The following is a 115,101-nucleotide window of genomic DNA, read 5'->3' on the forward strand; positions in this document are numbered from 1 at the left end:
GTCGAGGACACCGCTTTGGCCGTCACCGACACCGGCGGCAACGGCACCCCGGTCCTGTACCTCAACGGTTCCTACGCCACCCGTAAGAACTGGAAGAAGGTCATCGCCGACCTCGGCCCCGGCTTCCGCCACATCACCTTCGACGAGCGGGCCCGCGGCAAGTCGCAGACCTCCGCCGACTACTCCTTCGAAGCCTGCGTCCGCGATATCGACGCCGTCCTCGCCGCCCGCGGCGTACGGCGCGCCATCCTGGTCGGCTGGTCCTACGGTGCACTGGTCGCCGTGCACTGGGCCGACCGCAACCCCGAGCGGGTCATCGGCGTGGTCTCCGCCGACGGCGCGATGCCCTTCGGCCTCACCAGCCAGGAAGACCTGGACCGCATCCGCGCCATGTTCCAGAAGATGGGCCCGATGATGCCGATCCTGCGGCCGCTGCACCTGGCCGCGCGGATGAGCGCGGATCAGCACGCCGAGGTCAATATCGAACTCAATCTGCTCTGCGCCGCCCTCGCCCCGGTGCTGGAGCGGCTCACCGTCCCGGTCCGCTACGTGGTCGCCAATGGCGCCAACCTCGGTGCGACCGAGGCGGAAATGGCGGCGGTGCGGGACTCGCTGACCCCGTGCCTCGCGGTCAACCCGAACCTGACCATCAACGCCCAGGTCGGCAGCAACCACTCCAAGATCCTGTCCAAGGACTTCCACGCGGTCGCGGAGGCCGTCCGTGCCACCGTCGGCTAGAAGCCGAAATCTCTGCCAGCTCGATGGATTCATCGTCCCAGCGACGTTCGATGGCCGCCCGCTCCAGCGCGGGCAAGGCCGGATCCCAGCCGGATCTGCGCCAGAAGGCTTCTCGGTGGTCATCGCTGAGGGGGTGCGGCGTGCTCATGCGCGATCCCTGAATTGTGGTGGGCGTCACATGAATTCTATCGAGGGAGTGAGATCGTTTGGGACGGACCGGAAGACCGATGTACGACCGAGCGCCCGCACTCCAAGGAGTGCGGGCGCTCGGCGTCGGCGGTGGCAAGCCCGCCGGTTATCCGGTTTTCGGTGCGGTCAGGTCGTAGAGGGTGATGCCGTCCACTTCCTGAGAGTTGAAGTGCGCCTTCACCCAGGCGGTGATCTGCGAGCTTTCGCTGTTGGTGTTGCCGCCTCGCTCGCCGCCGCCCATCTGGCTGCCGGCGATGAAGTAGTGGATCCGGCCCACCTGCACGTACTCCTGGAACTGGGCCAGCGTCGGGGACGGGTCGCTGCCGTTGAAGCCGCCGACCGGCATGACCGGCAGCTGGGTCGCCAGCTGGAATCCGGCCGCCGAGTTGGAGCTCACGGTCGCCGCCACCCAGGTGTAGTCCGAGCCGTCGGCATCCAGCAGGGCGGTGACCCGATCGCTGGGCTTGCTCGCCATCATCATGTTGCCCGCCGCGCCGCCGCCGAATCCGCCGGGGCCACTGTCGTTCCCGGCATTTCCGCCGGGGCCGCCATTGCCGCGCTGACCACCGGCTCCGCCGTCGGCCTTGGCACCGTTCGGCGTGCCGTGGCCGCCGCCGCGCGGTCCGCCGTGGCCGCCCCAGCCACCCATCGTCATCGGACCCGCCGAGGGCATCGGTCCGGAGTGGGCCGTGGCGATGCCGTCGATCGCATAGGCGGTAGGCGCGGCCAGACCGACCAGCACCGCGGCCGCCGCGACAGCAAGACCGGCCTTGCGCGGCAGGCGGATCAGCAACAGCAAGGTGGCGATGATGCCGCCCGCCAGCACAACCCAGCGCAGCCACGGCACGAAAGAAGTACTGCGGGACAGGACTATCCACGCGGTCGCGGTGGTCGCTCCCAGCATGAGGGCGGCACTGAGCCGAACCCACAGCAGGTCACGATGCTGCCAAGCGAGGGCCGCACCGATGCCGACCAGCGCAGCCACCGCGGGTGCCAGCGCCACCGTGTAATACGGGTGGAAGATGCCCTTCATGAAGCTGAACACCAGCCCGGTGCCCAGCAGCCAGCCGCCGAACAGGATCAGCGTCGCACGCTGCGGATCGGTGCGGGTCACCTTGCCGCGCAGCACGAGTCCGACCACCAGCGCGATCAGTGCGGCCGGAATCAACCAGGCGATCTGACCGGCCTGGGCGGGCTCGAACAGCCTGCCGATACCGGGCGTACCCCACATGCCGCCACCGCCGGTCGGCATATCGCCGCCGCCGAAGCCGCCGACACTGCCGGTCTCGTCACCGTTGAGGCGACCCAGACCGTTGTAGCCGAGCGTCAGTTCGATGATCGAATTATGCTGCGAGCCACCGAAATATGGGCGGTCGGAGGCGGGCCACAGTTCGGCCACCAGCACCCACCAGCCCGCGCCCGCCACCATGCCCACGGCCGCACCGAACAGCTGGGCGATGCGCTTGCCGAGCTTCGGCGGCCCCGCGATCAGGTAGGTGAGGGCCAGGGCGGGCACCACCAGCAGCACCTGCAATTGCTTGGCCAGGAAGCCGAGTCCGATGAACGCACCGGTCAGCAGCAGCCAGCGCCAGCGGCCGTCGGCCAGCGCCCGGGTCATGGCCCAGGCCGCCGCGAGCATGAGCAGCACCAGCATGGCGTCGGGGTTGTTGTACCGGAACATCACGGCCGCAATGGGTGTCACGGCCAGCACCAGCCCGGCCAGCAGTCCGGCGCTTGCCCCGAAGTGGCGTCGCACGATCGCCCACAGCAGCGCCACCGACGCCACCCCGAGCAGGGCCTGCGGCAGCAGCATGCTCCAGCTGTGCAGTCCGAAGACGCGCACGGAGAGCTCCATGGGCCACAGCGACAGTGGCGTCTTGTCCACGGTGATCGAGTTGGCGGCGTCGGAGGAGCCGAAGAAGAAGGCCTTCCACGACACCGAACCCGCTTGCACGGCCGCGGCGTAGAAGGAGTTGGCCCAGCCGTTGGCGGACAGATTCCACAGGTAGGCGATGCCGGTGCCGACGAGCAGGGCGGCCAGGGCCAGGTATTCGCGCCGATCGGCGTGGGCCGCGGTCGGTGGCGCCGGGGGTGGAGCGGTGGGCCGTTCGGTCAGTGTCGCGGTCATCGTTCGCCTCCTCGGTCGTCTCGTCGCACGGGTATGTCGGTGTCGGTCATCCAGCAGGGCAGGTCGCCGTGGTCACAGCGGCCGGGGAAATCGACGTGCAGCAGCCGGAATCCGTCGTCGGTGAGCGCGCGGGGCGCGGGAACGATCGTGGTCACCCGACCACCTGGGGCGTGGGATGCTTCCCGGCATTGCGGAACACCCAGCGCAGACCCACGAATCGGAGCAGCGTCGCGACCAGGTTGGCGATCACCAGCACCAGTAGCTCGAGATGGACGGCCGCGTCGGGCGCCCAGTGATGCAGCGTGTAGAGCGAACCACTCGTCAGCGCGAGGCCGACGCCGAAGATGATCAGACCCTGGAAGTGGTGTGCCACCGCCTGATTGCCGCCGCGGACCCCGAAGGTGAAGGCGCGGTTGGCGGCGGTATTGCCGATCGCGGTGACCAGCAGCGCCAGGAAGTTGGCGGCCTGCGCGCCCATGACGCCCTGCAGCACCACATAGAGCAGCAGGTAGGCGAGGGTGGAGGTGACGCCGACGATGCCGAAGCGGACCAGCTGCCCGACCATGCCCAGCGGCACGCCCTCCACCAGCGGCTCCCGACCGATGGCCGCGCGCAGCTCGTTGATGGGCAGGCGGCCGGTGGTCAGCGCGCGGCCGACCCGCCACACGCCCTGCAGGTCCTTGCGGGCGGTGTCGACGATGTCCACCCGGGAGTCCGGGTCGTCGATCCAGTCCACCGGCACCTCGTGGATGCGCAGTCCGATGCGTTCGGCCAGCACCAGCAGTTCGGTGTCGAAGAACCATTCGCCGTCCTCGACCAGCGGCAGCACCAGCTTGGCGACATCGCCGCGCATGGCCTTGAAGCCGCACTGCGCGTCGGAGAACTTGGCCTGCAGCGAGGCGCGCAGGATGAGGTTGTAGCAGCGGGAGATGATTTCGCGCTTGGGCCCGCGCACCACCCGCGAGGAGGAGGCCAGCCGGGTGCCGATGGCGACGTCGGAGTGTCCGGACACCAGCGGGGCGACCAGCGGCAGCAGCGCGTTCAGGTCGGTGGACAGGTCCACGTCCATGTAGGCGACGATCTCGGCGTCGGAGGACTGCCAGACTTCGCGCAGCGCGCGACCGCGGCCCTTGCGGTCCAGGTGCACCACGCGCACGCCGTCGAGCTGGTCGGCCAGGTGCCGGGCCACCTCGAGGGTGCTGTCGGTGGAGGCGTTGTCGGCGATCGTGATTCGCGCCGTGAACGGGAAGTTCAGGGTGAGGAACGCGTGCAGTCTGCGCACGCACGGTCCCAGATCGACCTCTTCGTTGTACACCGGAACGACCACATCCACGACGGGCGCGGTCACTGCTTCTGCGGGTTCCGCCGCCCGCACGGCGGTCTGAGTGTCGCTCATAGTGACCAATCTCGATCACCGAACTCACATCAGTCTGCGGTCTGCCTGGGAGCTTCCTGGGAGCCTGTGATAGTGGCTAGACCGGGCCGAGATGCAGCCGCCACAACGGGGAGACCGGTCCGTGTCCTTTGCCCAGGTCGTAGGACGCTTCCAGGCTGCGGAAGGTCCACTCCTTGGCGAAGGCCACCGCGTCCGGCACCGAATACCCGTGGGCCAGTGCGCAGCACATGGAGGCGGCCAGGGTGTCGCCGCCGCCGTGATCGTTGCCGGTGGCCAGCCGGCGCGCCGGGAGTTCGTGGAACACGTCGCCGTCGAACAGCAGGTCGGTGGACTGTTCGGAGGTGCGCAGGTGACCGCCCTTGACGATGGCCCAGCGGGCCCCGAGCGCGATCAGCGCCTCGGCGGCACGGCGGGCGGACGGGTCGTCGACCACGTCGATGCCGGTGAGCAGCCGGACCTCGTCCAGATTGGGGGTGACCACGGTGGCCAGCGGAATCAGGGTGTGCCGCATGGCGTCCAGGGCCTCGGCGTGCAGCAGCGCGTCGCCGTGCATGGAGGCGGCGACCGGGTCCACCACCAGTGGGATGTCGCCGTCACGGCCGATGCCGACCTCGCGGCAGACGCCCGCCACGGCCTCGATGATGGCGGTCGACGCCAGCATGCCGGTCTTGGCCGCGCCGATTCCGATGTCGCCCACCACGGTTCGCACCTGGTCGGCCACGATCTGCGGCGGAATCTCGTGGAACCCGCTCACCCCGAGGGTGTTCTGCACGGTCACCGCGGCCACCGCCACGCACGCGTGCACGCCGCACAGCGCCATGGTGCGGGAGTCGGCCTGGATGCCCGCGCCGCCGCCGGAGTCGGTGCCCGCGATGGTGAGGGCGCGAACCGGGGTGGTGCCGTTCGGGGACAGGGGTAGGAGTTCCACGTCACAGACCCTAGTGGGCTCGGATCGTGCCCGATCGCCGACCCTAATTGAAAACGGTTATCATTAGTGGCATGACTTCAGCCCCACTCCCCGTCACCGTGCTGTCCGGCTTCCTGGGCGCGGGCAAGACCACCCTGCTCAACCACATCCTCGCCAATCGGGAGGGCCGCCGGGTCGCGGTCATCGTCAACGACATGAGCGAGGTGAACATCGACGCGGCGCTCGTCGCCGGCCAGGGACACCTGGACCGGACCGAGGAGAAGCTGGTCGAGCTGACCAACGGCTGCATCTGCTGCACGCTGCGCGAGGACCTCATCGAATCGGTGGGCGCGCTCGCGCGGGAGGGCCGCTTCGATCAACTGGTCATCGAATCCACCGGCATCTCCGAACCCATGCCCGTGGCCGCCACCTTCGAGTGGGAGTTCGAGGACGGCTTCCGGCTCGGCGAACTCGCCCGCCTCGACACCATGGTGACCGTCGTCGACTGCTCCACCTTCCTCAGCGAAGTGGTGAAGGGCCAGGCACTCGCCGAACGGAATCTGCAAGCGGGAGAAGGCGATGCGCGCACCATCGCCGACCTGCTCATCGATCAGGTGGAATTCGCGAATGTGCTGGTACTCAACAAGACCGACCTGGTCAGCGCGAATGCGCTCGGGACAGTCGAGGCCACGATCCGCCGCCTGAATCCCGCCGCGCGCATCGTGCACGCCGCCCACGGCGTGGTCGACCTCGCCGAAATCCTCGACACCGGCCGCTACAACCCCGACCTGGCAGCCCAATTCGACGGCTGGGACGAAGAACTCGCAGGCGGCCACACCCCCGAAACCGAGGAATACGGCATCAGCAGCCTCACCTTCACCGCCGACCGCCCCTTCCACCCGGAACGCCTGGACGCCGCCCTCGCCCAACTCCAGAGACTCTTGCGCAGCAAGGGCTTCTTCTGGCTGGCCAGCCGCCCGAACCTGGCCGCCATCTGGTCCCAGGCGGGCCCGAACCTGACCTTCGAGGCCGGGGCCTACTGGGAATCGCTCGATATGACGCCGGGTCAGGAAATCGTCTTCATCGGCATCAAACTCGACCGCCCCCACGTCCGCGACCTACTGAACTCCGCACTGCTCACCGACGCCGAACTCGCTGCGGGCCAACGAGAATGGCTCACCTACCCCGACCCTTTCCCATCCTGGGGACCGAGTCACAGCCACGCCTGACCGACAACGGTAGGCCCCCGGCACTCTGCCGGGGGCCTATCTGGTCAGGCTAGGAGGAGCCCGCCGAACCGGTGGACAAGAAGCTGGGCGGCTGGCAGTTGGTCACCAGGTAGTACCCCTCGGTCAGATTGACCTTCGTCGCGCTCGTGATGGTGTACCAGTTGCCGAGATTGACTCCGCCGGGCGCGGTTTCGACCGCATACGAGCAGCTCTTGTCCGTCGAGTAGGGCTGCAGCGTCCGCTGTCCCGACGGCACCGAACCCACACCCTGGTTCGTGGAGCTGATCAGGTATTCCTGAGCCGAATCCGCCTGGGCGGTACCGATTCCGGCGACGGCGATCGCCGCGAACGCCGCGACGGCAATGGAGGTCTTCAAGTGTTTGTTCTCCCCTTCAAGATTGTTAGAACACCTCATTATCTGCGCGCCCATCGGCAGTGTTAATCACCGCTCCGGCGAATCTTTCAGGGCGGCAAGAGATCCGGTGAGCGCCCCCAGACAGGCACGGCGGACCTGGGCGCGGGTGAGGACCTCGTGTTCGAGCCATTCCAGGCAGAGGGTGTGGACGAACATCAGCCACGAGGTGACCACCGCGGACATGGCGTCGCGGGCGGGGCCGGTGAGGCCGGTGGCCGCGAGGACTATGTCGTGCATGGCGGCGTGGTCGCCGAAGACGATGGCCTGAACTACCGGATCGCCGGCGAGGGCGCGGTTGGCGGCCAGCACGGTGTTGCGGTTCGCGGCGAAATAGTCCAGGTGGGTGTCGAGTCCGGCCGCGATCTGATCGGGCAGCGGGAGCGCCGGATCGATGTGGACCTGATCCTGGAGGGTTTCGGCGGCGCGTTGGTAGATCGCGGCGAAGAGGGCGCTCTTTTTGGGGAAGTGGCGGTAGAGCAGGGTGCGGGAGATGCCTGCGAGTTCGGCGACTTGGTCCATTTGGACCTGCTCATAGGGCAACTCGGCGAAGAGTCGTGCGCCGACGTCGAGGAGTTCGGCGCGGCGCTGATCGGGGGCGAGGCGTCGGCGCGGAGGCATCTCCCCACACTAGTTGACGCGTGTGCACTAGCAGGATTACGCTCCGAAGCAGCTTAGTTGACACGCGTACACTAATGTACGTTTCGCGGAGGAGGACGGCCGTGAAGTCCGTATTGCGTTGGTATCTCATTGTTTTCGGCGTTGCCGACGTCCTGATCGCGTTGGCGCACATCTTCATCGGACCGAGCACGATCATCGGGGCGAACACACCCAATGCCACCTTGGACGGCGATGTCCGCTTCTCGATGGTGCTGTTCCTCGCCTATGGCATCGCATGCATATGGGCCGCAAGGGATTTGGACGGCAATGCCACGCTCATCCACCTGCTCATGCTGGTGTTCTTCCTGGGCGGCGTGGTGCGGCTGCTGACCGTGGCCTACGTCGGCTGGCCGCATTGGTTCTACATCGCCATGATCGGCGTGGAACTCGTTACGCCGCCGGTCTATTCGATACTGCTGCGACGGGTCAGCGCGGCACCGGGAGAGCGGCGTGCAGGGTCGCTGCCCACTGCTGGACGATTTCCTTCCGGCGCAGCGAATCATCCGTGAGGACGTCGGCCAGACCCAGCCCGCGGGCCAGGTCCAGGGTGGCCTGGACCAGGTGGTGGGTGACCGGGTCGGAGTCGTCGACGCCCAGGGCTTCGATGGCCATGCGGTGGGAGATGCGGCCGAAGCGGGCTTCCAGCGGGAGGATTCGTTCGCGCAGGGCCGGGTCGGCGGCGGCGTGGGTCCAGACTTGCAGGGCCGCTTTGAACAGCGGGCTGGTGTAGGACTCGACCAGGCCCGCGACCACGGCTTCGGTGCGGGCCGCGCCCTGCGCCACCTCGGTGACGGCCTGGGCGTCGGCCTTGACCTGATCCATCCGGGTTTCGAACATGTACTCGAGCGCGGCGGTGATCAGGTCTTCGCGGGTCGGGAAGTGGTGCTGGGCGGCACCACGGGACACCCCGGCGCGTTCGGCGACCACGGCGACCGTCGCCGCCGCCCAGCCCGTCTGGGCCAAGCAGTCGATGGTCGCCTCCAGCAGCCGCTGCCGGGTGGCCCGGCTGCGGTCCTGCTTGGGTTCGTGGGGTGTCGCCATGGGTGCCTATTCTGCCGAGTTGCCTATTCCGCCCAACTCGCCGGGCGGCGCTGCATGAACGCGGTGATGCCCTCGATCACTTCGGGGGTGCCGAAGAAGCTCGCGGAACGCTTGGCCAACTCCTCGGACTTGCTGTCGAAGGTGACCAGCAGATCCGCGTTGACCAGCTGCTTGGCCTCGGCCAGTCCCTGTGGCGAACCCTTGCGGAGTTCCCCGCACAACCGGGCCACCTCGGCGACCGGATCGTCGACGGCCACCGTGATCAGCCCGATGCGTTCGGCCTCGGCGGCGTCGAAGGTCTCGCCGGTCTGGAAGTACCGGGCCGCGGAACGGCCGGTCATCCGGGGCAGCAGGGTGAGCGAGATCATGAAGGGAGCCAGCCCGATTCGCACCTCGGTCAGCGCGAAGCTGCTGCCCCGCCCGGCGACCACGAGATCGCAGGCGGCGATGATGCCCATGCCACCCGCCCGCACATTCCCGTCCACCTGCGCCAGCACCGGTTTCGGCATGGCGAGGATGTCGCGCAGCACCGAGATCATCCAGCGGGTGCGGATATCGGCGGCGGCCGCCGGGTCGGCGTCCACCGCTTCCTTGAGATCGGCTCCGGCACAGAAGGTATTGCCGGTGTGCGCGAGCACCACGCCGCGGACGGCGTCGTCGGCCGCCGCCCGCTGCAGACCTTCCAACAGCTCGGTCACCAGCCGCGACGACAGTGCGTTGCGGTTGTGCGGGGAATCCAGTGTGAGCGTGGCGAATCCGTCCGCCACCTCATACCGGACGAACGGCCCGTCGTGCGCCTCGCTCATCAGTAGGACCTCGGCAGGCCCAGCGAATGCTGGGAGACGAAGTTGAGGATCATCTCGCGGCTGACCGGAGCGACGCGGCCGATGCGGGCGGCGGCCAGCATGCCCGCCAGGCCGACATCGGAGGTGAGGCCGGAGCCGCCGTGCGTCTGGATGGCCTGGTCGAGCGCCTTGATACTGGCCTCGGCCGCAGCGTATTTCGCCATATTGGCGGCCTCGGCGGCACCGAAGTCGTCACCGGAGTCGTAGAGGAACGCGGCCTTCTGCATCATCAGCTTGGCGAGTTCCAGCTCGATCTTCACCTGGGCCAGCGGATGCGAGATGCCCTGGTGCGAGCCGATCGGCGCGCCCTTCCACACCGCGCGCTCCTTGGCGTAGGCCACGGCCGCGTCGATGGCGTAGCGGCCCATGCCGACCGCCATGGCCGCTCCCATGATGCGCTCCGGGTTGAGGCCGGCGAACAGCTGTGCGATGGCCGCGTCCTCCTGGCCGACCAGCGCGGTGGACGGCAGCCGGACGTCGTCGAGGAACAGCGTGAACTGGTTGTCCGGCTCGATGATGTCCATCTCCTGCTTCGTCTTCACGAAGCCGGGGGCGTCGGTGGGGACGATGAACAGGGCGGGCTGCAGATTGCCGGTCTTGGCGTTCTCGCTGCGGGCCACGATGAGCACGGCCTCGGCCTGGTCCACGCCGGAGATGAAGATCTTGCGGCCGTTGAGGATCCAGTCGTCGCCGTCGCGGCGGGCGGTGGTGGTGATCTTGTGCGAGTTGGAGCCCGCGTCCGGCTCGGTGATGCCGAAGACCATCTTGCCGCTGCCGTCGGCCAGCTTGGTCAGCCAGTGCTGCTTCTGCGCGTCGGTGCCGTACTTGGTGATGATGGTGCCGCAGATGGCGGGCGAGACGACCATGAGCAGCAGGCCGCAGCCGCGCGCCGACAGTTCCTCCTGCACCAGCGCGAGCTCGTAGATGCCTGCGCCACCGCCGCCGTACTCCTCGGGCAGGTTCACACCCAGGAAGCCGAGCTTGCCCGCCTCGTCCCACAGCTCGTCGAAGGGCTCGTTGCGGCGCGCCTTCGGTCCCGCGTAGTCGCGGTGGTTGTACTTGGCGGCCAGCTTGGCCACCGCGGCCCGCAGCTGCTTCTGCTCGTCGGTCTCGATGAAACTCATGGACTACTCCTGCTCTTCGCTGTGGGCCGCTTCGTCTTCGGGATGCACGATGGCAAGAACCGTGCCGACTTCGACCTGTTGGCCGGCGGATACGTTCAATTCGGTGAGGATGCCCGCGGCGGGGGCGGCGATGGTGTGCTCCATTTTCATGGCCTCCAGCCACAGGATCGGCTGACCCTTCTCGACCCGGTCGCCGGCCGCGGCACCGAGCCGGATCACCGCGCCGGGCATGGGCGCGAGCAGGGAACCCTCCGCCACCTGATCGGCCGGATCCTCGAAGCGCGGCAGGCGGCGCACGGCCACCGGGCCGAGCGGGGAGTCGACCGCAACCAGGTCGCCGTAGCGGGCGACGGCGAAGCGGCGGCGCACCGGGCCGCGCTCCCCCGCCACCAGCAGGGTGACGGAATCCGGTGTGGCCTCGACCAATTCGATGCCGTCGCGGCCCTCGACCTCGAGGCCCGCGCGGGTGATCCGGTAACGCACCTCGTGCTTGCCGGTCAGCCGGGATTCGTAGGACTTGGACTGCGGCTGCGACGGCAGATTGCGCCAGCCGCCGGGCAGACCCGCGCCGACGCGCGCCTTCGTCCGATTGACGGCGGCGTCCGACAGGGCGGCGGCGATGATGGACAGCTGCTCGTCGGCCTCGGAAGCCAGTGGGGCCGAGAGCTTTTCCAGATCGTGCGTGGCGAAGAACGCGGTATCGGTGTCGCCCGCCAGGAATGCCGGGTGCCGCAGCACCCGCACCAGCAGGTCGCGGTTGGTGACCAGACCATGAATCTCGGCGCGCTGCAGGGCACTTGCCAGCAGATGTGCCGCCTCGTCGCGAGTCTCGGCGAAGGAGATGACCTTCGACAGCATCGGGTCGTAGTGCACGCCGACGACGGAACCGTCCACGATGCCGCTGTCCAGGCGCACGCCCGGCTCGGTCAGGACCGTGAATTCGCCCAGCGTGCCGGGAATCTCGATCCTGTGCACGGTGCCGGACTGCGGCTGCCAGTCGTGCGCGGGATCCTCGGCGTACAGGCGCACCTCGATGGAGTGCCCACGCATCTCCGGCTGCCGCGCGGGCAGCGGGCGACCGGCGGCCACCTGCAGCTGCAACCGCACCAGATCCAGCCCGGTGACCTGCTCAGTGACCGGATGTTCCACCTGCAGACGGGTATTCATCTCCAGGAAGAAGAAGTCGCCCTTCTCGTCGGCCAGGAATTCGACGGTGCCCGCACCCTCGTAGCCGATGGCCTCCGAGGCCAGCCGGGCCGCCTCGAACAGCCGCGCCCGCATCCCGTCGATCTTCTCGACCAGCGGGGACGGGGCTTCCTCCACGACCTTCTGGTGGCGACGCTGGATCGAGCACTCGCGCTCGCCGACCGCCCACACCTTGCCGTGGGTGTCGGCCATGACCTGCACCTCGATGTGGCGGCCGGTCTCGAGGTAGCGCTCGCAGAACACCGTCGGATCGCCGAAGGCGGAGGCCGCCTCGCGCTGCGCGGCCTCGATCTGTGCTGTCAGCTCGGACAATTCACGCACGACGCGCATGCCGCGCCCGCCGCCACCGGCGGACGCCTTGATCAGCACCGGCAGCATGTCGGCGGTGACCTCGGCGGGATCCAGCTGCTTCAGGACGGGCACACCGGCGGCGTCCATCATCTTCTTGGACTCGACCTTGGAGCCCATCTGCTCGATGGCCGCGACCGGCGGGCCGATCCAGGTCAGCCCGGCCGCCAGCACGGCCTTCGCGAATTCGGCGTTCTCGGAGAGGAATCCGTAGCCGGGGTGGATCGCGTCGGCACCGGCGGCCAGCGCGGCCTCGATGATCAGCTCGGAGCGCAGGTAGGTCTCGCCGGGAGTGTTGCCCGGCAGGCGAATTGCGGCATCCGCCTCGGCGACATGCGGAGCGTCGGCGTCGGCGTCCGAATAGACCGCCGTGGTCGCGATACCCATCCGGCGGCAGGTCGCGAAGACCCGGCGCGCGATCTCGCCACGGTTGGCGACCAGAACGTTCGTAATCTCCATTGCTGGCCTCACATCCGGAAGACGCCGAAGCCCTCGGCGCCCTTGATCGGGGCATTGTGAATGGCGGACAAGGCCATTCCCAGCACCGTGCGGGTGTCGCGGGGGTCGATGACGCCGTCGTCGTAGAGGCGGCCCGACATGAACATGGGCAGCGATTCGGCCTCGATCTGCGCCTCGATCATGGCGCGCAGACCGGCGTCCTGCTCCTCGTTGAACGGGATGCCGCGCGCCTCGTTGGCGGCCCGGCCCACGATGGAGATGACGCCCGCCAGCTGCGCACCGCCCATGACGGCGGATTTGGCGCTCGGCCAGGCGAAGACGAAACGCGGATCGTAGGCGCGACCGCACATGCCGTAGTGGCCCGCGCCGTAGGACGCACCCATCAGCAGCGAAATGTGCGGCACCTTCGAATTCGAGACCGCGTTGATCATCATCGCGCCGTGCTTGATGATGCCCTTCTGCTCGTACTCCTTGCCGACCATGTAGCCGGTAGTGTTGTGCAGGAACAGCAGTGGCGTGTTCTTCTGATTCGCCAGCTGGATGAACTGGGCCGCCTTCTGCGCCTCCTCGGAGAACAGCACGCCGCGCGCGTTGGCGAGAATGCCGACCGGGTAGCCGTGCAGTTCGGCCCAGCCGGTGACCAGGCTGGAACCGTAGAGCGGCTTGAACTCGTCGAAATCGGAGCCGTCCACTACGCGGGCGATGACCTCGCGCGGGTCGAACGGGATCTTGAGGTCACCCGGCACGATGCCGAGCAGCTCCTCCTGGTCGTAGAGCGGTTCGATGATCTCCTCGATCGGCCGCGCGACCGGACCCTGCTTCTGCCAGTTCAGACGCCGGATGATGCTGCGGCCCAACCGGATCGCGTCCTGCTCGTCCACGGCCAGGTAATCGGCCAGACCCGAGACGCGGGCATGCATTTCCGCACCGCCGAGCGATTCGTCGTCGGACTCCTCACCCGTGGCCATCTTCACCAGCGGCGGCCCGCCCAGGAACACCTTGGAACGTTCCTTGATCATGACCGTGTAGTCGGACATGCCCGGGATGTACGCGCCACCGGCGGTCGAGTTGCCGAAAACCAGTGCGATGGTGGGGATTCCGGCCGCCGACAGCCGGGTCAGGTCCCGGAACATGCGCCCGCCCGGAACGAAGACCTCTTTCTGCGTCGGCAGATCCGCGCCGCCGGACTCCACCAGCCCGATCACCGGCAGCCGGTTCTCCAGCGCGATGTCGTTCATGCGCAGGTTCTTGCGCAGCGTCCACGGGTTCGAGGTGCCGCCGCGCACGGTCGGATCCGGCGCGACGATCATGCATTCGACGCCCTCGACAATGCCGATACCGGCGATCACGCTGCCGCCGACATGGAAGTCACTGCCCCAGGCGGCCAGCGGGGCCAGCTCCAGGAACGGCGAATCCTCGTCGATGAGCAGTTCGATGCGCTCGCGCGCGGTCAGCTTGCCGCGCTTGCGATGCCGCGCCATCTTGTCCGGGCCGCCGCCCGCGATGTTCTTGGCGTACTCGGCATCCACCTCGGCCAGCTTGGTGGTCATGGCCTCGGCGGCGGACTGATAGTCCGCCGAATTCGCGTCGACGGATGTGCGCAGAATGCTCAAGACTGGAACCCCAATCGCTTGGCCGCAAGGCTGGTCAGAATCTCATTGGTGCCGCCGCCGATACCGAGAATGCGCACATCCCGGTAGTGCCGTTCGACCTCGGCCTCCCGCATGTAGCCGAGCCCGCCGAAGAGCTGCACCGCTTGGTGCGCAACCCATTCCGCGGTCTCCACGGCCGTGTTCTTGGCGAAGCACACCTCGGCGATGAGATCGGTCTCGCCGCGTGCGGCCCGCTCGGCCAGGTGATGGGTGTAGACCCGTGCGACATCGATGCGACGCGCCATCTCCGAGAGCGTGTTCTGTACGGCCTGCCGGCTGATCAGCGGGCGGCCGAAGGTCTCGCGATCACGCGTCCACCGCAGTGTCAGGTCCAGGCAGCGCTGGGCGTGCGCGTATCCCTGCACGGCCAGCCCCACCCGCTCGCTCACGAAAGCATTGGCGATTTGGGCGAAGCCGCTGTTCTCCGGGCCGACCAGGTTCGAAACCGGCACCCGCACATCCACATACGACAGCTCGGCAGTGTCGGAGCACAGCCAGCCCATCTTCTCCAGCTTCCGGCTGACCGTGAACCCGGGCGTGCCCTTCTCCACCACCAGCAGCGAAACCCCGGCCGCGCCAGGTCCACCCGTGCGCACCGCGGTCACCACGAAGTCGGCCCGCACACCGGAGGTGATGAAGGTCTTGGACCCGTTCACGATGAACTCGTCACCGTCACGCACCGCGGTGGTCCGCAGATGCCCGACATCCGACCCGCCACCCGGCTCGGTAATCGCCAGCGACCCGATCTTCTCCCCCGCCAGCGTCGGCTTCACCCACCGCTCGATGTGCTCGGCATTGCCCGAGGCAATGATGTGCGGCACCGCGATCCCACAGGTGAACAGCGACGCGAACAGCCCGCCCGACCCACCCGCGTAATGCATCTCCTCGGCCACGATGGCAGCGTCGATCCCGTCACCCCCGGAACCGCCCACAGCCTCGGGGAACTGGATGCCCAGCAGCCCCAGCGCCCCCGCCTTCTTGTGCAGGTCGCGCGGGAGCAATCCCTCGCGCTCCCAGTCGTCCAGGTAGGGCAGCACCTCCCGCTCCGCGAATCCGCGCACGGTGGCACGCAATTCACGCCGCTCGGGCGTCTGCCAGGGGTCCACGTACTCGGCGCTCATACCGCCTCGTTCCCTTCCGCGAGGCCGAAACCCCGCCGGTCACCACTTCGCATACCGGGCGCGCAGCATCGCGGCCGGTGGGTATTTCCGTTGCGCCGCAACCCGGTCACGGCAGCAGCTCCACGGGGATGTCCAGGTGGCGGGCACGCAGCCATTCGCCCAGCCCCTTGGCCTGCGGATCGAAGCGGGCCTGATAGGCGACGCCCTCCCCGAGCAAGCCTTCGACGATGAAGTTGAGCGAACGCAGGTTCGGCAGTACGTGCCGGGTGACCGGCATGTTCGCCGTCTCCGGCAGCAGCCGCCGCAGTTCGTCGACGGTGAGCGTGTGCACCAGCCAGCGCCACTGGTCCTCGGTGCGCACCCAGACACCGATGTTGGCATTGCCGCCCTTGTCGCCGGAGCGTGCGAGCGCGATCGTGCCGAGCGGCACCCGCTTGCTCTCCGCGACCGGAAGCGGTTGCGGCAGGGCCGGTTCGGCGACCACGTCGAGTTCGAGGGTCTCCCCCGCCGGGGCGATCGCCACCTCGGAGCCGTCCGGCAGGACCGCCGTATGGGGAATCTCCTTGGAGTCCACATAGCCCGGCGTGAACACGCCGTAGGGGCCGCCGTTGCCGGGCGGGGAGGTCAGCGAGAAGCCGGGGAAGCTGGCGAGCGCCAATTCGACTGCGACGCTGGAGAAGTTGCGGCCCACCTTGTTCGGGTCCGGGTCGCGGACCACGCAGCGCAGCAGGGCGCTGGCCTGTTCCTCGGTGTCGGCGTCGGGGCGGTCCAGGCGGGCCAGGGTCCATTCCAGCCCGGCTGGGCGGACGGTCATCCAGGATTCCAGCTGTCGTTGCGCCAGTTCGGCTTTGGCCTCGATGTCCAGGCCGGTGAGGATGAACTCCATCTCGTTGCGGAAGCCGCCGATGGTGTTGGTGGAGACCTTGGTCTGCGGCGGCGGGGCCTCTCCGGTGACGCCGCTGATCAGCACCCGGTCCGGGCCGTCCTGGCTCACCTGGATGCTGTCGAGGCGCGTGGTTACATCCGGCCCGGCGTAGCGCGCGCTCTGGATCTCGTACATGAGCTGGGCTTTCACCGTGTCCACGGTGACCGCGCCGCCGGTGCCTTCATGCTTGGTGATGACACTGCTGCCGTCGCGCCGCACCTCGGCGATCGGGAAGCCCGGCCGTCCCAGATCGGCGATCTCGGTGAAGAAGGCGAAGTTGCCGCCGGTGGCCTGAGTACTGCACTCGATGACGTGGCCCGCCACCACCGCGCCCGCCAGCGCGTCGTAATCGGTTCGGCCCCAGCCGAAGTGGGCGGCCGCGGGACCGACCACCACCGAGGCGTCCGTGACGCGCCCGGTCACCACGATGTCCGCGCCCGCGGTCAAGCATTCGGCGATACCCCACGCACCGAGGTAGGCGTTCGCGGTCAGCGGTGTGCCCAGCCCCAATTCACCGGCCCGCGCCAGCAGGTCGTCACCGGTCACATACGCGACCTTCGGTGCCAGACCGAGCTTCTCGGCCACCTCCCGCACCCGCTGTGCCAGCCCGGCCGGGTTCAGCCCGCCCGCATTGGTGACGATCTTGACGCCCTTGTCCAGCGCCAGTCCGAGACTGTCCTCCAGCTGCCGCACAAAGGTTTTGGCGTAGCCGAGGTTCGCGTCCTTCATGCGATCGCGTCCCAGGATCAGCATGGTGAGCTCGGCCAGATAGTCGCCGGTGAGCACGTCGAGCTGCCCACCCTCGAGCATCTCCCGCATGGCGCTCGCGCGATCGCCGTAGAACCCGGAACAGTTGCCTATCCGGATGAGGTCCGGAGTATCGGCGAGCTGACTCATGGAAGGGCCTCCCTGTGCACCGCTGCAGTCGTGTACAGGGTCACATCGAGGTCCGAAAAAAGCAAGCCCGCGTGCTTGTTATTTATCAGATTGCCAGGTCGCGACCGGTGCGCGGCGTGGCGGCAACCGTCAGGCAGACTGATCGCGTGTCCACAGACGTCACCGCCATCGTCCTGCTCGCCCTCGCCGGATTCCTGCTCGGCGGGGCGTACTCACTGTTCAAGAACTCGCGCCCCGTGGCCATCGCACTCGGCGTGTGCGGAGTGCTGGCCGCCGTGGGCGCGGTGCTTTATATGACTCATTGAGTCTCAGGGGCTTCCCCTGAAACCCCTTTCACACGACTACAGAACAGTTACTCAGCTTCGAGGCGGAAGATCCGAAGGTCTTCGGGCACCCCGCTCAGCGGCGCGGCGAAGAAGCTGCGGCGGTAAGGCTTTACGCCCAGGCCGAGTTCCTCGAGGGTTTCCGGACTCAGGGCGTCGAGGGTCGCGCCCGAGAGCATGGTGTTGCCGTTGCCGCCCGCTTCCATGACGCGTGCGGCGATATTGACGTCGATACCGAGCCAGTCGCCGCCGATTTCGCGGGGACTGCCGGTGTGCAGGCCCAGGCGCATCTGCGGGCGGTAGCCGTCCACCGATACCGCCGAGAGGTTCTCCTTGGCCGCCACCGCCGCCTTGACCGCCCGGTCGGCCGACGGGAACACGGCCATCACACCGTCGCCCATCCGCTTGACCACCTGGCCGCCACGATCATTGATGGGCGGCTCGATGGCCTTGGCCACCCGCCGCAGCAGATCCAGGGTCACCTCGTCGCCGGCCGACAGCGACCAACTGGAGAAGGCCACCAGATCGGTGAACATGATGGTGATCTCCTGGGTGCCGCGCCCCCGGCCGACCCGCTCCAGCATGGCCTGCCAGACCTGCAGCGCACCCAGGCCCAATTCCTTTGCCGCACTCGGCGAATCGCCCACCAGCTTGTCCGCGGCACGGGCCACGGCGCGCACGCCGCCCGGCCCGGATACCGAGAGCGGATCGCCGAAGGCCGGATCGCCGGGCAGATTCTCCCGCGCCTTGCGAATCGCGCCGATGATGTCGCCGCGTTGATTGGCGGCGTTCATGATGGCCGAGAGCTGGCCGGGGAAGCGGCCACGTCGCCGCTGCTGCCCCTCGGACTCGTCGACATCGTCGGAGAGTTCCGCGGGTATCAAGGGGATGACCACATCCGGGTCGATGCGGGGTTCCCGCGCCCGGTTGCCGTTCGTATCGCGCGAACGGTTGCGATCGGTTCCCAGTCCGTCGGTTCGGTTCGCGTCCGGGGCGCGTTCACCGCCGTCGGTGGGTCGTTCGCTCACGCCCAGAGCGTATCCCAGGGTTCCGTCGTGGGATGGATTAATAACTGCCACCTGACACCTCCCGATCGGTGCTGACGGCCACAACGTTGGACCCGCCGATGTTTGAGTGCTTTGGTTGCTGAGGCGATGCTACCGACCGTCCAGTTCGACGGCTAGGCGATTCCGGACAGAACCGAAACCTTTTACACATCGTTACCTCCCCCCTAAGACATCGGCCCGATACGGGATTCCGTATCGGGCCGATGTGCGCCGCGGGCCGGGCAGTGGCACGCGGCTCCCTGGGCAGGGTTTTTCTCTACACCAAGATCACGGTCTAGGCGTCGCGCTTGTTCACCACGAACAGCGCGGCCCCGAACACGATCAGGGAGAAGATCGCGAAGTAGATCAGGCCGCCCCACGGTCCCCAGTGCCAGTACGAGGACTTGGCGTCGACGGTTCCCAGGAACAGGCCCGCATTCTGGAAGGGCAGCAGCACCTGGATCTGGTGGCCGACCTTCCCGAACGCACCGACCATGGGCTCGATCACCACCGGCCACACGATCAGGATGGACAGGGCACCAGCCGACTGCCGCACCAGCGCGCCCACACCGACAGAGAGGAAAACCACCAGCAGGATGAAAATCGGCACAGCGTAGAAGACGCGCAGATCTCCGGAGCTCAGGCTCAGGTGACTACCCGCATCGTGGTTGGTGATCCCCTTGAAGATGAAGAATCCAAGGAAGGTCAGCACCGCACTCAGCAACGCCATAGCAACCCCAATGGCACCCGCTTTGGCGAGCAAGACCGAGGTCCGGTTCGGGGTCGCCAAGAAGGTTGTCTTGATGGTGCCGAAGCGGTACTCACTCGTCACCGCCAGCGCCGCCAGAATCATCACCATCAGATAGCCGAAACCCGGAACGAGCTGCGCGAGGCCGGTAATGCCCAGACCCGCCACCATGTTCTCCGCATACGGTGCGTCCGCCGGGGTCATCTTGCCCTGGGCCAGCTGATCCTGATAAGCGTTCCAGCTCACGTTCAACACCAGGCTGAACAGGGCCGCGACACCGAGCGCGAACACCACCAGCAGCACGGTGCACCAGACCGGGGACTTGGTCGAGGTGAGCTTGATTCTTTCCGCCGCGAGCACTCCCATCAGAGCGCACCTCCCATAACCTGTTCGAAGCCTTCGCCGTGGTACTGCACCGCGCCGCCGGTCATGCGCATGAACGCCTCCTCCAGCGAGGCGCGCTGCGGCGACAGCTCGTAGAGCGTGATGTCGTTGGCACCGGCCAGTTTTCCGACCGCGTCACTGGTGACACCGGCCACGACCAAGGCCGGGCCGTCGGCCTCCGCGCCGTCCTCGCGGACCGTCATACCGTTCGAGGTGAGCAGGCTGCGCAGCTGATCCAGCTGCGGACTGCGCACGCGTACAGACTGTTCCGACGCCTTCTCGATGAAATCCTTGGTGGTGGTGTCGGAGATGAGCCGACCCCGGCCGATCACGATGAGATGCTCTGCGGTCTGCGCCATTTCGGAGAGCAGGTGACTCGACACCAGTACGGTGCGGCCCTCCCCGGCCAGCCGCTGCATGAAGCGGCGGATCCACAGGATGCCCTCGGGGTCGAGGCCGTTGACCGGCTCGTCGAACAGCAGCACCTGCGGGTCGCCCAGCAGCGCCCCGGCCAGGCCGAGTCGCTGCGACATGCCGAGCGAGAAGCCGCCCGCGCTCTTGTTCGCCACCTCGGAGAGGCCGACCAGGCGCAGCACCTCCTCCACCCGGGCTGCCGGAATGTCATTGGAGGCGGCCATCCAGCGCAGATGCGAGCGCGCGGAACGGTTGGGATGCACCCACTTCGCGTCCAGCAGCGCGCCGACTTCCTCGAGCGGCCGCTTCAGCTCGTGGTACGGCTTGCCGTTGACCAACGCCGTCCCGGAGGTCGGCTGATCCAACCCCAGGATCATGCGCATGGTCGTGGACTTACCCGCGCCGTTCGGGCCCAGGAAGCCGGTCACCTGGCCGGGCGGGACCGTGAACGACAGGTCCGACACCGCGACGGTCTGCCCGTAGTGCTTGGTCAGGCCTCTCAGTTCGATCATGGCGACCAGTCTTCCCCATGTATCGAGCGCGCACTATCGCTAAATGGTCGCGCGTCGCTCATCCTCAGGGATGACTACGCCCGGACCCGACCCGGGGTTCAGAATCCGGGCCGGGATGCGTGGACGAATCAGAAGCCGGGCGAGGAAGCCTGGGCCCAGAAACGCTTCGGGATGCGACCGGCCTGGCGGGCGAGCCAGCCGCCCTCGACGGCGCGGGCCATGGCGGCGGCCATCAGGGCGGGTTGGCGGGCGCGGGTGACGGCGGTGGCCAAAAGGACTGCCGAACAGCCGAGTTCCATGGCGAGGGCGGCGTCGCTGGCGGTGCCGATGCCCGCGTCGAGGATGACGGGGACACCGGCGGCGGCCACGATCATCTCGATATTGTGCGGATTGCTGATGCCCAGGCCGGTGCCGATCGGCGAACCCAGCGGCATGACGGCGGCGCAACCGATGTCCTCGAGGCGCTTGGCCAGCACCGGGTCGTCGGTGGTGTAGGGCAGCACGGTGAAACCGTCGTCCACCAATTGCTCTGCGGCCGAGACCAATTCGATGGCGTCGGGCAGCAGGGTGCGCTCGTCGGCGATGACTTCCAGCTTCACCCAATCGGTTTCGAGGGCCTCGCGGGCCAGGCGCGCGGTCAGCACGGCCTCGGCCGCGCCGCGGCAACCAGCGGTATTGGGCAGCGGGGCGATCTCGAGGCGCTTGAGCAGATCCAGCACGCCGGTGCCGCCCGCGGCGTCCACCCGGCGCATGGCGACCGTGGTGAGCTCGGTGCCGGAGGCGAGCAGGGCCTCCTCGAGCACGGCCAGATTGTCGGCGCCGCCGGTGCCCATGATGAGGCGCGAACCGAACTCGCGGCCCGCGATGACCAGGGGCTCGATCGCGCTAGCCACCCTGCACCGCCGTCAGCACCTCGATCTCCCAGCCCCGGCCGACCGGCTCGTCCCAGCGGGACTTGGGGAAGACCGCGCCGTCGATGGCGAGTGCGACGCCCTGCGACGGCAGGTTGAGCCGGGTCAGCAGCTCGCGCACGGACAGTGGGTCGGGGAACACGTGGTCCTCACCGTTCACGGTGACGCCGACCGGAATTGCGGTCATCGAACTCCTCCTGGGTAAAGCGGTGCGGCAGTGAATGATTCGGGTGCGCCGGAGACGGCGACCGACGGGAAGCGCCGCGGATCGGCGGCCCGCGCCTCGGGCAGCGGCTCACCCTCGAGCAGGGCGAGCACGGCATCGGCGGTGACGGGGGTATCGAGAATGCCGTTGCGGCCGTGGCCCGCCGCCACGATGACCCGCTCGTCGAGGTAGCCGACCAGCGGCAGATTATCGGGGGAACCGGGGCGGAAACCCGCGGTGGCCTCGGCGAACTCGTACTCGCCGAGACCCGGGAACACGGATTCGGCGTCGGTGAGCAGGTCGCGCACGCCCGTCGCGGTGACGGCGGTGTCGAAGCCGACCTCGTATTGCGTTGCGCCCAAAACGATTCCGTCACCGCGCGGCACGATGTAGATGGGTCGGCCGTGCACGCGGGCGCGAATCACGCGGGTCGGCGGCTGCGGGGCGCTGGGCCGGCGGCGCAGGCGCAGGATCTCACCCTTGACCGGGCGGATCGGCAGGCTCGGCCACAGTTGCGCGGCGGCGGCGCCGGTGGCCAGCACGATTCGATCGTGCGGCAGGTCGGTGAGGGATTCGACGCGCTCGGCGCGGAACTCGACCCCGGCCGCGACGCAGGCCGCGCGCAGGGCGGTCACCAGGGCCCGATTGTCGACCGCGGGTTCGGCGACAGCGAGCAGTGCGGCACGGACGCCGCGACCGAGGCTCGGTTCCGCGGCGCGTACCCCGGCGCGATCCAGCAGCCGGAGCCGGGCGGAAGCGGCGTCGGCGGTTTGATCTGAATCACCTTCGCCAGATATATCTTTCGCGGCGAGTGCCGGAAGCTCGTGGGCGTTGACGAAATCGGCGATGGTGCGCAGGTCCGCGGCGTCGGCCGCGTCGAGGGCGACGGTCAATGTCTGGTCGGCGACGAAGACCTCGATGCCTGTGGATTCACGCAGGTCAGCGGCGAATTGTGGCCAGCGGGCCAGGGAGGCGGCACCGAACTCGAGGGCGGCGTCCTCACCGGGCCAGCCCTCCGAGAGGGGTGCGAGCATGCCGCCCGCTACCCAGGAGGAACCGGAGCCCACGGCCGGGTCGAAGAGGGTGACGGTAAAGCCCGCTCCGGCGGCCCGCCAGGCCGCCGACAGTCCGATCACACCGCCGCCGACGACGGCCAGAGTCCGCATGTGAATCCACCTAACTCGTCCCGGCACCTCCGGGACCTGCATATATACCCTTCGAAACAGAAAATTCACCGGGAGCGTCGCGCGGCTTCGCGCCGAGTGCGCTCCCTCGGGTCGTTTCGACTCAACCACCGTAGCGCGACTACCGTCGAGGCCGTGCAACCGTCCCACCCGAACCGACCGGTATCCCCTAGGGAGCGTCTCGCGACCGCACGGCTCTACCTGTGCACCGACGCGCGCCGCGACACCGGCGACCTGGCGCAGTTCGCCGAGGCCGCCCTGGCCGGCGGCGTCGACATCATCCAGCTGCGTGACAAGGGCTCGCGCGGGGAGCAGCAGTTCGGACCCCTGGAAGCCAAGGGCGAACTCGGCGCGCTGGCCGAACTGAAGGCCGTGGCCCGCCGCCACGGCGCCCTGGTCGCCTGCAACGACCGCGCCGATATCGCGCTCGCCGCGGGCGTGGACGTGCTGCATCTCGGCCAGAACGACCTGCCGCCCTGGTACGCCCGCAAGATCCTCGGACCCGACGTGGTGCTGGGCCGTTCCACCAACAATCGCGCGCAAGCCGGACTGGCAGCGGTCGACGAGCACATCGACTACTTCTGCACCGGCCCGGTCTACGCCACCCCGACCAAACCCGGCCGCACTCCGGCCGGTCTCGACCTGGTCCGCTCCACCGCCGACTCGCTCACCCGCCGCCCATGGTTCGCGATCGGCGGCATCGACGACGCCCGCCTCCCCGAGGTCGTCGCCGCGGGCGCGACCCGAATCGTCGTGGTGCGAGCCATCACCGACGCCTCGGACCCCACCGCCGCCGCGCGCGCGATCAAGCAGCGAATCCTGGAGAACGACCGCTGATCAGCCGACCGGGTCGAGGCGGATGGGGACACCGTTCAGGTTGGACATGCCCGCGAGCTGTTCGACATCGGCGATATCCGTCGACATCAGGTCGTTGACGTTTGCGCCGCCCGCGGCGTTCGCGAGTTGCCAGCCGCCGTGGTGGCCCCAGCCGTGCGGGATGGCCACCGCGCCCTCGACCATGTCCTCGGTGAGGCGGGCGGTGACTTCGATGCAGCCGTGGGCGGAGGTGACCTTGCAGCGGTCGCCGTCGGAGATGCCCGCTACCGCGGCGTCTTTGGGGTTGATGCGGGCGGCGTGTTCGCGGTCGCCGCGCATGAGCGGCTCGAGATTGTGCATCCACGAGTTGTGGGATTTGAGCTCGCGCAGACCGATCACGCGCAGGGGGTAGGTGGGGTCGGCGGGGCGCACGGTGAGCGTGGACAGCTCGAGAATGATCTCGTCGGGGTCGAGTCGGACGCGACCGCCCTTGTGCTGCAACACCTCTCGCAGTACGTCGGTGGTGATGCCGTCGGCCAGCACCACGCCGTGCGGGTGCCGCCGCAGCATGCGCAGGCTGATCCCGTTGCGGCGCAGGCCGAACCGGTCACCGTAGGGTCCGGTGCGCAAGGCCATGTCGACCAGCAGCGGTGGCGTGGGCCGGGCCGAGCCCAGGCCGGGGACGCGGCGGCGCAGCGTGCTCAGTAGCCGGCCGACCGGGCGCGCGGGGCCGACGGCGAAGGGCTGCACGCCGATTCGGGTGGCGATGGCGTCGATGATCTGCCATTCCTCGCGGGCCTCGCCGTAGGGTTCGAGCACCCGTTCGGTGTACTGGGTGTAGGGGATCGGGGAGAACGCGGTGAACGGGAGCGGGATGTCGTCGCGCTCCAGGAACGTGGTGGCGGGCAGCACGTAGTCGGCGGTGCGGTTGGTGTCGTTGACATAGAGGTCGATGGAGACGAACAGGTCGAGTTGTTCGAGGGCGGCAGCCAATTCGCGGCCGTTGGGCACCGAGGACACCGGATTGCCCGCCGAGGTGAACAGGGCGCGCAACTGCCCGGGGCCCGGGGTGGTGATCTCCTTGGCCATGATGGCGGCCGGGAAGGTGCCCAGCACGTCCGGGAAGCCGCCGATGCGGGAACGGTTCTTGTCGTAGGCGACGAAACCGATGCGGGCGTTCATTTTCGACACCGCCACCAGTTCCTTGCCGAACACCGAGCCGCCGGGCCGGTCCAGATTGCCGGTGACCAGGGCCAGGGCGTCGATGAGGAAGGCGACCAGGGTCGCGTGCCGACCCAGGCAGGTCCCGGTGCGGCCGTAGACGGCGGCCGATTCGGCGCGGGCCAGATCCCGGGCCAGCGCACGCACTCGATCGGGTTCGAGGCCGGTCACCGCCGCGGTCGACTCGGGTGTGAAACGTGCGACGGCAGCCCGCAATTCGCGCGCACCGGCGGCCTGGCGGCGCAGTGCCTGATCGTCCTGGAGGCCCTCCTCGAAGATGACCTGCAGCAGCGCGGCCAGCAGCCAGGCGTCGCCGTCGGGCCGCACCCCGACATGCTCGAACAGCTTGGCCGTCTCGGTGTTTCGCGGATCGACCACCACCACGCGCCCGCCGCGCTTGGTGATGGCGGTGAGCTTCTCGCGAATACGCGGCGCACTCAGCACACTGCCGTGCGAGACAAGCGGATTCGCGCCCAGCATGAGCAGGAAATCGGTGCGGTCCAGATCCGGCACCGGCACCGAAGTGGCCGAGCCGTAGAGCAGCTGGCTTGCCACGAAGCGGTTGTTCACGTCCTGCGAGCCCGCCGAATACACATGCTTGAGCCCGGCGGCCAGCTGGAAGCCGAGCATCCACAGGGTGTGTGAATAGGAGAACGAGGAGGGATTGCCGAAATACCAGCCGAGGCTTTCCATTCCGTGCTCGTCGATCAGCCCGCGCAGGCGTTCGCCGATCTCGTCGAGAGCGGTATCCCAGGAGACCCGTTCGAATTCGCCGGAGGGCGTGCGCCGCAAGGGATACAGCACCCGGTCCGGATCGTTCTGGAGTTCGGTGAACGCGATGCCTTTGGGGCAGGCATTGCCGCGGGAGAGCGGATGCTCCTTGTCCGCGCGCAACCGCACCAGGCGGCCGTCCTCCACGGTGGCGATCAGGCCGCACAGCGGCTCGCAGATTCGGCAGTAGGTGGGGACCTCGCGCGTGCTCACCTCATCAAGACAACACCTGATCGAGAGTGAGGAACAACACATTTCCGGCCAAATCGGTCTGTTCCGCGGCGGATTCGTCCGGGCCGGAATCGGATTCGGTTACGCCGGTTTCGGTTACGGCCGCGCGGATGCGGGCCGTGCGCCCCGCCCCGGCACCGTTGGCGTGCAGCCAGACGAAGCCGTCCTCGGCCAGATCGAGGGTGCGCGGCAACGCGGCCGCCACCGCACCGGTATCGGCGAGGCCGTCCAGGCTGATCCGGGTGGGCGTGGCGCGCAGCAGCGGCCAGGCCGCGGCGAAGCCCGGATGCAGCGGCCGATCCTCGACCTCGTCCTCGGGCACCCAGACCAGGTCCTGGCTCTCCTTGTTGCCGCGGGTGGCGAGCCGGTCGGGGGCGTCGGCGACGACCGTGGTGTAGGTCCAGCCGCTAGGTGCGGTCGCGGTCACGCGGGAGCCGCGCACCCGGATCGCCCCCGGCTTGATGCCCGCCTCTTCCTCTGCCTCCCGGACGGCGGCGTGCACGGTGGTCTCGTGGGAGTCGCGCGCGCCGCCGGGCAGCGCCCAGGTGCCGCCCTGATGGGTCCACGCGGCGCGGTGATGCAGCAGGACGGCGGAGCCGCCGCCGAGCAGCGGGGCGCGCAGCAACAGTCCGGCAGCACCGTAGCGACCCCACTGACGGGTGCCATCCGGACTTTTCGCCCAACCGTCGCCGTCACCACGCATAGTCACAATCCCATCGCTCACCGGCCATGCCATGCCCATGTCGCGTCCGGCGGGCACACCGCGGGCCTTCCCGCGTCACGGCAGCGGTACGTCCACAATAAGCTCATCCGAAAGCAACGAGTCGGTCGTTCGATTTCGGTCAGTGGGAGGTGAGGATGGCACGCACCGGGGAGTTGGGGCTCGACGAGCTGTCCCCACGCGCCGCCGCGGCGGCCTGGCGGGAACGCTTCGCGACCACCGAAATACGGTCCTTCGCGCAGTCCTCCCCCGCCAAATTGATCGCCGTCGGGCTGGTCCTGCTGGCACTGTGCGTCACCGCGGGCATCGTGACCGCCACCGCGGTGACCAACCGGCAACACGCGCTGGACGTCCTGCTGGGCGAGTCCGAACCGGACGCCTATTCGGCGCAGCGGCTCTACACCTCGCTCTCGGTGGCCGACGCGTCCGCGGGCACCGCCTTCATTTCCGGTGGGCTGGAACCGAAGCCGGTGCGCGACCGCTACAACCAGGCGGTCGGCGAGGCGGCCGCGGAACTGGTGACCCAGTCCAATCGCAGTGACGGGGACACCGATACCCAGCTACGCAGCGGCATCGCCACCGGGCTGCCGGTGTACACCGGGATCATCGAGGCCGCGCGCGCCAACAATCGCAGCGGCCAGCCGGTGGGCGCGGCCTATCTGAGCGAGGCGTCCAACCTCATGCAGGGGACGCTGCTGCCGCGGGCGCAGGAGTTGCAGGAGCATCGGTCCGCCGCCATCGCCGCCACTCAGCGCAGTCACGTGCGGCCGCCGTGGCCCGCCATCCTGCTGCCGCTGCTGGCGGTCGCGGTGCTGATCGCGGCGCAGCTGTTCCTGTTCCGGCGCTGGAACCGGGTGCTCAATCCGGGGCTGCTGCTGGCCACCGCGACCATGGTGGTGCTGTTGGGCTGGACGGTGGTGGCGGGCTTCATCTCCGCCGTGGACACCACCCATGCCCGGGACGCGGGCAGTGTGCCCACCACCGCGCTCACCCAGAGCCGCATCCTGGCCCAGCAGGCCCGCACCGCCGAAACCCTCAAGTTGGTGCGGCGCGATACCAGCGCCGACTACGACCTCGCCTACGACACGGCCATCGCCAAGCTGCGAAACATCCTGTCCGGCTACGGATCCGACAAGCCCGGCGCGAGCGACGTGCAGACCGCCACGGCCGCGCTGGACCGCTGGCGCGCCGCCCACCAGCGCATGAACGACGCCCTGTCCAAGGGCGACTTCATCGGTGCGGCCGCCGTGGCCACCGGCCCCGGCGCGAGCGAGGCCGCCGCCCAGACCAGCGCCCTCGACAACGCGCTCGCCGACGGCATCGCCGAAACCCGGAACACCTTGCGCGCCGACACCTCCCACGCCGCGCGCACCCTCGACCTGCTCGGACCCGGCGCACTGGTGCTCAGCACCGCCGCCGCCGTCCTGATCGCGGCCGGACTGTGGCCGCGGCTCCGGGAGTACCGATGATCACGCGAAGACCGATCCGATCCATTTCGCTGGCCGCCCTGGCAACGAGCGTGCTGTTCACCGCCGCCTGCGGCGACGAGAGTCCCCCGCCACCCGCGCCGTCCACCCGGGTGCCGAGCTATGTCGAGCCGCCGCTGCCGTCGGGAGCCGTTGTGGCACAGGCTCAGACCACTCCGCCGCCACCGGCCCCGGACTGCGGGGACCCGACGGCCGGACTACGGCCGAACGGGACCCGCAACGGGCCCGACATCGATGCCATCCGAGCCCGCGGGCGGCTGCTGGTCGGGCTGGATCCGGGCAGCAATCTGTTCAGCTTCCGGGATCCGACCACCGGCGCGCTGGCCGGGTTCGACGTGGAGATCGCGCGCGAGCTGGCGCGGGATCTGCTGGGCGATCCGGGCGCGGTGGAATACCGCATCCTCTCCTCCGCCGACCGGGAGAAGGCGCTGGTGGAGCACACCGTGGACGTGGTGGTGAAGACCATGACCATCAATTGCGAACGGCGGCAATCGGTCACCTTCTCCACCCCGTATCTCACGGCGCATCAGCGGGTGCTGACCGTGCGCAATTCCGGGATCGAGGGGCTCGCCGATCTGGCGGGCCGGCGGGTGTGCGTGGCCAGCGGCACCACTTCGCTGGACCTGATCCGCCGACAGCAACCCGCCGCGTCCATCCTCACCGTGCCCAGCTGGGCCGACTGCCTGGTGGTGTTGCAGCAGCGGCAGGTGGACGCGGTCAGCACCGACGACACCGTGCTGGCCGGGCTCGCCCAGCAAGATCCGGCGACCGAGGTGGTGGGGCCGAACCTGAGCACCGAGCAGTACGGCATCGGCATCTCCAAGGGGGCCGACGATCTGGTCCGGTTCGTGAACGGCACGCTGGAACGCATTCGCGCCGACGGCACCTGGAATCGGCTCTACCGGCGCTGGTTGTCCACCGAACTGGGCGACGCCGCCATTCCGCCGCCCCCGAGGTATCAGGACTGACGATGACCACACCGTCCGATCCGACCCCACCCGAACCCGCCGCCACGCAGGCCGTGCCGCGCCCCGAAGCGACGACCGGACCGCACTGGCCCGCACGGACCGAGGTCACGACGCGGGCCGAACCCTCCGGTGGCAGTGACGAATTCGAGCCCACCCAGGCGACACAGCGGCACGAAATCGTGCCGCAACCGCCGGAAGAACCCGCAGAGGCGATCGAACCGGTAGCGCCGCAGGGTGTTTCGTCCGGCGAACCGCGCACTCCCACCCGGCCGTCACAGCGGACCGCGCGCATGACCCGGCCGCGGCCGGTGGTGCGGCGGCTGGGGGCCGGTTTGGTGCCGATTCCCACGGTCGAACCGGTGGATCCGGAAGCGGCGGTGCTCGACGATCCGATGGTGGCCGAGGGCCGGCGATTCTGCTGGCGTTGCGGCAAACCGGTCGGACGGGCCACCCCGACCGCACCGTCCACGACCGCCGGCACCTGCGGGACCTGCGGCGCGCCTTACGATTTCCGGCCCTCACTGCATCCGGGCGAACGGGTGGCGGGGCAGTACGAGATCCAGGGCTGTATCGCGCACGGCGGGCTCGGCTGGATCTATCTGGCCATCGACCGCAATGTCAGCGACCGCTGGGTGGTGCTCAAGGGCCTGCTGCACGCCGGTGACGCCGAGGCCCAGGCGGTCGCGGTGGCCGAGCGGCAGTTCCTGGCCGAGGTCGCGCACCCGAGCATCGTGAAGATCCACAATTTCGTGGAGCACGCGAGCGCGGACGGCACGCCCATCGGGTTCATCGTGATGGAGTACGTGGGCGGGCATTCGCTGCGCGATCTGCTCGATCACTATGCGCCCGAACGGATGCCGGTGACGGTGGCCATCGCGTATCTGCTGGAGATCCTGCCGGCGCTGGACTATCTGCATTCGGTCGGGCTGGCCTACAACGATCTCAAGCCCGACAACATCATGATCACCACCGATCGGGTGGAGCTCATCGACATGGGCGCGGTCAGCCAGTTCGAGGCGTACGGAAACCTGTACGGCACCAGGGGATATCAGGCCCCGGAGATCGCGCACACCGGGCCGACGGTGGCCTCCGACATCTACACCGCCGGGCGCACCCTGGCCGTGCTCACGCTGCAACTGCCGATGGAACGCGGCGCGTACACCGACGGCATCCCCGACCCCAAGGACGAGCCGGTGCTGGCCCGGCACCAGTTCCTCTACCGGCTGCTGCTGCGCGCCACCCACCCGGATCCGGAGCGGCGCTTCGCCTCCGCGCGGCTGCTGGGCACCCAGCTCACCGGCGTGCTGCGCGAGATCCTGGCCGTCGAGACCGGGAATGAGCATCCGCAGCTGTCAACCCTGTTCAGCCCGCCGCGCACCAGTTTCGGCACCGGCGAACTGATCGCGCAGACCGACGGCATCATCGACGGTGTCGCGCGCGACACCCTGTTGCAGCCCGGCGACGTGGTGGCGGCACTGCCGGTGCCGACCATCGACTCCGGTGATCCGTCCGCGCCGCTGCTGGCCGGCGCGACGCACCCCGAGGCCCGGCACGCTCTCGACGAGTTGCGGCACGCCCGCCAGCGCGCCGCGGCCGAACCCGGCGGCGCGCCTGAGACCTTCGAGCTCGAGGTGACGCTGGCCGAGGCCCGTGCGCACCTGGATCTGAACGAGTCGGCCGCGGCCCGCATGCTGCTGGACCGGCTCGCCGACGAGCCGCAGCCTCCGGCCCCGGATTGGCGGATCGACTGGTATCTGGGCATGACCGAGCTGCTGGAACTGGAATACGAGCCGGCCTTCGCCCGCTTCAATTCCGTGCTGGAGGCGTTGCCCGGTGAGATCGCACCCAAGCTGGCGCTGGCCGCCACGGCGGAACTCATTCTGCAGCACTGGGATTCACCCGATCCCGAGGAATGGCGGGCCTACGCCGAGAACTACTACGCCACGGTATGGCGCACCGACCGGGGTGTGGTCAGCGCGGCCTTCGGGCTGGCGCGGCAACTGGCGGCGGCCGGGAACATCACCGCGGCCGTGCACGCGCTGGATCAGGTGCCGCCCGCCTCACGCCATTACGCCGAGGCCCGCATGACGGCCATTCTCATGCTGTTGACCTGCGCGCCCGCCGCGGACCTGGACGAGTCGACGCTGCAGGTGGCGGCGGCGCGGGTGCAGAATCTGCCGCCCGGGGAGGGGCGCGCGGCCCAGCTGCGGATCCTCACGCTGGGTATCGCGCTGGGCTGGGTGCAGGCCGGGAAGCGGCCGAAATCGCTGAGCTCCAAGCTGTTCGGATCGCCGTTCACCGAACGCGATCTGCGGCGCGGCATCGAGACCGGGCTGCGCGGGCTGGCCCGTTCGGCACCCGCGCGCACGCATCGCTACGCACTGGTCGACCTGGCCAACGCGGTGCGCGCCAAGTCTTGGTTCTAGGGAGACCGGAGGAGTCCCGTGTCGCCTGCGGTGATCTCGGGGGCAGCCTGAGAACGGCGGGATCGGCGAGGGAATTGACGATCCCTACCGCAGTTGTGCGTGGTGCGACACGGGTTCCGGTTGGTGGACCGGGGGAGGTTCCTAGGTCCGGGTTTCACAATGCCAATCGCATCGTGATGTTTTCGTGAAGGCCGTATACGAAAGGCGGTTCAGCCGACCAGTTCGGCCGAGGCGCGGGCGATGGCCAGCTCCTCGTTCGTCGGCACCACCAGCACGTCGATCGCGGAGTCGTCGGTCGAAATGCGGCGGGCCGAACGGTCTTTCGCGGTATTGCGGGCCGCGTCGATCTTGATGCCGTAGTTCTCGAGACCGGCCAGCGCGGCCGCGCGGACCTTGGCGTCGTTCTCGCCGACACCGGCGGTGAAGGTGATGGCGTCCACCTTGCCCAGGTCGATCAGGTAGGCGCCGATGTAGCGGCGGAGCCGGTGGATGTAGACATCGAACGCCAATGTGGCGGTGGGATGGCCGGTTTCGATGAGCTGGCCGAGTTCACGGAAATCGTTCACGCCGGAGATGCCCTTGATGCCGGAATGCCGGTTGAGCAGGGCGTCCACCTCGTCGACCCCCATGCCCGCGGTGCGGATCAGGTGGAAGATGATGCCCGGATCCAGATCCCCGGACCGGGTGCCCATGACCAGGCCCTCCAGCGGGGTCAGGCCCATGGTGGTGTCCACGGCCTTGCCCGCACGAACGGCCGAGGCCGACGCGCCGTTGCCGAGATGCAGCACGATCTGGTTCAGCTCGGAACGGTCCTTGCCGAGGAAGGCCGCGACCTGCGCGGAGACGTAATCGTGCGAGGTGCCGTGGAAGCCGTACTTGCGAATACCGTGCGCGGCAGCGGTTTCCGCGTCGATCGCGTAGGTCTTGGCCGCGTCCGGCAGCTCGTGGAAGAAGGCGGTGTCGAACACCGCGACCTGCGGCACCTCCGGCAGCAGCGCCCGCGCCGACTCGATACCGATGACATTCGGCGGATTGTGCAGCGGGGCCAGCGAAGACAGGTCGATGATCGCCTTGACCACGTCGTCGTCGATCAGCGTGGGCCGGTAGAAGACCTCGCCGCCGTGCACCACCCGGTGCCCGACCGCGCCCAGATCGGCGTGCGCGAGATCCTGGCCGGAGGCGGAGAACAGGTCGAACACCACGTGCAGACCGGCCGCGTGATCGGCGAGCGGGCCGCGGAACTCGAAAGTCTCACCGCCGCACTTGTGTTCGACGGTCACGACGTCGCTGTCGACGTCCTCGCCGATGCGTTGCACCACACCGGAGGCCGCCACCTCGGCCGACTCCGGATCCAGCAGCTGGTATTTGATGGACGAGGAACCGGAGTTGATCACCAGTACCTTCATTGCGCCTCCTGTTGGGCTTGAATGGCGGTGATGGCAACGGTGTTGACGATGTCCGCGACGAGAGCGCCGCGCGAGAGGTCGTTGACCGGCTTGCGCAGACCCTGCAGCACGGGCCCGATGGCCACGGCTCCGGCGCTGCGCTGCACCGCTTTATAGGTGTTGTTCCCGGTATTGAGGTCCGGGAAGATGAAGACCGTCGCCTGGCCGGCCACCTCGGAATTGGGCAGCTTGGTCTTGGCGACCGCCGGTTCGATGGCGGCGTCGTACTGAATCGGGCCCTCCACCAACAACTCCGGGGCACGTTCGTGCACCAGGTGGGTGGCGGCGCGGACCTTGTCCACATCCGCGCCGGAGCCGGATTCACCGGTCGAGTACGAAAGCATGGCGACCCGGGGGTCGATGCCGAACTGGGCGGCGGTGAGCGCGGACGACACCGCGATATCCGCCAGCTGCTCCTGGGTCGGATCCGGCACCACGGCGCAATCGCCGTACACCAGAACACGATCCGCGAGGCACATGAGGAAGACACTCGACACCGTGGACACGCCCGGCGTCGTCTTGATGATCTCGAACGAGGGCCGGATGGTGTGCGCGGTGGTGTGCGCGGCACCCGACACCATGCCGTCGGCGACCCCCATGTGCACCATCATGGTGCCGAAATACGAGATGTCGGCCATGAATTCGCGGGCGCGGTCCACCGTCATACCCTTGTGCGAGCGCAGCCGGGCGTATTCCTCGGCGAATTCGTCACGCAGCGGGCAGGTCTTGGGGTCGAGCACCTCGGCGGCGTCGATATCCACGCCGAGTTCGGCGGCACGACCGCGAATGGCGGCCTCCTCGCCGAGAATGGTCAGGTCGGCGATCTTGCGCTGCAGTACGCGGCCGGCGGCCCGCAGGATGCGGTCGTCGTCGCCCTCGGGCAGCACGATGCGCTTGCGGTCGTTGCGGGCGCGCTCGATGAGCTGGTACTCGAACATCTGCGGGGTGACGATGTTCGGGATCGGAACCTCGATCTGCCGCAGCAGTTCTCGCGGATCGACCCGCTCCTCCATCACCGCCAGCGCGGTGTCCACCTTGCGGATGCTGGAGAGCGAGACCCGGCCGCGGGTGAGTGCGGTGGCCTTGGCGGTCTCGAAGGTGCCGAGATCGGTGGACAGGATCGGCAGCTTGGGCTTGAGGCCCGCCATCAACCGGGCGATGGACGGCTCGGGCAGCATGCCGCCGTTCATGATGATGCCCGCCAGCGACGGGAAGCCTTCCGCCTCATGGGCGTTCACCAGGGCGAGCAGCACGTCGGAGCGGTCGCCGGGGGTGATCACGGCGACGCCGTCGGTGAGGCGTTCCAGAATGTGCTCGGCGGTCATGCCGCCGACGATCACGTCGAGGGCCTCGCGCTGCATGAGTTCCGGGTCGCCGCTGTAGAGTTCGCCGCCGATCGCGTCGCGCAGCTCCTCCATGGTCGGGGCCTGCAGCAGCGGCACCTCGGGCAGCGCCCAGGACGGTACGGCCGCAACCTTTTTCAGGACCTCGGCGTCGGCCTCGATCTGCTCGGGCTCGCAGCGGTTGGCGATGACGGCCACCAGCTTGGCGTGCTCGGCGTTCAGCTCGCCACGGCACAGCTCGACCAGTTGCCCCAATTCGTCGGAGGTGCGGCCGATTCCGCGCACCACCAGCAGCACGGGCGCGCCGAGGTTGACCGCGATGCGGGCGTTGTAGCGCAGTTCGGAGGGGCTGGCGACATCGGTGTAGTCGGAGCCGACGATGAGCACGGCATCGCACTGCTTGGCGACGGCGTGATAGCGCATCACGATCTCGCTGATCGCGGCGTCCGGATCCTCGTGCACCTGTTCGTAAGTGACGCCGACCGCCTGGTCGTAGTCGACATCGGACGTGGAGTGTTCGAGGAGGAGTTCGAGGATGTAGTCGCGTCCGTTCGCGGATCGGGTGATCGGCCGGAACACGCCCACGCGGGGGGTGGTCGCGGCGAGCGCTTGGAGGACACCGAGCGCCACCGTCGACTTGCCGGTGTCGCCCTCGGGGGACGCGATGTACACACTGGAAACCGGTGTGGCAGCCATGAGCGAAAGCCTACCGACCGTTATTGGCCGATTTCCGCGTCTACCCGGCAACACGTCAAGCGCGTTTGGTTATGCATATTCGCTATTGATTCGTCAAGACCCGTTCTACCGGCCGTTTCCCGCCGAGCTCATGCCTCGACCCGAGCGCGGGAGACTGCAATCACATGACATATGTCCCGCTCGAGGGCCGGTTTTCAGCGAACGGGCGGCACACGGGCAGCGGACTTCGCAAGGGCTGTCCGTCCCCGTGTGCCGCCCGTTCGGGTGTGATCTCCGACCCGTCAGAGGGCGCGCAGGCGCGGGGCCAGATCGCTCTTGAACAGGTCCAGGAAGCGGCGCTGGTCATGCCCCGGCGCGTGGAAGACCAGGTGGTTGAGGCCGGCGTCCAGGTACGGCTTGATCTGCTCGACGGCCTGGTCCGGATCGCTGGCCACGATCCAACGCTTGGCGATCTGCTCGATCGGCAGCGCGTCGGCCGCGGCCTCCATCTCGATCGGGTCGGTGATGGAGTGCTTCTGCTCGGCGGTCAGCGACAGCGGGGCCCAGAAGCGCGTGTTCTCCAGCGCCAGAACGGGATCGGTGTCGTAGGAGATCTTGATCTCGATCATCCGGTCGATATCGTCGACCGTGCGGCCGACCTTCGCCGCGCCCTCGGCGACCGCGGGCATCAGCTTCTCGGTGTAGAGGTCCATGCCCTTGCCCGAGGTGCAGATGAACCCGTCACCGGCGCGACCGGCGTAGCGGGCCACCAGCGGGCCACCAGCCGCGATGTAGACCGGGATGCCGTTCTTGGGCACGTCGTAGATGGAAGCGCCGACGGTCTTGTAGTACTGGCCTTCCCAGTCCACGCGCTCACCGGTCCACAGGGCCCGCATGAGATCCACGGATTCGCGCAGGCGCGCGAAACGTTCCTTGAACTCCGGCCATTCGCCGATGTAGCCGGTAGCGATCTCGTTGAGCGCCTCGCCCGAGCCCACGCCCAGCATGATCCGGTCCGGGTACAGGCAGCCCATGGTCGCGAAGGCCTGCGCGATGACCGCCGGGTTGTAGCGGAAGGTCGGGGTCAGCACCGAGGTGCCGAGCTGGATACGGCTGGTGCGCTCGCCCACCGCGGTCATCCAGGCCAGCGAGAACGGGGCGTGGCCGCCATTGTGCCGCCAGGGCTGGAAATGATCGGAGACGGTCGCGGAGTCGAGGCCGTGCGCCTCCGCCTCCACCGCGAGTTCCACCAGTTCGCGCGGGCCGAACTGTTCCGCGGACGCCTTGTAACCGAGCTTGAGGTCTTTCACCTGGGCACTCCTGTCGCCTTGCTGCGCTTGGGTTGTGCGGGCCAACCTCCCGCCGCCGCCCGCGACGTCGCGCGTCGCAAACGGACTTACCTCGCACCCTAGGTCCAGCGACGGGAGGCGGTGCGGCAGGGGTCACACCCAAGTCCTCGAACCCCGGGTCGGGGGACCGTATTCCTGGGATGAGACCGGTCGGGCAGTTAATCAGAGCAGGAATATATGAGCGTTCGGTCCGGGGATAGCGGAGAATGTGCACGTGACCAACTCGAGCGCAGAACCGATCCTCTCCTACCTGACCGACATGGACGGTGTCCTCGTACACGAGAATCACATGGTTCCCGGAGCCGACAAGTTCCTCGCCGAATTGCGCGACAACGACATTCCGTTCCTGGTCCTCACCAACAACTCGATCTACACCGCGCGCGACCTGCAGGCCCGGCTCAAGCACACCGGCCTCGAGATTCCGGTCGAGTCCATCTGGACCTCCGCGCTGGCGACCGCCACCTTCCTCAACGACCAGCGTCCCGGCGGCACCGCCTACGTGGTCGGCGAATCCGGCCTCACCACCGCGCTGCACGAAATCGGTTACATCCTCACCGATTCCGAACCGGACTACGTGGTGCTCGGCGAAACCCGCACCTACTCTTTCGAAGCCATCACCACCGCCATCCGGCTGGTCGCGGCGGGCGCGCGCTTCATCGCCACCAACCCGGACGCGACCGGACCCTCCCGCGAGGGCATCCTGCCCGCCACCGGCTCGGTCGCAGCCCTCATCACCCAGGCCACCGGCCGCAAGCCGTACTACGTCGGCAAGCCCAACCCGCTGATGATGCGGTCGGCGCTGCGCCGCATCGGCGCGCACTCGCTGTCCACCGTCATGATCGGCGACCGCATGGATACCGACGTCATCGCCGGTCTCGAGGCGGGCATGCGCACCATCCTGGTGACCACCGGCATCTCCACCCCGGCCCTGGTCGAGCAGTTCCCGTACCGCCCGACCACCATCCTGCCGTCGGTCGCGGCCCTGGTCGGCAAGACCAAGGACCCGTTCGCGCCGTAGTTCAGTCCGTCGTGTCGCCCTCGAGTGCGTCGAGGGCGGCCGACAGGGTCGTCAGCGCGTCCACGATCCGAGCCAATTTCTCCCGGCCCACCTGCGCGACAAGCCGTTTCGCGAAGGCCGCATGCTGCGGATCGATCTGCCGCACCGCGCCGTACCCCTCATCGGTGATCGCCACCAGCTTGGCGCGGCGATGCGCCGGATTCGGCCGATACTCGGCGAACCCCTTGTCCACCAGTAGATCCGCCACCCGTTGCACGCTCTGACGCGTGATGCCCATCTCGCGCGCGATACCCGCGACCGGCAGAGGCTCGCGGATCACCGCGCCCAGCACCTGCCACCAGGCCACGGTGATCCCGGCGGGCTTGGCCAATTCCTCGGCGACCGCAAGGAATTGGCCGTTCAACTTGAACGAGGTGACCGCCGCGGTGGCGAAGAGTTGCTGATCGGTGCGAGTCGGCTGCTCGTCGGCGCGAGTCACTGCGCGGCTGCCGCGCGCTGCTGTTCGTACTCGAACAGCTCGTAAAAGCCTGCCGGATCATTGTTTCCGTAGAGCTTGTACCAAGCCTCGAGCACGTGCGGCTCGAAGATGCCGAGCCGGGCGAAGATCGCGCGGGCGAAGTCGACGGGGCGGGTGCCGGTCGCGGTGATCAGATCACCGTCGGTCACCGCGGTCTCCGCTACGTAATGCTCGCCGCCCGAATATCCGCTCATGGACAGGTAACCCGGATCGTTGCTGGTGTGCGGACGCTCGTCGAACAGCCCTTCCTTGGCGAGTCCGAAGGTGGCCCCACAGATGGCGGCGACCGGGACGCCGGCGGTCAGGAATTCTCGCGCCTTGCCCGCGAAGATCGTGATCGGGCTGGCCGGATCGAATTCGGTCGCCAGTCCGGGCAGGATCAGCATCGCGCTGTCGGCGGGCTTCAGATCCGCGAGTGCGATATCGGGCACGATCCGCATGCCACCCATCGATGTGACCGGATCGGTGCTGATCCCAACGGTTTTCACCTGCCAGGTGCCGGGTTCCCGGTGCCAGAGTTCGCGATTGATGTGCGCGGTCGCATGCCCGACCTCCCAGTCCGAGAAGGTGTCGTAGACGGCCATGTGAACTGTTTTCATCATGACAGCATGCTGTCATATTTGACAGCATGCTGTCAATAACTTTGCCCCCGGAAACGACAAATGGCCGGAACCCGCTGGGTTCCGGCCATTTCGGTATTCGTCAGCTCAGGGCGTGGTCCAGGTCGCCCAGCAGGTCTTCGACATCTTCGAGGCCGATGGAGATGCGCACGACCCCGTCCGTGATGCCCACGGCCGCACGGCCTTCCGGACCCATCGCGCGATGCGTGGTGGTGGCCGGGTGGGTGATCAGGGTCTTGGCGTCACCGAGGTTGTTGGAGATATCGATGATGCGCAACCGGTTGAGCACCTCGAAAGCGCGCTTCTTGGCCTCGTTCTCGGGAGCCTTCAGCTCGAAGGTGATCACCGTGCCGCCGCCCGACATCTGCCGCTTGGCCAGCTCGTACTGCGGGTGCGAGGACAGGAAGGGGTACTTCACCCACGCCACGGCCGGGTGGTCCTCCAGGAACTGCGCGATCTTCAGCGCCGAATCCACCGACTGACGCAGCCGCAGCGGCATGGTCTCGAGGCCCTTGAGCAGCGTCCAGGCATTGAACGGGCTCAGCGCCGGACCGGTGTGGCGCATCAGGTTCTTGACCGGACCGTCGATGTAGTCCTGCGGTCCAAGGATCGCGCCGCCGAGCACCCGGCCCTGGCCGTCGATGTGCTTGGTGCCCGAGTAGACGGTGATGTCCGCGCCCAGATCGAAACCGCGCTGCAACAGCGGGGTGGCGAAAACGTTGTCCAGCACCACCTTCGCGCCCGCCGCGTGCGCGAGATCGGAGACCGCGCGCACATCGGTGAGGGTCTGCATCGGATTCGAAGGGGTCTCGAAGAAGACGGCCGTGGTCGGCACCGACAGCGCCTGCTCCCACTGGTCCAGATCCTCACCGTCGACGAAGACGGTCTCCACGCCCCAGCGCGGCAGGATCTCGTTGGCCACCACGAAGCAGGAGCCGAACAGGCTGCGCGCCGCGACCAGGCGGTCGCCGGCGGCCACCAGCGCGCCCAGCGCGGTGAACACCGCGGACATGCCCGAGGCGGTCGCGAAACAGGCTTCCGCGCCGTCGATCAGGCGCAGCCGCTCCTCGAACATGGCGACCGTCGGGTTGCCGTAGCGGGAGTAGACGAAGTGCTCGATATCGCCGGTGAAGGACGCTTCCGCGGCCTCGGCGCTCTCGTAGACGAAACCCGAATTGAGGAACAGCGCCTCGGAGGTCTCGTCGAAGCCGGAACGCCGGGTGCCGCCGCGCACGGCCTGCGTGGCCGGGCCGACGCCCTCGGGGAGCGGCTTTTCGAAGGAACCGCCGGTGATCATGACTGCCTCCACGGGAGTCCGTCGGCGCGCCAGCCGGTGCTGCCGCGATGACCCTGGCCGTCCAGTGCACCCTCGAACCCGTCGACCACATTGAAGGACGGGGAGATGCCGACGGTGGTGGCCGCGGTGGCCGCGCCGATGGAGCGCTGGCCCGAGCGGCAGATGAACAGCACCGGGGCGTCCGAATCCTGCGGGCGCGCCGCAAGAGCCTGCCGCAACTGGTCCACGAACCGCGCATTGGGCGCGCCGGTGGCGTCCACCCATTCGATCAGCGCGGTCGGCCGGCCGATGCCATTGGTGTCGGGCACCCCGACGAAACGCCACTCCGCTTCGGTGCGGACATCCACCAGCACCGCATCCGGATTGTCGCGCAACAACTCCCACGCCTGCTTCGGCGTGATGTCACCCGCGTAGTTCACCTGTACCTCCTGTGAATCCGCACTTGCCGCACCGCTGCTCGGTGCGTGGCCAGGTCGTCACCCGGAGCACCCCACCGCGGAGGAGGGTTGCCGATCAGCGAGCCGGGGCTTGACGCTGATACTCATGACCTGGGATGAGAGTGCCGAAAAACCGGCACTCGTGTCAAACGGTTCGCCGGACTTCGGACCTTGTCACGAACTGCAGACCAACCAGCGGGAATTCTCTTTGGTGAAGTGCCAGGTGGAGGTGGTCTGGGCGCCACCGGCGCTGAAACTGACCTGCGCCGTGGCCTTGTCGCCGTCGATGACGGGGTCCTTCAGCGCGTCGAAGCTGATCGGGCCGCCGGTCTCGACGGCAATCTTGAGCGGCGAGTTGTTCTCGTCGAATCCCTTGCAGGCCAAGCTCGGTTCGTACTTGCCGTTGTCGCTGCGGTACTTGATGAAGTTGCCCGCGGGTGCGGAAAGCCGATCGGTATCTGTGACATTCTTCTCAACCGGCGAGACCAGGGTGGCGATCACGATGCCCAGGATCACGAACGCGATGAGACCGGCCGCGACCAGGAATGGCCACATGCTCCGCGTCTCGTTCTGATCGAACTGGACCGGATCCTCGACTGTCTCCTCCGCGTCGCTCATGGGTAGATCATGCCTGGTCGGTGCGAGGGACCTCGAATGCCATCGCATAGAATCAGCAGAATTTCCCGCCCGAGGCGCGGGAATAGCAGGACAACGCAGCAACGCTGCAGCGTCGGGGGCCGATGATGGCACCTGAAGTCCGGGCGTCAACTTAGCCTAAGCTAAGAACGACGGCTAAGTTTTGACGGCAAGTTGGTTTCGACCCAAAGGGTGCGCGGAAAAATGACCGAACAGAGTGCAGCGACCCGCCCGCTACGCATTGCGATCGTGGGCGCAGGACCGGCCGGTATCTATGCCGCCGATGCCTTGATGAAGTCCGACGCACCCACCGGGTTCGACGGGGTCAGCATCGACCTCTACGAGCGCATGCCCGCGCCCTTCGGTCTCATCCGCTACGGCGTCGCCCCCGATCACCCGCGCATCAAGGGCATCATCACCGCGCTGCACAAGGTCCTCGACAAGGACCAGGTCCGTCTGCTCGGCAATATCGACTACGGCGTCGACATCACCCTCGAGGACCTGCGGCAGTTCTACGACGCGGTCATCTTCTCCACCGGCGCCAATGCCGACCGCGCCCTGGAGGTTCCGGGCATCGACCTCGACGGCTCCTTCGGCGCCGCGGACTTCGTGTCCTGGTACGACGGACACCCGGACGTGCCGCGCACCTGGCCGCTGGACGCGCAGAAGGTCGCCGTGCTCGGCGTCGGCAACGTCGCCCTGGACGTGGCGCGCGTGCTGGCCAAGACCGGTGACGAACTGCTGCCGACCGAGATCCCGCCGAACGTCTACGAGGGCCTGCTGGCCAACCAGGCGCTGGAAGTGCACGTCTTCGGTCGCCGCGGTCCCGCCCAGGCCAAGTTCACCCCCCTGGAACTGCGCGAACTCGACCACTCGCCGACCATCGAGGTCATCGTCGATCCTGAGGACATCGACTACGACGAGGGCTCCGAAGCCGCGCGCCGCCACTCCAAGCAGGTCGACATGATCTGCAATACGTTGGAGCAGTGGGCCATTCGCGATGTCGGCAACCGCCCGCACAAGCTGTTCCTGCACTTCTTCGAGAACCCCTCGGAGATCCTCGGCGCGGACGGCAAGGTTGTGGGCCTGCGCACCGAGCGCACCCAGCTCGACGGCACCGGAAACTGCAAGGGCACCGGCGAATTCAAGGACTGGGACATCCAGGCCGTGTATCGCGCGGTCGGCTACCTGTCGCAGAACATCCCGGCCCTGCCCTTCGACGACCAGGCCGGCACCGTCCCCAACGAGGCCGGCCGCGTGCTGGTCGACGAGGACGCGGACGGCGCTGATCGCTACGCGCCCGCAACCTATGTGACCGGCTGGATCAAGCGCGGCCCGGTCGGCCTCATCGGCCACACCAAGGGCGACGCCAACGAGACCATCGCCTGCCTGCTCGACGACGCCGCCAACTTCGTCCCGGCCCCGCGCCCCGAGCGCGACGCGGTCACCGACTTCCTCGAGGCCAAGGGCATCCCGTTCACCACCTGGGCCGGCTGGTACCGCCTCGACGCACACGAGCGCGCCCTCGGCGAGCCGCAGGGCCGCGAGCGCGTCAAGGTCGTCGAGCGCGACGAGATGCTCGCCGCCTCCGAGCCCGACAAGATTTCCTGACCCGTCAGGATTTTCGGATCAGCGCTGGACAGGACGCCCTGACCAGCGCCAATCCGCTTGCCGGACAAGGTTGTCCACACATGTCACCGTTCTGAGGCATGCTGATCAAGTGTTCGATGCCCATCTCCACATCTTCGATCCGCGGTTCCCGCTGGTCGAGAACGAGGGCTACCTGCCCGACCCGTACACCATCGCCGACTATCGCAAGCGCATGTCCCGCTTCGATATCGACGGTGGTGCCGTGGTCAGCGGATCCTTCCAGGGCACCGATCAGAGCTATCTACTCGAGGCCCTCGACGCTCTCGGCGAGGGCTGGGTGGGCGTCACCATGCTGCCCGTCGACGCCTCCGACCAGCAGATCATCGATCTGAACCGGGCCGGGGTCCGGGCCATCCGGTTCAACCTCAAGCGCGCGGGCGGCGACATCGTCGGACTCACCATGCTGGCCTTGCGAGCCTATGAACTGGCCGGATGGCATGTGGAGCTCTACATCGACGGGTCCATGCTGGGCTCGCTGGAACCGGTCATCACCAAACTGCCCAAGCTGTCCATCGATCATCTCGGCATGTCCGACGACTGCCTGCCGTACCTGCTCAACCTGGTCGACCGGGGGGCGAAGGTGAAGGCGTCCGGCTTCGGGCGGGTGTCGATGAATGTGGGCTCCGCACTGCGCAAGATCCACACGGTGAATCCGGACGCGCTGATGTTCGGGACCGATCTGCCGGGGACCCGCGCCGACCGGGCGTTCCGCGACACCGACATCTCCGTGATCGCCGACGCGGTGGGTTCCGACCTGCACAAGGTGCTGGAAGACAATGCCCGCGCCTTCTACGGGCTGCCCGCCAAGGAACGCACCCTCGACGACCCGGAGACCGTGCGCATGGCGGCGGGTGAACTGCCGACCCTGCGGTTGCCGCGCTCGGCGCTGCCGAAGCTGCCTCCCCCGGACACGCTCCCGCTGCCGATCATCGACAACTGAGTGATCCCGCCCACCCTGCCGGCACCCAGCCGCCTCGCGTTATTGTCGTAGCGTCAACACCGGTTCGTGGACCGGTGCACAGGATTCGACGATGAACCGAGGTAGGGCGTGAGCACTCCATCCACCGCCAAGCAGGGCCCGCTCGCGGGCGTCCGGGTTGTTGAACTGGCCGGCATCGGCCCCGGTCCGCACGCGGCACTGCTGCTCGCCGACCTCGGCGCGGACGTGGTGCGGGTGCAGCGGCCCGGCGGCTTCCCCGGCTTCATGGAGCGCCCGCAGTGGCGTGGCCGCACCATCGTCGAGGCCAATCTCAAGGATCCGGCCGATATCGAGAAGGTGCTCGGGCTCATAGAGAAGGCCGACGTGCTCATCGAGGGCTTCCGGCCCGGCGTCACCGAGCGCATGGGACTGGGCCCGGACACTGCCCTGGAACGCAATCCGCGCCTGGTCTACGGCCGCATGACCGGCTGGGGGCAGGACGGCCCGATGGCCGACCGCGCCGGGCACGACATCAACTACATCTCGCTGACCGGTGTGCTCAATGCCATCGGCCGCAAGGGCGAACGCCCGGTGCCGCCGCTGAACATGGTCGGCGACTTCGGTGGCGGCTCCATGTTCCTGGTCTTCGGCATTCTCGCCGCCCTGGTGGAGCGGCAGAACTCCGGCAAGGGCCAGGTCATCGACTCGGCCATGATCGATGGCGCGCTTGCCCTCTCGCACATGATCTGGGGCATGAAGGGCATGGGCCTGTGGTCGGACGAGCGGGGCACCAACCTGCTCGACACCGGCATGGCCTTCTACGACACCTACGAGACCTCCGACGGCAAGTACATGGCCGTGGGTTGCATCGAACCGCAGTTCTACGCGGAACTGCTTGCCGGGCTGGAGATCTCGCCGGAGGGGCTGCCGAATCAGCTCGACCCGGCGGGTCAGGACCAGCTGCGCAAGCTGTTCACCGAGAAGTTCAAGACCAAGACCCGCGACGAATGGTGGGCGATCTTCGAGCACACCGACGCCTGCACCACCCCGGTGCTGACTTTCACCGAGGCGGAACAGAATCCGCACATCCAGGCCCGCACCGGCCTGGTCGAGATCGACGGTGTCGTGCAGCATGCCCCGGCCCCGCGCTTCTCGCGCACCCCGGCGGCCGTGCCGACCCCGCCGCCGAACGCGGGCACCCCGATCGAAACCGTCTGGGCGGACTGAACTTCCCCCGGACAGCCGAGCGCCCCCTGTGGATTCCACAGGGGGCGTTGACTTTCCGAAGAGGATGGCTCAGGCGCCGGGGGCGACCAGCTGGATGTCGAGCTCGATGGCGATCTTGTCGCTCAGCATGGCGTTCGGCATGCCGGGGGCGACACCGAAGTCACTGCGCTTGATGGAACCCGACGCGGTGAAACCGGCGTGCTCCTTGTTGTCCTGCGGGAAGACCTGCACGCCGCCCCACTCGACGTCGAGGGTGACCGGCTTGGTGATGCCGCCGATGGTGGCCTCGCCGGTGACCTCGAACTCGGAGGTCAGCGCGACCGCCTCCGGGACGCGGAAGGTCAGGTGCGGGCGGTTGGCGACATCGAGGATGTCGGCGCTGCGGACGTGGCCGTCGCGCATCTCGTTGCCGGTGTCGAAGGAGTCGAAGTAGATGGTGGCCTCGATGGCCGCCTCGCCGGCGTCGTTCACGACGAAGCCGGTCTCGAAGCGGTTGAAGCGGCCGCGGACCTTGGAGATGCCCAGGTGCTTCACGGTGAAGTTGACCGAGGAGTGGTTGGCGTCGAGGGTCCAGGCGCCGGGGGCGAGGGTGGTCTGCTCGGAAGTCGTCATGCCTTGAGATTAAGTGGACTGCGGTCCGCTTATCCAGGCCGTGGTTATCCGGGGACTGGCAGGGCGGGGATAACGGAACCAGGACCAGGCACTATGGAGAGGTGTCCCGTACCGAATTCGCCGAGTTCCTGATCGCGCGCCGCGCCGCGCTGCAACCCGAAGACGTCGGGCTGCCGTCCGGTCGGCGGCGTCGCACGCCCGGATTGCGCCGCGAAGAGGTCGCCGCACTCGCCGGCGTCAGCGCAGACTACCTGGCCCGGCTCGAGCAGGGACGCGACAGCAACCCCTCGATGGCCGTGCTGGCCGCCATCGCGGATGCCTTGCGGCTCAACGAGATCGAGAAGCACCACTTCGGCAAGCTGGCCCTCGGCCTGGAACAGAAGGCCAAGTGCCCGTCGGCCGGACAGGCCGGCGAACAGGTCTCCGAGACCATTCAGGCGGTCGTCGACGCACTGCAGCCGACGCCGGCGTTCGTGCTCGGCCGTTGGCTCAACCTGCTGCACGGCAACCCCTCGTTCCGCGACTTCGCCGAGCCGCTCGGCATGTTCGAGGAGGAGGCGCACGGCAACTTCGCGATCTATGTCTTCGCTCACCCGACCGCCCGCAAGGTGTTCCTGAACTGGGACGCGGTCGCCGATATGGCCGCCACGGCGCTGCGCGCGGCCGCCACTCGCTTCCCGGACGACCAGGCGGTGCAGGCCGTCGTCACCGTACTGACCCGGCATCCGGAGTTCGAGCAACGCTGGCGCGAACACCGGCTCACCGACTTCCGGACCCTCGTACTGAAGATCCAGCACCCGCTGCGGGGCGAGGTCGAGGTCGAGGTGGAGACCCTCGATCCGGCCGCCGATCAGACCGTCGCCATCTGGCTGGTCGACCGCCGACAGGCCCGCACCCCCGGATTACGGCTGGTCAACGAATAAAAACCGCAGGTGCCAGGCCCTTCGTAAACCCTGCTCGGGCAGCTCGGGCGCACTACAGTTGACCCATGGCTCGGAATTGGCCGATGGTCGAACGGGAGAGCGAACTCGAATCGATCAGGGCGGCGCTCACCGGCGACGACCTCGTCGGAGCGGTTCTCACCGGTGACGCGGGGGTCGGCAAAACCACCTTGGCGCGGCAGGCCACCGCCGCCGTCGGGGGAAACATTCGATGGGTCGCGGGGACCGAATCCGCCCGGAGCATTCCGCTCGGCGTCTTCGCGCACATGGTGGGGGTGTACACCGCCCACGATCCGGTGACCTTCATGGCCGCGGCGCGCGAGGCGCTGCTCGCCGACGGGCACACCATCATCGGGGTGGACGACGCGCATCTGCTCGATCAGCTCTCGGCCACCCTGCTGCTGCAGCTGGCCATCGACCGGGCTGCCCACATCGTGTGCACGGTACGCAGCGGGGTGCAGGTGCCCGACGCCGTGACCTCCCTGTGGAAGGACGGGCACCTGCTGCGCCTCGACCTGAAACCGTTCACGCAAAGGCAGAGCGTGGAATTGGTGGAATCGATGCTGGGCGGGCAGCTCGAAGGCTTCACCGCCAACCTGATGTGGGAATCCTCCGGCGGCAACGCGCTTTTCCTGCGACACCTGGTCGAGGGCGCGTTGGAGGCGGGGACGCTGCGGCAGGTCAACGGCGTGTGGCAGTTGCGCGGGCGCGCGGCGGTCACCTCGGAATTGGCTGCGCTGCTGGAGGATCGGGTGGAGCAGCTACCCGATTCGGTGCTGCGGGTGCTGGAACTGCTCACCTTCTGCGAGCCCATCGACCTGGACGTGCTGTCGGAGATCGCGGGCGAGGAAGCGGTCGAATCCGCCGAAACCCGTGGACTCATCCGGATTGTCGAGAACAGCCATCAGCTGCTGGTGCGCTACAACCATCCGTTGTTCGGCGAGGTGATCCGGCGGCGGCTGGGGATCGCGTCGGCACGGCGACTGCGCGGGCGACTGTACTCGGCGCTGAAGGACCGGCCCATCAATTCCTCGTACGAGCGCATCCGACTGGCCGAATTGGCCTTGGACAGTGACAAATCCGCGGATCTGGAACTGTTCGAGGCGGCGGCGGCCGATGCCATCGCGCTGGCGAATCTCCCGCTGGGAGAACGGTTCGCGCGCGCGGCCGTGGAACGGCGCGGTGGAGTCGAGGCGGCGGATCTGCTGGCGCGGGCGCTGCTGTGGCAGGGGCATCGCATCGAAGCGGAGCGCACCCTGGCCGGATTCGATCCGGACCAGATGAACGAGGTGCAGCTGGCCAACTGGGGCTGCACCCGGGTGTCGAACCTGTTGTGGTCCATGGGCGACGCCGACCGCGCCGATGCCGTGCTGGAATCGGTGCGCAGCCGGGTCAAGCACCCGAAAATCGTTGCGACACTGGACGGTGTGGCCTCGGCATGCGCGGTCAACGAGAACCGGATCGAGGAGGCGTTCACCCTCGCCGAACCGGTCATGTCGATGCCGGACGCGCCGCCCTGGGCGGTGTACTGGGCGGCCTTCGGCGGCGGGCTCGCCCTCGCGCTCATGGGTCGCGGTGACGCGGCTCGGCAGTACGCGGCCAGGGGCCACGCCATCGAATCGCATATCGACGGCCTGAACCGGTTCATGTTCGCGCACGCGGAAGTTCTGGCGCTCACCTTCACCGGCGAACTGGAGACCGCACGCCGCTGCGCCAATACGCCCTACCCGTTCTCCTCGCCCGGCCAATACCTCGCCTGGGGCATGGCCAAGATCCTGCAGGGCACCGTGGATGTGGCGCAGGGCCAATTCCCGCAGGGCATCGACAATCTCGAACAGGCCCTCGCCGCGCTCAGCACCGAGGGCGCGGCAGCCTGGATGTTCCCCGCGCAGCTGCGGCTGGCCGAGGCGTACGCGGCGATCGGGCGGCCCGCCGAGGCCGCGGAAGCCATTGCGGCGGCGACCTTCCGGGGCGGACGGCACAGCGCCGTCTACGGGACGCTGATGGAATTGGCGAAGGCCATGCAGGTCGCCGCCGAAGGCACCGCCACACCCGCCATCCGGCTCGCCATCGGGGCCGCCGATCTGGCCGCCCGCTCGCATCAGCACGCGGTCGAGGCAATGGCGCTCCATACCGCCGCCCGCTTCGGCGATCACACCGTGGCCGGACGGCTCGCGGATCTCGCCGCCCGCATCGACGGCCGCCTGGTCCAGGTGCAGGCCCGGCACGCCGTCGCGGTCGCGGCCCACGACGGTCCCGGATTGGATACCGCCGCAGCGGAATTCGAGGCGATCGGGGCGCTGCTCTCGGCGGCCGACGCGGCCGCGCAGGCGGCGTCGGCGCACGAGCGCGCCGGGGACCGGCGGCGACTGCTGGAATCCGCGGCCACCGCCAACCGGCTGGCCGCCGCCTGCGGTGGGGCCTCGACCCCGGCGCTGCGGCAGTCCGCGCAACCGCTGCCGCTCACCGCGCGGGAACGGGAGATCGCGAATCTCGTGGTGGCCGGGCTGTCGAATCGGCAGATCGCGGACCGGCTGACGGTGTCGGTGCGGACCGTGGAAGGGCATCTCTACCGGGCGTGCATCAAGCTCGATGTCACCGATCGGGAGGCGCTGGCCGAACTGATGCGCGGTGGGACATCTTCTGGCAAATCAGAAGCATGACCCCCGCCGGTTGCCATAGAAACCTTTCTACCTGCAAATTGTGCGATATGTCTCGCCGCCCACCGTCACGCTATCCAGGGAAAAGTTCGGACTAGAGCAAGCAACTCTCAATCAGTTAACATCCGGCACAGTGTGAGCCCGTCGAGGGTCACACGGGGGTCGAAACAATCTGATGAGGGTGGTGTTCTGGCGTGATCCGTCGGCATCGAGAAATGAATACCGGCGTGCTCCGCCACGCCATCCGTCCCGCCGTCGGCATCCTGCCCCTGGCCATCGCCATCGCCTGCGCCTCGGTCGCCCAGGCCACCCCGCAGCCCGGCGTGACAACCAGCCCCGGCCAGTCCGCACCCGCCGACTCGAACACACACCAGCCCGGCACCACCGCCACCCCGCCCGCCCCACAACCGGCCCAGCCCGCCCCGCAGGCCGATTACGTTGTGCCGCAGAACCACCGCCCGGTCCCGGCCGAAACCGAGCCCGCCCCCGCCGTCGACCTGCAGACGCTGCACCTGCCCGAGCCCGTCGAGCCGGTCACCCCCATCGCTCCCCCGCCGCGCACCCTGCGCATCGGCGACTTCATGACGCAGATCCCGGACGAGGTTCCCGACGACATTCTGAACCCGGTGAACGACGGTGCCGCCAACGTCGAGGCGGCCATCGCCACGGGCGGCCAGTCCATCGGCATCAACCCCAGCCGCTCCGACAAGATCGCTGCCGCCACCGCGGCGGGCGCGGTCGGCGGCGCCCTGGTCGGCGGCGTCACCGGCGCCGCGATCACCGGCATCCCCGCCGCCGTGGTGGGTGGCGTGGGTGGCGCGCTGATCGGCGCGGGTGTCGGCGCGGTGGTGGGAACCGTTGCGGCAGCGGGAGTTCCGCTGGCAGCCGCGGCCGGTGCCGCAGCGGTCGGCACGGTGGTCGGTGGCGCGGCGGGAGGCGTGGGCGCGGTCCCCGCCGCAATCGGCGCGGCAGCCACCACCTTCGCGGCCACCATGGTGCCCTTCGCCGTCGTGGCGGCGCCCGGTGGCGCCGCTGTCGGGGCGGCCGTGGGTGCCGCCGTCGGAGCCGCCGCCCTCGGCATCCCGGCGGCGCTGGCCGGTGGCGCGGTCGGTGGCGTCATCGGCGGTGTCCTCGGCGGCGCGGGTGCCGGCACCTGGGCGGCCGCGAACCTCTGACACCGCATCACCGCATCACCGCATCGGGGATGAAACTTCGCACCCCCGATTGGGCGGTTTGACCTGCGGGAATGGAAAACGTTGGCGCGGTGGGCACGCCGCGCGACGCAGCCGGAGCGAATCACTGGCATCGACAGACGGCCCTCGGGCCGAAGCAATGAAATATGTTCGGAAGGTTGGTGTTTCGGCGTGACACGTCGGCATCGTGGAATGCACAGCAGCGTGGCTCGACGGGCGATCGTCGCAGGCACCATCCCCTTGGCCATGACCCTGGCCGTGGCCTGCTCCAGCTCGAATGATCAGCCCGCCAAGGCGGCAGGCGGCACAACCCAGTCGGCCGCCCCGCAGGCGAGCCCCACCCAGCAGCCCGGCAATGCCACTGCCCCCGAGGGAAATCCGCAGCCCGGCACCGGTTCGGCCGACTCCGGCGTCGGCCCGGGCGCGGGTACCGGCGCCGTCGCCGACTCGCCCTTCCCCGGCCAGCGCCCCTCCGCCGTCCAGCCGGGCGTGGCCGCCCCTGCCGGTGACCACCCGGGCTCTCGCCCGAACTCGGTGCAACCCGGCGTCACGGCACCGAATCAGCCACAGCCGCAGGCACAACCCCAGCCGCAGGCGGACTACCCGATCCCCGCCAACTTCCGCCCGGTCCCCAACGTCCAGGCAGCCCCCGCGGTCGACTTCCAAACCCTGCACGCCCCCACCACGGTGACCCCGGTCCTCCCGATCGCCCCGCCCCCGCGCACCCTGCGCATCGGCGAATTCTCCACCCCCGCACCGGATCAGGTCCCCGACAACATCCTCGACGGCGCCAACGGCCTCGCCGCCAACACCGAAGCGGCCCTGGCCACCGGCCTCAACTCCATCGGCGTCAACCCGAGCCGCTCCGACAAGATCGCCGCGGGCACCCTCGGCGGCGCAGCCATCGGCGCGGGCCTCGGTGCGGTCGGCGCGGGTGTCCCGGCAGCGGTCCTCGGAGGTGCCGGTGGCGCGGCCATCGGGGCCGGAATCGGCGCGATCGCAGGCGCGGCCATCGGCACGGTGGGCGGCATAGCGGTCGCACCCTGGCTCGCACCGATCGACGTCGTAGGCGGTGCCGCGGGTGGCGCGCTCATCGGCGCGGGCATCGGCGCAGCCGCAGGTGCGGCCGCGGTCGGTCTCCCCGCCGCCGCGGCCGGTGGCCTTGCCGGCGGCGTCGCTGGTGGCGCAGTCGGTGGCTTCCTCGGCGGCGCCCTGTAGCTGACGGATGCGGTGCGGTGAAACATCTTTCGCCGCGCCGCCCGTCCGAGACCTGCAACGATCCACGAACACAAGGAATCTCATGAGGACAGCACTACGTATGGCCGCGATCGCCGGGGCCATGGTCGCGGGCGGCGGGCTCGCCACCCAGGCCGCCTCTGCCACCGCGCCGGTTATCTCGACCGAGCCGGGCGGCGTTATCCGCGCAGACATCGCACCCGACGAGTCGTGGACCTGCGGCGGCTGGAGCCTGCAACCGCCCTTCGTCAACAGCGCGCCTACGAGCGGCGTCCTGCGGGGACCGGTCACGGGGCGGATGACCTTCACCCCAGGCTCAGACGTGTGGGTGTTCTGCACTCGGTCCTGGGTCATGCCGCTGGACCTCAACGTCCTGGTTCACCCGGAGCTGGACTGGAACCACGTCATCAGAACCGAGAACTGACCGCTGATTTCGTGAGAACGCCCGCACCGATCTTGTCGGTGCGGGCGTTTTCGTAGGCGTCCCGGCTCAGAAGAGGGTGGGTTCGCCGAAGCCGGGGGTGCGTTCTATTTCGAGTAGGTGTTGTTTGGTGGTGATGCCGCCGGGGGCGGAGAAGCCGTGGAGGGCGTGGTCGGCGGCCAGGACTCGGTGGCATGGGATGATCAGGGGGATGGGGTTGCGGCCCAGGGATTGGCCTACGGCCTGGGCTCCGCCGGGAGCGCCTATCGCGTTGGCGACTGCGCCGTAGTTGAGGGTGTGGCCGGGGTCTATGGCTCGGGTGACTTCGTAGACGGCTCGGTCGAAATCGTTGAAGCGGGTGGTGTCCAAGGCAATCCAGCGGAGGTCGTCGAGGTCGCCGGAGAGGTGGGCTTGGATTCGGGTGATGGCCTCGGTGATTTCGGGGGTGGGGTCGGCCTCGTGGATTTCGACCAGGCGGTGGTTGCGCAGGATGTAGGTGCGGGTGGTCGCCGGGTCGGGGTCGGGGAGGGCGAAACGCAGGACGCCGGTGGCGCTCCAGGCGATGGCGCAGGTGCCTATCGCGGTGTCGAAGAGCGCGGCCGACGCCTGGGGGCGAGCCGGGGCGGACATAGGGCCAGTGTGCACGGTGGCACCGACACTTCTCGAATTCGAGGCCAGTTTGCTAGAACTGGACCGACTCTCCCCGGCAGGGGATGGTGGAGAGGGCCGCCACGGCCGGAACACCGCGACGGAAGCGGCGGACCGGGGTGGGCGGGCAGTGTTCGGGGCGCTGGGTGGCGATGGCGGCCAGGTCCGAATATTGGCGAGACGCTTCATATTCGGCGACCGACCAGTCCGACATGGGGCCATGCGGGCGGTAACGCTCGAGCAGGATGCCCCAGCGCTCATCGGACTTGGGTGCGTACCGGTAGACGAGACCGGCGAAGGCGGCCACGGCCAGGAAGGAAACGAGCAGAGCGACCATAGACCCATAGTGGCCTCCCCTTGGACTTGAAGAAAATATCCAGTACCCGGATACTGGCCTTTATGGCGACACGAGTGATCGGCGCGGCCAGCCTGACGCGCGACCTGGGCCGGTGGCGGAACGACGAAGCCGGGGCCACCGACAATGACCGATCCGGCGCCGGCGGCGCCGCCAAGCGCGCGACCCGGCCCGCGTATGTGGCACTGGCCGAAAGCATCCGGCTGCTCATCCACGACGGCCGCGCACCCCTGGGCGTGGCGCTGCCCAGTGAACGCGATCTGGCGACCACTCTCGAGGTCAGCCGTACCACCGTCACCTCTGCGTACACGCTGCTGCGCGAGCACGGCTACCTGATCAGCCGTCAGGGTTCGCGCAGTACCGTCGCGCTACCGCCGACCGTGGTGCACGACGGCGCGAAGCCGGCCCGCAGCATTCTCGCCATGATGGCGCAGCCGGAACTGGCCACCGTCGACATGACCTATGCCGCCATGGCCGCCCCGCCGCAGATGACCGAGGCCTATTCCTTTGCGCTGCAAGGACTGCCGACCTATCTGGGTACGCACGGCATGGACCCGGTGGGCGTGCTCATGCTGCGGGAGGCGCTGGCCCGCCGCTACACCGAGCGCGGCCTGCCCACCGAACCGGATCAGATCCTGATCACCCTCGGCGCGCAGCACGGGCTTCGACTGCTGCTCAATGTGCTCACCACTCCCGCCGAGCGGGTGCTGATCGAGCACCCCACCTATCCGAACGCGATCGAGGCGATCCGCGATGTGGGCGCGCGCCCGGTGCCGGTGCCGATGCGCCCCGACGGCTGGGATCTCGACGGAATCCGTAGCGCCGCACGGCAGACCGCCGCCAGCGTCGCCTACCTGATCCCGGACTTCAACAACCCCACCGGCCATCTGCTCGACGCCGAGGGCCGCGCCGAACTGGCCGCCATCGCCCGCGAGACGCGCATGACGGTGATCGTCGACGAGTCCATGGTCGACCTGAATCTGTCGGATCTCGAATCCCCGCCCCCGGCAGCCGCTTTCGCGCGCGGCTCGGAGATCGTGACCATCGGTTCGGCGTCGAAGTCCTTCTGGGGTGGTCTCCGCGTCGGCTGGGTGCGCGCCAATCAGGCCCTCATCACCAAGCTCCTGGGCACCCGTTCGACGGTCGACCTCGGCACCCCCGTGATGGATCAGCTGGCCACCGTCCACCTGCTCCGCCACGCCGACGAAATCCTCACCACCCGCCGCGCCCAACTCCGTTCCCGCCGCGCGGTGCTGTTGGAATCCCTCGCCGAGGAACTCCCCGACTGGCGCGTCAACGAGGGCACCGGCGGCATGTCCCTGTGGGCCCAACTCCCCACCCCGGTCTCCACGGCCCTCGCCGCCACCGCCCCCAACCACGGCGTACTCCTCGCCGCCGGACCACGTTTCGGCGTCCAGGGCGCCTTCGAACGCTTCATCCGCCTCCCCTTCACCCACGAGGAAGCCGACATCCGCCTCGCGGTGAAGTCCATCGCGGCGGCCTACAACGGCCTGACCCCACACGCGGCCGACCCCTTGGCCCCACTCATCACCTATTGATGCGCCAAACAACTCGCGCCCGCCGCAGTAGCGGCGGGCGCGGTTTATTTCGACTCAGCGACAACTGATTTCGCGAGATGCGGGTAACTCACCGGGTACGTCCAGAATTGATTCGGCACCCGACCGCCGGCACGGGTGCGAGACCCATGACGGCACCCTGCCGCCCGCTAAAGTCGCGGGGAGGCGGGGGAGATGATGTCGTGGCGGACGATGGTCTGGTCGCGGCCGGGGCCGACGCCGATGCACGAAACACGCGCGCCGGAGAGCTCTTCCAGGCGCTTCACGTACGCCTGGGCGTTCGCGGGCAGCTCCTCGAAGGTGCGGCAACCCGAGATGTCCTCCCACCAGCCGGGCATCTCTTCGTAGATGGGCCGGGCGTGGTGGAAGTCGGTCTGGGTGGTGGGCATCTGTTCGACGCGTTCGCCGTCGATCTCGTAGGCCACGCAGATCGGGACGGTGTCCAGGCTGGAGAGCACGTCCAGCTTGGTGAGGAAGTAGTCGGTGATGCCGTTGACGCGGGTGGCGTAGCGGGCGATCACGGCGTCGAACCAGCCGGTGCGGCGGGCGCGGCCGGTGGTGACGCCGACCTCGCCGCCGGTCTTGGCCAGGTAGGTGCCGGACTCGTCGAAGAGTTCGGTCGGGAACGGGCCGGAGCCGACGCGGGTGGTGTACGCCTTCAGGATGCCGAGCACCGTGGTGATCTTGTTCGGGCCGACGCCCGCGCCCACGGCCGCGCCACCGGCGGTCGGGTTGGACGAGGTGACGTACGGGTAGGTGCCGTGGTCGACGTCCAGCAGGGTGCCCTGCGAACCCTCCAGCAGCACAATCTCATCGCGCTCCAGCGCCTGGTTGAGCAGCAGACGCGAATCGGCGATGCGGTGCTTGAAGCCCTCTGCCTTCTCCAGCACCTCGTCCACCACCTGCTGCGGGTCCAGCGCGCGGCGGTTGTAGATCTTCACCAGCACCTGGTTCTTGAATTCCAGTGCGGCCTCGACCTTCTGGGTGAGGATCTTCTCGTCCAGCACGTCGGCCACGCGGACGCCGACGCGGGCGACCTTGTCCTGGTAGCAGGGGCCGATGCCGCGGCCGGTGGTGCCGATCTTCTTGTTGCCCAAGAAGCGTTCGGTGACCTTATCGATGGCCACGTGGTACGGCATGATCAGATGCGCGTCGGCCGAGAGCAGCAGGCGGGAGGTGTCCACACCGCGCTCTTCCAGACCGGCGAGTTCCGCGAGCAACACACCCGGGTCGACCACGACGCCATTGCCGATGACGTTGGTCACATCGGGGGTGAGAATGCCGGACGGAATCAGGTGCAGGGCGAAGCTCTCACCATTCGGCAGCACCACGGTGTGTCCCGCGTTGTTGCCGCCCTGGTATCGAACTACCCACTGGACCCGATCGCCGAGCAGATCGGTTGCCTTGCCCTTGCCCTCGTCGCCCCACTGGGCGCCGATCAGCACGATTGCCGGCATGTGAGTGTCTCCTACGGGTTCGACGCGCAGCCCCATGTGCTGCAGCTACCCGCCGTCAGAAGGCGGTGGCCGTAGGGACACTTTACGGGATGGGTCACATGTCACCCGGAAGGGCATACCCGCAGTTCGCGGCCGGGCGCGGTACGGACCGGCCGAGCGAGGTCGCGAAGCCCGCGACAAATCGGGCACGGTAACGGATGCGCAGCGGGGACAGCGTGGCAATTGAGACAGAGCTATGGTGGCACCGGGAGAGGGAATTGCGGGGGTCCATCCGAACGCAGCGAGGGGCACACGTGTTGGCAAGCCAGAGGAGGGTGTTCGGCAGTTGAGTACCCATGTTCTCCGCTGCGACGGCGCGCCCGTACCCATTGCGCTGGCCTCTCTTCCGCTCACCCAGACCGCGGCCATCCCGGACTCGACCACGCTGGACGAGCTGTTGCCGGTGATGGCGGCCGACAGCCTGCCCCGGCTCATCGTGCTCGGTGAGGATGCCGGCTTGGCCGCCGTGCTGACCCATCTGATGCGCACCGAACGCCTGCACGTCGAAATCGGTTTCGTGCCCATCGATCGCACCTACGGTTCGCGGGCCTACGACACCGGCACCGGTTCGGCCGCCGCCAAGCGCGCGCTCGAGGGCAAGCCGCGCGAGACCCCGCTGATTCGCGACGACACCGGCACCGTGCTCATCGGCCGCGCCACCCTCGTCGGCGAAGCGGGCGCGAAACTCGAGGGCGAGGCGTACGTCGACGACACCCGGTTGTTCACCGGAAAGGTCGCCGCACTGCAGGTTTCACCGATGCTGGAGATGCCGGGGCTGCATGCCACGGTGCAGCGCGGACTGCGCAAGAAGCGCTGGGTCGAGGGACGGGCCATGCAGTTGGGCACCAGTGGCGCGATCGTCACCCGCGACGGGATCACCGGCGAGCGGGTCGTGAAGCGCTCCACCTTCTACCGACACCACGAGCCTTGGCTGCTGGTTCGCTGATCGACCCCCAGAATGGGAATCGGCGGAACGAACGAGCCGACCAGTTGGGAGTACAGAGGTGAATTACCCGCGTGCCGTGGGACGGGCATCCGGAGCGGTCCGGCCGAGTCCGGTGTTTCTGCTGGTCGTGGCGGTCACGGCGCTGGGTGGGGCGCTGGCCTGGGACGCCGAATACGGTTCGGCGCTGTCCAAGTTCGGGGTGTTTCTCCTGGTGGTCGCGGGCTGGATCGTGTCGGTCTGCCTGCACGAGTTCGCGCACGCGTACGTGGCGTGGCGGGCCGGGGACCGCGAGGTGGAGATGCGCGGGTATCTGACGCTGAATCCGCTCAAGTACAGCCATCCGCTGTTGTCGATCGGTCTGCCGCTGGTGTTCATCGCGATCGGCGGTTTCGCGCTGCCGGGTGGCGCGGTGTACGTGCAGTCGCACAACTTCAAACCGAGCACGCAGCGGATTCTCAGTGCCGCCGGTCCGGCCGTGAATGCAGTCTGCGCGATCGTGCTGCTCGTGGTCGTGCGGCTGTGGGGCAACGAATTCCACCACTCGGCGTTCTGGTACGGACTGAGTTACCTTGCGTTCCTGCAGATTACGGCGACCCTGCTGAACCTCATCCCGATTCCGGGGACGGACGGGTATGGGATTCTGGAGCCTTCGCTGAGCTATCAGACGCGGCGGTCACTGGATCAGATCAAGCCGTACGGCATCCTGATTCTGTTCGCGCTGCTGTTCACGCCGCAGGTCCGCGATGTCTTCTTCAATATGGTCAGCAGCCTGTACGACCTCTCGGGACTGTCCCGCTTCTGGTGGTCGAACGGCTATTGGCTGGTCCGATTCTGGTCCTGAGCAAGAGTGGATGGGCCGCCCGGACGACCCGGTTGCCGGGCGGCCCCCTTCGCAGCGGCAGCGGCTGCGAGTCCGACCGGATTACCCCTCGTAAATCCGGCTTGTTACGAACGGTAGAGGCGCACAAACGGTTCGACGCGAGTAGTGGACTACTCGAAGATCAGCAGCGGGTACCGCAGCTCAGTCGATCGGCGTGACGTACGGGTGCGGGACGGTCGGCGGCAGCAAGGCCATGGCGGACAGCCGGCGCATGCCGCACACCTGCATGAGATCGACCACGATGGAACGCAATTGGGCGAAGACCACGTGCGCCGATAGGCCCGCGCCGTCCACCAGGTTCTTGGTCGCGCCCTTGCCGACGGACCGCAGCACGCGGGTGGCCTCGGCCGGGTCCGGTTTCTCGTCCGGGTCGGCGAGCATCATGCGGCGCACCACGTCCACCGCCTGACCGAGCTTCTCGACCTCGATGATCAGGCCCGGGTTGAGCACCTCGTCGTCGCGGACCGAGGTGAGGGCGCGGCGCAGCAGCACCCGGGTGTTGCGGATGGCGTTGTCGAGTGGGTCGGCGGCCTCGCGCAGGCGTTGCAGGCGGGCGCGGGAATTCCAGTACAGCGGGGAGATTCGAATGATCTCGCGGCTGCCTTCGAGCGTGTTGCGCAGGGAATCGATCGCGGACTGGGTGCCGCGGGCGGCTTCGAGCGCCTGCTTGATCTTGTCGGAATCGTGTTCGAGCAGACCGTCCGCGCATTCGGTGAGGGCCGTGCCCATCACCTCGAGGATTCCGGCGGCCTGTTCCCGGGCGCGTCGCACCGGGTGCAGCGGAATCGCAGCCACCACGACGATGCCGACCAAGCCGCCGACCAGTGCGTCGATCATGCGCAAGGCCGCGCCGCCCTGACCGGGCGGGTAGAGCGTCGCCACCAAGACCGCGGAACTGGCCGCCTGCATGGTGATCACCGGGCCGCCGTCGAGGAAGACGGCCGCGCACATGGCGATCACCACCAGCAGCACGATCTGCCAGGTGCCGGTGCCGACCTGCGAGACGAACAGGTCGCCGACGCCGATGCCGACCGCCACACCGACGATCAACTCGATCGAGCGGCGTAGTCGGGCGCCGAACGAGACGCCGATGGAGATCATGGCGGCCATCGGCGCGAAGAACGGGCGTTCGTGGCCGATCACCTGGTGGGCGATGAACCACGCCACGCCCGCGCCGATCGCGCACTGGGAGATCGGCATGATGGAGGACCGGACGCGCCCGGCGGCGCGGCGCATGCGGGTGACGCTGCTCTCGCGGGCAGCGTCGAGGGTTTCGCCTAGGCCGCTGGTCAATTCAGTCGAGGCCGAGTTCGCCGGCCGCGCGCGGGTCGCAATCCTCGAGCAGGTCGAGGCAGCGCGCGTACTCCTCGGTTTCGCCGATGGCGCGGGCGGCCTTGGCGAGTGCGCCGACGCTGCGCAGGAAACCCTGGTTGGGTTCGTGGCTCCACGGCACCGGACCGAAGCCCTTCCAGCCGTTGCGGCGCAACAGGTCCAGGCCACGGTGGTAGCCGGTGCGGGCGAAGGCGTAGGCGGAGATGATGTCGTGATTGACCTCGCCGTCGGCGTTTTCGCCGCGGGCCAGGGCGGCTTCGGCGAGGTGCGCCCAGGCGATGGAGGCGGTCGGATGCGCCGCGGCGACCTGCACCGGGTCCTGATTCTGCAGGAGCGCGTCCTCCGCCTCGATGTTTTCCGGAAGGAGGACCGGCTGCGGTCCGAGCAGATCACCGAAGGAGGTCATGCCGATCATTCTGCACCGCCGCCCGATTTGCTCAGTAGGCGTACCTCCGCATTAGCTCCGGCCGTGCGCGCAGTATGGACGACTACGTCGACATATCCCATTAGGCTGACCGTCGAATCACAGTTCCGCCGAAGCGAGGGGTGCAGCGCGTGTCCGACCAGAAAGACGACCAGCAGCCGCAGGGTGCTGCCGACCAGGCAGCCCGTCCCGCCGCGCAGTCTCCGGACACCACCCCCAGCGCTAACCCGGCCGACCAGTCCGCGAAGCCCGCCGCAGGCACCCCGGCCGACGCCTCGCCCGCCGACGCGGCCCCGCCGACCGCCGCCACGGAAGTGATCCCCTCCCCCAACACCCGCACCGAGGAGATCAGCACCGGCGCAGCCAAACCCGGTTTCGCGACGATCCACTACGACACGCCCGCGCCCGCCGGGGCGAGTCGCGTCCAGCCCCCTGCCGGCGCCGGCCGTGTCCAGCCGCCGGCCGCACCGCAAAATGCCTCCGGCAATCAGCCCCCGGCAGCCCGCCAGGGATCGGGCGCTTTCGCCCCGCAGAACCAGCCCAGCAGCCAGCCCGCCACCCCCGGCCAACCGAGCGGACAGCCCAGCAGCGCCGGACAATCCGGTTCGGGCGGTCAGCCGTCGGCCCCCGCCGCGCCGGGCGGACAGTCGCGGCCCGCGAACGGCGGACCGGCGGCCGGTACGCAGAAGGCGGGCGGCGGTAACCAGTCCGGGCAGCCGTCGGCCGCGGGTGGCGGGCGGGGGCCCGGGGCTTCGTCTCCGGCCGATGACGCACCTACCCAATACATTCCGATTCAGCGGCCGAGTGGGGACAAGAAGGCTCCCGACGCCGAAGTATCAGCCGACGCGACTACGCAGTTGATCAAGATCCAGCGGCCGGGGCAGGGTGCGAGCGGTTCGGGCGCGGGCAAGCCGGATGGCGCGAAGCAATCCGGCGCTGCGGCTGGAGCCGCTGCGGCCGGGGCTGCTGCAGGCGGGGCTGCTGCGGCCGGGGCACTTGCCGGAAAGGCCGGTGCGCAGGGCGGTTCGGGACCGGCCGATGCGAGTGAGGCGCCGGGGAAGCCCGCGCCGCAGGATGTGCCGACCCAAGGTATGGCGGAAGTGCCGGGCGCGGATGCGGGAGCCTCCGACGAGCCGGCGACCGCGAAGAAGGGTGACGCGCAGCAGGATTCGACGCAGCAGGATGCGGGTTCTACCGAGGGCGAAAAGTCCGGTGGTGCCGCGGATTCCGGGGAAGCGCCTGCGGGCGATGCGGAAACCGTTGTGATCAAGAAGGTTCCGGTACCGGTGGATGACGCCACCATGGCGTTGCCGATTGTCACCGGGGAGGCCGGGACCGAGAAGATTCGGGTTTCGGGGCCACAAGGGCGGGCGGTCAGCAAGCCGCCGCAGTCGCCGCGGGGGAATGCGGGGCCGCGGAATGTGGGGCCGCGCGGGAGTGCGCCCGCACAGGATGCGCCCGTGGAGGAGACTCGGCCCGCGCCGCCGCGACCGCCGATGGGGCCGCGCCGACCGGGCGGCGCGCCGTCACCGGCGGATATGCAGCCGACCACACCGGCGCAGCCGATCGGCGGGCCGCGGATCGCGCCGCCGCAGCGGGTGGGGGCGGGTGCGCCGCAGGGACCTCGCGGGCCACAGGCCCCGAACGCACCTCAAGGCCCGAACGCGCCACACGGCCCCAATACGCCGCAGGGGCCGAACGGATCTCCGGGATCCATTGCACCCCAAGGACCCAACGCACCTCAGGGACCGGGTTCGCAGCCTGGTGCGCAAGGCGCACCGCAGGGTGTCCAGGGGGATGCACGGCCGTTGGCGCAGCCGCAGCGGGTGCCGGCGGCGGATGCGGGCGACGGGGAGAAGAAGGCCGGGGCCGGATCCAAGAAGAAGGTGCTGATCATCGCGGCGGCGGTGGTCGTGGTGGCGGCGGTCATCGGTGTGGTGGCCGGGCTGGTGATGAAGAACAAGAGCGATAATTCGCCGGAAGCGTTGGTGCAGAAGACGATCACGTCGTACACCGATGCGCTGAACAGCGGAAATCTGGATACCCTGCGCGCGGTGACCTGCGGCGCGCCGCACGATTTCTACCAGAAGATCTCGGCGGACCAGTTCACCAGCGTGTATCGGACTTCCAAGGACCAGAAGAGCATTCCGCTGGTGAAGAGCCTCGACGCCATCAAGGTGACCGGCGATACCGCCATCGCACAGGCGACGGTGTACACCGCCGCGGATCCCACAAAAACCACCGCGCGCACCTTCGACCTGAAGAACGAGGGTGGCTCGTGGAAGGTATGTGATCCACAGAGCGGAAACTGACGCGTTCGCGGGCTCTACCGCGATAACCGTCACAGAGCCCGACGATAAACGCCATGAAGTACCGCGACGAACGTCACAAACACCTGGTCAGTGGTCCGGGACGCCGGTAAAGTAGCCCGAATTGTCTGGGCCAGCCTTTTCGGCGTTCCGGCACTTCAACGGTTGTACACCGTCCAGGGCATTGTCTCCGTCGCGTACGGCGGTGTCCGATAGAAGTGGTGCGGGCCCACCGGGTTTCGATTGCAGGGAGCGACCACCATGCCGGAAACGGCAGAGGCCACCAAGGCCACCGCCGCCGAACTCGTCGGCCGGCACTTCCGCGTGCGTGATCACTACGACGTCGGCCGCGAGAAGGTCCGCGAGTTCGCGCGCGCGGTGCGCAACAACCACCCCGCCCACCATCGCGAGGACGACGCCGTCGCGCTCGGCTACACCAGCCTGCTCGCCTCGCCGACCTTCGCGTCGGTGATCGGTGCCGCCACCACCCGCACCCTGATCGGTTCGGTGCTGACCGAGTACGACCTCTCGCAGACCCTGCACACCGATCAGGTCTTCGAGTACTTCCGCCCGATTCTCGCCGACGACCGGCTCAGCGTCGATGTCGTCGTGGAGAGCATCCGCAGCTTCGGCGACAACGACTTCATCACCGCCAAGGTCACCTTCACCGACGCCGACCGGCTGCCGGTCCTGGTCTCCACCACCACCATCGTGGCCCGCAAGGGCGTCGAGATCGATCCGTCGATGGTCGAGACCGTGGCCGGTGTCGTCATGCACGGCCATGTCGCGCAGCCCGGGGAATTCGACGGCGACCCGACCGGACTGGTGCTGCTGGCCCCCGAGGAGGTCGTCGAACCGGCCGCGCCCGCCTCCCCGCGCGGCGTCCGCACCGTCCCGACCGCGGCGACCGTGACCGCGGGCACCGAGCTGCCCGCCGCGCAGATGCCGGTCACCCGCGGTGACCTGGTCAACTACGCGGGCGTCTCCGGCGATCCGAACCCGATCCACTTCAGCGATTCCGCCGCCAAGCTGGTCGGCCTGCCGACCGTGGTCGCGCACGGCATGCTCACCATGGGCCTGACCGCCGCCTACCTGACCGACTGGCTGGGCGACCCGTCGGCGCTGGGCAAGTTCAGCGTCCGCTTCTCCGGCTACGTCGCGGTCGAGCCGACCGCCGCGACCACCGTCGAGTTCACCGGCAAGGTGAAGTCGGTGGACGCCGAAACCGGTACGGCCACCGTCGTTATCGGCGCGACCTCGGAGGGCAAGAAGCTCTTCGGCCGCGCGATCGCGGAGGTCCGGCTCAGCTGAGCCCCGAAACCTGAAGAGCGGGCCGCACATTCGTGTGCGGCCCGCTCTTTTGCGTTGCAGCCCCGTTCAGTTCAGGGTGGCGCGCATCAGGTAGACGTTGTAGTCGCTCCAGGTGGACATGGTGAAGTACATGTCCTTGCCGGTCGACCACGGGTGGATGAAGCCGCCGTAGAGCTCCGGATACTGCAGCGCGCTCACCGTCACCGCACTGTCGGACCACACGCCCTGCGGTGAATCCGATTCCCGCACCACCAGAGCCGCCTTGGCGGTGTCCAGGTAGCTCATCTGCCACACCTTGCGGTCCTCGTCGTAGCGCACCGACAGTTCGGCGGCCGGCGCGTCGACAACCGGTGTGGCGGTGGCCAATCCGTTCACCTCGGGCAGCCAGGCGCCGCTGTTCCAGTACTGGTACGCGGTCGGATTGAGGACCTGCTCCTTGGGCACCCGGGCCAGCGCCACCCCGCCCAGGCGGGTATTGGGGATGCCGAACATGTACACCCAGTCCCCCTGCGGCACCATGGCCGCGACCTGGAAGTTGGAGACGCCGAAGATGTTCTGCCACTTGGCGTACGGATCCTTGGTCCAGTGCTCGCCGTGGTCGTCGGAGTAGGCGATGCCGCCGTAGTTGGTGTACCAGGTGCCCGGAATGCTGTTCCAGGTGCGAATCGACATGTAGCTCATGTACTGCCGATTGCCGAGCGCGAAGCCGGAGGTCGGGATGGTGGTGATCTCGATATTGTCCATCTTGCGACTGCTCAGCAGCTCGGACGCGTGACAGCGGTCGTCGGTGACCATGTGGTCGAACACGACGCCCTGGCTCAGATCCCGATTCTTGCTGAACGCCAGCAGATTCGAGCGCCAATCCTCGCCCATGCCGCCCGGCGGATGGAAGTCGCGGCCCACGGTGTCACCGAAGGCGATGGCGATCTCGTCGGGCGCGCTCTGCCACATGATGCCCAGGTCGGTGCCCTGCACCTGCCAGCGCTTGTCGGTGCGGTTGACCGAGTTCGCACCGGTCAGCTTGGCCACCTCGGCAACGTCGGAGACCTGCGGAGTCGGGCGCGCGGGCAGCTGCGCGGCGGCCTCGACCGGCGGGTTGGCCGGGTCGGGGCCGGGCGGCAGCGGCTGCGGATTCGGGTTGGGGAACGCGAAATTGAACGGCTGCGGCCGGATGATCAATTTCGGCAGCCCGAGCTGCTGCGCCAGATCCGGTGCGGCAGCGGGCTGATCGGTGAGATCCGGGCACGGGTTCACGCACGGATCCGACGGTAGGTCCATCTTCACGCGTTTCACGTTCTCCACCGGTGGTCCCGGATCGACCGTGACCACCGGATAGACAACAGGCACCTCGAGGGTCTTGGGGACCAGCGCCTCGTGCGACGGCTTGGCCTCGGTGCTACACGGCCCGGTCCCCGGAACGGCCTGTGCCGCACCCGGATCCGCCGCCGCGATCCGATCCATGCCGACGAGGACACCCGCCCCGAAGATCACCGCCCCCGCAGCTGCGACCAGCCGCTTGGCCATCCACACAACCTCTCGACAATCGGGCTTCCCGGACACGTCCGGGCAGAGACCCTACCCGCCGAATCGGGCGAACCGCCGGTACTCGGCCGATCTCGATCGAATCGAGACAGCGGCCGAATCACGACAGCCGGTCAGTGCGGGAATCCGTCGGGACTCAGCGCAACGCCTGGAACGTGAGCACGGTGGTTCCGATCCGGATGGCGTCCCCGTCGGCCAGCACGGCCGCGGATTCGATGGACTCCTCGTTGATGTAGATCCCGTTGGCGGAGTGTAGATCCTTGATGAGCAGACCGGCCCGGCTCGGGGTGATCTGCGCGTGGTACCGGCTCGCCTTGGGGTCGTCGAGCACCAGATCGTTGTCGGTCATGCGGCCGATCTTCATGCCGTTCGGGCCGATCGGCAGCGTGCGCCCGTCGGCCAGGCGCAGCTGCCCGGCCCGCACCGCGCGCGGCATCTCGGTGACGGTCTCGGTCATGGCCTTGGCCATCCGCTCGACCTCGTGAATCTGCCCGGTGCTCAACGGTTCCTGGCGCAGCACCTTCTGCTCCAGCGCGACCAGCGCGGGACCGGGATCGATGCCCAGCTCGTCGGCGAGCACGGTGCGCACGCGACGGCACGCCTCGAGCGCGTCGGCCTGCCGATCCGACATGTACAGCGCGGTGATGAGCTGCGCCCACAGCGGTTCCCGCAGCGGATGCGTATTGGTCATCGACACCAGCTCACCGACCACCGAAGAGGCTCGCCCCAGGGCGATTTCGGCATCGATGCGCGCGGAGGCGACCAGCAGCCGCTCCTCGTCCATGGCGGTGGCGAAGCTCTCCGCGAAGCCGAGACCGGACAGGTCGTCGAGCGCGCGCCCGCTCCACTCGGCCAGCGCCTCACCGTAGAGCCGTGACGCCGCGGCCGGATCACCGATCGAGCCGGCCTCCGAACCCTCCCGGCGCAGCGTCTCGAAGCGGCCCAGATCGCACTCGTCGTCCTCGATTTCGAGGCGATAGCCGGAGGATTCGGTGCGCAGCAAGGCCACCGGATCGACCCCGGCGGTGCGCAGGGTCTTGCGAATATTGGAAACGAACACCTGCAGGCTGGCCTGATAGGAGTCCGGCGGATCGTCGTTCCAGACGATATCCGCCAGTGCCTGTGAGGACACCGCTCGCCGCCGGTTGACGGTCAGCGCCGCCAGCAGCGCACGCGGCTTGGGGCCACCGACCGGCACGGACCGACCGGCGACCAACAGCTGCACGGGGCCCAGGACCCGTACATCGACAGTCATGCCACCTGCCTCGAATAGAGACCGCGGCGCGCCGGCCGCTCGAAAATTGCCGGAGATTCCACCAATTCGGTGGAATCCCCGACCGTTGAGCTTACTTGGCGCTGATCGAGCGTCCCGCCGAGTTCAGATCGTTGCAGGCTTCGACGATGCGCGCGGCCATCGAGGTCTCCGCCTTCTTGAGGTAGCTGCGCGGGTCGTAGACCTTCTTGTTGCCGACCTCGCCGTCGATCTTCAGCACGCCGTCGTAGTTGGCGAACATGTGCCCGGCGATCGGACGGGTGAAGGCGTACTGGGTGTCGGTGTCGACGTTCATCTTCACCACGCCGTAGCGCAGCGAGTCCTCGATCTCCGACTTCAGCGAGCCCGAACCGCCGTGGAAGACGAAATCGAACGGCTGCGCGTCCGCGCCCAGGCCCAGCTTGGCGGCGGCGACGCGCTGGCCTTCGGCCAGCACCTCGGGCTTGAGGACGACATTGCCCGGCTTGTACACACCGTGCACATTGCCGAAGGTGGCGGCCAGCAGGTACTTGCCGTTCTCGCCCGCGCCCAGCGCGTCGATGGTCTTCTCGAAGTCCTCGGAGGAGGTGTAGAGCTTGTCGTTGATCTCGGCCTCGACACCGTCCTCTTCACCGCCGACGACGCCGATCTCGACCTCGAGGATGATGTTCGCGGCGGCGGCCTGCTTCAGCAGTTCCTTCGCGATCTCCAGGTTCTCGTCGATCGGGATCGCCGAGCCGTCCCACATGTGCGACTGGAACAGCGGGTTCTGGCCGTTGCGCACGCGCTCGGCCGAAATGGCCAGCAGCGGACGGACATACGTGTCCAGCTTGTCCTTGGGGCAGTGGTCGGTGTGCAGCGCGATGGTCACGTCGTAGCGGGCGGCGACCACGTGCGCGAACTCCGCCAGCGCGACCGCACCGGTCACCATGTCCTTCACACCCAGGCCGGAACCGAATTCCGCACCACCGGTGGAGAACTGGATGATGCCGTCGCTGCCCGCGTCCGCGAAGCCCTTGATGGCCGCGTTGATGGTCTCCGAAGAGGTGCAGTTGATGGCGGGGAACGCGAAGGAGTTCTGCTTGGCCCGAGCAATCATCTCGGCGTAGATCTCCGGAGTCGCGATGGGCACAGTGACCTCCGTGTTGTGTGTGGTGCGTACGACAAATTCTGTCAGCTGACACGATAGGACAGCGCTTTTTCTCCGGGGCAATGGCCTCACATACCTCACAAGTTTGTGAGGTTCCAATGAGAATCGGTGTGATGTCCGAGGTACCGGTACTGTGGTGGCCGTGACCTTGCTGGCCGTATCCGATGCCGTGACGACCAATGCCGCGCTGCCCGCGATCTTGAACCCTGAGCACCTGCTGACGCAGACATGGCTCTCACACGCAGTGCTTCCGGCGATTCTGGCCATCGTCTTCATCGAGACCGGCCTACTGTTCCCGATCTTGCCTGGCGATTCGCTGTTGTTCACCGGCGGTCTGATGGCAGCCTGGGAGAACCCCCCGGCCGGGATGAACATTTGGTGGCTGGTGCCCGCAACGGCCTTCGTGGCCTGGCTCGGCGACCAGAGCGGCTACTGGATCGGCCGAACCATCGGCCCCGCGCTGTTCAAGAAGGAAGACTCCCGCTTCTTCAAGCAGCGCTACATCACCGAGACGCATGCCTTCTTCGAGAAGCACGGTCCCAAGACCATCGTGCTGGCCCGCTTCGTGCCAATCGTGCGCACCTTCATGCCGGTGCTGGCCGGTGTGTCGAAGATGGACTACCGCAAGTTCGCGCTGGTCGACATCATCGGCGCGGTGCTCTGGGGCGGCGGCGTCACCGTGCTCGGGTATTTCCTGGGCAATGTCGAATTCATTCGCAAGAACGTCGAAGCAATCTTCCTGCTGATCGTGTTCGTGTCCATTCTCCCGGGCATCATCGCGGTCGCGAAGAACTTGCTGCACCGCGGCCAGCACCCCGAAAAAGCGGAGCTGGCTGCCTCGACGAACGAGCCGACCCACTGAGTCATTGGTGTCGACCACCCCGCTAACCATCGCCTCCGGCGGATTCGGTCCACTGGAGACAGCCGGACCGGTTCTGGTCTGGACGATCGTGCTCACCTTCGTGTTTCTCGAGTGCGCACTCATCATCGGGTTGTTCCTGCCCGGTGACTCCATGCTCATCACCGCGGGCGTGGTGCTGGCCTCGCAGGTCGGCGAGGGTCAGGTCTGGGCGCTGTCGGTCGGCACCATGATCGCGGCCATCGCCGGGAACCAGGTCGGCTATGTCTTCGGCCAGCGCACCGGGCACCACATAGTCGCGCGCAAGAACGGCAAATACATCAACACCCGCAATCTCGCGCGGGTGTCGGGGATGCTGCACAAACACGGCTTCCTCGCGGTACTCGTGGCCCGCTGGATTCCGTGGGTGCGCACGCTGTGCCCGCTGGTCGCGGGTGCGGCCGGGATGGATCACCGTAAGTACACGATCGCCTCGACCGTGGGCGCGATCATCTGGGCCCCGGTGATCCTGCTGGCCAGCTATTACGCGGGCAGTTTCCTGACCGACATGTCGTGGCTGATGCCCGCCGTGATCGGGACCCTGATCGTCGGGCTGATTCTCGGCACGGTCCTCGGTGTCCGGCAGTACCGGGCCGAAATGGCACGCCCCGCCGAGGATTTCGATCTGGACGCGGCCGATGCCGCGACCGTGCCGCTGCCGGTCATCCGGCGGCACTGACCGCTGCAGACCGACCTCGCTACAGACCGGCGGCCGTCACCGTGTGCGCGGCCTCCATCAGCTTCCACCCCGAAAGCTGCACCGACAGATCGCGTTCCGGGTTGCGTGAGGCGCTCACCGAACCGCCCTCGAAGACGCCCGCACCCGCGATGCCGGGCAACCGCGCGGGCTGCCGCCAATCCGCGCCGAACAGCGGTTCGCCCTCCACGTCGAGGCGATGCTCCCAGGCCGCGGTCGCCGAGGCGCGCACGATCGCGGCGGCCTTGCGGCGCGCGGTCACCTGCGCGGGCTCGTCGCCGGGCAGCATGAGCGCGGCCAGGGCGAGATAGCGGATGAGAATGCCGTTGAACAGGCCACCGTCGCCGCCGCCGTCACCGACCACGATGCCGCCCGCGGTCATATGTTCCTCGATCGCGTCCACCAACCGCACCGCGCGCTCGGCGTGCCTGGCTTCACCGGTGTGCACGGCCAGTTCGGTTTCCAGGCCGAGGACCACGCCCTGGCAGTAGCTGTAGACCGGCTTCTCGACCTCGCCCGAGGGTAGGTGGATGCCGTCGAAGATGAGCCCGGTCTCCTTGTCGCGCAGGTTGGCGTCGAGGAAGTCGGCCAGTTCCTGGGCCCGGTGGTAGCGGCCCAGCCGGGCCATGGCGATCCCCGTCGGGCCGTTGGCCGGGGCGTTGAAGAAGTCCGAACCCTTGCGCCACGGGACCGCGCCGAACTCCGGCTCGAACCCGTTGACCAGTGCTTTCTCCAGATTCAGCAGCGCGCCGCGGACCTCGGCCACGCCCTGGGTGCGCTCGGCGCGCTCCAAAGCGATTGCCAGCCAGGCCATATCGTCGTAGTAGTTGTTGGTCCAGCCGGTGATATTGCGCAGTCGCATGGCGTGCGCGATGGACCAGAGGCGGCGCTGGCGGGCCGGGGTGGGGTGCCGGTTGGCGGCGTCCACCGCGCAGTCGATCAGGTGGGCCTGCCACCAGTAGTGCCAGAACGCGAAGGCCCGCTCCCGCTTGGTGGCCGGCCAGCCGACGACACCCAGCTGGGTGCCCGGGATGGCCCACAGCGTGCGTAGATGGCGCGAGAGGATCGCGGACTCGGCCAGGTCGGCACGTTCCGACCAGAGGGCAGCGGTCGGCTCGATATTGCGCCCGGTCCGCGATGTCATGGGACTAATAATGCCAATCGGACAACCCTGTCCGTGGCTATTTTGTTACCGAGAGTCGGATGTCACCACGCATTGCCCAGGTCGGCGTGCTGACGAATCCAGGCGTGCATGGCGATTCCCGCGGCGACTCCGGCATTGATGCTGCGGGTGGACCCGAACTGGGCGATCGAAACGGTGAGCCGGGCGCCGTCTTTCGCGGCCTCGGTGACGCCGGGGCCCTCCTGGCCGAACAGCAGCAGGCAGTCGCGCGGGAGCGTCGCGGTCTCCAGCGGCACCGCGCCGGGGACATTGTCGACCGCGACCACGGTCAGGCCCTCGGCCGCCGCGAATCGCAGCAGCTCGTCGGTATCGGTGTGATGCCGAATGTGCTGGTAGCGGTCGGTGACCATGGCCCCGCGGCGGTTCCAGCGCTTGCGACCCACAATGTGCACGGCCGCCGCGGCGAAGGCATTGGCGGTGCGCACCACCGTGCCGATATTGGCGTCGTGCCCGAAGTTCTCGATGGCGACGTGGAAGGGATGCCGGCGGGCGTCGATCTCGGCGACGATGGCCTCCCGACGCCAATACCGGTAGGCATCCACCACATTGCGCCGGTCACCGTGCTCCAGCAGCTCCGGATCCAGGCGCGGATCCGCGGGCGGCTCGGTCCCGAATTCGTCGCGCCACGGGCCGACGCCGTGCGGATGCTCACCCCATTCGGTCGGGCCGGGGGCGAGCGCTTCGTCGTCGGTCGGGGCGGAACTCACCCGGCGATCCTAGTTCGACGCGACCGCACCGATGACCGCGAGCAGCACGAAGCCCCCGATGACCAGGATCATCAGACTCGAGGCGACGATGCCGCAGATCCACCCGGCCGTCACCATGCCGCTGCCGCCGACGGCGCCACCGGACGCCTGAATGTCCTTGCGCGCCCGGCTACCCATAATCCAGGCCACCGGTCCCAGCAACTGGCAGAACATCAGACTCATGATGCCGAGGACCAGCACCACCACGGCCTGCGGATGGTCCGGCGCCGGCGCGCCGTAGTAGGCCTGCGGGTAGTAGCCGGGCGTCGGCTGCGGGTAGCTCGGGTTGTAACCCGGCTGCGGGTTGTAGCCCGGCTGCTGACCGTAAGCCGGGGGCTGACCGTAAGCCGGCGGCTGGTCGTAGGCCGGCGGCTGGTCGTACACCGGTGGCTGGTCGTACACCGGTGGCTGGTCGTACACCGGTGGCTGGTCATACGCCTGCGGCTGGTCATACGCCTGCGGCTGGTCGTAGCCGTAACCCATGGGCTGCTGGGGTTGCTGATGCTTGTTGAAATCCACGGGCTGCTGCGGGTTGGAGCCCGGAGCCTGCGGATCCCAGCCCGGCGGCGGGGGGTCGTATGTCATGGCCAGAATGCTAGGGGGTAGTGCTGGCTACACCCAGGATTTAAGTGCCTGCCCTATCGCCCCTCCCACCCGTGACCGCGACGATGAAGGGCATGAGCGAAACGGCCGCCCTTCCCCTCCCCGTGCTGGATCCGCCCGCGCCGCAACCCGATCCGGGCGAGACCGGTCCGGTCGCCGGTCTTCGCACCTTCCTGACCACGCCGTTCCGGGCGCGCACCTGGAAGGAATTCGCCTATCTGATCATCGTTTTCGTGCTCGGCTGCCTGTCCACCGCCTACCTGTTCCTCGCCTTCGGCGGCAGTCTGTACCTCTCCCTTCTGGTGATCGGGGTGCCGGTGCTGGCGACGGTGATCCTCGGCGGCCGGGTGTGGGGACGGATCTACCGGGTGCTCGGGGTGGTGCTGCTGGACCTGGAATTGCCCGAGCCACCGCCGTTCACCTCGGCGCCGGGCCCGATCGGCTGGCTGCGCAGCGCCTTCACCGACCGGGCCTCCTGGCGCGCACTGCTGTTCCTGCTGTGTCAGTTCGTGCTGGGTGTGGTGGTCGGTTACATCGTGCTGATCACCGTCGTGATCACCGGTTTCGTGGCGGTGTCCCCCATTCCGTGGGCGCTGCTGAATCCACAGAATGTGGATGGCCACGGGGCATCGCATCATTCGCTCGCGCAGTTCGGCGATTTCTATATCGACACCTGGCCGCGGGCACTGGGTTTCGCGGCGATCGGGGTGTTCGGCTGCTTCCTGCTGCCATGGCTGATCCGTGGTGTCTGCTTCCTGCACCGAGCGCTCTCGCTCTGGCTGCTGACCGCCGGCCGCCGCGATCGTGCACTCGCGGAACTGCGGCAGAGCCGCCGGGCCGCGGTCGAGGATTCCGCCGCCACCCTGCGCCGCCTGGAGCGCGATCTGCACGACGGCACCCAGGCTCGACTGGTGAGCATCGCCATGATGCTGGGCCGTGCAGAGGAACGCATCGCGACCGGTGGCGATGCCGGGGAGTTGATCGCCCAGGCACGCGCGGGATCCAAAGAGGCACTGACCGAATTGCGCGAATTGGTGCGCGGCATCCATCCGCCCGCCCTGGACCTCGGCCTGGAAGCGGCATTGGAGACACTCGCAGCCCGCTGTGCCGTCCCGGTGGAATTGCGGGTGCTGCTCCCCGTCCGGCCCAGTCCGGCGATCGAGGCCATCGCCTACTTCTCAGTAGCCGAACTGCTGACCAATGTGGTGAAACACGCTGCCGCGAACCGGATCTGGGTGGCGGTGCTGCCCACCGGATCAGATGCGATGGCGGTGAGCGTGCGCGACAACGGGCAGGGCGGTGCGCTGCAACCGGTCGATGCGCCGGGTGAAGCCGTTGTGGTGGGCGGGCTTTCGGGGCTGGCGCAGCGGGCGCGGGCGGTGGACGGTGCGCTGTTCGTGGACAGTCCGGTCGGCGGGCCGACCGTGGTCACGCTGGTGCTGCCGCTCGCGGGCCCGCAATGATCGAGGGCATGAACCCGTTGCGCGTGGTGATCGCCGAGGACAATGCCATTCTGCGCGACGGCCTGACGGCATTGCTGGCGGAGCGCGGTTTCGAGGTGGTGGCCACCGTGGGCGACGCGACCGGTCTGCATGTCGCGGTGGCCGAATACTTGCCCGACGTGGCCGTGGTGGATGTCCGGATGCCGCCCAGCTACACCGACGAGGGCCTGCTGGCCGCGCTCGCACTGCGGCGCAGCCAACCCGCGATCGGCGTCCTGGTGTTCTCGCAGTGGATCGAAACCCGTTATGCCACCGAGCTACTGGCCGCCGGCGCGGGCGGCGTGGGCTACCTACTCAAGGACCGGGTGGCCGATGTGACCGATTTCGTCGACGCTCTGCGCCGCGTCGCCACCGGCGGCACGGCCCTGGATCCGGAAGTGGTGAGCCAGCTCATGGGTGCTGCCCGGCAACAGGATTCACTGGCGCGCCTGACCCCGCGCGAGCGCGAGGTGCTCGAATCCATGGCGCAGGGATTGTCGAATTCGGCCATCGCACAGGCACTGACGGTGACCGAACGCGCGGTGGAGAAGCACATCGGCAACATCTTCACCAAGCTGGAACTGCCGCCCTCGGATCTGCATCACCGGCGGGTGCTCGCGGTTTTGCGATTGAAAGGCTAAAGGTCACTGCGGGGTTGCCGACCGTGGAAGACTGGAGGGCATGACTCGGTCGAGTTCCGCGGAATTGCTGAAATCGGTTGAATACTGGCCGAATCACCTGCTCACCATTGCCGAATGGTCGCTGCTGCCCGAGAACAATCGACACTGCCGCGAATTGGTGGACGGCGTGCTGGTGGTCGCGCCGCAGCCGCCACGGCATCAGCTCGCGGTATGGCGGCTGGCCGCGCAGCTGGAGCGGGCGCTGCCGCGCCGGGTAGCGGCCATGGCGCGCATCGAATTGCTGGTGGACGAGGGTTCGCCGCCGACCGTGCGGGTGCCCGATGTGCTGATCGTGGGCGGTGCCGCCGGGGCCGAGCACGCCACTCGGGTACGGCCGGCGGATGTGCTGGCGGCCATCGAGATCGTGTCGCCGGGGTCGCGGCGAGTGGATCGGGTGATGAAGTTCGCGGAGTACGCAGCGGTGGGGATCGACCACTATTGGCTGCTGGAGACCGAAGATTCGCTGCGGTTGCTGACCAATCGACTGCGCGACGATCACTATGTACCGACCGGTGAGTACTCCGGCAGGGTCGACCTCGAGATCGACGGCATGACACTGCCACTCGATCTCGACGCCCTCACCGCGCTACGTGCCTCCAACGCTTCGGTCTGAGCAGATACACCCCCTGACCTCACAGAATTCGCGCACCCGCGACGACATTCGGGACTATCCTGGAGTTCCGTAAGCCGTGGTTGGAGGGTGTCATGGACCACGCGCGCATTATCCGAACAGTGCTCGGAGTGACAGCCGCCTATCTGATCGCTCTCGGTGTCTGGCTGGGCTGGATCGTTCCGCTCACGCCACCCGGGACCGTGCCGCTCCAAGTGATCACACTGGTCGGTCTTTTCGGTACCTTCCTCGGCCTCGGCATGCTCTTCGCCCAGCGACCCACCCGGTCCGACCGCAAACTGCGCCGCCACGGGCTCGAAGGGTGGGCCAACATCGAAGCCGTCCACCCGCTGCGGCGCACCGACCACTGCACCGAGATCACCGAACTCGATCTCGAACTCGTGGTGCCGGGTTCACAGACCTACTACGGCAGCATCATCTTCGATGTGGAACCGGTCGTGAAGCCGAGAATCACTGTCGGCGGCACCATTTCGATCCGGGTGGACCCGGTCAACCGCGACCGGATCATGCTCTGCCTGTGATCTCAATCCCGCACCCGGCAAACATATATCCAGGTCAGGACCACCTGACTGCCGGTTTTGCCTGTTCCTGGCCGTAGCATCCTCGACATGACGATCGCCGACAAACCGGACCACAGAGAAGCGCCGCTGGTGCTCGACACCCAGCCGCCGCGCACGCTCGGGTTCACCGATCAGGCGGCGTTCTGGCTCAATATCGGCGTCAGCCTGATCGGGTTCAGCGGCGCTGCGGTTGTGTTGTCGCCCTCCGAGGGCGTGCGGCTGCCGCTCATCGGAGCGCTGCTGGCAACGGTCGTCGGCACGGTTCTCGGCGCGGCCATGGTCGCCGGACCGTCCGCGATCGGAGCCCGCACCGGCGCACCGGCCATGGCGATGCTGCGCGGCCTGTTCGGCACCAAGCTGTCCTACGTGCCCACGGTCGCGAACATCGTGCAGTGCATCGGCTGGGGCGTGTACGAGCTGACCGTCATCACCCTCGGCGTCACCGCGCTCACCCACGACAAGGTCCCGCACTGGATCGTCATCGTCGCGGCGGGCGCGCTGTCCACGGTCATGGCCATCTGGCCGCTGTCCGCGGTGCGGGCGCTGCGCAAGTACGTGTCGGTGGCGGTGGCCATCGCCCTGATCTACTTCACGATTCAGCTACTGCGCCAGCCGATTCCGCTGCCCACCGGCACCAGCTGGAGCGGCTTCTGGCCCGCCGTCGACTCCACCCTCGCGGTGTCCATCTCCTTCGTGCCGCTGGCCGCCGACTACACCCGGCACTCACGCACCGCGAAAACCGCCGCCGGAGCCACCGTGCTCGGCTACTCCATCGCCCAGGTCTGGTGCTATCTGCTGGGCATCCTGGCGATCCTGCACGCGGGCAACAGCGACAACATCTTCGACACCTTCCTCGGTGTGACCGCGGGCTGGCTGTTCTTCGCGGTCCTGGTGCTGCGCGAATCCGATCAGTCCTTCGCCAATATCTATTCGACGGCCATGTCCATCCAGAACCTGCTGCCCCGGGTGGACCGCCGCCTGCTCGCGGGATTCGTCGGCCTGGTCGTCACGCTGCTGGCGCTGCCGGTGCGCGACTTCAGCAATTACGCCAATTTCCTGGTGCTGATCGGCTCGGTGTTCGTACCGCTGTGCGCGGTGTTGATCGTCGACTACTTCTTCGGCCGCGGCCGCCACGGCTGGGACCTGGGCCAGCACGCACCCACCCGGCCGCTCATGTTGCTGCCGTGGGCCATCGGCTTCGTGATCTACCAGCTGTTCAATCCGGGCTCCATCTCCTACTGGACCGATTTCTGGACCAAGGCGCAGGACACCCTGAACGTGCATCCCGGCTGGTGGTCCTCGGCCTCGCTCTACTCCTTCCTGGCCGCCGCGGCGGTGACCGCGCTCCTGGTCCGGTTCCGGCGGGGATGAGCGACGGCCGCGTCTACGGCATGGGGTTCGACGCCCTCGTCGAACCCGACTGGCCCGCACTGACTTCCGGCGAGGTCGAGGCGGTGCTGGGCACGGACGCGGCCATCACCTGGCGCAGCCCGCGACCGCTCTCGGCGACCGCACGGGTCCGGCTGCTCGACGGGCACGAGGTCATCCTCAAGCGCCTGCCCCGCACCCTGCGGGACACCGCCGCGCTCGATGAAGAACACCGGTTCATGGCTCATCTGCGCGCCCGCGGGATTCCGGTGCCGCAGGTGCCGACCACCGTCGACCTCGGCGAATTCGCCTATGAGGTGCAAGAACTCGGCCACGGCAGCGACGAATACGCGGGCGTCTTCTCCTGGACTCCCTACCACTCCCGCGCCGAGGCGGCCGCCGCCGGGCGCATGCTGGCCCGCCTGCACCTGGCGGCCGCCGGATACGACGCCCCGGCGCGCCCGCCCCGGCCGTTGCTGGCGGGATTCACGATCTTCGACTCCGCCGATCCCGTTGCGGCCGTGGCGGATCGGGCGCGGCGGCGACCCGCGCTGGGTAGGTTCCTGGCCGAGCGCGATTGGCGGGGAGATATGGAACGCGTCCACCTCCCGGCGCACGAACGCCTGTACCCGATGCTCGCGGAACTGGAACCGCTGTGGACACACAATGATTGGCACGGCACCAATCTGCTCTGGCGGGACGGGGAGGTCGCCACGGTCATCGACTTCGGCCTGTGCGACCGCACCACCGCGATCCACGATCTCGCCACCGCCATCGAACGCTGTGCCGTGGACTGGATTTCACTCCGCGACGGTGGGCCCGCGCACGTCCGATTCGATCAGATCGAGGCCCTGCTTCAGGAATACCAATCGGTACGGAATTTGACCGCCGCCGAACGCCAGGCTCTTCCCGCACTTCTTCCCCTCGTGCATTGCGAGTACGAACTGTCGGAGATCGACTACTTCCTCGACGTCGTCCCCGGCGGCAATGCGAAGAATGCCGAAATCGCCTATGCCGAGTACTTTCTCGGCCATACCGCCTGGTGGACCGAATCCCGCGCCGGACGAGCGGCGGCCAACACAATTTCGCAGCTCACGAATATCAGCACCGATACGACTACCTATGTGCGCGCGGATCCGCGAGAAGATATTGGGCGGCCGCGTAAGTGCCGAGAATGACGCCCTCGCTGACCCGGCGGGACCGCTCGCCGCGCGCGAAAATGCGTCGCAACACGATCAATCCGTCCGACAGCGTGAACAGCAGTGCACCGAGACCCAGGCGGCTGCGCGGATCGGCGTTCGGAACATTCACGCCCGCAATATTCTTCGCGTCGCGAGCCAGGTCCGGATCGGACGCCAGGGTGGCGGCAGTACCCAGGGTGGCACCGTAAACGGTGAGCGGGACAGCCACATTCGGGGCCTTGAAGCGCATCAATGTCGCCGCACCCAGCCAGGCCGCCACTCGCGGCACCGCGATCTGCGCACGTGGCCGACCGCCGCGGCGCAACCACAGCCACGAGTAGCCGGACTGCATCACAGCGAAAGACGAAGCGCCCGCGATCAATCGGCGATCGTCATCGGGTTCGATGAGCAGCACATCGCCCACCGTGGCCGCCGCCAGCGACCCGAGCAGCACCTTACGATCGGTGCGGTCCAGATAGCTGCCGTTGGTCACCACATCGGCGGCGAGCAGCGGCATCAGCAAAGGTTTCGCGACCCACTGCAGTTTCTCGCGACCGGTGACCGCGCCGAACACGGTCACCGCCGCCGCGCCGACGAACGCGGCACGAAACGGGCGAGCCATCAGAAGCTGGGTTCGGCCGGAGCCGGCGGCAGCACGGCGACCTGGCCCGCATAGGACAGGCCCGCACCGAAGGCGAGCAGCAGCGCCAGCTGGCCGCCCTTGGCCTTGCCGGTCACCAGCATCTCCTCCATGGCCAGCGGAATCGAGGCGGCCGAGGTGTTGCCGGTGTTCTCGATGTCATTGGCCATCGGGATGTCGTCGGCGAGGCCGAGATTCTTCTTCATCAGCTCGTTGATGCGGGCATTGGCCTGGTGTGGGATGAAGATCTCGATGTCTTCCTTGGCCACGCCCGACTGCTCGATCGCGGTCGACAGCGCGCGCGGCAGGGTGACGGCGGCCCAGCGGAAGACCTTGGGGCCCTCCATGTGCAGCGACATCCGGCCCACCGGCTCGACGGCCGGATCGGTGCCCTGCAGCCGCTGCGCCTTGTTCATGAATTCCAGGAAGTCGACGTCCTGCGCGATGGCCTCGGCGTTCTCGCCGTCGGAGCCCCACACGGTCGGCGAGATGCCGTTCTCCTCGCTGGGTCCGACCACGACCGCGCCGGCGCCGTCGCCGAAGATCATGGCGGTGCCGCGGTCCTTCGGGTCGAGGCCGACGGTCATCGTCTCGGCACCGATCACCAGGATGTATTCGGCCGAGCCGGAACGGATCATGTCGGTGGCGACACCGAGGCCGTAGCCGAAACCGCCGCAGCCCGACGTCAGGTCGAAGGCCGGGATGCCGTTCATGCCGAGATCGGCGGCCACGCTGGGCGCGCCGTGCGGGGTCAGCTTGAGCCAGCTGGAGGTGCAGAACAGCAGCGCGCCGATCTTGGATCGGTCGATGCCGGTGTTGTTCAGCGCCCGGTTGCCCGCGGCCACCGCCATGCTGCGCAGGGTCTCGTCGCCGGAGATCCAGCGCCGGTTGTGAATCCCGGTGCGCTCGAAGATCCACTCGGGAGTGGAGTCCAGGGTTTCGCACACGTCAGCGTTGCTGACGACGCGCTGGGGCCGGTAGGCGCCGATGCCGAGCATTGCGACGTTCTGATGACCTTTGTTGATAGCAATGCTCACCACAGGTGACTCACACGACCCTTCACAACACCTTTGTCGGACAAAAGACCAGCCCCAGGCTAACCCAGAGCAAGGGTTCAGCCCAGAGCCATGTCCGGTTAACGCAAAGGTAGGGACATATGTCCTAACTGAGTGCGAGGTCCTTCAAGCCCAGGATCGAGCGGTACTCGAGGCCCTCGGCGGCGATGATGCCGTCGGCACCGGTCTCGCGGTCCACCACCGTCGCCACACCCACCACGATTGCTCCCGCGTCGCGCAGCGCGCGCACCGCGGTGATCGGGGAGTTGCCGGTCGTGGTGGTGTCCTCGACCACCAGCACCCGCTTGCCCACGATGTCCGGGCCCTCGATCTGGCGCTGCATGCCGTGCGTCTTGGCGGCCTTGCGGACCACGAAGGCGTTGATGGGACGGCCCGGCGCGTGCATGACCGCGGCCGCCACCGGGTCCGCGCCCATGGTGAGCCCACCCACCGATTCGAAGTCCCAGTCCGCCACCAACTCACGTAGCAGCTTGCCGATCAGCGGAGCCGCCTCGTGATGCAGGGTGGCCCGGCGCAGGTCCACGTAGTAGTCGGCTTCCTTGCCCGAGGACAGGGTCACCCGGCCGTGCACCACGGCGAGGTCGCGCACCAGGGCCGCGAGTCTGTCCCGGTCGGTCGTCGTTACCTGCATTGCTGTGTCTATGTCCTTCCGCGTGCGTTGAACAGGCCCCGGTTCAGGCGGGTCACCAGGGATCGTGGGATGAGCCCGGCGATCGCGACGATCGCCTTGTACTGCATGCCGGGCACGCTGATCACCCGGTCCTTCTCCAGATCATGCAGCGAACCGGCCACCACCTCGTCCACGCTCAACCACAGTGGTCGCGGCAACGAGGCCATATCGATTCCGGCTCGCTCATGGAATTCGGTACGAACGAATCCCGGGCACAATGCCTGCACCCGAACTCCGGTCCCGGCCAGCCCGCCAGCCAGCCCTTGGGAGAAGGATACGACGTACGCCTTGGAGGCCGAATAGGTCGAGCCCCGTCCGGGAATCAGCCCGGCCGTGCTGGCCACGTTCACCACCGTGCCCTTGGCCGCGTGCAGCATGGGCGGCAGCGCCGCCCGGGTGAGCTGCACCACGGCCGTGACATTCACATCCAGTTGGTTCTGCAGGGCGTCCGGGCCCTGCGACCAGAATTCGCCCGAAATGCCGAATCCGGCGTTGTTGACCAGGAATTCGACGCCATCGGCCAGGCGGGCGGCCACCAGATCGCGATCGTGGGGGCGGCCCAGGTCGGCGGGCAACACCTCGGCGCGCGCACCGAACCGCACCTGCACGTCGTGCGCGAGCGCGGTCAGCCGGTCCTCATCGCGTGCCACCAGCACCAGGTCGTAGCCGAGTGCGGCGAGCCGGGTGGCGTATCCCTTGCCGATGCCGGACGTCGGGCCGGTGACCAAGGCCACCGGACGATGCGCGCCGGGCAGACGGGCAGGGGAACTCTCGATCATCGACGGCCTATCACTCGCACGTGAGGGGAGCGGTCGGCGATGACCGGAACTGCGCCCCCATTCTGATCCCTGCCCGTCCCAGTGACTGCGAATTCACGCAGATGCGACGTGGCTGCGGCGTGCCGCAAAGGGTTCAGTGCGGCGTGCCGCATGACAGGGGCGTGTCGGTTCACCTCGGGGCTGGGCCCTGGTAGGGCCGGAAGCCGGGGTGGAACGGACCGCCGGGCGGGGCGCTGCGGCCCTGGTCACGACGCCAACCCTCCTCCGGCTCGCGATCGGGATCCTCGTCCCGCTCCTCGGATTCGGGCTCGGCCCAACGGTCTTCGTCGTCGGGGCCGGGCTCGTGACCGAAGTCCGCCTCGTCCTCCCGGGCGGGCGGCCAGTTGCGGCGCGGACGGTTGCGCGGATCCGGCACGACCTTCAGTGCGGGACGCCAGTTTTCGGGCTCGTCGTCCGATTCGCTCGCCCCGGCGATATCGCTGACCAGCGGGGAGTCGTAGTCGTCCTCGGCTTGCGCGCGGGCTCGCGGGTCGGGCTGCGGGCGGGTCCGCGGCCGGACCGGTTCCTCGTCGCCGAAGTCGCCGTACTCGTCGTGGCCGTCGTATTCGTCGTCCTCGGGCATCGGATGCGAGCTGCCCGGTTCGGGCAGTTCGTCGCGGCCGCGCTCGGCATTGATGACCGGCGGCAGCACGTGCAGCAGACCGGACAGCCGCAGCACGGCGTCGATGGCCATCTCCCAGTCCTTGGCGACGGCCCCGACCGGCAGCATGCCGAGCGTCCAATTGCCTTCGGACCACAGCTGTTGCACGGTGTCGGGCAGCGATTCGATGAACGCCACCATGCGCTGATCCACCGCATGCCGGGCGATGTCCGGATTGGTGGCGAAGACCACCCGGTCACCGATGGCGCCGAGCAGTTCCAGATCGTGATCCTTCGGCGGCGCCGCGGTTTTCAGCCGCAGGTCGATATCGATGTCCGAGCCGATCTGGCGGCGCACCGCGACCAGGGTGGCGGCGTCCTCCAGGTCGAAGAGCACGAACTTCTCGCCCTTGCGGTTGCCGGACACCACATCCACCGCGGACAGGTAGCCGAGTTTCGCCAGCGCACCGCGCCGCCAGGTGGCCGCCAGTGCGGGCTCCACCGAAACATACGTGTAGCCCTGGGATTTCGCCCAGACCTGTCGCACGTGCCCGGTGCGCTGCCGCTGCAGCCGATCGAAATAGAGCAGCACGATCGCACCCACGAGCGCGATCGCAGCCAGCCCGAACCATATCGCCGTCATCGCCGCCTACCCTATCCAGTTGGTGCACGTAATGCCCGGCACGCCTGCAGGTTTGCTCATCGGGTTCCGCTCGGCAGCGAGGTGCTGAAGATCAGCTTCGCCTGAATGGATCCGTCGGCATTCTTATCGCCCTGCACCATAACGACTTCCCCGATGGTGAGGTCGGCGACCTTGGTACTGCCGAGCGAGATCACCTGCGTGCTGGAATCGGTCTTGACCGTCGCCGAACCGCCGGACAGCGTGGTGATGGTCAGCGTCGAACCGTCATTGCTCGCGATGGTGCCCATCTGCGCGCCGAGCTGATCCAGATCTCCCAGACCCGGAATGGTCGGAATCCCGCTGGGTAGCGGCACTACGGAGGTGTTGCCGGGCAGCGGATAAGCGGAGGTGCTGGGCGCGGCCGCGGTGTCCGACGAATCCTTGTGCCCCAGCATGGTGCCCACCACCACGCCCGCGATGGCGATCAGCAGTACCGCCCCGATGCCCAGCGCCACCCACAGCGTCGTCTTGCGCGGGGGCGGGGGCGGCGGCGGATTCTGCGGGAATCCCGCGGGCTGATATCCACCCGGCGGCATCCCGGGGCCACCCGGATAGCCCGGCGTGCCATAGCTGTTCGCGTTGCCGTAGCTGCTGGTCGGCGCGTACCCCTGTTGCCCCGGGTAGACGGCGGTCGGCTCGACGCCGCCACCGGTCTCGTACCCACCCCATTGCGCGTCCGCGGGCGGCATCACCCGGGTCGCGTCCGGCCCGGGCGGCTGCCCGAAATAGTCGACCTGACCGGTAGGTATGGCCTCGGTGGGCCCATACGCCATCCCGCTATCCGAGGTGTGGCCGCCGGGTGTGGCCGATGGTGCGGGCCCCTCCCCCGGGCCCGGTTCCGGCCGCGGCGACCACGGATCGCTCGGATTAGTCATGGCTTCCAGGGTAGGCGGAGTACCCCATCCCAGCCGCGAACTCGACCGGACGGTCCCCAAACAGCAAGACCCCCGCCCGAACCGGAGTTCACGCGGGGGCCGATGTTCTCGCTGGTCAGCGGCCGACGATGAGGGTGTCGCCGTCTGGGGTGACGTTGACTCGCACGGTGTCGCCGTCCTTCACCTCACCGGCCAGCAGTTCCTTGGCGAGCGAGTCGCCGATGGACTGCTGGATGAGCCGGCGCACCGGGCGCGCGCCGTAGGCCGGGTCGTAGCCGCGCACGGCCAGCCAGAAGCGGGCCGAGTCGGAGACGTCCAGCTTCAGGCGGCGGTGTGCGAGCCGCTTCTGCAACTGCTCGAGCTGGATGTCGACGATCCGCTCCAGCTGTTCCTCGTCGAGCCCGTGGAACATGACCACGTCGTCGAGCCGGTTGAGGAACTCCGGCTTGAAGGCGCGGCGCACCGCGTTCATGACCGTCTCCTTGTCACCGCCTGCACCCAGATTCGAGGTCAGGATGAGGATGGTGTTGCGGAAATCGACCGTGCGGCCCTGACTGTCGGTCAGGCGGCCCTCGTCGAGCACCTGCAGCAGGATGTCGAAGACATCCGGGTGGGCCTTCTCGATCTCGTCGAACAGCACCACCGTGTACGGGCGTCGCCGCACCGCCTCGGTGAGCTGGCCACCCTGGTCGTAACCGACGTAGCCCGGGGGCGCACCGACCAGGCGGGCCACCGAATGCTTCTCGGAGTACTCGCTCATATCGATGCGGACCATGGCGCGCTCGTCGTCGAACAGGAAGTCCGCCAACGCCTTCGCGAGCTCGGTCTTACCGACACCGGTCGGGCCCACGAACATGAAGGATCCGGTCGGGCGGTTGGGGTCGGCGACCCCGGCCCGGGCGCGGCGCACGGCATCCGAAACCGCTTGCACGGCTTCGCTCTGCCCGACGACCCGGTGACCCAGTTCGTCCTCCATGCGCAGCAGCTTCTGGGTCTCGCCCTCCATCATCTTGCCCACGGGGACACCGGTCCAGGCCGACACCACCTCGGCGATATCGTCCGGCCCGACCTCCTCCTTGAGCATGACGTCACCGTCGGCGGCGGTCTTCGCCTTGGCCTCGGCGTCGGCGAGTTCCTTCTCCAGCTTGGGGATTCGCCCGTACTGGAGTTCGGCCGCCTTGCCGAGGTCGCCGTCGCGCTCGGCCAGCGCGGATTCGGCCTTCAGCTTCTCCAATTGCTCCTTGAGCACGGAGACCGAGTCGATGGCCTGCTTCTCGTTCTGCCAACGCGTCATCAGCTGGTTGAGCTTCTCGCGGTCGTCGGCGAGCTCGGACCGCAGCTTCTCCAGCCGCGCCTTGGAGCCCTCGTCGGTTTCCTTGGCCAGCGCCAATTCTTCGATCTCGAGCCGGCGCACGACCCGTTCGATCTCGTCGATTTCCACCGGCCGGGAATCGATTTCCATCCGCAGCCGGGACGCCGCCTCGTCGACCAGGTCGATGGCCTTGTCCGGCAGGAACCGGGAGGTGATGTAGCGGTCGGACAGGGTCGCGGCCGCCACCAGCGCGGAGTCGGTGATGCGCACGTGATGGTGGGTCTCGTAGCGTTCCTTGAGCCCGCGCAGGATGCCGACGGTGTCCTCCACCGACGGCTCGCCGACCAGCACCTGCTGGAAGCGGCGTTCCAGGGCCGCGTCCTTCTCGATGTACTTGCGGTATTCGTCGAGGGTGGTCGCGCCGACCAGCCGCAGTTCGCCGCGGGCGAGCAGGGGCTTGATCATGTTGCCCGCGTCCATGGCGGATTCGCCGGTCGCGCCCGCGCCGACAATGGTGTGCAGCTCGTCGATGAACGTGATGATCTGTCCCGCAGAGGATTTGATCTCCTCCAGGACGGCCTTCAACCGCTCCTCGAACTCGCCACGGTATTTGGCACCGGCCACCATCGCGCCCAGGTCGAGCGAGATGAGCTTCTTGCCGCGCAACGATTCCGGGACGTCGCCCGCGATGATGCGCTGGGCCAGCCCCTCCACGATGGCGGTCTTGCCGACGCCCGGCTCGCCGATCAGCACCGGGTTGTTCTTGGTGCGGCGGCTCAAAACCTGTACGACACGGCGGATTTCGTGATCGCGCCCGATGACCGGATCCAGTTTGCCCTCGCGGGCGGCGGCGGTCAGGTCGGTGGAGTACTTCTCCAGCGCCTGGTACTGCCCCTCCGGATCGGCGGTGGTGACGCGGGTGTTGCCGCGCACGGCGGTGAACGCCTCGCGCAGCGCGTCGGCGGTCGCGCCGTACTTCAGCAGCAGCTGCGAGACATCCGAATCACCCTGGGCCAGGCCGACCATCAGGTGTTCGGTGGAGACGTACTCGTCGCCCATCTCGGTGGCCAGCTTCTGCGCGGCGGTGACCGCGGCCAGGGATTCGCGTCCGAGGTTGGGGCTGGTGGTCGCGCCGCTGGCGCGGGGCAGCCGGTCGACGATGTCCTGGGCCTCGCGTCGCACCGTCGCCGGGTCGACTGCGACGGCCTTGAGCAAGGGGGCGGCGATGCCGTCGGTCTGATCCAGCAACGCCACCAGCAAGTGCGCCGGACGGATCTCCGGGTTTCCGGCGGCGGAGGCCGCTTGGAGTGCGGCGGTCAGCGCCGCCTGGGTCTTGGTGGTGGGATTGAACGAGTCCACTGTCACCTTCCTACTAGTCGTTGCTGACTACAACGCGGTAGAAGTTGAGTCTGTTCCGCTCAAGTCTGACCAGTTTTCGACGCCAGGTAAAGAGTCCGAGGCCGTTTCCTACGCTACGCGTACGATGGGCGCATTCGTTGACGCATCACACCTGCTCATCGCCAGCCAACTCTCGGAACTCTCAGGGGCTTCCCCTGAAACCCCTTTCAGAGATGGCGCCACGTGAAGGAGTTCTATGCGCGCGATCGTCGTCCGTGAATTCGGTGGCAAGCCGGAGCTCGCCGACATGCCCGTCCCCGAGGTCGGACCGGGTCAGATCCAGATCCAGATCGAAGCGGCGGGAGTGAACCCCTTCGACAAACGGATCATCGACGGCTTCCTGGACGGCAAACTGCCCCACGACTTTCCGCTGATTCCCGGCACCGACGGCGCGGGCACCATCACCGCGGTCGGTTCGGGGGTGAACGATTTCGAGATCGGTGAACGCGTGGTCGGGAAGTTCCTGATCCCGCCGGTCGGGCACGGCACCTTCGCCGAATACATCGTGGTCCCGCGCGACAGCGCCATCGCCAAACTCCCGGACGAGGTCACCGCGATCCGGGCGGCTGCGCTGCCGACCGCCGGCATCACCGCGTTGGACCTCATGCACGCGGCCGGGGTCCGCGGCGGGCAGAAGATGCTGATCGTCGGCGCGTCCGGCGGGGTCGGGTCGTACCTGGTGCAGTTGGGTGCGCTGGCCGGGGCGCATGTCATCGCCACCGCCCGCCCCGACGACACCGATCGGATGATCCGGCTGGGCGCGACCGAGGTGGTGAACTACGGCCGGATCGCCGTCACCGACTCGCCCACGCACGCCGAGAGTTCGGAGCTGTCGATCGCGGATTCGGTGCGGATCACCGATCCGGGCGGCATCGACGTGGTCTTCGATCTGGTCTCCCCGCCGACGGTTTTCGCCGACAACGCGAGCCTGGTGAAGGCGGGCGGCGCGGCCTATTCGACCATCTGGTCCGCCGACGAGGACGATCTGAAAGCGCGCGGCCTTCAAGGCGGCAACCTCGAATCCCACGGCGGCGCCACCGAATTGCGCGAACTGCTGCGCCTGGTCGGCAACGGCGACCTGATGGTCCCGATCCGCAATATGCCCCCGCTCGCGGAGGCCGCCGACGTCATCGGCGCGCCCGGCGCACGAGGCAAGACGGTGCTCGTCATCTGAGCCGCCGCGGGCCCGTCACTTGAACCTCGAGTTACACAAAACGACCGGCCCTCCGCTATATCCGTGCGACCACCAACTTTTCAGGGATACTTGACGCGGAGGTCCGCCTGGCAGCAGGCGTTCCGGGGTTTGTTCCGAAGGAAGGGAAGCTCGACGTCGTGGATGCGCGTTCTGCAGCGCTGGTCCGCGCAAACTTTCGGACAGTCGTCGAGGCCCCGAACGGGCCCGAACGGCTGATCAGCGCGTTCTACGGTCATCTTTTCGCGGAGATCCCCGCCTTGCGGGAACTTTTCCCCTCCGCCATGGACATGCAGCCCAAACGGTTGGCCACGGCCATCCAGTTCGTGCTCGACAACCTGGAGGACTGGGATCGTGCCCAGCGCTTCCTGGAGCAACTCGCGCGCGACCACCGCAAGTACGGGGTGGAGGCGGCGCACTACGACATCGCCGGGCGCGCCCTGCTCTCGGCCTTCCGCAGCTACAACGGGTCGGCGAATTGGTCGCGGCCGCTGGAGGCGGGCTGGCGCGACATCACCATCCTGATCTCGGCGTCCATGGCCATCGGCGCGAATTCCGATAAGTCGCAACCGTATTGGGAGGCGACGGTGGTCGGGCACCGGCGGGTGGTGGACGATCTGGCCATCGTCCGGCTGCAGACCGACACCCCGATCCCGTATCAGGCCGGGCAGTACGTGCCGATCGCGATTCCGCAGCGGCCCAAGATGTGGCGCTACCTGTCCCCGGCGATCCCCACGAACCCCTACGGCGAGATCGAATTCCATGTGCGCAAGGTGCGCACCGGCTGGGTGAGCCCGGCCATTGTGAACGAGACGCAGGTCGGCGACCGCTGGATGATCGCGGCCCCGCTGGGCGGGCTGCATGTGGATCTGAGCCGCCGCAAGGATGTCCTGATGATCGGCTCCGGCACCGGCATCGCGCCGTTGCGGGCGCAGTTGATCGAGATGGGCCGCCGCGGCATCAATCCGCGCGTGCACCTGTTCATGGGCGGCCGCTACCCGTGTGATCTCTATGATGTGGAGAACATGTGGCAGCTCTCGCAATCCAATCCGTGGCTCACCGTGATCCCGGTCTGCGAGAACGAGACCAACCCGTGGTGGCACCCGTACCCGCCCGCCGAGACCCCGTTCGGCATGCACCGCCGCCTGATCGGCAATCTGGGCGCGGTGGTGGCCAGCTTCGGGACCTGGGCGGACCGCCAGATCCAGATCGCGGGATCGGCCCGCATGATCGCGGACACCAGGCGCGCGCTCTACGCGGTGGGCACCCCGGATTCGGCCATCAGTTCGGACCCGGTGTAACCGGTACCGGTGCGGTACAAGGCTTTTCGATGAGGAGTAGGCGTTGACGATCGGCCCGGATGAGACCGGCCCGCTGTCGCTGGGCGAGCAGACCGAGTGGACCGCGACGGTGGTCGGTGCGCACCGGCTGCGTGAGGACACCACGGTCGTGCGGTTGATCGGGGAGTTCGTGCCGTTCGCGGCCGGGCAGTCGGTGGAGGTGCGCACGCCGCAGCATCCGAACATGGTGCGCCGCATGTATTCCGCGCTGCCGCCGTCACTGGACGGCAAGCTGGAATTCCATGTGCGGACGGTGCCGGGCGGCTGGTGCAGCGGGTCCATCGTGGCCGACTCGCATCCGGGCGACGAATGGCGGATCGGCGCGCCCGCGGGCTGGCTGGCCGTGGAACCGGAGACCACCGATGTGGTGATGATCGCCGACGGGGTCGGGTTGGCCCCGCTGCGTGCGCTGCTGCTGGATGTCTCGCGCCGCGCCGAACCGCCGCGCACCCACCTGTTCGTGGGCGGGCGCTATCCGCGCGACCTGTACGCCGCCGACATGCTCTACCTGCTGGCCGGTGAAATGCCTTGGCTCACGGTCATTCCCGTGGTGCAGGACGAGGAGGACCCGGGCCTGGTCGATCCGTGGTACGAGCAGTGCCGGGTGGATGTCGGCTTCCGTCCGGAGGAGATGATGCCGGGCAGCATCGCCGACATCCCCGAACGCTTCGGGCCGCTCGACCACCACCAGATCCTGGTGTGCGGCGGCGCGGCGATGGTCCGCAACACCATCGACCAACTGGTCGCGATCGGCGCGCCCGCGGAATCCATTCGCTACGAAGGCTTTTAGAGCCGCCTCCTAGAACAGCGGGTCGTGGCGGATGTTGTCGGTGGAAGTACCCGCGGCCATCAACCGGAACTTGGTGGTCTGCACCATGGACGGTGCGCCGACGATCTGCACGTCGCGGTCCTCCCACGCCCCGTGGCTCGCCACGATCTTGCCGATCTGGCCGACCTGCCGCGGCTCCAGTCCCGGGAACTCCCGGGACTCGTCGGAATTGTCGAAGTGCCACCACGGGTTCTCGGTGGACTCGGTCACAGGATGCACGGTGAGCCACTTGTTGGCGCAGGCCAATTGGCTGAGCACCTCGAGATCGTAGAGGTCGCACGGGTAGTGCCCGCCGACGAACAGATCCACCTTCGGGTTGGAGCGGCGCGCGGTCATGGCCATCAATTGCGCACGCAGCGGCGCGATACCGGTGCCGCAGCCGATCATGAGCATCTTGCGGCGGGTATTGCGGGGCACGCCGAGACCGCCCAGCGGTGACCCGATCAGCCACTGCTCGCCGACCCGGGTGTGCCCGACCATGGCCGGGCTGACCCAGCCGCCGGTGACGCCGCGAATGTGGAACTCCAGCTCGCCGTTGGCATTCGCGGGAATCGCGGGCGACAGATAGCGCCACATGCGCGGGCGGGACGGGATCTGCACGCTCATGTACTGCCCGGCCGCGTACTGCATGGGCTGATCCAGCTTGAGCCGCACGACGGCCAGATTGCGCAGCACTTCCCGGTGTTCGATGACCGTGCCGGTCCAGACCGGCGGGGTGGTCTCCTGGTCGGCGGCGGTGATCATGGTGTTGGCGATGACACCGATGCCCTCGTCCCAGGCGCGGCCGATCTCGTCGGTCCACAGCTCGGTGCCGGCGTACGCCTCGAGCGCGCTCTTGAGTGACTTCCCCACGGCCGCATAGTGATCGGGCACCACACCGTACTTGCGGTGATCGCGGCCGAGTTGGGCCAGGAAGGGCAGCAGCCGCTCGGGTTCCTCGAGCCGGTCGACCACGTAGGCGATGGCCTTCACCAGCCGGTCGCGCTGGGCGTCCAGGGCGGCGGGGAAGAAATCGCGAACCTGCGGGTACTCCGTGAAGAGGATGGCGTAGAACGATCGCGCGAGCTTTTCGGGGCCACCGTCCTCCGCAGCTACCGCCTTGAACGTTGTTCTTATCAATGCGACGGTGCGCGAATCCATTTGTGTCACAACCCCATTTCGCAATCGAACGCAGGCGTGACCGGCGAGTGAAGTGCTGCGGGACACTCGACAGCAGCCGTTGCTCAGCAAGTGTAGGCGAGGTTAGCCAGCAACGGAACGGGACGTTTCAATAACACGCCCTTTTATCCTCAAAAACGTGAACGTTGCGGGGTTTAAGAGGCCAAAACAGACTGTTCAACTGGAAAACGCCGAATGACACGGGTTTTCGGACGTCGATCCTGTCAGATCCGTTTTGCAAGACTCAGGAAAACAGCGATCCCACCGCAACCGTGCATGCATCGAATTCCCCTGCAGCATACGGACAAAACTCGTTAATGGTAGGAATAAATAACCTACCGGTCTGTTTTTAATTAACCAGCATAAAGAACTTCGCTAATCCCACAGTCCCCAAGGGCAACTCAGCACATTGCCCGCAACAATCGCATCATGGCGAACGGCAGAAGGCGGTGCCCCGATGGGGCACCGCCTTCGTTATGCGCTTGTCCTGCTACGACTTACGCCGATTCCGGGGCTGCCAGACCACGAGCGCCGTGCTGGGCTGAGGGGTCAGATGCGCGGGCCGGTACCCGGCCCGCAGCCTTTCCACCTCGGCGGTCAACTCGCTCACCCGATGCTGCAATGCCTCGACCTCGTTGGTGAGTTCGATGATCCGTTTGATGCCGGCCAGGTTCACGCCCTCGTCCTGGGACAGGCGCTGCACCTCGCGGAGCAGCTCCACATCCCGATCGGAGTACCGTCGTCCACCGCCGGAAGTGCGTTGCGGCGAAACGAGACCCAGTCGGTCATAGGTGCGCAGCGTCTGGGCGTGCATGCCCGCCAGCTGCGCGGCCACCGAGATCAGAAAGTACTGAGCCTCGGTTTTCTTCGGATCGGAACTCATTACGCACCTGCCCATCCCGCACGTGGATCGAACCCGCTGGTCTTCTCCGCCTCCGCGTAGCGTCGCAGCGCCTCGGAAGCATTGTCATCCAGCTTCTGCGGGATCGCGACCTTCACGGTGACCAGCAGGTCACCGGCGCCGCCGTCGCGCTTGGGCACACCGCGCCCGCGCACCCGCAGGGTCCGGCCGTCGGCGGTGCCCGGCGGCACCTTGACGCCCACGCGGCCGTCCAGGGTGGGCACGGAAACCGTGGTACCCAAGACCAATTCGGCATAGGACACCGGCAGCACCAGGGTCAGGTCGTCGGCATTGCGGCCGAACACCTTGTCCTGGCTGACGTGCACGGTGACGAACAGGTCGCCCGGCGGCGCGCCGCGCAGACCCGCCTCGCCCTGACCGGCCAGCCGGATCCGCTGCCCGTCGCGCACGCCCGGGGGAATGCGCACGGTGATGGTGCGGGTCCGATTCTGGATGCCGCTGCCACGGCAGTCGACACACGGATCGTCGATGATCGACCCGGTGCCCCGGCAGTCCTCACACGGCTCGCTGAAGCCGAACGCGCCCTGATTGCGGCTGACCACACCGGAGCCGTTGCAGTGCGGGCACACTCGCGGGCTGGTGCCCGGCTTGGCGCCGCTGCCGTGGCAGGTGGTGCAGGCGGCCGGGCTGGTCATGCGCAGCGGAACGGTCACGCCCTGGGCGGCCTCGCGGAAGCCCAGGGTGGTCTCGGTCTCGACATCCGAACCGCGCCGCGGACGCGACGAGGTGCGGGTGCCGCCCCGATTGAACAGACCGCCCAGCAGATCCCCGAGACCACCGTCGGCAGCCCCGGCATTAGCGCCGGGACCGAAGATGTCACCCAGGTTGAACTCGCCGCCGGAGAACCCGCCCGGCTGACCGTAACCGGCCCCGGGCGTGAACCCGCCGCGGCCGAAACCGCCGCCGGCGAACAGCTTTCGTGCTTCGTCGTACTCCTTGCGCTTCTCCGGATCCGACAGCACGGCATTCGCCTCGCTGACGGCCTTGAACCGATCCTCGGCCGTGCTGTCCCCGGGGTTCTTGTCCGGGTGCAGGTCACGGGCCAGCCTGCGATAGGCCTTCTTGATCTCGTCCTGGGTGGCGCTGGAGGAAACACCCAGATCCTTGTAGAAGTCCTTCTCGAGCCACTCTCGATTCACCGGGCATCTCCTCCTTTCTCTGTCGATGACATTGCTGTCGATGACGCCGAAGGCGTCGGTAGGTGATTACTCAGTGCCAGCGGCATCGGTGCCAGCGTTCTGCGTATCCGGCTGCGCCGCAGCCAGATCCGCGACACCGTCGGTGACGCCGACCAGCGCGTGCCGCAGCACGCGATCGCCGAAGCGGTAACCCTTGCGCATCACCAGGGCGAGCACGGGGTCGACCCCGCTGCCCTCGTGCTGCACGGCCTCGTGCAGGGTCGGGTCGAAAGGCTCGCCCTCCAGCCCGAATTCCTCGAGGCCCTGCTTCTGCAGGGCGGTGACCAGCTTGTCCGCGACCGACTTGAGCGGCCCGTTGTCGAGGTCACCGTGCGCGCGGGCGCGATCCAGATCGTCGAGCACCGGCAGCAGTTCGCTCACGACCGTCGCCTTGGCATTGTCGATGGTGGCCTTGCGGTCACGCTCGACACGGCGGCGGTAGTTGGCGTACTCCGCCGTCAGACGCTGCAGATCGGCGGTGCGCTCGGCCAATTCGGCCGTGATCGCGTCGGCGAGGACGTCCGCGCCGGCTTCGGGAGAACCCTCGGCCCCGAGGGCCGCGGCGGAATCCGCCGCGGCCTCGAAGACCTCACCCGTCGCTGCGAAGCGTCCCTCGAACTCTGCCGGATCGATGGTTGGTTCCGGGTTCTGGTTCGTCACTTCTTCTCAGGCTCCTCGACGACCTCGGCGTCCACGACGGTGTCGTCGGACTGCGGCGCGTCACCGTTGCCCTGGGCGGCCTGATCGGCGGCCGAGGCCTCGTAGATGGCCTGACCCAGCGCCTGGGACTCGGTGGCGAGCTTCTCCACCGCGGTCTTGATGACCCCGATGTCGGTGCCCTTCAACGCTTCCTGCGCCTCGGCGATGGCCGCCTCGACCTTGGTCTTGACGTCGGCCGGGACCTTGTCCTCGTTGTCCTTGATGAACTTCTCGGTCTGGTGCACCAGCGACTCGGCCTGGTTGCGGGTCTCCGCCTCCTCGCGACGCTGCTTGTCTTCGGCAGCGTGCGCCTCGGCGTCCTTCACCATGCGGTCGATCTCCTCCTTGGACAGGCCGGAGCCGTCCTGGATCTTGATCGTGTTCTCCTTGCCGGTGCCCTTGTCCTTGGCCGTCACGTGGACGATGCCGTTGGCGTCGATGTCGAAGGTGACCTCGATCTGCGGCACGCCGCGCGGGGCCGGCGGGATGCCGGTCAGCTCGAACGATCCGAGCAGCTTGTTGTGCGAGGCGATCTCGCGCTCGCCCTGGAAGACCTGGATCTGCACGGACGGCTGGTTGTCGTCGGCCGTGGTGAAGGTCTCCGAGCGCTTGGTCGGGATCGTGGTGTTGCGCTCGATGAGCTTGGTCATCACGCCGCCCTTGGTCTCGATACCCAGCGACAGCGGGGTGACATCGAGCAGCAGGACGTCCTTGACCTCACCCTTGAGCACACCGGCCTGCAGAGCGGCGCCGACGGCGACGACCTCGTCCGGGTTCACGCCCTTGTTGGGCTCCTGGCCGCCGGTCAGTTCCTTGACCAGGTCGGACACGGCGGGCATACGGGTCGAACCACCAACGAGCACAACGTGATCGATGTCGCCGACGGAGATGCCGGCGTCCTTGATGACCGACTGGAACGGCTTGCGGGTGCGGTCCAGCAGATCGGAGGTGATCTTCTGGAACTCGGCGCGGGTCAGCTGCTCGTCGAGGAACAGCGGGTTCTTGTCCGCGTCAACCGTGATGTAGGGCAGGTTGATCGAGGTCGACTGCGAGGACGACAGTTCGATCTTGGCCTTCTCGGCAGCCTCACGCAGACGCTGCATGGCCATCTTGTCCTTGGTCAGGTCGATGCCCGAGGTGCCCTTGAACTTGTCGACCAGCCAGGAGACGATGCGCTCGTCCCAGTCGTCGCCACCGAGGTGGTTGTCACCGGAGGTCGCGCGGACCTCGACGACGCCCTCACCGATCTCCAGCAGGGACACGTCGAAGGTGCCGCCACCGAGGTCGAAGACCAGGATGGTCTGTTCCTTGTCGCCCTTGTCCAGGCCGTAGGCCAGCGCGGCCGCGGTCGGCTCGTTGACGATGCGCAGGACGTTGAGGCCCGCGATCTGTCCGGCTTCCTTGGTGGCCTGGCGCTGCGCGTCCTCGAAGTAGGCGGGGACGGTGATGACCGCGTCGGTGATCTCCTCACCGAGGTACGCCTCGGCGTCGCGCTTCAGCTTCATCAGCGTGCGCGCGGAGATTTCCTGCGGGGTGTAGCCCTTGCCGTCGATCTCCACGGACCAGTCCTCGCCCATGTGGCGCTTGACGGACCGAATGGTGCGGTCGACGTTGGTGACGGCCTGGTTCTTGGCGGGCTGACCGACAAGCACCTCACCGTTCTTGGCGAACGCGACGACCGACGGGGTCGTACGCGATCCTTCCGAGTTGGCCACGACGACCGGTTCGCCGCCTTCGAGAACGGCGATGACAGAGTTCGTGGTCCCGAGGTCGATACCGACCGCACGAGCCATGGTGATTCCTCCTGTGTTGACGTACCTGAGTGCCTGAGGCACTTCATCTCAGAAACACTGAGCGTGGTCCGCTCAATCCTGCACCCGCCGGCAGCGGTATGCAACTTGAACTTGAGTCCGACCCGCTCAACCTTACTGACCTGTGCCAACCGAAGGCGCACGTCACCTATTCCCACACCACAAAAAAATTCTTGCAGGGGATGCGACCGCTCACTTGGGCGGGTAGACCGCCACGGGTTCGCCCTGCGCGGTGACGGTCAAATAGCCGCTCTTGCCGTTCTCACCGACATAAATGCTGACCACCGGGTTGCCATCGGCGCCATGGGCGATCTCGACATGACTGATCCGGTCGCCTGCCAGGCCGAGGGTTTGCGGCGCGCCCGCGAGCAGGGCGGCGAGCTTCGGCAGGTCCAGCAGCGCCATATCGAAGACGTCCATATCCGGGGAGCGGGGCGTATCGGACCAGGACTGGAAGGTGCCGTCGTAGCGAATCGAGGCATCACGCGCCGATGCGTCTTTGCGGCGCGCGATGATCGCGTAGGTGGGGAACAGCAGGACCTGGTCGGCCTTGGTGTCTCCGTAGTGGCCCTTGTAGGCGGCCACGAAACTGGCCAGGCCCTGGCCCGTGGTCGGGTCGGGCAGTGGGGGTTTGGGTGCGGCGGTCCGCGAAACGCAACCGGCGAAAGCGCCCAGCACGGCCGCCGCCACCAGGATCGCGGCCGCCACTCGCCAGCGGGTGGAGGGGCCACGCCGATTCGCCCGCACCACTGGCGAATTCACCAGATTGCGCGGAATCTGCAGATCCGAGAGCACCGCGTCCAACTCACCGAAGGTGGTGGCCGCCATGGCTTTCGCGGTGCGCTGGGTGTGTTCGACGGCGGAGAGCTCGCCCAGTTCATGGGCCGCGTCGAGCAGAGAGCAGGCGTCGACGCGATCGGAGTCGCGGGCCCGCAGTCCTTGGGAGCGTGTATCAGCCATGATCTCGCCTATCCACCGAACGCCGAGGTGCGTACGATCCGGCCATCCGGAGTGACTTCGAGGTAGCCGCTCTCCTTGGCCGTATTGCCCACAGAGATGCGCACGAGAGGACCATTCGCGGTGCCCACGATATCGAGGTTGTCGACGACGCCGTCCGGCACTTTCGTCAGGTCCGCGGCGCGGGCCTCCACCGCCGCGATCGCCTGGACATCGAGGGCCGCCAGATCCACGGTCGGGGTCTGCGGCGACCTGGTCTCGGGCGCGGTGCCCAGATCGAAGCCGCCGCGATAGTAGTAGCGCGACTGCCGATTGGGCTGCGTCCCACGCACCACCGAGGCGTAGTCGGGGAACAGGTCCGCCGAATCGACGATGGTGTCACCGAACTTGCGGCGATAGGCGTCCCGGAAGTAGGTGAGCCCTTCCGCCTCGGTCAGCTTCAGCCGGGGCAGCACCAGCGGTTTGATCACGCCGATGTCGACCGACGGTGGCCCCGCCGCCCGGTCGGCGGGCCGGTCCACCGCGATGAAGGTCCCCACCGCGACCGCGATGCTGGCCGCCACCACCCCGATGGTGAACCAGATCTCGCGCCGCGAGGTCGGCGGCTCGGCATCCGGCGGCGCGTCGGCGGGCCGTTGCAGATCGTCGGTGAGCTGCGCGAGATCACCCAGAGTCTTTGCGCCCCCGGCGAGTTCGGTGAGCGTGCGATGGTCGTCGACGCTCAGCTGACCGTCCGCCAGCCCGGCGTCGAGCAGCTCGCACGCGGCCTGCCGATCGCTGTCGCGTGCCCGCGTCCCGGGTGGATACCCGCCACCGGCCTTGCGCCGCACCCGTTTTCCGGCGGCGTTCAGGTTCACGGCCTTGGCGCTCGGCTGCAGATCCCCGATCAGCCGCTGCAGCTCGCCCAGCGTCTGCGCGGCCTGCGCCCGCTCCGATCGCTGGTGGTACTCCTCGACCCCGAGTTCACCCTCCTCGTAGGCGGCGTCCAGCATGGCCCGGGTGTTCACGCGGTCGATGTCCCGTGCCCGCATCCGTCCGGACGCGGCGGCATCCCCGGCCGTTCCGGACGATCTGGAGCTCACGCGGGGATCGTAAACGGAATCCGGCCACGCCGCGCGGCTTCGGGATACGGAGTCACCACCTCCGCAGACACGCCCGGGTGCGGGGCGGACGTCCGAAATGCCGGGTATCACCCGGACCGCACACGAAGATCTGAATCGTCGATTTCCGCTGGTGAGGAGGCTCGATGCAGGCAAGATTCGGTATCTCGATCCCGCCCGTCGCGGCCGCACTGCCGGACGTCATCGATATGGCCGTGGCCGCCGACGCCGAGGGCCTGGATCTGGTCGGGATCCAGGATCATCCGTACAACGCCGAATTCGGGGACGCGTTCGCGGTGATCGGGGCCTGCCTGGCGGCGACCGGACTGGTCAGCGTCTATCCGGGGGTGGCGAATCTGCCGCTGCGCACGCCCGCCATGCTCGCCAAACAGGCCGCCACCTTCGATCTGCTCAGCGGTGGCCGGTTCGAATTGGGTTTGGGGTCCGGGGCTTTCGAGAGCGGCGTGATCGGGATGGGCGGACCCGCCCGCAAGGGACGCGCGGCGCTGATGGCACTCGCGGAGGGGATCGCCATCATTCGCGCGGAATGGCGTCCGGGACAACTGGTTTCGGTGGTGGGCACCGAATACACGGTGCAGGGCATCGAGGGTGGGCCCGCACCGGCTCACGATATCGGCATCTGGCTCGGCGCCCTGGGCCCGCACGCCCTGGACCTGATCGGGTCGGCGGCCGACGGATGGGTTGCGCCACTGCCGAATTGGATGCCGTGGGAGCAGTGGGCCGGAGCCAATGCGCGCATCGATGCGGTGGCGCGCTCGGTGGGGCGCGACCCGCGCACCATCACCCGGATGGCCGCCCTGCCGGGCGTGGTGAGCGATCGGCCGCTGCACCCGAATCCCCGTGGCTCCGACCCGATTCACGGCTCACCGCAGGAGTGGGCCGAGATCATCGTGGATCTGGCCCGCAACGCGGGTTTCGACACCTTCGTCTACTGGCCGCCGGGATTCGATGTCGACCAGGTGCAGCGTTTCGCGCGGCAGGTGGTCCCGCTCGCGCGAAAGCTGCTGGGCGAGGGCTGAATCAGGCTCGCGCGGCCTCGATCGCCTCCCGCTGACCGGGCAGGCCGCCGGGCAGTCCGACGCCGGTGACGACCAGGTCGCGCAGGCTCTGTGTGACGTAGAAGGTCCATGCCGGTGAACAGACATCGTGGCACTCGTAGGCCGGGACCAGGCCGATCTGGGTGAAGCGCAGTTCGGTACCGCCCTCGGTTTCGGTGATGTCGAAGTGGATCTCGTTGTTCACCCACTCGGTCTTGTCCTCGACGAAGTTCATCCAGTTGTCCTTGATCAGCCAGATCACGCGGCGATCGGGCACGACCTCGGTCAGCTCGATCTCGCTGCGATGCACGCCGGGGACCTCGTAGACGAAGGTGTCGCCCTGGCGTTCGGTGCCGCCGGCGATGTCCTCGCCCCACCAGCCGCGGGGATTCAGGACGGCGGCGAAAACCTCGGCGGGGGTGTGGTCGACGGTGAAGCTGACAGTGAAGTTCTGATCAGTCATGGCGAGTCCCGTTTCTCAGGATCGGAGTGAAGGTTTATGCAGGCATTTGCCTGCGTAACTTACTTGCATGACGATAGCGACCTTACTTGCATCACACAAGCGGATACGCCAATCTGAGGTCATGTTGGGACGCATGTACGAGGGAGAGGTCTGCTCGGCCGCACGCACGCTGGAGGTCGTGGGCGAGCGCTGGAGCCTGCTCATCGTGCGCAATGCCATGTTCGCGGGCATGACCCGGTTCACCGAGTTCCAGCGCGGGCTCGGCATCGCGCCGAACATCCTCACCAAGCGGCTCGCCGAATTCGTCGAGATCGGCATCTTCGAGCAGCGCGGCGCACCCGGCCACACCGAATACACGCTCACCGACAAGGGCCTCGACCTGAAACCGGTGATCCTCGCGCTCACCGCCTGGGGCGACCGCCACGCGGCTCCCGACGGGCCGCCCATCACCTACCGGCATCCCGGCTGCACCGGGAAAGTCGATGTGCGACTGGAATGTTCGGACTGCGACGCCACCCCGGAACTGGCGGAAGTGACCGCCGAACTCGCTCAGTGGGCCTACGAACGCAAGTTCGGCACCGCGAACTAACCCAGCATCGGGAATCGTCCGGACCGCAGCAGGCCCGCGATGGCCTCCATCTTCGCCTGCGGCGCAGCGTAATCCGGGTGCGCGCCGAGCACGGCGGCCGCATCGTGCAACCGCACCATCTGCTCCTCGGCCCGCTCGACACTGCGACCGCCCGGCGTGATCGGGTGCGCGGCGAAAGCGGGGCGGCGCGGATCCACCCGCCCCAGCTCTACCGCCTTCTCCACCCGCCGCGAACAGCGGCAGAAGGCCTGCGGATTCGCCAGCCCGCAGGTCGATTCGAGGAAATTGCCGAGCCGTTTCCGGGCCCGCTCCACCCGCTTGCGATACGCGGCGGGCGTGGCATCCACGATCCAGGCGGCCTCGTCCGAACTCACCTCGAAGACATCCGCGAGCACGTACGCGACCCGCTCATCGCGGCTGAGGCATTGCAGCATGGCCTGACTGCAGTTGAGCCGCGTCTCCTGGATCAGCACGGTGGCTTCCGGCCCGCGGTAGTCCTCCTCCGCCAGGCCGTCTTTCAGCCCTTCGCTGTACTCGTCGAAGCTGAGTTGCCGCATCTCCTGCGGCGTTTGCCGCTTCAGATTCAGCAGATAGTTGACACCGATGCGATAGGCCCAGGTGGTGAGCCTGGCCTCGCCCCGGAAGCTCGCCAGATTCCCGACCGTCCGCAGCAGGATCTCCTGCGTGGCGTCCTCGGCGTCGGCGGGCCGCCACACCATGCGCAGCGCCAGTCGATAGATCGGATCCTGCAGCAGCCGAACCACATCCGCGACGGCGGCCCGATCACCGGCGACAGCGCGGGCGACCAGCTCGCGATCCGTGTCCGCCGAAGCCTCGCCGGGGGCGATCTCGAACTCATCTCCGGCGCTGCTCGATTCGGTCTGCATCCAGCCAGCTTGGGCGCGAATTACACAGCGCGCAATGGGATACGCCGGACGCGAGCAGGAACGGGCGTCGTCGAGAGGTGAGCGCCGAACAGGGATCGCGGGGCGAGGAAGTCCTCGCCCCGCGATCGGCCCTGCCACGGCGAATCCAGGCTAACCGGTCGAACCGGTCGGTTGTGGGAGGGGATTTTCAGGCCTCGACCCGGGTCGAGGTGAGCGCGTGGCGGCGGATCCAGTCGGCGACGGCCGAGCCGATCTCGTCCGGCCGCTCCTCCGGGCAGTGGTGACCGGCCGGGCCGATATTCACCGTTTCGGCGGCCGCGAAGGTTTCGGCGGCCCACCGCACCACCTCCGGTGAACCCAGGCCCACGCCCTGATCCACATGCATCACCAGCTTGGGCACCTCGGGGGTGGCGGCCATCCAACGGTCGTAGTTCTCGACGATCGCGACGGTGTCGCCCGGTTCGCCGATGATCGGGAACTCCCGCGGCCAGGCCAGCAGCGGCTTGCGCGACTCCGGGGTCGGGTACGGCGCGCGGTACGCGTCGTGCGCCTCGGCGGTCAGGGTGGGAATCGCGGTGGGCAGGTTGAATTCGATGAACATATTGTCCTCGAGGATCATCTTCTCGCCCTCCGGCGACCAGAACCGGCGGAACAGTTGCTCGCCCTGCGGCGGCAGGTCCGACCAGTGCAGCGGGCGCAGGAATGTCTCCACCACGGCGATGCCGCGCACCCGGCCCGGGTGGCGAGCGGCGAAGTCCATGCCGAGCGCACCGCCCCAGTCATGACCGACGATCACGACGTCGTCCAGACCCAGGGCATCGAACCAGGCGTCCAGGTAGCGGGCATGGTCGGTGAAGCGGTAGTCGCTCTCGGGCTTGCCGGAGGCTCCCATGCCGATGAGATCCGGTGCCAGCACGCGGTTCTCGCCGCTCACGTGCGGAATCACATTGCGCCACAGGTAGGAAGAGGTGGGGTTGCCGTGCAGGAAGACGACGGGAACGTCTCCGCTGCCGGTGTCGGAGTAGTTGATGTACGAGTCGAGAACGTCGATGGTGGCCATGGCCGGTGTCCTTCCGGGTGAATTGCCTACACCTGGTTGGACACGCGCCCCGAGCGGCTGTGACCGGACTGCTCAGTGATCCGCGTCACAGATCTTCTCGCCTTTCAAGCCCGGGTGAATCCCTGGCGTCAGCCCATTGCCGACGGCGGCCCGCTGCAGCATGGCGACCAGCACGGAGCGGTCGGCCGGATCGAGCGGGGCCAGCAGCTCGACGTCCAGGCCGCGCTGCAATTCGGTGGTGCGCGCGATCATCTCGCGCCCGGTGGGCAGCAGGTGTACGGCATGCGCCCGCCGGTCCACCGGGTGCCTGCGGCGTTCGACCAGGCCGCGCTTCTCCAGGTCGTCCACGAGTCCGACCATCACATTGCGATGAATGCCGAGCGCTTCGCACAGCTGCTGCTGCGACTGCCCGTCATTGGCCTCGAGGATGCGCAGGCAGCCGTGCTGCGCGGGTTTGAGACCCAGCGGCGCGAGCAGCGCCGTGAACCGAGCGGACGAATGGGATCCCAACTGCGCCAACAGGAAAGCGGCGCTCTCGTACAGCGGTGGATATGCGGGATCGACGTCGGTCACCCGTCAAGAATACAGCAACGCACCAATCATGATTGCCATCTTGTTTGATAATCACTTCAGGTGCATAGTTTGAGAGGTCGATCCACCCCCTGATTGCGAAGAGAGCTCGCCCCATGGATACCGACAACACCCCCACCCTCGATCCACGTCGCTGGATCGCCTTCGCCGTCGTGCTGGCCGCCGGATTCATGGACCTGCTCGACGTCACCATCGTCAATGTGGCCGTACCCAGCATTCAGAAAGACCTGGGCGCGGCCTACTCCCAGATCGAATGGATCATCGCCGCCTACGTGCTGTCCTTCGCGGCCGTCCTCATCACCGGCGGGCGGCTCGGCGACATCTTCGGCCGCAAACGGCTGTTCCTGATCGGCGTCACCGGATTCACCCTGGCCTCACTGGCCTGCGGCGTCGCCACCTCCCCGGCCTTGCTCATCGGCTCCCGCTTCATCCAGGGCGCCATGGCCGGGCTCATGGTGCCGCAGATTCTGGCCATCATTCGCGTCACCTTCCCGAAGGAGGAGCGCGCCAAGGCAATCGCCGTGTACAGCGGCGTCGGCGGCTCGGCCTCCGCGGTCGGACTGTCCCTCGGCGGGCTGCTGGTGCAGGGCAATCTGTTCGGCCTGGAATGGCGGCCCATCTTCCTGGTGAACGTCCCGGTCGGCATTGCCGCGCTGATCGCGGCGGCCGTGGTGATGCGGGATTCGCGGTCCGCCAACCCGCCCCGCCTGGACGTCGTCGGCATGGTACTGGCCGTGTCCGCGGTGCTACTGCTGGTGTATCCGCTCAACGAGGGTCGTCGATTGCACTGGCCTGCCTGGACTTTCGTCATGATGGGCGCAGCGGCGGCGGTCTTCGCCGGGTTCATCGCCTACGAGCGGTGGCGCTCGCGGACCGTCGGCTCACCACTGATCGATCTGGCACTGTTCCGCAATCGCGCCTTCACCACCGGCCTCGCCAGCTGGCTGCTGTTCTGGGTCGGATTCGGCGGCTTCTTCCTGATCTGGACGCTGTTCATGCAGGCCGGGCTGGGCTGGTCGCCCATGCGCGCCGGACTCACCTCGGTGTTCTTCGCGGTCGGCGCGGGGATCGGGGCGGGTGTGTCGGTGAGTGCGCTGGCCCCGCGCTTCGGAAAGTGGGTGCTGCTGGTCGGCGGGCTGATCACGGCGGGCGGCTTCGGGCTGTACGGCGCCATGGCCACGCATTACGAATCCGCCTTCACCTCTTGGCAGATGGTGCTGCCGCTACTGGTGACCGGCATCGGCTTCGGCATCGTGGTCGCGCCGACCATCGACATGCTGCTCGGGCAGATTCCCGACCGTGAGGCGGGCGCTGCGTCCGGACTGCTGAACACCGGTCAGCAGCTGGGCATGGCGCTCGGGGTGGCCCTGGTCGGCATCCTGTTCTTCACCCAGCTGGATCATGATTCGGCGCGCGGCGTGGATTCGGTTGCCGCCCAGACCCGTACCGAACTGTCGGCGACCGGGCTGCCCGACACGGCGCGGGATCAGATCCTGGCGGGCTTCCGGGCTTGCGTGCGAGATCGGTCGGCGGAGGTGGATCCCTCGGCGGTGCCGGCCAGCTGCCAGTCGGGTCCGGCCATGAATCCGGCTGTCGCCCAGACCCTCTCGCACGCCGGCGAGCGGGCCAATGCGGTCAACTTCGCGCACACCTTCGACTTCACGCTGCTGTGGGGCATCGGGCTGATGGCCCTGGTCTGCCTCGGATTCGCGACGCTGCCGGGCAATACTCGGCTCGGACAGCACGAAATCGAGGAGGATGACGAACTGGTCGCCGTCTGACGGCAGGTGGTGAAGAATCCGAACTGTCACCGTCTTTCGACAGGAGTCCGTCATGCGCGCCGCAGTCTGTACCAAGGGTGAATTCCGGGTCGAGGACCTGCCGACTCCCGTCCCCGGGCCCGGCCAAGTGCTCGTCAGCGTCACCCGCTGCGGCATCTGCGGCTCGGATCTGCACGCCCGCACCCACTGTGACGATATGGCCGATCTGGCCGCCGCCACCGGCTACGACCACTTCATGCGGTCGGATCAGGCCATCGTCATGGGGCACGAATTCACCGGTGAGATCGTCGAATACGGGCCCGGCACCCGCCGCCGCTGGAAGACCGGCACACCGGTGGTGGCCATGCCCATCCTGCGCACCGGCCGCCAACCGGAACTGACCGGACTGTCGGCCAACGCGCCCGGCGGGTACGCCGAACACGTTCTGGTGCAGGAACCCATGACCTTCGAGGTCCCCAACGGTCTCTCGCCCGACCACGCCGCCCTGACCGAACCCATGGCGGTGGGCTGGCACGCCGTCCGCAAGAGCCGGATCACCAAGGGGCAGACGGCATTCGTCATCGGCTGCGGTCCGATCGGACTGGCCGTCATCAGCATGCTGAAAGCGGCCGGCGTGCGCACGGTCGTCGCCAGCGACTTCTCCCCGCGCCGCCGCGAACTGGCGAGCGCCTGCGGCGCCGATGTGGTGGTCGACCCCGGTACCGAATCTCCTTGGGCGGCAACACCCAAGCCGTCCCGCATCACCGGCGCGAGCGACATTCTCAACCTCGGCTTCGACGCCATGGAGCGACTGCGCCGCATCCCCGGCCTCCCCTGGTGGCAGGTGTTCCGCCTCCTGCACACCCTCGATCGTGGCCCGTCCGGCCCGGTCGTCTTCGAATGCGTCGGCGTCCCCGGCGTCATCGACCAGATCCTCACCGCCGCACCGCCGATGACCCGAGTCGTCGTGGTCGGTGTCTGCATGCAACAGGACGCCTTCCAGCCCGCCACCGCCATCAACAAGGAAATCGAACTCCGCTTCGTCCTCGGCTACGACCCCGGCGAATTCCGCGACACCCTCCACATGCTCGCCGACGGCAAGGTCGACCCCTCCCCTCTCCTCACCGGGACCGTCGGCCTCGAAGGCATCGCCACCGCCTTCAGCACCCTCGCCTCCCCCGACCACCACGCCAAAATCCTCGTCGACCCCCGCAGCGACCGAACCGCGCCCTGACCGGCGGAGGCGCATCATCGCAGGTCAGTGCGGGTCGAACCCGAATTGACAACCGGCAACCAACCCGCGAAGGTGATTTGCTGAAAGTTGTCTACAGGGGGTACTCATGCGCTTACTTGCCGGAATGTCTCGAACGATCACCGTTGCGGCATTGTCGCTTGCTTCGGTATTCGGCAGCACTGCCCTCGCCTCGGCAGATGTCGTATCCCCGGCGCAACCGCCCTGGCCGATCCCGCCGATCGCGGAGAGCGGCAGCGCCATCGGCGACACCATCGCCTGCCGAATCAACTATCGGTTCTGGGCCGAGACCGATCCCGGTCGCCCGGGTCATCTGATGATCGAACTGCAGGCGCTGGGCATCGATGCTCTTGCCGCCGGATCCGCCGACCCCGATTCCTGCGGTCAGTGGATGACCGTCCGCTGGAACTCCACCGACCTGAACGACATCGGCACCCTCCAGCTGGATGAACGACAGGTCTACCTGCAGGCGGGCCGGACACCCGGTGAGCCGATGACCTTCGACGTCGACGTGACCAGGTTCGCCGCGGGCAGCAGGGCCCAGGTGATGTTGACGCTGGGATCGCGGACGGGCAGCTATGTACCGTTCGCCTCCTGGATCGAGCCGCCGACCGTCGTCGGCTACCAGTTCACCGTGTAGACGTGGCTTCCTCCCCGCACTCGGTCAACGCGGCGTGATCCGCGCGAACGGGGTGGTCGGGGGCTCGTGCAGGATGTCCAGGAGACCCTCGGCGCTGCGGGCGGCGGTGAGGCAGGCGTTGGCGAAGAACTGGTCGGCCAGGGGGTGGCGGCTGCGGGACCGCCATTTCTGGACGGCCGCCAAGGCCGCCGCGCGTTGGGTCGCCAGGTCGGTGTGACTCGGCAAACCCAGTCGCAGCGTGGGTGCGACGCCGGTGCCGCCGATCAACCGGTGCAGTTCGGCGAGATCCTCGGCGGGCAAAGGCAATTCATCCGAACGCAGGCGAGCCAGCAGGCGGAGCTCGGCAAAGCCGTGGACGTCCGCGAGCAGGGTACGTACCCGTGGCAACAGCGCATCGGCGGCTGTTCCGGTATTGGCGGTGAGGATGCGGGCCAGGGCGGTCAGGGCCGAGTGCGCCTTCAAATCGTCGGCGCGCTGGGCGAATTGGACGTCGAGTACGGTGCGTAGTTCGTCGAGGCCGCTGCGGTCGGTGAGTTCGGCCGACAACGCTTGCGAGCCACGGACACCGAGACGGATCAGGGTGACCGCCAACCGGATTCCGAACAGGCCGAAGCGGGCTGCCAGGTGGGCGCGCAGTTCCGCCGGGACCGGCAGCGGCAGGTCCGGGTGGGCGAAGCGGTCGGCCGACAACAGGGCCGCGGTCAGGTCGTCCACCGGGATCGACGCCAATGCTTCGAAGGCGTCGTATTCGCGCTGGCGCAAGGTAGCCGCGGCGAAGGCCAGCAGGCCCGCGACCGGAATCACCGACTGGCACAGGCCGGTTCGCTCCAGCTCCGTCGCGAAGCGGGAGGCGACATCGCGCGCCGAATGCAAGGCGTCGATGCGCCCGGCCCCGATCTCGTCGGCCCTCGACACCACGCCGATCACCCCGAGCGGGCCCGAGAAGCCTTGCGGCGCACCGCTGATCCCGGTCGATCCGGCGCTGCCCGCCGATCCCGCACCGATGCGTTCCAGGAAGTCGATGTCGGCGGTGTCCAACCGGCGCAACAGGTAGAGCACCGCGTCGGCGGGCGGCAGCGCCGGACCCGGACCGCCCGGCGTCAGCAGCCGCGAGGTCCGCGCCGACACCTCCCGCGACAGCGAGGAGATACCGGGCGTATCGATGATGATGGTCTGCGCCAGCTCCGCCGACGGCCACTCCACCGACAGCTGATCCACCTCACGCGGCGTCGGCGAATTCCAGCGCAGCGCCGACAGATCGAAGGTGAGCCCGTGCGCGCCCGGCAGTCCCTCGGCCCCGCGCCCGCGCCGCACCACCACATCCGCGCGGGCACCGTCGGCGCTGTACGCGGTGACCCGTGGCGCGGTGCCATTGCGATACCAGGTGACCAGGCGCGTGCACTCGGTCGCGTCGGTGGGCGCGATGTCCTGCCCCACCAGAGCATTCAACAGCGTCGACTTCCCAGCCTTGAGCTGACCTGCCAACGCCACCCGCAACGGCTCGTCCAGCCGCCGCGCGCACTCGTCCAGCTGCGCACGCACCCGCGGCCGATCACCCAGTGACCGCCGCGCGGCGGTCACCAATCCGCGGGTCTCCGGCACCAGCCCGTATCCGACACCGCTCGCGTCGTCCCTCATAGGCTCCCGATTCCGCAGTACATCGCACCTTCGTGCGTCCGCAAGGCATTCGGCGGACCACGGGGAATCGTTAGCAGGTCTCCGCAGCTCTCACAGCCGATTCCCAGTTCCGCGAGCCGGGTTCACGACCCCCGTGCAGCCTAGACCGCGAGGGCGAGGAGTCGACTCAGCGCGCGGCGGGTGGGAGTTGCGGCAGCGTGCCGGGGGCGATAGCTGCGTGGGCCTCCGGACCCAGCAAGGCAGCCTCCGGGCCGAGCAGGGCGTTGGCGTGGTGGCGGAGTTCTGCCACCACCCGCAGTCGGCGTTCGAGTTCGGCGGCCCGTTCGGTGCGCCGCGCCGCCTCCAGATTCGCGGCCTCCTGTGCCGCGCGCAGAGATTCGTCGATGGAGCGCAGTGTGCGCTCGGCGATGGCGGTGAAATGATCGCGCAGCAGCCGGTGGATGCGGTGCAGGCGATCCTTGGTCTCCTTGCCGGTGTGGAAGGCGACATCGTCGAGGTAGCGGCGCACCGCCATCTTGCCGTCGGCCCGCCGCTTGGCCAGCCGCGCCCGCTTGTCATCGGTGAACGCCTTGCCGCCCAACAGGACTCCCGCGCCCAGCGAGATCGGATTGATCAAGGCCATCCCGGCCATGGTGCCCACCATGCCGGCCATCACCACGCCACCGTAGGAGCCGCGCACGCCGACCAGCAGCTTGTGGCCCAAGCCAAGATCGGGTTCCAGATCGGCGAGGGTGCACGATTCGGTGCGGGAATCACCGTCCAGGGTGTCGCGCACCTCCGGCAGATCCACCGCGCCCAGGTCGGTGAAATGGGTGGAGACCCGCTCGGCCAGTTTCACCGCGCGGGTACCGGTCCACACCAGATTGTCGCCCACCGCGGAACCCACGGTGGCGGTGAGCCATTCGTCCATGCTGTCCCAGTGCCGGCCCGGATCGTGCTCGTCGATCCAGTCCTCCGCGGTGCGGGCGATATCGCGCAGGCGGTTGCGCAGATCGTGGTCGATATCCCCGGCCAGATCGGTGACGCCGTCACCGAGCGTCTGCTGCCAGGCGGCGGTGTGCCGGTGCAGCTTCTCCGCCTCGGCCTTGGCGGCGTGCAGTTCCCGGATCGCCGCCGCGCCGCGCGCCGGATCGCGCAGCGCCACCAGTTCGCTGCCCAGGGCCAGCGCCAGATGCTCGGCGGCCGAAGAGATGTCGAGAGCGACTGCGCGACGCAGCGCCGCCTGATCCCGGGCCACCACCTGCTCACGCAGGAACTGGAACACCAGCCCGAAACCGGACTCGCGGCCCAGGCCCTCGTCCTGCAGGCGCATGGCGTGCGCCCGCAGCACCGCCGAGACCGGCAGCATGGGCACCTCGATGTCATTGGCGCGCAGATGCTTACGGTTGGCCTCGAACACCTGCCGCCAATGCGGATACAGGTCGATCTTGGTGACCAGCACCGCGACCGCCGGGCACAACTCGCGCACCTGCCGCAGGAAATCCACCTCGGTCTCGGTGAGCTCGGTGGAGGCGTCGGTGAGCATCAGCACCGCGTCCGCGGCCGGAGCCTGCGCGAGCACCGTTGCCGCGCCGGTGGTTCCGTGCCCGCCCAGACCGGGCGTGTCGACCACCACGATGCCGTCGGCGAGCAGCTGACTCGGGGCCTCCAGTTCGAGCCGCAGCACGGCCCGGCCTTGGGGACTCAGCACCGTGCCGCCGTGCGGGCGACCGGTGACCGCGGCGACGGCGTCGAACGGCACCGACTCCCGGGTGTTGGCCCCGCCGTCGGCACCCGCGGCGATCAGGGTCGCGCTCGGCTGCGCGCCGTAGGACAGCACCGTGGTGACCGCGGTGGCCGAATCGTCGGCGACCGGGCAGATATCCAGATTGACCAGCGCGTTGACGAATCGGCTCTTGCCCTGATTCCCCAACCCGGCCACCACGATCCGCCGTCGCGGATCCCGCACCTTGCCCGCCACCGTCTCCAGCCGGGCGACCAGATCCCCGCGTTCCGCGGCCCGCGCCACCGCAATGGCCTCCGACACCATCGTCAACAGCGGGTTCGCCGCCACCATGCTCGTCACGCCAGTTCTCCGAACCTGTTCCAGCCGTCTGTGTTTCGAAAGTTTCATCGCTCACCGCGGCGAACCGCGGTGAGCGACCCCTCAAACCTAGGAGTGCAGCATGTCCCCGACGATGTCCCCACCGGCATGCGTCCCGAGATCCACCCCGGCATGCGAATCCCCGAACAACGAAGCATCCGGCACATGCACCCCACCCCCGAACGCCTGCGAAACATCCACCCCCGCCCAAGGATTGCTCCCCACCCCGTTCAACCCCGCATCCACCGCAGTCACGCCATGCGCCCCGGCATCCACCCCGGCCCCGACCTGCGCGCCGCCCCCGGCAACCGCATTCCCAACCCCGGTGAGCCCGGTATCCACACCACCCCCGAGCTGCGAGCCGACATCCACCCCGCTGTGCAGCCCGGTATCCAGCCCCGAACCGACCCCCGCCGCCGCATTACCCACACCCGAAATGCCCGTGTCCAAGCCACTTCCGAGCTGGCTGCCCAAATCCACACCCGTGTGCAAACCGCTATCCAGCCCCGCACCGACCCCGGTACCGACATTCGCGGCACCGTTGAGCCCCGTCTCCAGACCCGCACCGAGCTGAGTACCAGCGCCAACCGCACTATCGAGCCCGCCACCGAGCTGAGCGCCCAGATCCGTACCGGCGTGCAAGCCACTGTCCAGCCCCGCACCGACCCCGGCCGCCGCATTACCCACACCCGAAATGCCGGTATCCAAACCACTTCCGAGCTGCGCACCGAGGTCCGTGCCGACATTCGCCGCACCACCGAGTCCGGTCTCGAGTCCCGCGCCGAGTTGCGTTCCCGCACCGACCGCACTATCGATCCCGGCACCGAGACCGCCGCCGAGCTGCGCACCCAGGTCCGTACCGGCGTGCAGGCCGCCGTCCAAGCCCGCGCCCAGCTGCGTGCCCGCGCCTACCAGGGAGTCAGCCGCGCCGGAAACACCTGTCTCCAGGCCGCTTCCGAGCTGTGCGCCCGCATCGGCAGCGCCGTTGAGGCCGGTTTGTACACCGAGTCCGGCGTTGAGCGCGCTGTCGAGGCCGGTGGAAAGCCCTGCGCCGAGACCGGTTCCGAGCTGCGCGCCGAGGTCGTTCGCGACGTTCACCGCGCCATCGATACCCGCACCGACGCCGAGCGCGGAGTCGAGCGCGCCACCGAGACCGGTCTGCAGGCCCGCACCCACACCCGCCGCGGAATTCAGTGCTCCGCCGAGGCCCGCCTGCAAGCCCGCGCCGAGGTTGGCGGCCGCGTCGGCGGCGGTCGTGAGGCCCGCGCCGAGGCCGGTGTCGAGGCCCGCGGCGGTGGTGAGGGCACCGGTCAGGCCCGCGCCCGCCTGGGTGAACGCGTCGACCGCGCCCTGGAGACCGGTTTGCAGGCCGGCACCGGCGTCGAGGGCGGTGGTCAGGTCCGCGGTGGCCTGGGCGCCGAGGACGCTGCCGAGGTTGGTTTCGAGGCCGGTGGCGATGTCTCCGGCTGCGCCGAGCGCGCCGCCGAGGCCGGCGGTCAGGCCCGCGCCGAGGTCGGCGGCGGCACCCGCCATCGCGCCGAGGTTGTCGGCGAGGCCGAGGTTGAGTCCGGCGTCGGTGCCGCCGTTGAGGAGCACCTGGGTGGCGGCCGCGCTGCCGAGGTTGAGGCCTGCGTCGGTGCCGAGTCCGGCCGAGCCGCCGAGTCCGGCGGAGGCGCCCGCGTCACCGTTCACGCCCGCGCCGAGGCCGGTGTCGGCACCCACCCCGGCGCTCACACCGGTGTCGGCGCTGAGCCCGGTGGCCCCGCCCGCGGCGATGATGTCGGACAGCTGCGAACCTCCCGCTACCAACGCGGATTCGGCCACCATGGGCGCGACGGCGGCGATGTCTTCGGGCGTCACATTGTCGAGTCCGGCGGCGGCCAAGGCCCCGCCCGGATTGTCGCAATAGCTGACGGCGGCCTCGTGGTCGCGCAGCAGGTTGAGGATGAACTCGAGAATTGCGTTGGGGCTCATGGCGAATCGTCTCCCTGGATGGGCGGGCCCCGCTGACCCGCACTGCTCGAATTTCCTTTCACGTTACGAAGGCGACTTGTTACGCACAGCGGGGTGAACTCCCCCATCTGTGGGGACGCCCGACTAGGGGGAAAGGTGGACATTAGGGGAATTTCCCCATACCTGTCGGGGAATCGGTAACGACATCCCCCCAGCTACCGACAGGCTCGGTGGGCCGCCCGGCCCGAACTGAGGATTTCGTACATATCGGACCGAAGAGCTTTCGGGCAGCACACGATTCAACCGAAGCGTGTTCTGGAAATGACAGGGGATCTCGAATGAGTCAGGGGCTGGCGCTCGGCATTACCGTCGGGTCGCTGAATACCGTTGCCGTGACGACTTCGGGGGGACAACCCAGAGTGCGCACCCGGCCCAGCATGCTGGGCACGGAACCGGAGGTCGCAGACAGTTTCCTGTCCCGGGTCGGGGATCCCGTGGACATTCGCACCAGGGACGGATCCGCTGTTCGCGCCGCGGATCTGGTGGCCGCGGCCATCGGCCGCGCCCTGGACGAGGCAGGCCCGACCGGCGCGGTCGTCACCTGCTATCCGGCCTGGTGGTCGCAGCACACGGTCGAGATGCAGCGCACCGCACTGGACGACGCCGGGCTGGACACGGTGGCGCTGGTCCCGGAGCCGGCGGCCGCCATGCGCTGGCTGCAGGAGGTGCACGAATCCAGCCATGACGGCGCGATGGTCGTTTACGACCTGGGCGCTACCGGCCTGACCGTTTCGGTGGCCCGAACGGGAGCCATGTCGGGCTTGCTGGGCGAACCGGTACGTACCACTGCGGTGGCCGGTTCCGAATTCGATCTGTTGACGATGCGTTATGTCCTGGCCCATGCGGTCGGCGAAAAGGATTTCGATCCTTTCGACCCGTTGGTGGAACAAGAATTGTCATCGCTCCGTTTGCGTTGCAAAATTGCGAAGGAAACGCTCTCCACAAATACCGCCACCATGGTCCCGGTGCGTTTGCCGGGCCTGGGAAATATGGACATACGACTTGTTCGCGACGATATCGAGGAACTGCTGCGCGGCCCGCTGCTCGGCTCGACCGATCTGGTGCGTGAGGCCATGCGCCGCGCGGGCGTGACCGCCGCCGATCTGGACGGCGTCCTGCTCACCGGCGGCGGCGCCGGCATCCCGCTGGTAACCGAGTTGCTTTCCACCGAATTCGGCATCCCGGTCGCGGCCGCCGCCGACCCGGCCCACCTGAGCGCGCACGGCGCGGCCCTGCTCGCCGCCGACCTACTCGCCGATATGACCGAAACCGAGGCCCACCCGGCCATCGCGGTCGGCCGCGCGGGTCACGCCGCGGCCGACACCGCCCCGCCTCCGGCCCGCACCGCGGCCGGACTCCCGCAGCGCATCAGCGCCGACTCACTGGTCGAACCCCCGACGGGCAACCGCGACGAGGCGAAACAACCTGCACCCATACGTATTCCGCCGCTGCCCGAGCTGCCGGACGAGGAGCCCGGCGGCTTCCGGCACTGGAAGCGGGTAGCGGTGCTGGGCGCGGCCGTCCTCGCAGTCGCCGCGATCACCACCGGCACCCTCGCGATGGGCACCGGCACGACGTCGACGCCCGCGAATCGCAATACGCCGCAACCGCCTTCGACCTCGGCGGTGGCCATCGCCACGCCCGCTCCGACGGGTGCCGCCCCCACCTCCGGCGCCCCCGTCGCGGGCAGCCCGGTCATCGCGACCAAGGCGGCCCAGCAGCCCGGCGGCACCAAGCCCGCCACCGCCACCACCCCCGCGAGTGCACCCACCGGCGACGCTGCCGCGCCCGCACCCGCCGATACTCCTGCCCCACAACAGAATCCGGTGGCAGCGCAGCCCCCGCAGCCCGCACCCGCCCCGGCGCAACAGCCGCCCTCGACTCAGCAACAGGCACCCGTGCAGGTGCCGCTTCCCTCGCTCCCCACGGGAGCCCTGAACAACGCCGTCGATCAGCTGGGCAACGCGATTCCGCCGGTGCCGACGCAGATCGTTCCGCACACCGGCGGCTGAGAGTTGGTTCTTCGTGACAGGCATGACCCCGGTAGCGCTCGATTCGCTTCCGTGCGCGCGAGAGATATTCCGGGAACTCGATTCCGACGACAGCGCCGCCGCGCTGTACCTCATCAGGGGCCGCTCCGGCACCGGTAAGTCCACGCTGCTGGGCGCCATCCGCGCCCGGCTGCGGGCCCGCGGCGTCCCCCAGACCGACAATCCGGCGGCCGCCCTGCGCCCGTCCCGCACCGACGGGTATCCGGCCCGTACGGACGGATATTCGGGGCGGGCCGACGGTCATCCGGGTCGCGGCCGGATCGCTCTGGTCGTGGATGATGCCCACGCGCTGGGCGCGGCCGAGTTCGATCTACTGTGCGCGGCCGTCGCGGCCGGGGAGTTCCCGGTGGTGATCGGATTGCGTCCCCGCCCGCACGACACCCGGCTGCGCAGCCTCACCGATCTGGTGGCGCGCCGCGGCCGGGTGATCGATCTGCGGGCCCTGGGCGCGACCGAGATCGCGCCGTTCGCACGGGAATTGGGCATGATGGTGCCGCGCGGCCTGGCCCAGCACATCCACCGCCAGACCGGCGGCATCCACGGCGGTGTGGTGGCGGCCCTGTCCGCCGCCTGCGCGACCCGCCTGGACGCGGGCGTGACCGCGGTCGATCAGGCGGTGACGGCGTGGGCGCGGGCCCGGCTCGACGACGCCGACCCGGAACTGCTCGACACCCTGGTGGTGGCGGCCATCGGCGCGGGCCTGGACACCGGTGAACTCACCGAGGTCCTCGACCTGACCGCCACGGCCGCACAGGATCTGGTGGATCGCGCCCGCGGCAGCGCACTGGTGACCGACGCCGATCTGCTGCTCGCCCCGGCCGTGGCTCCGCTGCGCACCCTGGTCGGCGACCGCCGCTTCCTGACCGTGGCCCGGCGTCTGCTGCACGCACGCCTGGATGCCGCACTGCTGCGCGATCACACCGCGCTGCTGCTCGCCGAATCCGGCGTCCGCGACGAGCGGCTTGCCGAATTCCTCTGTGCCGCAGCGGAGAAGGCCGGTTCCGAGGCGGTCCGCTACTACACGGCCGCGGCCGCCGCCGGTGCCGACCCGGACGCCCTCGCGGTGCGTTGGGCCGATGCCGCGGCCCGCGTCGGGGACGGTGAGACCGCGCTGCGGCTGGCCGAACCCGCCCTGGCCGATCCGGTCCTGCCGCTCGCCGATCTGGCCGCGGCGGTCCGCATCTGCGCCGGAGTCTGGACCCGCCGGGGTCTGGCCGATCGCGCCGCACAGCTCTACACCTGGCTCGGCCCCACCCGGGTGGGTCCGGACTGGGCGGTCGCCGCGACCGTGCTGTATCTCTCCGGCGATGCCGCGGGCGCACAGACCCTTTCGGTGAACTCGGCCCAGTGGCCGCCCACCGAGGCGACCTCGCGGGCCGCCCTGATCGCCAACGCCCTATTCGATTCCATCGGCTCGTCCGATGCTCCGATGGATCTCGCCCGCGACCCGATCCCGGCCCGAAACCCGCGCCGCGCCGCCGGTCCGGCCGCACCCGAATTCCCGCCTCCGCCCACCCGCGAGGCAACCTCGTTCGGTGCGCACCGCTATCCGAATGCCCTGCAGCCCAGTCCCGCTCGTCCGGATTCGACCGCTGTCGGCAGCTTCCCGGCGGTGAACGGCAACCGCGCGGAGCATGCGATCGCCGCGGCGAACACCCCCGGCGGGGTCTCGGCGAGCAACTTCGGCACCGCCTCGGCGCCGACCGGATTCACCGCGGAGATGTGGGCGCTCGCACCGACAACGCTTGCCGTCCAACGCTTCACCAGCCCCGGGCGGGCGCATCGCGGTGCGGCCGTCGCGGCGGCCTCGGCACTGATCCACGCCGCACATTCCGGACCATCCCCGGCGGACGACGGCGGCGACCGCTTCCTCCCGTGCTCGGCCGTATCCATCGCGGTCCTGTTGTGCCTGAGCATGGGCGACCCGCGGCGCGCGGCAGACGCCCTGCGCCGCAGCCACAATGCCGGACACCGGGCCGACCCCGCAGCGCACGCCGCCGACGCTGCCGCACGCGCGGCCACCGATGCGCCGCGCCCGGCGGAGAACTTCCTGCGCCCGGCAACCGGAGGCGCACAGTCCGCGGACGCTGCCTCGAACCCGGCGGCCGCACCGGGCGGCGCAGGGGAGGATCCGCAGCGCTTGGTGCTGGGCGCGTGGGTGGCCATGCTGGGCGGCGATGAGCACGCCGCGGCCACACTGATGTCGGAAGTCCCGCTCGCGCAGCTGGATCCGCGCGATCGCCTGCTGGCGCACGGGGTCCTCGTCGGCCTGGCGCGCCGCGGCGGCGACCACGCGGCACTGGCGCTGGCCTGGCAGCAGGCCACACCCCTGTTCGACGAGGTCGGCGCGGACCTGCTGACGCTGCTGCCGATCGGCGAGCTGTGGCTGGCCGGTATCCGGTTGCGCGACGAGGCCCGCCTGACCGCGTTGGTGACCGCCGCGGATGAACTGCTGCGCCGCCTCGGCCAACCGCCCGCCTGGTCGAATGCCTTCCACTGGTACGCGATTCAGGCGGCCATCGCGCAGGAGAGCCCGGAAGCCCTGCTGCCGCACGCGCATCGACTCAAGACGGCCGCGGCGGCGGGTGACCCGCAGGCGGCCGCGCTGGCCGACGCGGGCCGCACCTGGGTGCTGGTGTTGCGCGGTCACGTGGTGCGCGAACAGGTC

Annotated in this window: 102 protein-coding genes and 1 riboswitch (2 of these 103 only partly in view); of the genes, 40 read left to right on the forward strand and 62 right to left on the reverse strand. The window is 68.2% G+C overall.

Annotation, left to right across the window (positions count from 1 at the left end):
- On the forward strand, positions 1-738 hold the 3' portion of the coding sequence (locus ACFXHA_RS19085; RefSeq protein WP_379358437.1) for an alpha/beta fold hydrolase. It extends 51 nt beyond the left edge of the window; only the last 738 of its 789 coding nucleotides appear in the window; the start codon falls outside the window, past its left edge; its stop codon occupies positions 736-738.
- A gap of 295 nt (positions 739-1,033) precedes the next feature.
- On the opposite strand, the gene ACFXHA_RS19090 is transcribed toward ACFXHA_RS19085, so the two are convergent.
- The 4 genes from ACFXHA_RS19090 to thiD all read right to left on the reverse strand — a co-directional run bounded on the left by ACFXHA_RS19090 (position 1,034) and on the right by thiD (position 5,379).
- Entirely contained in the window at positions 1,034-3,055 is a 2,022-nt protein-coding gene (locus ACFXHA_RS19090; RefSeq protein ID WP_379358439.1) for an ArnT family glycosyltransferase, read from the reverse strand.
- Entirely contained in the window at positions 3,052-3,210 is a 159-nt protein-coding gene (locus tag ACFXHA_RS19095) for a hypothetical protein (protein ID WP_379358441.1), read from the reverse strand. The genes ACFXHA_RS19090 and ACFXHA_RS19095 overlap by 4 nt, the downstream gene beginning before the upstream one ends.
- Positions 3,207-4,451, reverse strand: coding sequence for a glycosyltransferase (locus ACFXHA_RS19100; RefSeq protein ID WP_379358443.1), 1,245 nt, complete (start codon positions 4,449-4,451; stop codon positions 3,207-3,209). Before ACFXHA_RS19100 ends, ACFXHA_RS19095 begins: the two co-directional genes overlap by 4 nt.
- 76 nt (positions 4,452-4,527) lie before the next feature.
- Positions 4,528-5,379 carry a bifunctional hydroxymethylpyrimidine kinase/phosphomethylpyrimidine kinase gene (gene thiD / locus ACFXHA_RS19105; protein WP_379358445.1) on the reverse strand — a complete coding sequence of 284 codons (852 nt, stop codon included), beginning with the start codon at positions 5,377-5,379 and terminating at the stop codon, positions 4,528-4,530.
- 71 nt (positions 5,380-5,450) lie between these two features.
- On the opposite strand from thiD, the gene ACFXHA_RS19110 reads away from it, so the two are divergent.
- Positions 5,451-6,587, forward strand: a complete 1,137-nt coding sequence (locus ACFXHA_RS19110) for a GTP-binding protein (protein ID WP_379358447.1) — start codon at positions 5,451-5,453, stop codon at positions 6,585-6,587.
- A gap of 49 nt (positions 6,588-6,636) precedes the next feature.
- On the opposite strand, the gene ACFXHA_RS19115 is transcribed toward ACFXHA_RS19110, so the two are convergent.
- Together ACFXHA_RS19115 and ACFXHA_RS19120 are read right to left on the reverse strand one after the other, a co-directional pair.
- On the reverse strand, positions 6,637-6,963 hold the full coding sequence (locus ACFXHA_RS19115; RefSeq protein ID WP_379358449.1) for a hypothetical protein: 327 nt from the start codon (positions 6,961-6,963) through the stop codon (positions 6,637-6,639).
- A gap of 66 nt (positions 6,964-7,029) precedes the next feature.
- Complete coding sequence (locus ACFXHA_RS19120) at positions 7,030-7,620, reverse strand: TetR/AcrR family transcriptional regulator (protein WP_379358451.1); 591 nt, start codon at positions 7,618-7,620, stop codon at positions 7,030-7,032.
- Between the two features lie 101 nt (positions 7,621-7,721).
- On the opposite strand from ACFXHA_RS19120, the gene ACFXHA_RS19125 reads away from it, so the two are divergent.
- Positions 7,722-8,168 (forward strand): DUF4345 domain-containing protein, encoded by a 447-nt coding sequence (locus ACFXHA_RS19125; protein ID WP_379358452.1) that lies wholly within the window; start codon positions 7,722-7,724, stop codon positions 8,166-8,168.
- On the opposite strand, the gene ACFXHA_RS19130 is transcribed toward ACFXHA_RS19125, so the two are convergent.
- The 7 genes from ACFXHA_RS19130 to ACFXHA_RS19160 form a co-directional block, all read right to left on the reverse strand.
- The gene (locus tag ACFXHA_RS19130) at positions 8,086-8,700 is read right to left on the reverse strand and encodes a TetR/AcrR family transcriptional regulator (RefSeq protein ID WP_379358454.1); all 615 of its coding nucleotides are present in this window, start codon (positions 8,698-8,700) and stop codon (positions 8,086-8,088) included. The genes ACFXHA_RS19125 and ACFXHA_RS19130 overlap by 83 nt on opposite strands.
- Positions 8,701-8,723: 23 nt before the next feature.
- Positions 8,724-9,506 (reverse strand): enoyl-CoA hydratase family protein, encoded by a 783-nt coding sequence (locus ACFXHA_RS19135; RefSeq protein ID WP_379358456.1) that lies wholly within the window; start codon positions 9,504-9,506, stop codon positions 8,724-8,726.
- Positions 9,506-10,669 carry an acyl-CoA dehydrogenase family protein gene (locus ACFXHA_RS19140; protein WP_379358458.1) on the reverse strand — a complete coding sequence of 388 codons (1,164 nt, stop codon included), beginning with the start codon at positions 10,667-10,669 and terminating at the stop codon, positions 9,506-9,508. Before ACFXHA_RS19140 ends, ACFXHA_RS19135 begins: the two co-directional genes overlap by 1 nt.
- A 3-nt stretch (positions 10,670-10,672) precedes the next feature.
- Positions 10,673-12,682, reverse strand: a complete 2,010-nt coding sequence (locus tag ACFXHA_RS19145; protein ID WP_379358460.1) for an acetyl/propionyl/methylcrotonyl-CoA carboxylase subunit alpha — start codon at positions 12,680-12,682, stop codon at positions 10,673-10,675.
- An 8-nt stretch (positions 12,683-12,690) separates the two neighbouring features.
- Positions 12,691-14,295, reverse strand: coding sequence for an acyl-CoA carboxylase subunit beta (locus tag ACFXHA_RS19150; RefSeq protein ID WP_379358462.1), 1,605 nt, complete (start codon positions 14,293-14,295; stop codon positions 12,691-12,693).
- A complete protein-coding gene (locus ACFXHA_RS19155; RefSeq protein WP_379358464.1) occupies positions 14,292-15,455 on the reverse strand; it encodes an acyl-CoA dehydrogenase family protein in 1,164 nt (387 codons plus the stop codon). The genes ACFXHA_RS19150 and ACFXHA_RS19155 overlap by 4 nt, the downstream gene beginning before the upstream one ends.
- A 106-nt stretch (positions 15,456-15,561) precedes the next feature.
- Positions 15,562-17,277 (reverse strand): acyclic terpene utilization AtuA family protein, encoded by a 1,716-nt coding sequence (locus ACFXHA_RS19160; protein WP_379358466.1) that lies wholly within the window; start codon positions 17,275-17,277, stop codon positions 15,562-15,564.
- Positions 17,278-17,423: 146 nt separating this feature from the next.
- Here ACFXHA_RS19160 and ACFXHA_RS19165 point away from each other — a divergent pair, with 146 nt between their 5' ends.
- On the forward strand, positions 17,424-17,582 hold the full coding sequence (locus tag ACFXHA_RS19165; RefSeq protein WP_379358468.1) for a hypothetical protein: 159 nt from the start codon (positions 17,424-17,426) through the stop codon (positions 17,580-17,582).
- Positions 17,583-17,629: 47 nt separating this feature from the next.
- Here the strand turns inward: ACFXHA_RS19165 and ACFXHA_RS19170 are convergent, their stop codons facing one another.
- The 6 genes from ACFXHA_RS19170 to ACFXHA_RS19195 all read right to left on the reverse strand — a co-directional run bounded on the left by ACFXHA_RS19170 (position 17,630) and on the right by ACFXHA_RS19195 (position 22,986).
- Complete coding sequence (locus tag ACFXHA_RS19170) at positions 17,630-18,394, reverse strand: adenylate/guanylate cyclase domain-containing protein (RefSeq protein WP_379359573.1); 765 nt, start codon at positions 18,392-18,394, stop codon at positions 17,630-17,632.
- A gap of 547 nt (positions 18,395-18,941) precedes the next feature.
- The gene (locus tag ACFXHA_RS19175) at positions 18,942-19,760 is read right to left on the reverse strand and encodes an ABC transporter permease (protein ID WP_379358470.1); all 819 of its coding nucleotides are present in this window, start codon (positions 19,758-19,760) and stop codon (positions 18,942-18,944) included.
- Positions 19,760-20,704, reverse strand: a complete 945-nt coding sequence (locus tag ACFXHA_RS19180; RefSeq protein ID WP_379358472.1) for an ABC transporter ATP-binding protein — start codon at positions 20,702-20,704, stop codon at positions 19,760-19,762. The genes ACFXHA_RS19175 and ACFXHA_RS19180 overlap by 1 nt, the downstream gene beginning before the upstream one ends.
- A 128-nt stretch (positions 20,705-20,832) precedes the next feature.
- Positions 20,833-21,597: a thiazole synthase gene (locus ACFXHA_RS19185; protein WP_379358474.1), complete on the reverse strand. Its 765-nt coding sequence runs from the start codon at positions 21,595-21,597 to the stop codon at positions 20,833-20,835.
- Positions 21,590-21,802, reverse strand: a complete 213-nt coding sequence (gene thiS / locus ACFXHA_RS19190) for a sulfur carrier protein ThiS (RefSeq protein WP_379358476.1) — start codon at positions 21,800-21,802, stop codon at positions 21,590-21,592. Before thiS ends, ACFXHA_RS19185 begins: the two co-directional genes overlap by 8 nt.
- Positions 21,799-22,986, reverse strand: coding sequence for an FAD-dependent oxidoreductase (locus ACFXHA_RS19195; protein WP_379358478.1), 1,188 nt, complete (start codon positions 22,984-22,986; stop codon positions 21,799-21,801). Before ACFXHA_RS19195 ends, thiS begins: the two co-directional genes overlap by 4 nt.
- 153 nt (positions 22,987-23,139) lie before the next feature.
- Between ACFXHA_RS19195 and thiE the strand changes: the two genes are divergently transcribed.
- Positions 23,140-23,841: a thiamine phosphate synthase gene (gene thiE, locus ACFXHA_RS19200; RefSeq protein ID WP_379358480.1), complete on the forward strand. Its 702-nt coding sequence runs from the start codon at positions 23,140-23,142 to the stop codon at positions 23,839-23,841.
- Here the strand turns inward: thiE and ACFXHA_RS19205 are convergent, their stop codons facing one another.
- Positions 23,842-26,025: a molybdopterin-dependent oxidoreductase gene (locus tag ACFXHA_RS19205; protein ID WP_379358482.1), complete on the reverse strand. Its 2,184-nt coding sequence runs from the start codon at positions 26,023-26,025 to the stop codon at positions 23,842-23,844.
- 4 nt (positions 26,026-26,029) lie between these two features.
- Positions 26,030-26,746, reverse strand: coding sequence for an NUDIX domain-containing protein (locus ACFXHA_RS19210; RefSeq protein WP_379358484.1), 717 nt, complete (start codon positions 26,744-26,746; stop codon positions 26,030-26,032).
- 155 nt (positions 26,747-26,901) lie between these two features.
- On the opposite strand from ACFXHA_RS19210, the gene ACFXHA_RS19215 reads away from it, so the two are divergent.
- The 3 genes from ACFXHA_RS19215 to ACFXHA_RS19225 are packed head-to-tail and all read left to right on the forward strand — an operon-like array spanning position 26,902 to position 31,645.
- Positions 26,902-28,233, forward strand: a complete 1,332-nt coding sequence (locus ACFXHA_RS19215; RefSeq protein ID WP_379358486.1) for a hypothetical protein — start codon at positions 26,902-26,904, stop codon at positions 28,231-28,233.
- Positions 28,230-29,219, forward strand: coding sequence for a glutamate ABC transporter substrate-binding protein (locus ACFXHA_RS19220; protein ID WP_379358488.1), 990 nt, complete (start codon positions 28,230-28,232; stop codon positions 29,217-29,219). The genes ACFXHA_RS19215 and ACFXHA_RS19220 overlap by 4 nt, the downstream gene beginning before the upstream one ends.
- Before the next feature lie 2 nt (positions 29,220-29,221).
- Entirely contained in the window at positions 29,222-31,645 is a 2,424-nt protein-coding gene (locus tag ACFXHA_RS19225) for a tetratricopeptide repeat protein (RefSeq protein ID WP_379358490.1), read from the forward strand.
- A gap of 209 nt (positions 31,646-31,854) precedes the next feature.
- Here ACFXHA_RS19225 and ACFXHA_RS19230 read toward each other — a convergent pair whose 3' ends face one another.
- From ACFXHA_RS19230 to fgd, 3 genes are all read right to left on the reverse strand, one after another.
- Positions 31,855-33,051: an acetate kinase gene (locus ACFXHA_RS19230; RefSeq protein ID WP_379358492.1), complete on the reverse strand. Its 1,197-nt coding sequence runs from the start codon at positions 33,049-33,051 to the stop codon at positions 31,855-31,857.
- A complete protein-coding gene (gene pta / locus ACFXHA_RS19235) occupies positions 33,048-35,129 on the reverse strand; it encodes a phosphate acetyltransferase (RefSeq protein WP_379358494.1) in 2,082 nt (693 codons plus the stop codon). Before pta ends, ACFXHA_RS19230 begins: the two co-directional genes overlap by 4 nt.
- Positions 35,130-35,410: 281 nt before the next feature.
- Positions 35,411-36,418 carry a glucose-6-phosphate dehydrogenase (coenzyme-F420) gene (gene fgd / locus ACFXHA_RS19240; RefSeq protein ID WP_379358496.1) on the reverse strand — a complete coding sequence of 336 codons (1,008 nt, stop codon included), beginning with the start codon at positions 36,416-36,418 and terminating at the stop codon, positions 35,411-35,413.
- 298 nt (positions 36,419-36,716) lie between these two features.
- Between fgd and ACFXHA_RS19245 the strand changes: the two genes are divergently transcribed.
- On the forward strand, positions 36,717-37,475 hold the full coding sequence (locus ACFXHA_RS19245; RefSeq protein WP_379359575.1) for an HAD-IIA family hydrolase: 759 nt from the start codon (positions 36,717-36,719) through the stop codon (positions 37,473-37,475).
- 1 nt (position 37,476) lies between these two features.
- On the opposite strand, the gene ACFXHA_RS19250 is transcribed toward ACFXHA_RS19245, so the two are convergent.
- The 5 genes from ACFXHA_RS19250 to ACFXHA_RS19270 all read right to left on the reverse strand — a co-directional run bounded on the left by ACFXHA_RS19250 (position 37,477) and on the right by ACFXHA_RS19270 (position 40,964).
- Entirely contained in the window at positions 37,477-37,953 is a 477-nt protein-coding gene (locus ACFXHA_RS19250; RefSeq protein WP_379358498.1) for a MarR family winged helix-turn-helix transcriptional regulator, read from the reverse strand.
- Entirely contained in the window at positions 37,950-38,594 is a 645-nt protein-coding gene (locus ACFXHA_RS19255) for a DJ-1/PfpI family protein (protein ID WP_379358500.1), read from the reverse strand. Before ACFXHA_RS19255 ends, ACFXHA_RS19250 begins: the two co-directional genes overlap by 4 nt.
- Positions 38,595-38,694: 100 nt before the next feature.
- Positions 38,695-39,909 carry an O-succinylhomoserine sulfhydrylase gene (locus ACFXHA_RS19260; protein WP_379358502.1) on the reverse strand — a complete coding sequence of 405 codons (1,215 nt, stop codon included), beginning with the start codon at positions 39,907-39,909 and terminating at the stop codon, positions 38,695-38,697.
- Entirely contained in the window at positions 39,906-40,328 is a 423-nt protein-coding gene (locus tag ACFXHA_RS19265) for a rhodanese-like domain-containing protein (protein ID WP_379358504.1), read from the reverse strand. Before ACFXHA_RS19265 ends, ACFXHA_RS19260 begins: the two co-directional genes overlap by 4 nt.
- 14 nt (positions 40,329-40,342) lie before the next feature.
- A riboswitch (SAM riboswitch) is annotated at positions 40,343-40,458 on the reverse strand.
- A 62-nt stretch (positions 40,459-40,520) separates the two neighbouring features.
- Positions 40,521-40,964 (reverse strand): hypothetical protein, encoded by a 444-nt coding sequence (locus tag ACFXHA_RS19270; protein WP_379358506.1) that lies wholly within the window; start codon positions 40,962-40,964, stop codon positions 40,521-40,523.
- 222 nt (positions 40,965-41,186) lie between these two features.
- Between ACFXHA_RS19270 and ACFXHA_RS19275 the strand changes: the two genes are divergently transcribed.
- From ACFXHA_RS19275 to ACFXHA_RS19285, 3 genes are all read left to right on the forward strand, one after another.
- Positions 41,187-42,593 (forward strand): FAD-dependent oxidoreductase, encoded by a 1,407-nt coding sequence (locus ACFXHA_RS19275; protein WP_379358508.1) that lies wholly within the window; start codon positions 41,187-41,189, stop codon positions 42,591-42,593.
- Positions 42,594-42,702: 109 nt separating this feature from the next.
- Positions 42,703-43,572 (forward strand): amidohydrolase family protein, encoded by an 870-nt coding sequence (locus ACFXHA_RS19280; protein ID WP_379358510.1) that lies wholly within the window; start codon positions 42,703-42,705, stop codon positions 43,570-43,572.
- 108 nt (positions 43,573-43,680) lie between these two features.
- Complete coding sequence (locus ACFXHA_RS19285) at positions 43,681-44,778, forward strand: CaiB/BaiF CoA transferase family protein (RefSeq protein ID WP_379358512.1); 1,098 nt, start codon at positions 43,681-43,683, stop codon at positions 44,776-44,778.
- A gap of 69 nt (positions 44,779-44,847) precedes the next feature.
- On the opposite strand, the gene ACFXHA_RS19290 is transcribed toward ACFXHA_RS19285, so the two are convergent.
- The gene (locus tag ACFXHA_RS19290; RefSeq protein WP_379358514.1) at positions 44,848-45,390 is read right to left on the reverse strand and encodes a YceI family protein; all 543 of its coding nucleotides are present in this window, start codon (positions 45,388-45,390) and stop codon (positions 44,848-44,850) included.
- A gap of 101 nt (positions 45,391-45,491) precedes the next feature.
- On the opposite strand from ACFXHA_RS19290, the gene ACFXHA_RS19295 reads away from it, so the two are divergent.
- From ACFXHA_RS19295 to ACFXHA_RS19315, 5 genes are all read left to right on the forward strand, one after another.
- Positions 45,492-46,313, forward strand: a complete 822-nt coding sequence (locus tag ACFXHA_RS19295) for a helix-turn-helix domain-containing protein (protein ID WP_379358516.1) — start codon at positions 45,492-45,494, stop codon at positions 46,311-46,313.
- A 65-nt stretch (positions 46,314-46,378) separates the two neighbouring features.
- Positions 46,379-48,994, forward strand: coding sequence for a LuxR C-terminal-related transcriptional regulator (locus ACFXHA_RS19300; RefSeq protein WP_379358518.1), 2,616 nt, complete (start codon positions 46,379-46,381; stop codon positions 48,992-48,994).
- A gap of 212 nt (positions 48,995-49,206) precedes the next feature.
- The gene (locus tag ACFXHA_RS19305) at positions 49,207-50,166 is read left to right on the forward strand and encodes a hypothetical protein (protein WP_379358520.1); all 960 of its coding nucleotides are present in this window, start codon (positions 49,207-49,209) and stop codon (positions 50,164-50,166) included.
- Between the two features lie 222 nt (positions 50,167-50,388).
- Positions 50,389-51,402 carry a hypothetical protein gene (locus tag ACFXHA_RS19310; protein WP_379358522.1) on the forward strand — a complete coding sequence of 338 codons (1,014 nt, stop codon included), beginning with the start codon at positions 50,389-50,391 and terminating at the stop codon, positions 51,400-51,402.
- Positions 51,403-51,484: 82 nt separating this feature from the next.
- Positions 51,485-51,844, forward strand: coding sequence for a hypothetical protein (locus tag ACFXHA_RS19315; protein ID WP_379358524.1), 360 nt, complete (start codon positions 51,485-51,487; stop codon positions 51,842-51,844).
- Positions 51,845-51,910: 66 nt separating this feature from the next.
- On the opposite strand, the gene ACFXHA_RS19320 is transcribed toward ACFXHA_RS19315, so the two are convergent.
- On the reverse strand, positions 51,911-52,471 hold the full coding sequence (locus ACFXHA_RS19320; RefSeq protein ID WP_379358526.1) for a methylated-DNA--[protein]-cysteine S-methyltransferase: 561 nt from the start codon (positions 52,469-52,471) through the stop codon (positions 51,911-51,913).
- A gap of 52 nt (positions 52,472-52,523) precedes the next feature.
- The gene (locus ACFXHA_RS19325) at positions 52,524-52,826 is read right to left on the reverse strand and encodes a hypothetical protein (RefSeq protein ID WP_379358528.1); all 303 of its coding nucleotides are present in this window, start codon (positions 52,824-52,826) and stop codon (positions 52,524-52,526) included.
- Positions 52,827-52,888: 62 nt separating this feature from the next.
- Between ACFXHA_RS19325 and ACFXHA_RS19330 the strand changes: the two genes are divergently transcribed.
- Complete coding sequence (locus tag ACFXHA_RS19330; protein WP_379358530.1) at positions 52,889-54,403, forward strand: PLP-dependent aminotransferase family protein; 1,515 nt, start codon at positions 52,889-52,891, stop codon at positions 54,401-54,403.
- A 167-nt stretch (positions 54,404-54,570) separates the two neighbouring features.
- On the opposite strand, the gene ACFXHA_RS19335 is transcribed toward ACFXHA_RS19330, so the two are convergent.
- Complete coding sequence (locus ACFXHA_RS19335) at positions 54,571-55,878, reverse strand: adenylosuccinate synthase (protein ID WP_379358532.1); 1,308 nt, start codon at positions 55,876-55,878, stop codon at positions 54,571-54,573.
- 325 nt (positions 55,879-56,203) lie between these two features.
- Here ACFXHA_RS19335 and ACFXHA_RS19340 point away from each other — a divergent pair, with 325 nt between their 5' ends.
- Together ACFXHA_RS19340 and ACFXHA_RS19345 are read left to right on the forward strand one after the other, a co-directional pair.
- Positions 56,204-56,863, forward strand: coding sequence for a hypothetical protein (locus ACFXHA_RS19340; RefSeq protein ID WP_379358534.1), 660 nt, complete (start codon positions 56,204-56,206; stop codon positions 56,861-56,863).
- Positions 56,864-56,921: 58 nt separating this feature from the next.
- Complete coding sequence (locus ACFXHA_RS19345) at positions 56,922-57,704, forward strand: site-2 protease family protein (RefSeq protein ID WP_379358536.1); 783 nt, start codon at positions 56,922-56,924, stop codon at positions 57,702-57,704.
- A gap of 180 nt (positions 57,705-57,884) precedes the next feature.
- Here ACFXHA_RS19345 and ACFXHA_RS19350 read toward each other — a convergent pair whose 3' ends face one another.
- Complete coding sequence (locus tag ACFXHA_RS19350) at positions 57,885-58,979, reverse strand: aromatic acid exporter family protein (protein ID WP_379359577.1); 1,095 nt, start codon at positions 58,977-58,979, stop codon at positions 57,885-57,887.
- Between the two features lie 58 nt (positions 58,980-59,037).
- Positions 59,038-59,481 carry a DUF3151 domain-containing protein gene (locus ACFXHA_RS19355; protein ID WP_379358538.1) on the reverse strand — a complete coding sequence of 148 codons (444 nt, stop codon included), beginning with the start codon at positions 59,479-59,481 and terminating at the stop codon, positions 59,038-59,040.
- Between the two features lie 149 nt (positions 59,482-59,630).
- Between ACFXHA_RS19355 and ACFXHA_RS19360 the strand changes: the two genes are divergently transcribed.
- Both ACFXHA_RS19360 and ACFXHA_RS19365 read left to right on the forward strand, forming a co-directional pair.
- Positions 59,631-61,811, forward strand: a complete 2,181-nt coding sequence (locus ACFXHA_RS19360; protein ID WP_379358540.1) for a hypothetical protein — start codon at positions 59,631-59,633, stop codon at positions 61,809-61,811.
- A 258-nt stretch (positions 61,812-62,069) separates the two neighbouring features.
- Positions 62,070-63,119, forward strand: a complete 1,050-nt coding sequence (locus ACFXHA_RS19365; protein WP_379358542.1) for a fused (3R)-hydroxyacyl-ACP dehydratase subunits HadA/HadB — start codon at positions 62,070-62,072, stop codon at positions 63,117-63,119.
- 66 nt (positions 63,120-63,185) lie between these two features.
- Here ACFXHA_RS19365 and ACFXHA_RS19370 read toward each other — a convergent pair whose 3' ends face one another.
- From ACFXHA_RS19370 to fbaA, 3 genes are all read right to left on the reverse strand, one after another.
- A complete protein-coding gene (locus ACFXHA_RS19370) occupies positions 63,186-64,643 on the reverse strand; it encodes a DUF4185 domain-containing protein (protein WP_379358544.1) in 1,458 nt (485 codons plus the stop codon).
- 154 nt (positions 64,644-64,797) lie between these two features.
- Positions 64,798-65,916: a BTAD domain-containing putative transcriptional regulator gene (locus tag ACFXHA_RS19375; RefSeq protein WP_379358546.1), complete on the reverse strand. Its 1,119-nt coding sequence runs from the start codon at positions 65,914-65,916 to the stop codon at positions 64,798-64,800.
- Between the two features lie 91 nt (positions 65,917-66,007).
- The gene (fbaA, locus tag ACFXHA_RS19380; protein WP_379358548.1) at positions 66,008-67,045 is read right to left on the reverse strand and encodes a class II fructose-bisphosphate aldolase; all 1,038 of its coding nucleotides are present in this window, start codon (positions 67,043-67,045) and stop codon (positions 66,008-66,010) included.
- A gap of 160 nt (positions 67,046-67,205) precedes the next feature.
- Between fbaA and ACFXHA_RS19385 the strand changes: the two genes are divergently transcribed.
- Both ACFXHA_RS19385 and ACFXHA_RS19390 read left to right on the forward strand, forming a co-directional pair.
- Positions 67,206-67,925, forward strand: coding sequence for a DedA family protein (locus ACFXHA_RS19385; protein WP_379358550.1), 720 nt, complete (start codon positions 67,206-67,208; stop codon positions 67,923-67,925).
- A gap of 7 nt (positions 67,926-67,932) precedes the next feature.
- Positions 67,933-68,640 (forward strand): DedA family protein, encoded by a 708-nt coding sequence (locus ACFXHA_RS19390; protein WP_379358552.1) that lies wholly within the window; start codon positions 67,933-67,935, stop codon positions 68,638-68,640.
- Positions 68,641-68,659: 19 nt separating this feature from the next.
- Here ACFXHA_RS19390 and ACFXHA_RS19395 read toward each other — a convergent pair whose 3' ends face one another.
- From ACFXHA_RS19395 to ACFXHA_RS19405, 3 genes are all read right to left on the reverse strand, one after another.
- Entirely contained in the window at positions 68,660-69,802 is a 1,143-nt protein-coding gene (locus ACFXHA_RS19395; RefSeq protein WP_379358554.1) for a glycoside hydrolase family 76 protein, read from the reverse strand.
- 62 nt (positions 69,803-69,864) lie between these two features.
- The gene (locus ACFXHA_RS19400) at positions 69,865-70,548 is read right to left on the reverse strand and encodes a TrmH family RNA methyltransferase (RefSeq protein ID WP_379358556.1); all 684 of its coding nucleotides are present in this window, start codon (positions 70,546-70,548) and stop codon (positions 69,865-69,867) included.
- A 9-nt stretch (positions 70,549-70,557) separates the two neighbouring features.
- Complete coding sequence (locus ACFXHA_RS19405; RefSeq protein ID WP_379358558.1) at positions 70,558-71,172, reverse strand: hypothetical protein; 615 nt, start codon at positions 71,170-71,172, stop codon at positions 70,558-70,560.
- Between the two features lie 92 nt (positions 71,173-71,264).
- Between ACFXHA_RS19405 and ACFXHA_RS19410 the strand changes: the two genes are divergently transcribed.
- The 6 genes from ACFXHA_RS19410 (at position 71,265) to ACFXHA_RS19435 (ending at position 77,088) form a co-directional block, all read left to right on the forward strand.
- Positions 71,265-72,653, forward strand: coding sequence for a sensor histidine kinase (locus ACFXHA_RS19410; RefSeq protein WP_379358560.1), 1,389 nt, complete (start codon positions 71,265-71,267; stop codon positions 72,651-72,653).
- A gap of 17 nt (positions 72,654-72,670) precedes the next feature.
- Entirely contained in the window at positions 72,671-73,312 is a 642-nt protein-coding gene (locus ACFXHA_RS19415) for a LuxR C-terminal-related transcriptional regulator (protein WP_379359579.1), read from the forward strand.
- Between the two features lie 40 nt (positions 73,313-73,352).
- Positions 73,353-73,964 (forward strand): Uma2 family endonuclease, encoded by a 612-nt coding sequence (locus tag ACFXHA_RS19420; protein WP_379358562.1) that lies wholly within the window; start codon positions 73,353-73,355, stop codon positions 73,962-73,964.
- A 119-nt stretch (positions 73,965-74,083) separates the two neighbouring features.
- Positions 74,084-74,503, forward strand: a complete 420-nt coding sequence (locus tag ACFXHA_RS19425) for a hypothetical protein (protein WP_379358564.1) — start codon at positions 74,084-74,086, stop codon at positions 74,501-74,503.
- Between the two features lie 87 nt (positions 74,504-74,590).
- Positions 74,591-75,913, forward strand: a complete 1,323-nt coding sequence (locus ACFXHA_RS19430) for a purine-cytosine permease family protein (protein ID WP_379358566.1) — start codon at positions 74,591-74,593, stop codon at positions 75,911-75,913.
- Positions 75,910-77,088, forward strand: a complete 1,179-nt coding sequence (locus ACFXHA_RS19435; RefSeq protein WP_379358568.1) for a phosphotransferase enzyme family protein — start codon at positions 75,910-75,912, stop codon at positions 77,086-77,088. Before ACFXHA_RS19430 ends, ACFXHA_RS19435 begins: the two co-directional genes overlap by 4 nt.
- Here ACFXHA_RS19435 and ACFXHA_RS19440 read toward each other — a convergent pair.
- The 7 genes from ACFXHA_RS19440 to clpB all read right to left on the reverse strand — a co-directional run bounded on the left by ACFXHA_RS19440 (position 77,027) and on the right by clpB (position 85,123).
- Positions 77,027-77,713 (reverse strand): lysoplasmalogenase, encoded by a 687-nt coding sequence (locus tag ACFXHA_RS19440; protein ID WP_379358570.1) that lies wholly within the window; start codon positions 77,711-77,713, stop codon positions 77,027-77,029. The genes ACFXHA_RS19435 and ACFXHA_RS19440 overlap by 62 nt on opposite strands.
- Complete coding sequence (locus ACFXHA_RS19445; RefSeq protein ID WP_379358572.1) at positions 77,713-78,771, reverse strand: beta-ketoacyl-ACP synthase 3; 1,059 nt, start codon at positions 78,769-78,771, stop codon at positions 77,713-77,715. Before ACFXHA_RS19445 ends, ACFXHA_RS19440 begins: the two co-directional genes overlap by 1 nt.
- Before the next feature lie 121 nt (positions 78,772-78,892).
- On the reverse strand, positions 78,893-79,438 hold the full coding sequence (gene pyrE, locus ACFXHA_RS19450; RefSeq protein WP_379358574.1) for an orotate phosphoribosyltransferase: 546 nt from the start codon (positions 79,436-79,438) through the stop codon (positions 78,893-78,895).
- Between the two features lie 8 nt (positions 79,439-79,446).
- Positions 79,447-80,256, reverse strand: coding sequence for an SDR family NAD(P)-dependent oxidoreductase (locus tag ACFXHA_RS19455; RefSeq protein ID WP_379358576.1), 810 nt, complete (start codon positions 80,254-80,256; stop codon positions 79,447-79,449).
- A gap of 169 nt (positions 80,257-80,425) precedes the next feature.
- Complete coding sequence (locus ACFXHA_RS19460) at positions 80,426-81,538, reverse strand: hypothetical protein (protein WP_379358578.1); 1,113 nt, start codon at positions 81,536-81,538, stop codon at positions 80,426-80,428.
- A gap of 56 nt (positions 81,539-81,594) precedes the next feature.
- Complete coding sequence (locus tag ACFXHA_RS19465) at positions 81,595-82,452, reverse strand: DUF5666 domain-containing protein (protein WP_379358580.1); 858 nt, start codon at positions 82,450-82,452, stop codon at positions 81,595-81,597.
- Between the two features lie 115 nt (positions 82,453-82,567).
- Positions 82,568-85,123 (reverse strand): ATP-dependent chaperone ClpB, encoded by a 2,556-nt coding sequence (gene clpB, locus ACFXHA_RS19470; protein WP_379358582.1) that lies wholly within the window; start codon positions 85,121-85,123, stop codon positions 82,568-82,570.
- A 235-nt stretch (positions 85,124-85,358) separates the two neighbouring features.
- Here clpB and ACFXHA_RS19475 point away from each other — a divergent pair, with 235 nt between their 5' ends.
- The 3 genes from ACFXHA_RS19475 (at position 85,359) to ACFXHA_RS19485 (ending at position 88,484) form a co-directional block, all read left to right on the forward strand.
- Complete coding sequence (locus ACFXHA_RS19475; protein ID WP_379358584.1) at positions 85,359-86,336, forward strand: NADP-dependent oxidoreductase; 978 nt, start codon at positions 85,359-85,361, stop codon at positions 86,334-86,336.
- A gap of 158 nt (positions 86,337-86,494) precedes the next feature.
- On the forward strand, positions 86,495-87,655 hold the full coding sequence (locus ACFXHA_RS19480) for an FAD-binding oxidoreductase (RefSeq protein WP_379358586.1): 1,161 nt from the start codon (positions 86,495-86,497) through the stop codon (positions 87,653-87,655).
- A gap of 43 nt (positions 87,656-87,698) precedes the next feature.
- Positions 87,699-88,484 (forward strand): FAD-binding oxidoreductase, encoded by a 786-nt coding sequence (locus ACFXHA_RS19485; RefSeq protein ID WP_379358588.1) that lies wholly within the window; start codon positions 87,699-87,701, stop codon positions 88,482-88,484.
- A gap of 9 nt (positions 88,485-88,493) precedes the next feature.
- Here ACFXHA_RS19485 and ACFXHA_RS19490 read toward each other — a convergent pair whose 3' ends face one another.
- From ACFXHA_RS19490 to ACFXHA_RS19520, 7 genes are all read right to left on the reverse strand, one after another.
- On the reverse strand, positions 88,494-89,663 hold the full coding sequence (locus ACFXHA_RS19490) for a globin domain-containing protein (RefSeq protein ID WP_379358590.1): 1,170 nt from the start codon (positions 89,661-89,663) through the stop codon (positions 88,494-88,496).
- Between the two features lie 508 nt (positions 89,664-90,171).
- Entirely contained in the window at positions 90,172-90,564 is a 393-nt protein-coding gene (locus ACFXHA_RS19495; protein ID WP_379358592.1) for a heat shock protein transcriptional repressor HspR, read from the reverse strand.
- On the reverse strand, positions 90,564-91,742 hold the full coding sequence (gene dnaJ / locus ACFXHA_RS19500) for a molecular chaperone DnaJ (protein WP_379358594.1): 1,179 nt from the start codon (positions 91,740-91,742) through the stop codon (positions 90,564-90,566). The genes ACFXHA_RS19495 and dnaJ overlap by 1 nt, the downstream gene beginning before the upstream one ends.
- 66 nt (positions 91,743-91,808) lie before the next feature.
- Complete coding sequence (gene grpE, locus ACFXHA_RS19505; protein WP_379358596.1) at positions 91,809-92,441, reverse strand: nucleotide exchange factor GrpE; 633 nt, start codon at positions 92,439-92,441, stop codon at positions 91,809-91,811.
- Positions 92,438-94,273, reverse strand: a complete 1,836-nt coding sequence (gene dnaK / locus ACFXHA_RS19510) for a molecular chaperone DnaK (protein ID WP_379358598.1) — start codon at positions 94,271-94,273, stop codon at positions 92,438-92,440. Before dnaK ends, grpE begins: the two co-directional genes overlap by 4 nt.
- A 210-nt stretch (positions 94,274-94,483) precedes the next feature.
- Positions 94,484-95,251 (reverse strand): DUF1707 domain-containing protein, encoded by a 768-nt coding sequence (locus ACFXHA_RS19515; protein WP_379358600.1) that lies wholly within the window; start codon positions 95,249-95,251, stop codon positions 94,484-94,486.
- An 8-nt stretch (positions 95,252-95,259) separates the two neighbouring features.
- On the reverse strand, positions 95,260-96,330 hold the full coding sequence (locus ACFXHA_RS19520; RefSeq protein WP_379358602.1) for a DUF1707 domain-containing protein: 1,071 nt from the start codon (positions 96,328-96,330) through the stop codon (positions 95,260-95,262).
- 164 nt (positions 96,331-96,494) lie between these two features.
- Between ACFXHA_RS19520 and ACFXHA_RS19525 the strand changes: the two genes are divergently transcribed.
- Complete coding sequence (locus tag ACFXHA_RS19525; RefSeq protein WP_379358604.1) at positions 96,495-97,388, forward strand: LLM class flavin-dependent oxidoreductase; 894 nt, start codon at positions 96,495-96,497, stop codon at positions 97,386-97,388.
- Position 97,389: 1 nt separating this feature from the next.
- Here ACFXHA_RS19525 and ACFXHA_RS19530 read toward each other — a convergent pair whose 3' ends face one another.
- On the reverse strand, positions 97,390-97,869 hold the full coding sequence (locus tag ACFXHA_RS19530; RefSeq protein WP_379358606.1) for an SRPBCC domain-containing protein: 480 nt from the start codon (positions 97,867-97,869) through the stop codon (positions 97,390-97,392).
- Between the two features lie 133 nt (positions 97,870-98,002).
- On the opposite strand from ACFXHA_RS19530, the gene ACFXHA_RS19535 reads away from it, so the two are divergent.
- On the forward strand, positions 98,003-98,458 hold the full coding sequence (locus ACFXHA_RS19535; RefSeq protein ID WP_379358608.1) for a winged helix-turn-helix transcriptional regulator: 456 nt from the start codon (positions 98,003-98,005) through the stop codon (positions 98,456-98,458).
- Here ACFXHA_RS19535 and ACFXHA_RS19540 read toward each other — a convergent pair.
- The 3 genes from ACFXHA_RS19540 to ACFXHA_RS19550 all read right to left on the reverse strand — a co-directional run bounded on the left by ACFXHA_RS19540 (position 98,455) and on the right by ACFXHA_RS19550 (position 100,978).
- Positions 98,455-99,345, reverse strand: coding sequence for an RNA polymerase sigma factor (locus ACFXHA_RS19540; protein ID WP_379358610.1), 891 nt, complete (start codon positions 99,343-99,345; stop codon positions 98,455-98,457). The genes ACFXHA_RS19535 and ACFXHA_RS19540 overlap by 4 nt on opposite strands.
- Positions 99,346-99,532: 187 nt before the next feature.
- Positions 99,533-100,405: a haloalkane dehalogenase gene (locus ACFXHA_RS19545; protein ID WP_379358612.1), complete on the reverse strand. Its 873-nt coding sequence runs from the start codon at positions 100,403-100,405 to the stop codon at positions 99,533-99,535.
- 72 nt (positions 100,406-100,477) lie between these two features.
- On the reverse strand, positions 100,478-100,978 hold the full coding sequence (locus ACFXHA_RS19550) for a MarR family winged helix-turn-helix transcriptional regulator (RefSeq protein WP_379358614.1): 501 nt from the start codon (positions 100,976-100,978) through the stop codon (positions 100,478-100,480).
- Between the two features lie 113 nt (positions 100,979-101,091).
- On the opposite strand from ACFXHA_RS19550, the gene ACFXHA_RS19555 reads away from it, so the two are divergent.
- The 3 genes from ACFXHA_RS19555 (at position 101,092) to ACFXHA_RS19565 (ending at position 104,648) form a co-directional block, all read left to right on the forward strand.
- Entirely contained in the window at positions 101,092-102,777 is a 1,686-nt protein-coding gene (locus tag ACFXHA_RS19555; RefSeq protein ID WP_379358616.1) for an MFS transporter, read from the forward strand.
- Between the two features lie 52 nt (positions 102,778-102,829).
- Positions 102,830-103,990 carry a zinc-binding dehydrogenase gene (locus ACFXHA_RS19560; protein WP_379358618.1) on the forward strand — a complete coding sequence of 387 codons (1,161 nt, stop codon included), beginning with the start codon at positions 102,830-102,832 and terminating at the stop codon, positions 103,988-103,990.
- A gap of 124 nt (positions 103,991-104,114) precedes the next feature.
- Positions 104,115-104,648, forward strand: a complete 534-nt coding sequence (locus ACFXHA_RS19565) for a hypothetical protein (RefSeq protein ID WP_379358620.1) — start codon at positions 104,115-104,117, stop codon at positions 104,646-104,648.
- A 24-nt stretch (positions 104,649-104,672) separates the two neighbouring features.
- On the opposite strand, the gene ACFXHA_RS19570 is transcribed toward ACFXHA_RS19565, so the two are convergent.
- From ACFXHA_RS19570 to ACFXHA_RS19580, 3 genes are all read right to left on the reverse strand, one after another.
- Positions 104,673-106,286, reverse strand: a complete 1,614-nt coding sequence (locus tag ACFXHA_RS19570; RefSeq protein WP_379358622.1) for a dynamin family protein — start codon at positions 106,284-106,286, stop codon at positions 104,673-104,675.
- A gap of 166 nt (positions 106,287-106,452) precedes the next feature.
- Complete coding sequence (locus ACFXHA_RS19575; RefSeq protein WP_379359581.1) at positions 106,453-108,342, reverse strand: dynamin family protein; 1,890 nt, start codon at positions 108,340-108,342, stop codon at positions 106,453-106,455.
- A 96-nt stretch (positions 108,343-108,438) separates the two neighbouring features.
- Positions 108,439-110,343 carry an IniB N-terminal domain-containing protein gene (locus ACFXHA_RS19580; protein WP_379358624.1) on the reverse strand — a complete coding sequence of 635 codons (1,905 nt, stop codon included), beginning with the start codon at positions 110,341-110,343 and terminating at the stop codon, positions 108,439-108,441.
- Between the two features lie 317 nt (positions 110,344-110,660).
- Here ACFXHA_RS19580 and ACFXHA_RS19585 point away from each other — a divergent pair, with 317 nt between their 5' ends.
- Both ACFXHA_RS19585 and ACFXHA_RS19590 read left to right on the forward strand, forming a co-directional pair.
- Positions 110,661-112,394 carry an Hsp70 family protein gene (locus tag ACFXHA_RS19585; protein WP_379358626.1) on the forward strand — a complete coding sequence of 578 codons (1,734 nt, stop codon included), beginning with the start codon at positions 110,661-110,663 and terminating at the stop codon, positions 112,392-112,394.
- A gap of 22 nt (positions 112,395-112,416) precedes the next feature.
- Positions 112,417-115,101, forward strand: the 5' portion of a protein-coding gene (locus tag ACFXHA_RS19590; protein ID WP_379358628.1) for a LuxR C-terminal-related transcriptional regulator. 417 nt of this gene lie beyond the right edge of the window; the window shows 2,685 of its 3,102 coding nt (coding positions 1-2,685); it begins with the start codon at positions 112,417-112,419; its stop codon lies beyond the right edge, outside the window.

The organism is Nocardia sp. NPDC059240 (assembly GCF_042753865.1).
In the GTDB taxonomy this organism is placed as follows: Bacteria; Actinomycetota; Actinomycetes; order Mycobacteriales; family Mycobacteriaceae; genus Nocardia.

What these genes read in the sequence shown, in the direction of transcription:
- ACFXHA_RS19090 (WP_379358439.1), bottom strand. Translation starts at nt 3,055, where the DNA reads ATGACCGCGACACTGACCGAACGGCCCACCGCTCCACCCCCGGCGCCA.
- ACFXHA_RS19100 (WP_379358443.1), bottom strand. Translation starts at nt 4,451, where the DNA reads ATGAGCGACACTCAGACCGCCGTGCGGGCGGCGGAACCCGCAGAAGCA.
- ACFXHA_RS19110 (WP_379358447.1), top strand. Translation starts at nt 5,451, where the DNA reads ATGACTTCAGCCCCACTCCCCGTCACCGTGCTGTCCGGCTTCCTGGGC.
- ACFXHA_RS19120 (WP_379358451.1), bottom strand. Translation starts at nt 7,620, where the DNA reads ATGCCTCCGCGCCGACGCCTCGCCCCCGATCAGCGCCGCGCCGAACTC.
- ACFXHA_RS19130 (WP_379358454.1), bottom strand. Translation starts at nt 8,700, where the DNA reads ATGGCGACACCCCACGAACCCAAGCAGGACCGCAGCCGGGCCACCCGG.
- ACFXHA_RS19135 (WP_379358456.1), bottom strand. Translation starts at nt 9,506, where the DNA reads ATGAGCGAGGCGCACGACGGGCCGTTCGTCCGGTATGAGGTGGCGGAC.
- ACFXHA_RS19140 (WP_379358458.1), bottom strand. Translation starts at nt 10,669, where the DNA reads ATGAGTTTCATCGAGACCGACGAGCAGAAGCAGCTGCGGGCCGCGGTG.
- ACFXHA_RS19145 (WP_379358460.1), bottom strand. Translation starts at nt 12,682, where the DNA reads ATGGAGATTACGAACGTTCTGGTCGCCAACCGTGGCGAGATCGCGCGC.
- ACFXHA_RS19155 (WP_379358464.1), bottom strand. Translation starts at nt 15,455, where the DNA reads ATGAGCGCCGAGTACGTGGACCCCTGGCAGACGCCCGAGCGGCGTGAA.
- ACFXHA_RS19160 (WP_379358466.1), bottom strand. Translation starts at nt 17,277, where the DNA reads ATGAGTCAGCTCGCCGATACTCCGGACCTCATCCGGATAGGCAACTGT.
- ACFXHA_RS19170 (WP_379359573.1), bottom strand. Translation starts at nt 18,394, where the DNA reads ATGAACGCCGCCAATCAACGCGGCGACATCATCGGCGCGATTCGCAAG.
- ACFXHA_RS19175 (WP_379358470.1), bottom strand. Translation starts at nt 19,760, where the DNA reads ATGGGAGTGCTCGCGGCGGAAAGAATCAAGCTCACCTCGACCAAGTCC.
- ACFXHA_RS19180 (WP_379358472.1), bottom strand. Translation starts at nt 20,704, where the DNA reads ATGATCGAACTGAGAGGCCTGACCAAGCACTACGGGCAGACCGTCGCG.
- thiS (WP_379358476.1), bottom strand. Translation starts at nt 21,802, where the DNA reads ATGACCGCAATTCCGGTCGGCGTCACCGTGAACGGTGAGGACCACGTG.
- ACFXHA_RS19195 (WP_379358478.1), bottom strand. Translation starts at nt 22,986, where the DNA reads ATGCGGACTCTGGCCGTCGTCGGCGGCGGTGTGATCGGACTGTCGGCG.
- ACFXHA_RS19210 (WP_379358484.1), bottom strand. Translation starts at nt 26,746, where the DNA reads ATGCGTGGTGACGGCGACGGTTGGGCGAAAAGTCCGGATGGCACCCGT.
- ACFXHA_RS19215 (WP_379358486.1), top strand. Translation starts at nt 26,902, where the DNA reads ATGGCACGCACCGGGGAGTTGGGGCTCGACGAGCTGTCCCCACGCGCC.
- ACFXHA_RS19220 (WP_379358488.1), top strand. Translation starts at nt 28,230, where the DNA reads ATGATCACGCGAAGACCGATCCGATCCATTTCGCTGGCCGCCCTGGCA.
- ACFXHA_RS19225 (WP_379358490.1), top strand. Translation starts at nt 29,222, where the DNA reads ATGACCACACCGTCCGATCCGACCCCACCCGAACCCGCCGCCACGCAG.
- ACFXHA_RS19230 (WP_379358492.1), bottom strand. Translation starts at nt 33,051, where the DNA reads ATGAAGGTACTGGTGATCAACTCCGGTTCCTCGTCCATCAAATACCAG.
- pta (WP_379358494.1), bottom strand. Translation starts at nt 35,129, where the DNA reads ATGGCTGCCACACCGGTTTCCAGTGTGTACATCGCGTCCCCCGAGGGC.
- ACFXHA_RS19245 (WP_379359575.1), top strand. Translation starts at nt 36,717, where the DNA reads ATGGACGGTGTCCTCGTACACGAGAATCACATGGTTCCCGGAGCCGAC.
- ACFXHA_RS19255 (WP_379358500.1), bottom strand. Translation starts at nt 38,594, where the DNA reads ATGATGAAAACAGTTCACATGGCCGTCTACGACACCTTCTCGGACTGG.
- ACFXHA_RS19260 (WP_379358502.1), bottom strand. Translation starts at nt 39,909, where the DNA reads ATGATCACCGGCGGTTCCTTCGAAAAGCCGCTCCCCGAGGGCGTCGGC.
- ACFXHA_RS19270 (WP_379358506.1), bottom strand. Translation starts at nt 40,964, where the DNA reads ATGAGCGACGCGGAGGAGACAGTCGAGGATCCGGTCCAGTTCGATCAG.
- ACFXHA_RS19275 (WP_379358508.1), top strand. Translation starts at nt 41,187, where the DNA reads ATGACCGAACAGAGTGCAGCGACCCGCCCGCTACGCATTGCGATCGTG.
- ACFXHA_RS19290 (WP_379358514.1), bottom strand. Translation starts at nt 45,390, where the DNA reads ATGACGACTTCCGAGCAGACCACCCTCGCCCCCGGCGCCTGGACCCTC.
- ACFXHA_RS19300 (WP_379358518.1), top strand. Translation starts at nt 46,379, where the DNA reads ATGGCTCGGAATTGGCCGATGGTCGAACGGGAGAGCGAACTCGAATCG.
- ACFXHA_RS19305 (WP_379358520.1), top strand. Translation starts at nt 49,207, where the DNA reads ATGAATACCGGCGTGCTCCGCCACGCCATCCGTCCCGCCGTCGGCATC.
- ACFXHA_RS19315 (WP_379358524.1), top strand. Translation starts at nt 51,485, where the DNA reads ATGAGGACAGCACTACGTATGGCCGCGATCGCCGGGGCCATGGTCGCG.
- ACFXHA_RS19320 (WP_379358526.1), bottom strand. Translation starts at nt 52,471, where the DNA reads ATGTCCGCCCCGGCTCGCCCCCAGGCGTCGGCCGCGCTCTTCGACACC.
- ACFXHA_RS19325 (WP_379358528.1), bottom strand. Translation starts at nt 52,826, where the DNA reads ATGGTCGCTCTGCTCGTTTCCTTCCTGGCCGTGGCCGCCTTCGCCGGT.
- ACFXHA_RS19330 (WP_379358530.1), top strand. Translation starts at nt 52,889, where the DNA reads ATGGCGACACGAGTGATCGGCGCGGCCAGCCTGACGCGCGACCTGGGC.
- ACFXHA_RS19335 (WP_379358532.1), bottom strand. Translation starts at nt 55,878, where the DNA reads ATGCCGGCAATCGTGCTGATCGGCGCCCAGTGGGGCGACGAGGGCAAG.
- ACFXHA_RS19350 (WP_379359577.1), bottom strand. Translation starts at nt 58,979, where the DNA reads ATGCGCCGCGCCGCCGGGCGCGTCCGGTCCTCCATCATGCCGATCTCC.
- ACFXHA_RS19355 (WP_379358538.1), bottom strand. Translation starts at nt 59,481, where the DNA reads ATGACCTCCTTCGGTGATCTGCTCGGACCGCAGCCGGTCCTCCTTCCG.
- ACFXHA_RS19365 (WP_379358542.1), top strand. Translation starts at nt 62,070, where the DNA reads ATGCCGGAAACGGCAGAGGCCACCAAGGCCACCGCCGCCGAACTCGTC.
- ACFXHA_RS19370 (WP_379358544.1), bottom strand. Translation starts at nt 64,643, where the DNA reads ATGGCCAAGCGGCTGGTCGCAGCTGCGGGGGCGGTGATCTTCGGGGCG.
- ACFXHA_RS19375 (WP_379358546.1), bottom strand. Translation starts at nt 65,916, where the DNA reads ATGACTGTCGATGTACGGGTCCTGGGCCCCGTGCAGCTGTTGGTCGCC.
- ACFXHA_RS19395 (WP_379358554.1), bottom strand. Translation starts at nt 69,802, where the DNA reads ATGACATCGCGGACCGGGCGCAATATCGAGCCGACCGCTGCCCTCTGG.
- ACFXHA_RS19405 (WP_379358558.1), bottom strand. Translation starts at nt 71,172, where the DNA reads ATGACATACGACCCCCCGCCGCCGGGCTGGGATCCGCAGGCTCCGGGC.
- ACFXHA_RS19410 (WP_379358560.1), top strand. Translation starts at nt 71,265, where the DNA reads ATGAGCGAAACGGCCGCCCTTCCCCTCCCCGTGCTGGATCCGCCCGCG.
- ACFXHA_RS19420 (WP_379358562.1), top strand. Translation starts at nt 73,353, where the DNA reads ATGACTCGGTCGAGTTCCGCGGAATTGCTGAAATCGGTTGAATACTGG.
- ACFXHA_RS19430 (WP_379358566.1), top strand. Translation starts at nt 74,591, where the DNA reads ATGACGATCGCCGACAAACCGGACCACAGAGAAGCGCCGCTGGTGCTC.
- ACFXHA_RS19435 (WP_379358568.1), top strand. Translation starts at nt 75,910, where the DNA reads ATGAGCGACGGCCGCGTCTACGGCATGGGGTTCGACGCCCTCGTCGAA.
- ACFXHA_RS19440 (WP_379358570.1), bottom strand. Translation starts at nt 77,713, where the DNA reads ATGGCTCGCCCGTTTCGTGCCGCGTTCGTCGGCGCGGCGGCGGTGACC.
- pyrE (WP_379358574.1), bottom strand. Translation starts at nt 79,438, where the DNA reads ATGCAGGTAACGACGACCGACCGGGACAGACTCGCGGCCCTGGTGCGC.
- ACFXHA_RS19455 (WP_379358576.1), bottom strand. Translation starts at nt 80,256, where the DNA reads ATGATCGAGAGTTCCCCTGCCCGTCTGCCCGGCGCGCATCGTCCGGTG.
- ACFXHA_RS19460 (WP_379358578.1), bottom strand. Translation starts at nt 81,538, where the DNA reads ATGACGGCGATATGGTTCGGGCTGGCTGCGATCGCGCTCGTGGGTGCG.
- ACFXHA_RS19465 (WP_379358580.1), bottom strand. Translation starts at nt 82,452, where the DNA reads ATGACTAATCCGAGCGATCCGTGGTCGCCGCGGCCGGAACCGGGCCCG.
- ACFXHA_RS19475 (WP_379358584.1), top strand. Translation starts at nt 85,359, where the DNA reads ATGCGCGCGATCGTCGTCCGTGAATTCGGTGGCAAGCCGGAGCTCGCC.
- ACFXHA_RS19490 (WP_379358590.1), bottom strand. Translation starts at nt 89,663, where the DNA reads ATGGATTCGCGCACCGTCGCATTGATAAGAACAACGTTCAAGGCGGTA.
- ACFXHA_RS19495 (WP_379358592.1), bottom strand. Translation starts at nt 90,564, where the DNA reads ATGAGTTCCGATCCGAAGAAAACCGAGGCTCAGTACTTTCTGATCTCG.
- dnaK (WP_379358598.1), bottom strand. Translation starts at nt 94,273, where the DNA reads ATGGCTCGTGCGGTCGGTATCGACCTCGGGACCACGAACTCTGTCATC.
- ACFXHA_RS19515 (WP_379358600.1), bottom strand. Translation starts at nt 95,251, where the DNA reads ATGGCTGATACACGCTCCCAAGGACTGCGGGCCCGCGACTCCGATCGC.
- ACFXHA_RS19525 (WP_379358604.1), top strand. Translation starts at nt 96,495, where the DNA reads ATGCAGGCAAGATTCGGTATCTCGATCCCGCCCGTCGCGGCCGCACTG.
- ACFXHA_RS19530 (WP_379358606.1), bottom strand. Translation starts at nt 97,869, where the DNA reads ATGACTGATCAGAACTTCACTGTCAGCTTCACCGTCGACCACACCCCC.
- ACFXHA_RS19535 (WP_379358608.1), top strand. Translation starts at nt 98,003, where the DNA reads ATGTACGAGGGAGAGGTCTGCTCGGCCGCACGCACGCTGGAGGTCGTG.
- ACFXHA_RS19540 (WP_379358610.1), bottom strand. Translation starts at nt 99,345, where the DNA reads ATGCAGACCGAATCGAGCAGCGCCGGAGATGAGTTCGAGATCGCCCCC.
- ACFXHA_RS19545 (WP_379358612.1), bottom strand. Translation starts at nt 100,405, where the DNA reads ATGGCCACCATCGACGTTCTCGACTCGTACATCAACTACTCCGACACC.
- ACFXHA_RS19555 (WP_379358616.1), top strand. Translation starts at nt 101,092, where the DNA reads ATGGATACCGACAACACCCCCACCCTCGATCCACGTCGCTGGATCGCC.
- ACFXHA_RS19560 (WP_379358618.1), top strand. Translation starts at nt 102,830, where the DNA reads ATGCGCGCCGCAGTCTGTACCAAGGGTGAATTCCGGGTCGAGGACCTG.
- ACFXHA_RS19565 (WP_379358620.1), top strand. Translation starts at nt 104,115, where the DNA reads ATGTCTCGAACGATCACCGTTGCGGCATTGTCGCTTGCTTCGGTATTC.
- ACFXHA_RS19570 (WP_379358622.1), bottom strand. Translation starts at nt 106,286, where the DNA reads ATGAGGGACGACGCGAGCGGTGTCGGATACGGGCTGGTGCCGGAGACC.
- ACFXHA_RS19575 (WP_379359581.1), bottom strand. Translation starts at nt 108,342, where the DNA reads ATGGTGGCGGCGAACCCGCTGTTGACGATGGTGTCGGAGGCCATTGCG.
- ACFXHA_RS19580 (WP_379358624.1), bottom strand. Translation starts at nt 110,343, where the DNA reads ATGAGCCCCAACGCAATTCTCGAGTTCATCCTCAACCTGCTGCGCGAC.
- ACFXHA_RS19585 (WP_379358626.1), top strand. Translation starts at nt 110,661, where the DNA reads ATGAGTCAGGGGCTGGCGCTCGGCATTACCGTCGGGTCGCTGAATACC.